This is a genomic window from Bradyrhizobium sp. CCBAU 11386, from assembly GCF_028128955.1.
GTDB lineage: Bacteria > Pseudomonadota > Alphaproteobacteria > Rhizobiales > Xanthobacteraceae > Bradyrhizobium.
Map to the genome: position 1 here is coordinate 1 of NZ_LBKA01000232.1, position 80766 is coordinate 80766.

Consider the following 80766-nt stretch of genomic DNA (forward strand, 5'->3'; position numbering starts at 1 on the left):
TTTGTAAGTCCGCCCCATGGCAACACCTCCAGTTGGAAGTGTTGCACTTCGTTTGTGAACTCAGGGGACCCATAACCACAGGGAGGGGTTGTCGCGCAAGCTGGCAACTCCGAGTCTTCGCCAAACCTCGCCCTGGGGTTATGGGTCCCGGATCTGCGCGCGCTTGCGGCGCGCTTGTCCGGGACGACGGCGGTGGTTAGTTCAGCAAGAACCCGCCATCCACGGTCACCACGCTCCCCGTCATGTAGCGCGAGGCCTTCGAGGCCAGCAGCAGGATCGCGCCGTCGAGATCGGACTCGGCGCCGACGCGGCGCTGGGGGATGCGTTTTGCCAAACGCTCTCCCGCCGGCGTCGACCAGAAGGCGTGGTTCATCTCGGTGTCGATATAGCCGGGCGCCAGCGCGTTGATGCGGATGTTCTGCCCCGCGAGCTCCAGCGCCAACGCTTTCGTCGCCTGGATGATGCCGGCCTTGGAGATCGCATAGGGCGAGACCGCTTTCAGCACGCCGGTGCCGAGCACGGAGGCGATGTTGACGATGTTGCCTTCCTGCTTGCGCGCGATCATGCGCCGCGCGACTTCCGTCGCGAGGAAATAGGCGCCCTTGAGATTGGCGCCGATCACCGCGTCCCAATCGGCCTCGGTCTGCTCGGTCGCGAGCTTCTCGATGGCGATGCCGGCATTGTTGATCAGCACCGTGACGGGACCGAGCGCGGCCTCCGTCGCATCGACGGCCTTCGCGATGGATGCGGTGTCGGTGACGTCGAGCGCGACGGCGGCGGCGCGGCCGCCGTTGCCGCGGATCTCCTCTTCCAGGCTCTTCAGCTTGTCGGTCTGCCGTGCCGCGAGCGCGACGGCCGCGCCATGCGCCGCCAGCACCCGGGCAAACTGCCGCCCCAGCCCCTGGCTGGCACCGGTGACGAGGATGGTTTCTTTACTGACGTCGAATAGGCCTGACATGACGATGTCCTTGGGCGTAATCCCTGAGCTTCCGGAGCCAAAAATACAGACGATTTTAGCGGTCTGAAACCGGAATGATCGGTTCGGCGTTCATTCGTTCCACCGAGGCAGGGTTCTGCTCATGAACAGTTTCGATCTCGCCGTCTATGCCGCACTCGCCATCGCCATCGGCTTCGGATTCAGGACCGGCCTGCTGCGCAGCGCCATGACCATCCTCGCCTATCTGCTCGCCGCGCCCATCGCGGTTGCGCTGATGCCGCTGATCGTGCCGCAGATCGCAAGCAATCCGAACGCGCCCCTGCTCCAGAACTGGATCTGGTTCTTCGGCATCTTTCTCGTCGTCGGCATGCTGTTCGGACATATCGGCCGTATCGCGGTGAACGACACGGTCCGTGAGGCCGGGATCGGCGACCGCCTCGGCGGCGCCGCGCTCGGCGCCGTCAGGGTCGGCCTCGTCGCCACAACGCTGGTGCTGGTGTTCGACCAGATCGTGCCGGCCAACCGCCAGCCGCCTTTCCTGGCCGGCTCGCATCTGCGGCCGCTGTTCTCGGCGGTCGGTCAGATGGGCTTCAAGTCGCTGCCGCCGGAGGCCGCGTCCGCCATCGACCGCCTCAAGCAGGAGCGGCGGATCTGAAGCGCGATAAGATCGCGCCTTGTCGTTTGGGCATGATCTCCGCGCAAACGCGTTCCGCGTTTGTCGCGAGGGAAAACCGCTACACACTTTTCGCTAACGCGCCCTTCGGGTCCGGATCATGCTCGGCCGGCGCATATGCATCGCCGCGCCGCGCGCCATGCATTTTGGTGCGAGCCCGTCCCTTATCAGCGGCACCACAGTTGGCTAGAGTGCCGCCCGTCCAAAACCTGCCTGACATTACGGGAGTGAAACTGTGGATCTTGGGATCAAAGGTCGCCGCGCCATCGTCTGCGCATCCAGCAAGGGCCTCGGCCGCGCCTGCGCCGTCTCGCTGGCCGAAGCCGGCGTTCACGTCACGCTGACCGCGCGCGGCGCCGAAGCCCTGAAGAAGACCGCCGACGACATCCGCAAACTCTATCCGGCCGTCACGGTCACCGAGATCGTCGGCGACATCACGACGCCGGCGGGCCGCGAGGCCGTGCTGAAGGCCTGCCCGGAGCCGGATATCCTGATCAACAATGCCGGCGGCCCGCCGCCCGGCGATTTCCGCAGCTGGACCCGCGACGACTGGATCAAGGCGATCGACGCCAACATGCTGACCCCGATCGAGCTGATCAAGGCGACCGTGGACGGCATGATGGCGCGCAAGTTCGGCCGCATCGTCAACATCACCTCGGCCGCGGTGAAGGCGCCGATCGACATCCTCGGCCTCTCCAACGGCGCGCGCGCCGGCCTCACCGGCTTCATCGCCGGCCTGTCGCGCAAGACCGTGATCAACAACGTCACCATCAACGGCCTGCTGCCGGGCCCGTTCGAGACCGACCGTCTGACCGGCACCGCCAAGGCCGAGGCCGACAAGCGCGGCACAACACCCGAGCAGATCCTGGCCGAGCGCGCCAAGCTCAATCCCGCCGGCCGCTTCGGCCAGCCGGACGAGTTCGGCTATGCCTGCGCTTTTCTCTGCGGCGCCAAGGCCGGCTTCATCACCGGGCAGAACATCCTGCTCGACGGCGGCGCGTTCCCGGGCACGCTGTGAGCCCAACATCGCGTCCGCAATAACATCATCCGCAGAAGACCTCATGCCCGGGCTTGCCCCGGGCATCCACGTTCTTTGTTCGGCCAGGTAAGACGTGGATGGCCGGGTCAAGCCCGGCCATGACGATGTGGAAGCTTCGGGACCTCGATCACCCCGCTCGCCGCAAAGGCCGAGTTACTCATCGCCGTTTCGTCGGCTCATCCTCGTCCCGTTCGCTGGGACCGGAGGAATCGGCGGTGAGGCGCTCATCGGTCCAGTCGATGCCGAGTTCGTCGAGACCGTCGGCCAACAGATCACCCAGCATCGGCTCGCCCAGCAGATATTGCACAGCTTCGCGCCGGGGCGCCTTGTATTCGGCGCGGGCCTCGGCGGCGCGGGCGCGCAGGTCGTCCCACTCGTCGACGGAGCCGTCGCCGCGGCCAAGCCACATCAGCGTCACGAGGTCGAGCTGCTCGTCCTCGTTCAGCGCCCCGATGAAGCCGATCAACTCGCTCGCGACCGGATCGGACGCCGTGTCTTCCAGAACGTCGATGTCGTCATCGTCGGATGGGTTCGAGCCCGAGTCCGGATCGGATGCAGCTTCCTTGACGTCGAATTCGCGGGCCTTCTCGATGATGAAAGCAACCTTCTCGGCGGAAATTGCAAGCTCTGGCATCGTCTTTCCCTCTGGCTTGTCCTGGGTTCCAGCGATAACGCGGCGCGCCATCAGATGATCCATTGCGCTTCATGGCGGAAACCCACATGTTTCGGCGCGAAGCAAGAACATGGGGACACGCCGGATGTCGTGGAAGGTGGGCCAGGTCAAGATCACGAAACTCGTCGAGATGGAGACAGTCGGCTCGACCCGCTTCATCCTGCCGGCCGCGACCAACGATGAAATCCGGAAGCTGCCCTGGCTGATCCCGCATTTCGCCACCGAAGAGGGCCGGCTGAAAATGTCGATCCACTCGCTGGTGGTGGAGACGCCGACGCGCCGCATCGTGGTCGACACCGGTCTCGGCAACGACAAGCAGGGCCGCGGCGTCCCGGTCTGGAATAACCGCGGCACGCCGTTTCTGGAGACCATGACGGCGGCGGGATTTACCCCTGACAGCATCGACACCGTGCTGTGCACGCATCTTCATGTCGACCATGTCGGCTGGAATACGAAACTGGTCGATGGCAAATGGGTGCCGACATTTCCCAAGGCACGCTATGTGTTCGGCAAGACCGAATATGAGTATTGGCGCGATTATACGGCCGAGCCGGACAAGGTCGCGGTGTTCAACGATTCCGTGAAGCCGGTCGTCGATGCCGACCAGGTCGAGCTGATCCCAGGCGATCACCGGCTCTGCGAGGAGATCAGCGTGATCCCGACCCCCGGCCACAGCCCCGGGCACATGAGCGTCCTGATCGAGTCCGGCGGTGAACAGGGGCTGCTCACCGGCGACGTCGCCCATCATCCCTGCCAGATGGCGCATCTCGACTGGTGCTCGGTCGTCGATACCGATCCCGCCCAATCGGCGGCAACGCGGCACAAGGTGTTCTCGCGCTTTGCCGACACCCCGACGCTGGTGATCGGCGGGCATTTTTCGGCCGGGCACATCAGACGGGACGGGGACGTGTTCAGGTTCGTGGCGCTGACCTAGGTCTCGCGCCCCGGACGCTGCGCAGCACGAAGTGATGCGCTGCAGAGCCGGGGCCCATGTGGCCACAATCTGGGTCCCGGCTCTGCGCCGCATCGCTTCGCGCTGCGTCGCGTCCGGGACACGAGACTAACCGCCACCCACCGAATCCAGAAGCCTGCAATGCGCCCCGCTTTGAGCGGTTGAATTTCCCGCCGCCCTGTTCCATGAAGCTATTTAACCGATCGGTCCATCTCCAGGGAGAAACGAGAATGAAGCTTGTTCGTTATGGCGAAAAGGGTGCGGAAAAACCCGGCCTGATCGACAAATCCGGCCAGTTGCGCGACCTGTCGGCGCATGTGAAGGACCTGACCGGCGAGGCCTATTCGCCGGAAAGCCTGAAGAAGCTCGCCGCGCTCGACCCCGCCTCGCTGCCCGCCGTCTCCGGCAAGCCGCGGTTCGGCGCGCCGGTCACCGGCATCTCGAAATTCGTCGCCATCGGCCTCAACTACAGCGACCACGCCAAGGAAACCGGCGCTGCGATCCCGACCGAGCCGATCATCTTCATGAAGGCGAATACCTCCCTCTCCGGCCCGAACGATGCGGTCGAGAAGCCGCGCGGCTCGACCAAGCTCGACTGGGAGGTCGAGATCGCCGCCATCATCGGCACCCGCGCCAAGTACGTCTCGGAAGCCGATGCGCTGAACTACGTGGCCGGCTATTGCGTCTGCAACGACGTCTCCGAGCGCGCCTTCCAGACCGAGCGCCTCGGACAGTGGACCAAGGGCAAGTCGCACGACACGTTCGGCCCGGTCGGCCCGTGGCTCGCCACCAAGGACGAGATCAAGGACGTGCAGAACCTGTCGATGTGGCTCGACGTCAACGGCCAGCGTCGCCAGACTGGCTCGACCAAGACCATGATCTTCTCCATGGCCAAGTGCATCTCCTATGTCTCGCAGTTCATGACGCTGCTGCCGGGCGACATCATCACCACGGGCACCCCGCCCGGCGTCGGCCTCGGCATGAAGCCGCCGACCTTCCTCAATGTCGGCGACGTCGTGACGCTCGGCATCGAAGGCCTCGGCGAGCAGCGGCAGGAGATTATTGCGGCGTGAGCCGCAATCCGTACACCTCTCGTCGTCATGCCCGGGCAGCGGCGCGAAGCACGTCTTCGCGCAAGATGTCCCGGGCATCCACGAAATCTACCCCATCGTCATTCCGGGATGGCGCGTGAGCGCCAGACCCGGAATCTCGAGATTCCGGGTTCGATGCTACGCATCGCCCCGGAATGACGGTGGAGAAGGCATCGCCACAGAATCTTGCTCGCAGGGAATTGTCCGCATGAAACTCTCCTTCTCCGCCGCCTCGCCCTTCGCCCGCAAGGTGCGCATCGCCGCGATCGAGCTTGGGCTGATCGACAAGATCGAGCTGACGCCCGCAACCGTCGCGCCGGGCACGGCCAACGAGGACTATTCGCGCATCACGCCGCTGAAGAAGCTGCCGGTGCTGATCACCAATGACGGCGACGTGATCCTGGATTCCTACGTCATCGTCGAATATCTCAACGAAATGGCCGGTGGCAGCCTGATCCCGGATTACGGCCCGCGGCGCTGGAAGGCCAAGACCAATCACTCGCTGATCAACGGCATGCTCGATTCCATGCTGCTGTGCCGCTACGAGAGAATGGTGCGGCCGCAGGGCCTGCAATGGCAGGCGTGGTCGGACGACCACTGGAACCGGGCCTGGACCGGCATGGCGCGCTTCGAGAACATGCCCGATGTCCTCAACGGTCCATTCGACATTTCGCAGATCGGCCTCGTCTGCGTGCTCGGCTATGCCGACTTCCGCTTCGCCGATTGCGGCTGGCGCAAGGCCTATCCGAAGCTCGACGCCTTCCACCAGAAGATGCTGGAGCGGCCCTCGGTCAAAATCTCGGTGCCGCCGGCCGCATAACCCGCGGGAGTTCTCATGAGCCTGAAATACCCGGTCGGGGATCTCACCATCCATCGCGTCATCGAGCAGGAAACCTCGTTCGTCCCGGCGCTGGAGATGCTGCCGGGACTGACACCCGAGGTGCTGGCCGAGAACCGGGCATGGATGCGGCAGGCCAAGGCGCTGGATGAGCAGGATGTGCTGCTGCTGTGCTTCCAGTCCTATGTGGCGAAGACACCGCACCACACCATTCTGATCGACAGCTGCATCGGCAACGACAAGCCGCGGCCGCAGCGGCCGAAATGGAACATGAAGACCGACGACACCTATCTGCGCGCGCTGGGCGCCGCCGGATTCTCGCCTGACGACATCGACTTCGTGATGTGCACGCATCTCCACGTCGATCACGTCGGCTGGAACACGCGGCTCGAGAACGGCCGCTGGGTACCGACCTTCCCCAAGGCGCGCTACGTCTTCGCCAAGCAGGAGTTCGACCATTGGTCGGCTCAGAACGCGAAGACTGAGATCCCGCCCTTCGCGGACAGCGTGCTGCCGGTGGTCGAGGCGAACCGCCACGAGCTCGTCGGCAACGACCACCAGATCGGCGATCACGTCCGCATCCTGCCGACACCGGGCCACACGCCAGGCCATATCGCTGTTACGATGGGCCGCGGCAAGGACGATGCCGTGTTCTCCGGCGATCTCATGCATTCGCCGCTGCAGACGCTTTATCCGGAGCTGTCGATCAAGTTCGACGTCGACCCGGCCAGGGCGGCAACGACGCGCCGCAGCTTCCTGGAACGCTATTGCGACACCGACACGCTGTGCTGCACCGCGCATTTCCCCTCCCCGTCGGTCGGGAAGATCAGGCGCAAGGGCAACGCGTTCGTCTGCGCGGCGATTTAACACGTCCTGCATCTTCACGTCATGCCCGGGCTTGTCCCGGGCATCCACGTTCTTACAATCAACGGCAACGAAGAACGTGGATGGCCGGGACAAGCCCGGCCATGACGAGGAAACATCATGGCCGATCTCCCCGACGTCCCCCTGCCCGCCGGCATTCGCTCGCGCCATGTCGACGGCATCAACGGCTTGCGCATGCATGTGCTCGAGGCCGGCTTCGAGACCAAAGGCCGCCCCTGCATCCTGCTGCTGCACGGCTTTCCCGAGCTTGCCTTCTCCTGGCGCAAGGTGATGCCGGCGCTCGCCGCCGCCGGCTATCACGTGATCGCGCCGGACCAGCGCGGCTATGGCCGCACCACGGGATGGACCGCGGACTATGACGGCGACCTCGCGCCATTCCGTCTGTTCAACCTGGTGCGTGACGCGCTGGGGCTGGTGTCGGCGTTCGGTTACAGGCAGGTCGATCTGGTCGGGCATGATTTCGGCAGCCCGGTCGCATCCTGGTGCGCGCTGATCCGGCCCGATGTGTTCCGCTCAGTCGTGATGATGAGCGCGCCGTTCGGCGGACCACCGCCGCTGCCGTTTGGCACGGTCGATGCGCCGGCGCAGGTTTTGGCCGAAGATCCCGTGCATCGCGAGCTCGCGGCCCTGCCGCGTCCGCGAATCCACTATCAATGGTACTATTCGACGCGTACCGCGAACGCCGACATGCATCACGCACCGCAGGGCGTGCATGATTTCCTGCGCGCCTACTACCATCACAAGAGCGCGGACTGGACCGACAACAAGCCCTACCCGCTCAAATCGTGGTCGGCAGGTGAGCTGGCAAAGCTGCCGACCTATTATGTGATGGACCGGAACGAGACCATGGCGGAGACGGTCGCCAAGGAGATGCCGTCGCCGGCGGTGATCGCCGCCAATCAATGGCTGCCGGACAACGAGCTCGCCTACTACAGCGCCGAATATGGCCGCACCGGTTTCCAGGGCGGGCTGCAATGGTATCGCTGCGGCACCTCGGCCGCCTTCAACAGCGAGCTGCAGCTGTTCTCGGGCCGCAGCATCGACGTGCCCTCCTGCTTCATCTCCGGCAAACAGGATTGGGGCACCTATCAGCGCCCCGGCGTGTTCGAGGCGATGCAGAAAAGCGCATGCACCAAGATGCTCGGCTGCCATCTCGTCGACGGCGCCGGCCATTGGGTGCAGCAGGAGCAGCCGGCCGAAGTGAGCCGCTTGCTGCTCGACTTCCTGGCCAAGACTTACTGACTGAGGCCCGCGCCGGCTGATTTGACCCGGGAACCACGGCGGCCTATATAATTTAGAACCATTCTAAATTAGTGGGACAGGGCCGTCGTGAAGAATTTTGCCGATCTGACCGAGCGCGAGGTGCTTGCGGTCGCGATCTCCTCCGAGGAGGAGGACAGCCGCATCTACATGACCTTCGCCGAGGATCTGAGGGAGCGTTATCCGGATTCGGCCAAGATCTTCGAGCAGATGGCCGAGGAAGAGCGCGGACATCGCCACATGCTGCTGGAAATGTACGAGCAGCGTTTCGGTCCGCACCTGCCTCCCATCCGCCGCGAGGACGTCAAGGGCTTCCTGCGTCGCCGCCCGGTCTGGCTCACCAAGAACCTGTCGCTCGACACCATCCGCAGGGAAGTCGAGACCATGGAAATGCAGGCCGAGCGCTTTTACGTGAAGGCCGCCGAACAGGCGCAGGATGTCGGCGTGCGCCGTTTGCTCGGCGATCTCGCGGAAGCCGAGAAAGGCCACGAAGAGATGGCCGCAAAGCTGGCGGGCCAGATCCTCAGCCCCGATGTGCGCGCGGAGGAAGATCGCACCAACCGCCGCATGTTCGTGCTGCAATATGTGCAGCCGGGCCTTGCCGGCCTGATGGACGGATCGGTCTCGACGCTGGCACCGCTGTTTGCCGCTGCGTTTGCCACCCACCAGAACTGGCAGACGTTTCTGGTGGGCCTCGCCGCCTCGATCGGCGCCGGCATCAGCATGGGATTTGCGGAAGCGCTGTCCGACGACGGATCGCTCACGGGGCGCGGCTCGCCGTGGCTGCGCGGTCTCACCTGCGGCTTGATGACGACGCTCGGCGGGCTCGGCCATACCGCGCCCTATCTCGTGCCCGACAGTTGGGCCAACGCCTTCTGGATCGCGACGGCGATCGCCGGAATCGTCGTGTTCTTCGAGCTATGGGCGATCGCCTTCATCCGCTCGCGCTACATGGACACGCCGTTCCTCCAGGCCGTGTTCCAGATCGTGCTCGGCGGCGCCATCGTGCTGGCGGTGGGGATATTGATCGGCGCGGCGTAGCGACCTCACACTCGCTGTCATCGCCCGCGAAGGCGGGCGATCCAGTACGCCGCAGCGGATATGGCGAGAGCGAGCTCTCAAACGCGGCCTCTCGAATACTGGATCGCCCGGCCAAGCCGGGCGATGACACCGAAATTGTTGTTGGACCGCCCCGATGACCACCGGCGAGACATATCAATCGCGATCAAACAGCGGTTGCAGCGTTCGGCCAAACTGCGCATCATCCTCCAACAACCAGAGCGGGAGACGCGCCATGGCCAAATCCGAATGGAGCTTCAAAAGCGCGGTCGAGCTGTCGGCCGCATTGAGCACGAAGAAGGTCTCCGCGGTCGAGCTCACGCGGGACGCGATCGACCGCATCGAACGGCACGACGGCAAGATCAACGCGGTCTGCGTGCGCGATTTCGATCGCGCGCTCGGTGCCGCGCGCGAGGCGGACGCGGCGCTGGCGCGCGGCGAGCGCAAGCCGCTGCTCGGCCTGCCCCTGATGATCAAGGAATCCTTCAACATCGCGGGCCTGCCGACGACCTGGGGGTTCGTGCCGCAGAAGGATTTCAGGCCCGTGGAAGACGCACTGCCGGTGGACCGCATCAAGCAGGCCGGCGGTGTGATCCTCGGCAAGACCAACGTGCCGGTCGGTCTCGCCGACTGGCAGAGCTACAACGACATCTACGGCACCACGAACAACCCCTATGATCTCGGCCGCACGCCGGGTGGATCATCCGGGGGATCTTCGGCAGCCCTCGCCGCAGGCTATTGCGCGCTCGCCACCGGCTCCGACATCGGCGGCTCCCTGCGTGTGCCGGCATTTCATTGCGGCATCTTCGCTCACAAGCCGACCATCAATCTCTGCGCAGCGCGCGGCGAGACTCCGCCGCCGTTTCCGGCCATTCCACGCGAAGGCGACCTCGCCGTCATCGGTCCGATGGCGCGCACGGCAGCGGATCTTTCCTTGCTGCTCGACGTCATGGCCGGACCGGATCCGCTCGATGCCGGCGTCGCCTACAAGCTCGACTTGCCTGTTGCGCGGCATCAGTCGCTGCGCGATTTTCGTGTCCTGGTGATCGAGAGCCATCCGCTGCTGCCGACTGACCGGGACGTGCGCGGCGCGATCGACAAGCTCGCCACCGACCTCACGAAGGCCGGCGTGACGGTCGCGCGCGAGAGCGCGTTGTTTCCGGACTTCGCGGAGACGTCGCGGCTTTATATGCGCATTCTGCTGGGCTTCCTCGGCGCGTTCTTCCTGCCCGACGAGCTGGCGGATTCGCAAGCCCGAGCGAGCCAACTGTCGCCGGAGGACCGGAGCCTCGGCGCGGAGCGACTGCGCGGCATTACTGCAAGCCACCGCGCCTGGGTGCTCGACGCCGGCGCCCGCGCCGTACTGCGCGCGCGATGGCGCGCGCTGTTCAAGAACTTCGACGCGGTGATCTGCCCGATCATGCCGACGCCGGCCTTTCCGCATGATCATTCGCCGGAGCAGCGGCTGCGAAGAATCGACATCGACGGCACGGACTATCCTTATTCCGACCAGCTCGCCTGGCCGGGCATTGCGACGCTTCCGGGCCTGCCGGCCACGGCCGTTCCGCTCGGTCTGTCGAAGGAGGGCCTGCCCGTCGGCGTCCAGATCGTCGGCCCCTTCCTCGAGGACCGCACGCCCTTGAGGCTCGCCGAACTGATCGAGCGCGAGTACGGCGGCTTCACACCGCCGCCATTGTTCGATGATTAGTCCTGTCGTCAACGACCACAGCGAAGAGAACGTCATGAGCCAGGACATGGAAGAGCTCACCGCGCTCAACCGCGACTACGTCGCCTCCGTTCAGAACTGCGACGTCAAGCGGTTCGACCAGATCCTGGCGCCGGAGTTCTATTGCTCGAATCCCGACAAGACGCTGGTCGACCGCGCCGCCTTCCTGGCGCAGACGGCGCGGCCGATCGCGATTCGCAATCTGCGTGCGCACGACGTCATCATCCGTATCATGGGCGACTTCGCCATCATCCACGCCGCGACAAGCTACACCACGGGAGACGGCCAGCAGGCGACGGGCCGCTACACCGATTGCTGGGCGAAGAAGAACGGCAGGTGGCTCGCGGTGTCGGCGCACGTGTCGCGGTGAGTAGTCATTGCCGGGCTTGACCCGGCAATCCATCGCCCAAGAAGATGGATGCGCGGGTCAAGCCCGCGCATGACGAGCTGACTAGCTATCAAACACGATCACGCTTCGCAGCGTCTTGCCCGCCTTCATGTTGGCAAAGCCCTCGTTGATCTCCGACAGCTTCAGCTTGGCCGAGATCCAGTCCTCCAGGTGCAGCCGGCCGCGCAGGTAGAAATCGACCAGGCGCGGCATGTCGACGCGGAAATGATTGGAGCCCATCGACGAGCCCTGGATCTTGCGCTCGCGCAGGAAGTCGAAGCCGTGCAGCTCGATCTTCTGGCCGAACGGGATCATGCCGACGATGGTGGCGGTGCCGCCGGAGGCGAGCATGCCAAACGCCTGCTCCGCGGTTTCCTTGCGGCCGAGCACTTCGAAGGAATGATGCACGCCGCCATTGGTGAGATCGCGCACCTGCTTCACCACGTCGCCGTCGGCGGGGTTGATGATGTCGGTCGCGCCCAGCTTGGTTGCGAGCTGGAGCTTGGCCGGGTTGGTGTCGATGGCGATGATGCGGCCGGCGCCGGCGATCTGCGCGCCGTTGATTGCGGCCATGCCGACGCCGCCGCAACCGATCACCGCGACGGTCTCGCCGGCCGTCACCTTCGCCGTATTCACCACCGCGCCGTAGCCGGTGATGACGCCGCAGCCGATCAGCGCGGCGAGATCGAGCGGCATCTCCTTCCTGATTTTGACGATCGCGTTCTCGTGCACCAGCATCTGCTCGGCGAAAGACGAGAGATTGAGGAACTGGTGCAGCTTCTCGGAGCGTGACCATTGCATGCGGTCGGAGACGCCCGGCAGCAGCTTCACCGTGGTGTCGGTGCAGAGCACGGTACGGCCCGTGGTGCAGTTGTCGCAGGTGCCGCAGAACACCGACAGGCAGGTAACGACGTGGTCGCCCGGCTTCACGTAGGTGACGTCGGAGCCGACCTGCTCGACCACGCCGGCGGATTCATGCCCGAGCACCGCGGGCAGCGGATGCGGATAAAGGCCTTCCATGAAGTGCAGGTCGGAGTGGCAGAGGCCGGCGACGGATGTGCGGATCAAGACCTCGCGCGGGCCCGGCTTCGGCAGGCTGACATCCTCGATGACCAGCGGCTTGTTGACTTCATAGAGGACGGCGGCCTTCATCGGTGTTTCCTCGTTGTTATTGTTGTCGTTGAGCGCGGACTTCACCTCTCCCGAAGGGAGAGGTCGGAAGCGCATCAAAGATGCGATTCCGGGTGAGGGGTTCAGGTCTCTCGATGAAGCGCAACCCCTCACCCGGATCGCTGGCGCGATCCGACCTCTCCCTGTGGGAGAGGTAAGGGGAGCCTACGCTGCCAGAACCAGTTCGCCAACCTCGCTCATCCCGGCCACGCGATCGCCAAGCAGCAGCTCGGCGAGCTTCGCTTGCGCGGCATTTTCCGTCAGCCGGAACGGATCGCTCGGCGAGACCCGGTGATCGATCACGAGACGCGACAGCAGCAGCCGGCGCGCATCGCCGCGCATGGCGTGGATGCGATGCGCTTCCCACGCGAGCGCGACGGCGCTTGCGACATGATAGAGCAGGCTGGTGGCGCGGCGCGCATCAGCCTCGTTCTCGGACTTGCCCGCCACCTCGCGCGCGAAACCGACCGCGCGATCGGTGAGGCCGCGCAGGCGGTCGCGCCACGCCTGCGGCACCGAGGCGCTGTCGTCGAGCCGGGCATGCAGATCCGCGGCGAGCGCAGCTTCGGCGCCGTGGCGGCCGACCGCGCGCCGGAGCGCATCGATCGCGACGATGTTGCCGGTGCCTTCCCAGACCGAGCCGAGATGGGCGTCGCGCAGCAGCCGAGCGGTGGCGAATTCCTCGATATAGCCGATGCCGCCGCGCATCTCGAGCGCATCGCCGCAGACTTTTCGTGCATCGCGCGTAGCGCGGAATTTCAGCGTGGGCGTCAGGATACGCAGCAGCGCCGCCGCATCCTGGCTGCCGGCCTCAGCGCGGTCGAGCGCGTCGGCGGTGAGGAAGCTCATCGACAGCGCCTGCTCGACCGGCAGCATGATCTTCAGCATCTGCCGCCGGCCGAGCGGCAGATCGATGATGCGGCTGCCGAACACCACGCGGTTCTTCGCGACCGTCATGGCGTCGTGATAGGCGCGGCGCATCAGCGCGGTGGATTTGACGCCGTTGGAGAGCCGCGACGAATTCACCATCTCGGCCATCTGCACGAAGCCGCGGTCGAGCTTGCCAACTGCATAGGCGATCGCGCCTTCGAGCTTGATCTCCCCTGACGCCATCGAGCGCGTGCCGAGCTTGTCCTTCAGACGTACGATCCGGTAGTGGTTCTGCGAGCCGTCGTCGAGGAAGCGCGGCATCAGGAACAGGCCGACGCCGCGCGTGCCGGGGCCGGCGCCTTCCGGGCGCGCCAGCAGCATCACCACCTTGGCATCCGCGTTCGAGCAGAACCATTTTTCGCCAGTGAGGCGCCAATGGTCGCCCTCCTGCACCGCGCGCGTGGTCAGCGTGCCGACGTCGGAGCCGCCCTCCTTCTCGGTCATGAACTGGCCACCCTGGGTCAGCTTGCTCATGTCGGTCTGCGTCAGGCCATCAAGATATTTGGCCTTCAGCGCCTCGCTGCCGAAATTAGCCAAGAGTTTTGCGCAGCCGTCGGTGACGTTGATCGGACAGCCCATGCCGAATTCGGTCTGGTTGAACAGGAAGGTGAAGGCGTGTTTCGCCACCACCGGATATTTGTCCGGCCAGCCCATGATGCCCTTGCGGATCGACAGCGCGTGGATGCCGAACTCGCCGAAGGCCGCCTTCTCCAGTTCGCGATAGGCCGGATGGTATTCGATCCACTGCACGTCGCGGCCGAACTTGTCGCGCTGGTGCAGCACCGGCGTGTGCCGGTCGGCCAGCCGCGCGCAGTCGTCGAGAGTGCCGCCGGCGAGCTCGCCGAGGCGATCGAGGTGCGGCTCGATGTGACGGAACAGCGTCTCCGGCAGATGGATGCGCAAGAGATCCGTCAGCGCCGGATCGGCGCGGTAGAAATTCATGCCCGTGGTATCGGGCGCCAGCAGGCCGGATGGTGCGGCCGCGGCTTTTTTCGGCTGCGCTGTGACCGGCTTGTGCATAATCGTCCTCTTCGTTTCCGCCCGACGGCAATTCTTAGCGCTTGCCGCTTGGGATGATGTCGATCATGCTCCAGCCAGGAAGCCGGATAAAGCCGCAAATTGTCAGGGAGGCACGATCGCCGTGAAGGAGCAATTCGCTCTGCGGAATTGTGATCGGCCGGGCCTGCACCCCAGCTGGTTGTCCGCACGGCGGATGCATAGATCAGCGGCTTCCCGTCTCCGAGAGATCACGCCATGGAACACCCGAAATACAAGATCGCACTCATCGTCGGCGCCGGCGAAGGCCTGAGCGCCTCGCTGGCGCGGCTATTGTCCACACAAGGCATTCGCGTGGCGCTTGCCGCGCGGAAGATCGAGAAGCTGGGCGCGCTCTGCACCGAGACCGGTGCAAGAGCCTATGCCTGCAACGCGACGGAGCCGGATGAGGTCGAGCGCCTGTTCGGCCTCGTCGAGCGCGAGATCGGCACGCCCGATCTCGTCGTCTACAACGCCAGCGGCCGCACCCGGGGGCCGTTCGTCGACCTCGTCCCGGCCGATGTCGCGCAGGCGATCGCGGTCAGCGCCTATGGCGGTTTCCTGGTGGCGCAGCAGGCGGCCAGGCGCATGCTGCCGAACAGGCACGGCGCGATCCTGTTCACCGGCGCCTCGGCCAGCGTCAAGGGCTATGCACAGTCGGCCTCGTTCGCGATGGGCAAGTTCGCGCTGCGCGGGCTGGCGCAGAGCCTGGCGCGCGAGCTCTCGCCGCAAGGCATCCATGTCGCGCATTTCGTGATCGACGGCGGCATCAGGAGCGCGGCGCGGACGGAGGCAGCCGACAATCCGGATTCCATGCTCGATCCCGACGCGATCGCGGAGAGCTACTGGAACGTGTTGCAGCAGCCGCGCAGCGCCTGGAGCTGGGAGCTGGAGCTGCGGCCGTGGGTGGAGAAGTTTTGAGGCGACAACATAACAACAGCCGTCATTGCGAGGAGCGAAGCGACGAAGCAATCCAGTCTGTATCCGCGGAGACAGTCTGGATTGCTTCGCTTCGCTCGCAATGACGAATGAGAGGGAGCGACATGACCATGGACACCACCGTCGACACCGGCACAAACGAACTCCTCTGCGTCATCCGCGACCGCGTCGCGGTGATCACGCTGAACCGGCCGGAGGCGCGCAATTCGCTGTCGGACACGCTGACGCCGGCGCTGCGCACGATGATCCGCACCTGCGCCGAGGATCCCAACGTCGGCGCGCTGCTGATCACCGGCGCGGGCGAAGCTTTCTGTGCCGGCGGCAACGTCAAGGGCATGGGCGCGCATCGCGATCCGAAGAAGCTGGAGATGTCGCTGGAGGATCGCGTCACCGATCTCCAGGAGCGGCAGCGGCTGCTCACCGGCGCGCTGGTGTCGGTGCGCAAGCCCACGATCGCCGCGCTGCCGGGGCCGGCGGTCGGCGCGGGGCTTGCCATCGCCATGGCCTGCGACATCCGCATCGCCGCACAATCTGCCTTCGTCGCCACCGGCTATGCCCGCATCGCGCTGAGTGGCGATTACGGCATCGCCTGGCTGTTGACGCGGCTGGTCGGCACTGCCCGGGCGCGCGAGCTGATGTTCACCGGCGACAGGATCGATGCCGCGCGTTGTGAAGCCATCGGCCTCGTCAACCGCGTCGTGCCCGACGACCGACTGCAAGCCGAAGCCTTCGCGCTGGCCAAATCGCTCGCCGAAGGCCCGCGCCTCGCGCTGCGCTACATGAAGGACAATCTCGACGAGGCCATCCAGTTCGATTTCGAGACCGCCCGCGATCACGAGGCCGAGCGGCTGATCCGCCTCACCACGACCGCCGATCACAAGGAGGCCGTGCAGGCGTTCATCGAGAAGCGGAAAGCGGTTTTCACGGGGAAGTAGCAGGCCCTTCACGGTCAGAGATCGAACCTGGATGGTGCAACGAGCCGTCATTCCGGGGCGATGCGCAGCATCGAGCCCGGAATCCATTGGGCCGCAAGACCCGCGGCGAAATGGATTCCGGGTTCGCGCTACGCGCGCCCCGGAATGACGGGTTGGGAAGATCTGCGATTGCATAAGGCAAAAAAATGCCCGGCTCTCGATGAAAGAGCCGGGCTTGCAGTCGTGTCAGGCCGAGGCTGAGGGGCTGTCGGCCTGACGGGAAAGGGCGGCGAGACGCCAGCTCGCGCAGGGAATGTCCTTCGGGGCGACCGCGATCTCCTTGTCGAAGCGCACCAGCTTCCAGTCATCGGGATGATTGACGAAGGCAAAACCGGACTTGCGGGCGAGCGAGATCATGGTCTCGTTGGCGCGCAGCGTGTCGCCGAACATGTGCTCGGCGCCAAGCGCGGCCGCGCGGCATTCGAGATTTTTCATGAGCGCGGTGGCGATGCCGTGGCCCTGCCAGCGATCGTCGACCGACAGGCCGAATTCGAGTGTCGCGGTCTCGGCATGCAACGCGTAGCGCGCTTCAGCGACAATGGTCTCGAAGCCGTCGACCATCTTGGTCGCGACAACGGTGAAGCGTTCGCGCTCGCCGACCTGGAGGAAGTCGTCCAACAGGCCCTTCGGCAATTCGCTGATCGCGCCGAAGAAGCGGTTGTAGCGGGAGCGGGTCGAAAGCGAGCGGAAATAGTGCTGAAGCTCCTCGGTGTCGCGCGGCTCGACGAAACGAACGTTGAGCGCCTCGCCGTGCCGCGTGCGCAGCACGTCCGAATATTGCTTCAGGTCTTCGAGGCGGAGGATGCTCATGACACATGCCCTGGGAGAGGGGACCGCCGGCGCCCCTGTGATCAGGCGGCGCCGGCCTGGCGGCCAATCAGGCCCGCCAGAAGGGTTTGTCGGCCTCACAGGCAATGTCGGACCAGGACAGGCCGACGTCGTGGAGATCGCGGGCCGTCCAGTTGGTCAGCTCGCGCCGGGTCCGGTAGCGCTCGTGCCAGACATGGAGCGTCTCGCCGATCTGCTGGATCAGGCCAAGCGCATGATGATTTGTCATCGAATTCTGGGTCAATGTACACATCTTCAGCTCCTGGAGCTAAGTTGACCGCTAATATCTGTGTTCTGGTGCGCTGCGACAAACGACAATTTGTACCCCTTCGCATGAAATAACATCATGTATCCTGCTGCCAGATGACTGCCAGATTACCCTCCCTGAACGGATTGCGGGCGTTTGAGGCCGCCGCGCGCCATCTCAGCTTCACGCTGGCTGCGACGGAGCTGAACGTGACGCAGACCGCGATCAGCCATCAGATCCGGCGATTGGAGGAGGAGCTCGGCATCCGCCTGTTCATCCGGCAGAACCGCGCGCTGGCGCTGACGCCGGAAGCGCGCGACTACCTGCCGGGGGTCCGCGCCGCCTTCAACGACCTCCGCCTCGCCACCGACCGCCTGCTGCGCAGGGACGACGACAAGGTGCTGACCCTCTCGACGCTGGCCTCGCTTGCCGCAAAATGGCTGCTGCCGCGGCTGACCGATTTCCAGGAGCAGCATCCCGGCATCGACGTCCGCATCACCACGTCGACCAGCCTCGTCGACTTCCAGCGCGACGATGTCGATGCCGCAATCCGCTATGGCCGCGGCCAGTGGCCGGGCCTGCGTGCCGACTGGCTGATGGCGGACGAGCTGTTTCCGGTATGCAGTCCGTCGCTGCTGCGCGGTGACAAGCCGCTACAGCGTCCGGAGGATCTGCGAAATCATCCGCTGCTGCACACCTCCAACGCCAACAGCGACGACTGGCGGCTGTGGCTGACGGCGGCGGGCCTGCCGGCCGATATCGCCAAGCAGCCCGGCATCACCTTCGACATGATCTTCATGACCATCCAGGCTGCGATCGACGGCATCGGCGTGGCGATGGGGCGGACGTCCTACGTGCAGGACGATATCGCCAAGGGCCGGCTCGTCGTCCCATTCAAGATCGCGCTGCCGGCCGATGCGGGTTTCTATCTGGTCGCGCCGGAGGGGCGCCGCGAGGCGCCAAAGCTCGCCGCGTTCCGTCAATGGATCGTTGCCGCGACGCAAAATAAAGCCTGAAAAATCATCAGCTTCCTCTGGAAAACCGATTGACTCGCCGCGCCCTGCGCGGGAAGGGGTAAGACAGATTGTCGCAGCTTCAATATGTCGCCTTGCCGTGAAATGAGTTCCGGTCCGGCCACGTCCCAGGGAGTCACGTCATGGCTGGACCAGCAACCAATCCGCCCGAGATCAAGTCGCGCATCGGCGCGATCCTGCGCGCCACATCCGGCAATTTCCTCGAGCAGTTCGACTTCTTCCTGTTCGGCTTCTATGCCGCCGCCATCGGCAAGGCGTTCTTCCCCTCCACCGACGAGACGGCCTCGCTGCTCAACACCTTCGGCGTGTTCTGGCTCGGCGCATTGATGCGGCCCGTCGGCGCGATCGTGCTCGGGGCCTACATCGACCGCATCGGCCGCCGCCAGGGCCTGATCGTCACGCTCGGCATCATGGCCATCGGCACCGTCGTGATCGCGTTCTGCCCGAGCTACGCGACCATCGGCATCGCGGCACCGGTCATCGTGCTGATCGGCCGCCTGCTGCAAGGCTTCTCCGCTGGTGTCGAGCTCGGCGGCGTGTCGGTGTATCTCGCCGAGATCTCCACGCCCGGCAACCGCGGCTTCTACACCTCGTTCCAGTCGTCGAGCCAGCAGGTCGCGATCTTCGTGGCCTCGATCCTCGGCTACCTCCTCTCCGAGGTGATGCCGGCCGACACGGTGGCCGCCTGGGGCTGGCGCATTCCCTTCTTCGTCGGCTGCCTGATCATTCCCCTGATCTTCGTCCTGCGGCGCACCCTCGAGGAGACACCGGCCTTCCTCGCCATGAAGAAGCATCCGACCGCGAGCGAGGTGTTCACCTCCGCCCTCGCCATTGGCGCATCGTCATCCTCGGCATGATGATCGCGATCCTGACCACGACGACGTTCTATTTCGTCACCGTGTACACGCCGACCTTCGGCAAGACGGTGCTGAAGCTGTCGACGCAGGACGCGCTGCTCGTGACGCTGCTGGTCGCCGTAACCAACTTCTTCTGGAATCCGGTCGGCGGCGCGCTGTCCGACCGCATCGGCCGCAAGCCGGTGCTGATCACCATCGCCTGCCTCGCGCTCGTCACCGCCTACCCGGCACTGCACTGGCTCGTGGCCGCGCCGACCTTCGGCAAGCTGCTCGCGGTCGAGATGATGTTCTCGTTCTATTTCGGCGTCTACAGCGGCACTATGCTCGGCGCCCTCGTCGAGATCGTGCCGGCGCATGTCCGCACCACCTGCTTCTCGCTCGCCTTCGCACTCGCCGCCGCGCTGTTCGGCACCTTCACCCCGTTCGCCTCGACCTGGCTGATCGAGCGGACCGGCGACAGGGCCTCGCCCGGCTTCTGGCTGATGTTCGCCGCCCTGCTCGGCATCATCGCGGCCTCGACGGTGTATCGCAGCGGCGGCAAGGCGGTGCCGACATATGATGCGGTGGCGGAGCCGGTTGCGGGGCGCTGACGGTCATTCCGGGGCGCCTCGAAGAGGCGAGCCCGGAATCCATTTCTCCCAGTATTCCTGTCGCACGATGGATTCCGGGCTCGATGCTTCGCATCGCCCCGGAATGACAGTGGGGGCCTACAGCTCCACCACCACGTAGTCGCTCTCGACCTTCACCGTGACAGTCTCGGCGACATACGGCCCCTTCACGACAGTCGCGCCCGGCTCGACATGGGCCGGATAGGCCTTCACGCGGAAGCGGCGGGGGTCGCAATAGGACTGGCCGGTGCGGATGTCGAACTCCCAGCCGTGCCAGGGACAGCGGATGATCTCGCCAAGCTTGGTGTATTCGATCTCGCCGGGATCGCTCGATTGCGCGAGCCCGATCAGCGGGCCCTCGCACAGCGCCGCGCCCTGATGCGGGCAGCGGTTCATCAGGCCGAAATATTCGCCCTTGATGTTGAAGACCGCGATCGGCCGCCCGTCGATCTCCAGGAATTTTCGCGTGCCCGGCGGAAGCTCATCCACTGGCGCGATGACGTGACGCGCCATCAACCAATCCCGTAGAGCTTCCGGGCATTGCCCAGGTAAAATGCCTCGCGGTTGGCTTCGCTGACGCCCGCGGGCAGAACACGCGACGGCTCGTCGTAGTCCCAGTGCGGATAATCAGTTGCGAACAGCAGGCGGTCCCAGCCGATCCACTTGATGACGTCGAACAGATCCTCGCGCCGCTCCGGATCCTCCATCGGCTGCGTGGTCCACCATACCTGCTCGCGGATATATTCCGACGGCGGACGCTTCACATGCGGCACTTCGCTCCTGAGCCGCTGCCAGGCCTTGTCCAGTCGCCACGCGAGCGACGGTGCCCAGCCGAAGCCGGCCTCGATCATCACCATCTTCAGCTTCGGGAAGCGTTCGAACACGCCTTCCAAGACAAGGCTGGCCAGCGCCGATTGCTGGCACTGCGAATGCCCAACCATCTCCTCGATGTAATAGGAAGGCCAGCCCGACGGCGTGATCGGGTTGCCGCCGAAGCCGAAGGCGTGGACGCCGACGGGAAGGCCGGCCTCTTCCGCGGCCTGATAGATCGGCCAATAGCGGCGCTGGCCGAGCGGCTCGACGTTGCGGCTGAGCAGCAGCACCTGAACGAAATTCTTGTCGCCGGCGCGCTCGCGGATTTCGGCGGCGGCCGACAGCCCGTCCTCATTGCCGACGACGATGGACGCTTTCAGCCGTTTGTCCTTGCTGGTCCATTTGTCGATCTGCCAGTCGTTGATCGCCGAGCACAAAGCGGCCGAGAGCTCGTGATTGCGGATGCCCTGCCCGGTGTTGAGCGGATTGAGCACACCCAGCTGCACATAGTTGGGGTCGAGCAGCTGCTTCTGCATGAAGGAGAGCGAGGAGCCCTGCGGTCCGCCTTCCGGCGGATAGGCGTCGCGGCGCGAGGCGTTGGGCTGGGCCTTCGGATAGGGCGGGCCTTCCATCATGCCCTGATAGGCGTGCACGCCGTAGACGTCGAGATGATGCTGCCAGCGTTTGGCAAGATAGGGATAGAGCTCGGTGCGGGTGGCGCGGGCCGGATGGATGTCGCAATCCGCGATCGCGGTCTTGGTCGTCAGGGGGGAAGCGGCTTCGGTACTTTCGCGGAATTGAATATTCATCGCCTTGCCTCCTCTGGCAGCGGCTAAGTCAGGCGGGGATAGGTCGCATGCGGATTGTCGATCATGATCTTGCGCACGAGATCGGGGGTGAGGCCCTGGGGCAGCGCATCCTGGCCGTCGAACTGCCAGTGCGGATAGTCCGTGGAGAATAGGACCAATTCGTCCGACTGCATATGATCAAACAGGCGAATTAATGTCTCGGGTTCCGGCGGCGCATCAAATGGCTGTAACGAGAAGCGGATGTTGCTGCGCACAAGTTCCAGCGGCGCGCGATCGACCCATGGCGTCTCCATCCGCACCCCGCGCCAGAATTTGTGAAGCCGCCAGAGAAAGGGGGAGATCCAGGAGACGCCGGACTCCAGCATCACCATTTTCAGCCGCGGATATTTGGCGAACACGCCCTCGACAATCACGCTGGTGAGCTGGGTCTGGAACGCCTGGGCCTGACCGACATAATCCTCGATGTGATAGGAACCCCAGCCCACCGCAGTCGGCGGATTGTGATAAGCGGAACCTGCATGGATGCCGACCGCGAGGTCCAGCCGTTCCGCGGCCTCGTAGATCGGCCACAGCGCGCGCTTGCCGAGCGGCGTGTCGCCCATGACCAGCATCAAGACCTGCACGAAGCGCCGGTCCTGCGCGCAGCGTTCGATCTCGGCGACGGCCTTCTCGACGCTTTGCGTGGGGATCACGATCGAGCCGCGCAGACGCTTGTCACGATCGAGCCATTCCTTCACCAGCCAGTCGTTCAGCGCGCGGCAGAAGGCGGCCTGCATGTCCTCGGAAAACACCATCTGCACGGCGTAGAGCGGATTGCAGATGGCATGGCTGACCTGAAAAGGATCGAGCACATGGCGCTGCATATCTTCCAGGCTCGCGCCCGGCTTGCCGCTCTCGGGACGCCAATCGGGGCGCGCCACGATCGGCGAGTTCTGCGGGTAGGATTGCGAGACCAGGTCGACCATGCCGCGCGTCGTCACCTGATCGCGCCAATAGTCGTTCAGGTACGGCAGCAGGCTGGTCAGATGCGGCACGGCCGGATGCACGTCGCAATCCACCCCGCCGGCGATCAGGGACGCCATCACGTCTCCTTCACGTTTCCTCGTCACGTCTTCTTGCGAGCGGCCAGGCCGCTCCGCTTGTGCGCCATTCAAGCAGGCCTGACCGTCGCCCGCAACTCGGCCAAGGCAGCCAGCTTATGCTAGGAAGGCTGAGCTCGGTTGCGAGGCAATGAGAGGTTAAAGGGATGAAAGAGCTCGTCGGCATTGCGGAACAGGTCGCGGCCCAATTGATCGCGCGCAAACAGACCATCGCGGTGGCGGAATCCTCGACCGGCGGCCTGATCGCGGCCAGCCTGCTCGCGGTGCCCGGTGCGTCCGCCTATTTCCTCGGTGGCGCCGTGGTCTACACCCGCGATGCCAGGCGCGTGCTGATGGATATTTCGGATGACGGCATGAAGGGTTTTCGCTCCTCGTCGGAGCCCTACGCAAGACTGCTGGCCGAACAGATGCGCAGCCGCTTCAGCTGCGACTGGGGCCTGTCCGAAACCGGCGCCGCCGGCCCCACCGGCAACCGCTACGGCGATGCCGCCGGCCATAGCTGCATGGCGGTCGCAGGGCCCGCGGCGGAAGTGATGACGCTGGAGACGGGCAGCAGCGACCGGTTTGCGAACATGCAAGTGTTCGCGGCGACGGCGTTGAAGCTGCTCTTGCGGAATTTGGAGGGATGAACTGCTGCGCAGCTCAAGTGAGGTGCGGCGCGATCGCCACAACACCGCTGTCATCGCCCGGCTTGACCGGGCGATCCAGTACTCCGAGACGGCCGTGATTGAATCGATGGGCCGCGGCGTACTGGATGCCCCGGTCGAGCCGGGGCATGACAGCGGAGAGTGGAGCAACAGTTACCTGCCCAAATGCCGCATGAAGATCCGCACCACGTACCCCTTGAACCGCGGTGCTTCGTCGTAAAGGTCCGACGCGATCCGCTCGATGGTCTCGCGCAGGGACAGGAACTGCGCCTGCCGGGCACTGCTTTCGGTGCCCTGCATGCCCGCGAGCTCGTCCATGGCGGCGTCGCTGATCTGGCACTGCACGACCTCGCCGTCATTCACCATGGTGAAGCGGAAGGCCAGCCGTTCGAGGTCATGGCCGATGATCCGGTCGCGCAACAGCGGCATTGAAAAACAGTCCGGTCGGCCCCGCGCCGACAATGCTTGGGATTCCGCGGCTTGTCAGCCGCAAAGAGGTGCCTCGTCCTACTGGAACGCGACTTCGGCAAAACTGCGGAGCTTTCGCGAGTGGAGGCGCTCCGACTCCTGCTGCTTGAGCCGCTCCAGCGCCTTCAGGCCGATCTCGAGATGCTGGCCGACGCGGCGGCGGTAGAATTCGCTGGCCATGCCCGCGAGCTTGATCTCTCCGTGCAGCGGCTTGTCGGAGACGCAGAGCAGCGTGCCGTAGGGGACGCGGAAGCGGTAGCCATTGGCGGCGATCGCGGCCGATTCCATGTCGAGTGCGACCGCACGCGATTGCGACAGGCGGCGGATCACCTCAGGCCCGGAGATCTCCCAGTTGCGGTTGTCGACGCTCGCCACCGTGCCCGTACGCATCAGGCGCTTGAGCTCGAAGCCTTCCAGGCCCGTGACGTCCTCGACCGCCTCTTCGAGCGCGACCTGCATCTCGGCCAGCGCCGGAATCGGCACCCACAGCGGCAGCTCGCGGTCGAGCACATGATCCTCGCGCACGTAACCATGCGCAAGCACGTAGTCGCCGAGCCGCTGCGTGTTGCGCAGACCGGCGCAATGGCCGAGCATCAGCCAGGCGTGCGGGCGCAGCACCGCGACATGGTCGGTGACGTTGCGCGCGTTGGACGGACCGGTGCCGATATTGATCAGGGTGATGCCGCGATAGCCGGGCTCGACCAGATGGAAGGCCGGCATCTGCGGCGTGCGTGTCGGCGCGTCCCCGCTCGTCGCGCCGCCGCTCCGCGTGATCACATTGCCCGGCGCGATGAAGGCCTCGAGGCCGGCCTCGCCGGACTGAAGCCGCTGCTGGCAGAGCTGCGCGAAGGCATCGACGTAGAACTGGTAGTTGGTGAAGATCACGAAGTTCTGGAAGTGCTCGGGATCGGTGCCGGTGTAGTGATAGAGCCGCCGCAGCGAGTAATCGACGCGGGCGGCCCGAAACAGGGACAGCGGCTCGGGCGCCCCCGCCTGGAGCTCGAAGGTGCCGTCTGCAATCGAATCGTCCATGGTGGCGAGATCGGGCACGTCGAACGCGTCCCGCAGCGATCGCGCCACAAGGGAATTCTCGCCGGTGGTGATGGCGGCTTCGATGTTGATGTCGCGGCGATAGGCGAAGTGAATCGGGATCGGCTCGGCCGACTCGCCGATCTCCACGGGCACGCCGTGGTTCTGGATCAGCAGCCCGATCTGTTCGGTCAGATAAGCGCGGAACAGATCCGGCCGCGTGACGCTGGTCTCGTGCACGCCGGGGCCGGCGACGAAGCCGTAGGAGAGACGTGAATCCAGCCGCGCATACGTCGCGGTGGTGAGGCGGACAAAGGGATAGTAGGCCCGCGCCCGCGTCGTGATCGCTTCGCCGTTGACATAGGCCTCGAACCTGTCGCGCAGGAATTTCGTGTTGCGTTCGTAGATCTCTTCGAGCCGGGCGACGGCCGCGGACGCGTCGGAGAAGGATTTGGTGGCGATGGAGGGCGGGGATTGCATTGTTCGAACGCCGGGTTGCTGGGGCTTGAGTCGAACTATAGCAAGAATTTAGCCACACCGTCATTGCGAGCGTAGCGAAGCAATCCAGAAATCTCTTAGCGGAGACAGACTGGATTGCTTCGCTACGCTCGCGATGACGGATGGGAAGACGGCGAGGCCGCTCCGGGATGACGCGCTTTCGCGCGTCACTTCTCCCGGAACGCCCGCATGAACTGGTCGTGCAGCGGCTTCATCAAATAGGACAGCATGGTGCGGTCGCCGGTCTGGACGAAGGCTTCCACGGGCATGCCGGGGATGATCCTGGAGTCGCCGAGGCGGGCGATCTCTTCCGCCGGCAGCGAGACGCGGATGGTGTAGTAGCTCTGGCCGGTGCGCTGGTCGGTGGTGACGTCGGGCGAGACGCGGCTGACGACGCCGTTGAGCTCGGGCGTGGTGCGCTGGTTGAAGGCGGACAGGCGCAGCAGCGTCTTCTGGCCGATCTGGAGCTTGTCGATATCGACCGGATTGACCTTGGCCTCGACCTGAAGATCGTCGGCCTGCGGCACGATCAGCATCAGCGCGTCGCCGGCGGTGACGACGCCGCCCACGGTATGCACGGTCGATTGCAGCACCATGCCGTCCTGCGGCGCGCGGATATCGACGCGGCGCAGCTGGTCTTCGGCTGCGACCTTGCGCTCGATCAGCTCGCCGATCTTGTCGTTGGTCTCGCGCAGATCCTTGGAGACCTCGCTCACCATGTCCTTGTCGACCTGGATGATCTGAAGCTCGGTCTCGGTGATCTTGCCCTTGGCCTGCGCCCGCGAGGCGATGTACTGCGCGCGCTCGCCGTTGAGGCGGGCACTGTCGCGCTCGAGCGTGGTCAGGCGCGAGATCTGCACCAGGTGCTTCTCATAGAGATCGCGGACGCCGGTGAGCTCCTGCTGCACCAGCGAGATTTCCTTGTCCTTGGCCCTCTCCTGCGCGGAGAGACCCTCGATCTCCTCGTTGAGCTGCTGGATGCGTTCGCGCAGCTGCGCCTTCTGGCCGGCACGGCCGTTGACGCGGACGTCGAACAGCTTGGTTTCGGCGGAGAGCAGCGTCTTGACGTCGGGGTCGTTGCCGCGATCGAGCAATGACTGCGGGAATTCAATCCTGTCGACACCGCGCTGCTCGGCCTGGAGCCGCGCCGCGCGCACCTGTGCGGCGTCGAGATTCTTGGTGACGATGGCGAGGTTCGCCTTGGTGACGGTGTCGTCGAGCCGCACCACGATGTCGCCGGCCTTGACCACGTCGCCGTCGCGGGCGCGCAGCTCGCCGACCACGCCGCCGGTCGGGTGCTGCACCTTCTTGACGTTGGATTCGACCACGATCTGACCCGGCGCGATCAGCGCGCCCGAGATCTGCACCGTGGACGCCCAGCCGCCGAGGCCGACGGCCAGAACCAGCACGATCCCGAGCCCGAGCATCAGGTGAAACCTGATGGAATCCCGCACGGTCTTCCTTGCGGCGGGCTTGCCGCCACCGATCGCCATCGTGCTCATGCCTTGGCTCCGCCCTCGCTGACGATCTTGATCGGTGCCGGCGGCGCCACGCGCGGCTGGAGCACCTGGGCGAGCACCTGCTCCTTGGGGCCGAAGGCCTGCATGCGGCCGTCGCGCAGCACCAGGATCTGGTCGACCGCCTCGACGCCGATGGGCCGATGCGCCACCACGACGACGATGGCACCACGCTCGCGGGCGGCGCGGATGGCGCGGGTCAGCGCCTCGTCGCCTTCGGTGTCGAGATTGGAGTTGGGCTCGTCGAGCACGATCAGGAACGGATTGCCGTAGAGCGCGCGCGCCAGCGCCACGCGCTGCGCCTGGCCTGCGGAGAGCGCGGTGCCCTGCTCGCCGACCTGCGTGTTGTAGCCCTCGCGCATCTTGATGATCATCTCGTGCACGCCGGCCTCCTTGGCCGCGGCGATGATGCCGTCGGAGGCGGCCTCAGGGTCGAAGCGACTGATGTTCTGCGCGATGGTGCCGCCGAACAGTTCCACGTCCTGCGGCAGATAGCCGATGTGGCGACCGAGCATGTCGGAGGACCATTGGTCGAGCGCGGCGCCGTCGAGCCGCACCTTGCCGCGCACCGGCTGCCAGACGCCGACCAGCGCACGGATCAGCGAGGATTTGCCGGAGCCGCTCGGCCCGATCACGCCGAGGCCGTTGCCGGCGGCGAGCGCGAAGGTGATGTCCTGCACGATGAGGCGCTGATCGCCCGGCGGCACCATGGCGACGCCCTCGACCGAGAGCCGGCTGGTGGGCGCCTGCAACTGGGTCGGCATCGTCTGCGCCGGCATCTGCTCCAGCAAGCGGGTCAAGCGCTGCCAGCTCTGGCGTGCCGCGACGAAGGATTTCCAATGCGCGATGGCGAGATCGACCGGCGCCAGCGCGCGGGCCGACAGGATCGAGCCGGCGATGATGATGCCGGCGGTCGCCTCCTGATGGATGACGAGATAGGCGCCGACCGCGAGCACGGCGGATTGCAGCATCATGCGCAGCACCTTGGCGATCGCGCCGAGGCCGCCGGCCACGTCGCTCGCACGCTGATTGCCGGCGAGATATTTTTCGTTGGCCTCGCTCCAGCGCTGGTTCATCCGGCTGGTCATGCCCATCGACACCATCACTTCGGCATTGCGACGGCTGGAGGCGGCGAGATCGTTGCGCTGGGCCGCAAGCCCCATCGCCTCCTTCGCCGGCTGGCGGGACATGAACTCGGTGACCACCGTCAGCCCGACCAGGATGATGGCGCCGACCAAGGCGGTCACGCCGATCATGACATGGAAGGCGAAGCAGATGGCGAGATAGAGCGGCAGCCAGGGCAGGTCGAAGAACGCGCTCGGTCCCATGCCGCCGAGGAAGGAGCGGACATTGTCGAGGTCGCGCAGCGGCTGGAGGCCCTCGTTGCGGTTGCCGACCAGCAGCGGCAGGCGCACGACGGTGTCGAACACGCGCTTGTTCAGGGCTTCGTCGAGCGAGGTGCCGATCCGCCCCAGGATCCGGTTGCGGATCATGTCGAGCACGCCCTGCGCCATGTAGAGGAAGCTGGCGAGGATGATCAGGCCGACCAGCGTCGGAATGCTGCGACTCGGCAGCACCCGGTCGTAGACCTCCAGCATGAAGATCGACCCGGTCAGATAGAGCAGGTTGATCATGCAGCTCATCAGGCCGACGCCGACGAACGCCGTGCGACATGCGCGCAGCGCGTCAGCGAGCTCCGAACGGCGAACGCCAGGGACCGCTGCCATCAGTCTGATCTCTTTCGGGTAAGGGGCAAAGCCCCTGATTTCAAAGGCAATTTCAGGAGTAATTGATCCGGATTAACATCGCGTTTTCGCCCCTTGTCCAACGCGGCTGAATCAACCCGATCCCCTGTGGGGGCACATCACCCCCTGATGGCCCGGCGCGCAAGTCCGGAATTTCACAGGCTTGCGGCTTTTTCTTGCAGACATGTCACCTCCCCCCGGGCGGGGAGAGGTCGAAAGTTGGGTCAACTGAACCCTGGGGCCGCTAGAACCGGCCGCCGCCGCGCACCAGCCGCACCACGAGCAGCAGGATGACCGCGCCGATGGCGGAATAGACGATCTCCGACACGAGCCCGGTGCCAATGCGAATACCGAGCTTTGGGAACAAGAAGCTGGCCACAAACGCGCCGGCGATGCCGATCACGATGTCGCCGATGATGCCGAAACCGGCACCCCGCACCACCTTGCCGGCCAGCCAGCCGGCGACCAGGCCGACGAACAGGATGACGAGCAGGCCTTCGTTGGAAATGTACATAAGTGAGGTCCCTCTCCGTGAACGGCCGCATGGAACCGGAACCGGGATGAATGGGGTCTGAATGGTGGTCGCCCGCCCCGATTGCCCACGCGCAGGCAAAAGTCGAAAGCAACCCTACTTCAGATCGACGGTGAGCGGCTCCGCCAGCACGCACCTTGCCGCCCGGCCCGGTCCCACCTCCACATTCGCAGGCAGCTGCTCCAGGCAGCGCGGCTGGGCGGCGGTGCAGCGGGGGGCGAAGGAGCAATTGTGGGGCTTTTCGGCCAGCGACGGCGGGGTGCCGGGGATGGTCTCGAGGCGGGCGCCGCGCTTGGCGCCGTGGATGGTGGAGGCGAGCAGGCCCTTGGCATAGGGGTGCACCGGCGTGCGGACGATGTCCCGCAAGGTCCCCTGCTCCACGATCTGGCCGGCATACATCACCGCGACACGGTCGCAGATTTCGATGGCGACGCCGATGTCGTGGGTGACGAAGATGACGGACATGCCGAACTCGCGCTGCAACTCGCGCAGCAGCAGCAGGATCTGGATCTGCACGGTGGCATCGAGCGCGGTGGTCGGCTCGTCCGCGAGCAATATCTTGGGACGACAGGCGAGGGCCAGCGCGATCATCGCGCGCTGGCGCATGCCGCCGGACATCTCGTGCGGATAGGCGTCTAACCGGCGCCGGGCCGAGGGAATGCGCACGACCTCGAGCATTTCGAGTGCGCGTGCCCTGCCCTCCGCATAAGACTTGCCTTCGTGACGCACGACGCTTTCGGCGATCTGCACGCCGATGGTGTAGACCGGATCGAGCGCGAGCGCGGGCTCCTGAAAGATCATCGACACGGTCTGGCCGCGGAACGACGAGAGCTCCTCGTCGTTCATGGCGAGAACGTCGCGCCCCAGAACATTGACGCGGCCGGAGATCTGCGTGCGCTTCTTCGGCAGCAGCCGCATCAGCGCGCGCAAGGTCACGCTCTTGCCCGAGCCGGACTCGCCGAGCAGGCCCAGCACCTCGCCGTCTCCCAGCGAGAGGCTGAGATCGTTCACGGCATAGACCGTGCGCTCGCCGGTGAAGCGGATGTTGAGGCCTGAGATCTCGACGAGCTTTGTCATGACGGCAGTTTCGGCAACCTGTCGTGATAGTCGGTGACGCGCTGGAACGCCGCGCCGATGGTGAGCAGGGTCGCTTCATCGAAGGAGCGGCCGATCAGCTGCATGCCGATCGGCAGACCGCTCTTGGTGAAGCCGGACGGCACGGTCAGCGACGGCAGGCCGAGGAAGTTCACCGGACGGGTGAACAGCGTCAGCCGCTGCAACAGCGCCGGCGCGTTCGGCCCGCCGCCGACGTCGCTCTCCTCGATCGTCGGCGCCGGCACGGGCGACGCGGGCGCGATCACCGCATCGACGCCGGCGGTTGCGGCGTTGTGCGCGGCGAGCGCCGGGCCACGCCAGCGCATCGCCTCGAGATAGGTGATGGCGGGCACGGCAAGCCCGTTCTGGAGCCGCATCAACACCTGCGCGCCGTAATCCTGCGGACGCTCGATCATCCAGCGCTTGTGGAAGGCGGCAGCTTCCGCCGCGAGCACGAGCTGGCTTGCCGCTTGCAATTGCCGCTGGTCGGGCAACTCGACCTTGACGATGTCGGCGCCCTCGCGCTTGAGCACCGCGATGGTCTCGTCGAGCACGCGCGCGACCTCGCCGTCGAGATCGTCGACGTAGAAGGACGCGGGCACGCCGATCTTGAGGCCTTTGAGCGAGCCCTTGGTCGCGCCGACATAGTCAGACAGCGGCTCGTGGCTCGCGGTCGAATCCTCGGGATCGGGGCCGGCCATCAGCGCCAGCAGCAGCGCACAGTCCTCGGCGGTGCGGGCGAGTGGGCCGACCGTGTCGAGCGATTGCGACAGCGGCATCGCGCCGGCGCGGCTGACGCGGCTCCAGGTGGTCTTCAACCCCGTGACGCCGCAGAAATGTGCGGGCATGCGGATGGAGCCGCCGGTGTCGGAGCCCAGCGCCGCATAGGTCAGGCGCGCGGCGACCGCCGAGCCGGAGCCCGAGGACGAGCCGCCGGTGATATGCGCGACGTTCCAGGGATTGCACACCGGACCGTAATGGGCGTTGTGGCCGGTCGGGCCATAGGCAAACTCGGCGAGGTGCAGCGTGCCGAGGCGGACCTGGCCGGCATCCTTCAGCCGCTGCAAGGCGGTAGAGGTCGTCGTCGCGACGAAATCGCGGCGGATCAGCGAGCCGCAGGTCGAGACCTTGCCGGCATCGTAATACATGTCCTTGTGCGCGAGCGGCACGCCATGCAGCGGCCCGCGCACTTCGCCCTTGGCCAGCTCGGCGTCGGCCGCCTCGGCGGCCTTCAGCGCTGCCTCCGCCTCGATCGACATGAAGGCGTTGAGATGCGGCTGCCACTGCGCGATGCGGTCCAGCAGCGCGCGCGTCACCTCATGCGAGGACACCTGCTTCATCGCGATCGCACGCGCGACCTCGGTGAGCGTCATCAATGCAGGTTCGGTGCTCATTTCGACACCTTCTGCGTCTGCGCGAGCACGTAAGAAGCCGGCTCGAGGTCGAACGGCAGCGTGCCGGCGATGGCGGCGAAGCCTTCGAAGGCGGGTCCGATGGAGTTGGAGATGCGCGTTGCGATCTCGTCATCCACGGGAACGCCGGCAACTAGCGCGATCGGCTTGATCTCTTTTGGTGTCGGTCTCGTCATGCGATTTCCCCTGCGGGCGCGCGGCTATGGCCTGAACCCGGAATGGCCATGTAGCACGCAGCCTCGTGGCCCATTGTATCGACCGCCGTGAGCTTTGGTGCGGCATTTGCGCAGAGCGGCTCCGCAAACGCGCAGCGCGTGTGGAAGCGGCAGCCCGAGGGCGGGTCGATCGGATTGGGCGGATCGCCCGTGATCGGCGGTTTTTCCGTACGCCTGTCAGGATCCGAGGACGGCATCGCCGCAAGAAGCGCGCGCGTATAGGGATGCGCAGGGCTATCCCAGACCTGGTCGACCGGACCAAGCTCGACGACCTCGCCGAGATACATCACCAGCACGCGATCGCTGATGTAGCGGACCACGTTGAGGTCGTGGCTGATGAAGAGATAGGTCAGGCCGAACTCGCGCTTGAGATCAGCAAGGAGATTGAGCACCTGCGCCTCGACGGATTTGTCGAGCGCGGAGACGGCTTCGTCCAAAATCACCAGCCGCGGCGACAGCGCCAGCGCCCGCGCGATGTTGACGCGCTGGCGCTGACCGCCGGAAATCTCGTGCGGGTAGCGGTTGGCGAAGTTTTCCGGGCGCAGGCCGACCTTGCCGAGCAGCTCGCGCGCCAGCGCCCTCGCCGTGCCATCGGCCATGCCGTGGACCTTCGGGCCGAAGGCGATGGATTCCTCGATCGTCAGGCGCGGATTGAGCGAGGCATAGGAATCCTGGAACACCATCTGCATGCCGCGGCGCAGCTCGCGCAGCGACAGCGCCTGGCCGACGGTCATGCCGTCATAGATGATGTCGCCGTCATCGCGCGGCATCAGATGCATCAGGAGGCGCGCGGTGGTCGACTTGCCGCAACCGGACTCGCCGACGATGCCGACCGTCTCGCCCTTGGCGACGGAGAAGGAGACGTTGTCCACCGCACGCACGGTGCGTTTCGCGGCGAACAATCCGCCGCGGACCGGGAAGTGCTTGGTCAGGCCGTTGACCTGGAGCAGCGGCTGCGCGACGCCGCCGCGGTCCTCGACCGGCTCGAGCATTTCAACAGATGTGTTGCTCTCGCTCATGGCCTAATTCCTGATGTCCATGGCGCTACGCAGGCCGTCCGAGAGCAGGTTGAAGCAGATCGAGACCGCGAAGATCATCGCGCCGGGAAGCGCGGCGACCCAGGGATTGATGTAGATCGCGGTACGCAAGGTGTTGAGCATCAGCCCCCATTCCGGCTCCGGCGGCTTTGTACCGAGGCCAAGGAAGGAGAGACCGGCGGCCAGGATCATCGAGACCGAGATCAGGCTGGTGGCATAGACGAAGATGGCTCCCAGCACGTTGCCGAGGATATGCACGCGCATGATGGTGAAAGCTCCGGCACCCGAGGCGCGCGCGGCCTCGACGAAATCCATGTTGCGCACGCCGGTGGTGACGCTTTCCGCAACGCGGGTAATCTGCGGCACGAACACGATGGTCAACGCCACGATGGAGTTGAGGATGCCGGCCCCGAGCGCGCCGGAGATGGCGATGGCGAGCAGCACCGACGGAAAGGCGTAGAACACGTCCACGGTGCGCATGATCGCAGTGTTGAGCTTGCCGCCGACATAGCCGGCGACAAGGCCAAGCGAGGTGCCGATGCAGAAGGCAAGGATGACGGGCAGGATGCCGATGACCAGCGACAGCCGCCCGCCATAGATCAGCCGCGCCAGCATGTCGCGGCCGAGCTCGTCGGTGCCGAGCGGGTAGCCTGTTGTGCCGATGTGGCGCAGGCGCCGGATCATCGAGCCCTTGTAAGGATCTTCCAGACCCAGCCACGGCGCGAGGATCGCTGACAGGAAGATCAGCAGCAGCACCAGCGCGCAGGCCATGCTGACCTTGTCGCGCATGATGCGGCGGCCGACGGTCGCCCAATAGCCGCGCGCCTTGGTCGCCGGCGCGGCCTGGAGCGCAGCATCGCTGGTGGCAGACAACGGAAGCTCGCTCATCGCCGCAATTTCCGATGTCGTCCCGGCCTAGTGCGCAATTGCGCACGGGGGGGCCGGGACCCATACCCACGAAAGGTGGTTTGGCGAGGACTCGTGGTTGCTGTCTCGCCCCATAACCGCTTACCGGGGTTATGGGTCCCGGCCTTCGCCGGGACGACACTGAATGTGTGGCACCTCATCCAGCTAGCCCCGCTTGATGCGCGGGTCGATCGCGGCTTGCGCGATGTCGACCAGCAGGTTGAGGAAGACGAAGAACAGCGCCAGGATCAGGATCGTGCCCTGGAGCAGCGGCAGGTCGCGCTGGAAGATCGCTGAATTGAGCAGGAAGCCCGAGCCCGGCCAGGAGAACACGGTCTCGATCAGAATCGAGCCGCCGAGCATGTAGCCGAGCTGAAGCCCCATCACCGCGAGCGCGGTGGGCGCGGCGTTCTTGATGACGTGACGGAACACGCCGGTTTCGTGCAGGCCTTTTGCGCGCAGCGCCTCAACGAAATCCTGCGAGAGGATGTCGCCGGTGAGCGCGCGCACCGTGCGGGTGACGATGCCCATCGGGATCACCGAGGTCGTGATCGCCGGCAGCACGAGATATTTCAGATGCGCCCAGTCCCACGCCCAGGAGTTGGAGCCGTTGGGCCCGGCGCCGACTGCGGGCAGCCAGTTCAGCTGGACCGAGAAGATGATGACCAGCACCATGCCGAGCCAGTAATGCGGCACCGAGACGCCGGCGATGGCAAAGGAGGTCGCGACCTTGTCGATCCAGGTCTCGCGAAAATAGCCGGCGATCAGGCCGAGCAGGATGCCCATGGTGAAGCCGATGATGGCGGCGGCAATTGCGAGCGTGACGGTGTTGCCGACCGCGCGCATGACCTCGGCGAGCACGGGGCGCCCCGTCGCGATGGAATTGCCGAGATCGCCATGAAGGGCACGGAGCAGCCAAAGCCCGAACTGCACCGGCAGCGGCCGGTCGAAGCCGTAGGCGGCGCGCAGCTGCGCCGCGAGCTCCTGCGAGGCGTCGGCCGGCAGCACGGCAACGAGCGGATCGCCCGGCGTGATGTGCACGAGCAGAAAGCACACCAGCGCCACGCTGATGACGATCGGGATGACATAGACGATGCGTCTGGCGGTATAGGCGAGCACGTCGGTTACTCAGGTTAGGGCGTAGATATCTCGATGGTCATGGCCGGGCTTGTCCCGGCCATCCACGTTCTTCTTACTCCGTCATTCCGGGGCGATGCGTAGCATCGAACCCGGAATCTCGAAATTCCGGGTTCGCCCTTCGGGCGCCCCGGAATGACCGAGCAAGTGGATAGACGTGGATGCCCGGGTCAAGCCCGGGCATGACGCGCTGATAGAGCCAGGGCCGTCTCACTAATTCATCGACACCAGCGAGAAGTCGATGAACCAACTCTTCGGCTGCACGACGCCGGTGACCTTCGGGCTCATGGCGCGCGGGCCGACGTCGTGGGCGACGTAGAGGAAGGCTGCATCGTCGACGGAAGCTGCGTGCAGCTCGGCGAGCGCGGCATCACGCGCGGCAGGGTCGAAGGTCTGGCGCGCCTTCTTGACGAGCTCGTCGAACTTGGGATCGTTGATGAAACCCCAATTGTTCGAGACCGGCGGCGCCATGCTCGATTGCAGGAAGCGCACCAGCGCGAAGAACGGGTCCATCGCCGCGTAGGTGACGTTGGTCGCGTTCGAGCCGTTGGCGCTGGGGTCCTTGGCGCCGCGGCGCCAGTTGGTGAACAGCGTGTTCCACTCGATGACGTCGAGCTTCACGTCGAAATAGCATTCGGCGAGGGCCTGCTGGAGATATTCGTTCATCGGCAGCGGCTGCATCTGGCCCGAGCCGGACGCCGAAGTCTGGATCTTCACCGTCAGCTTCTTGGCTGGACCGAAGCCGGCCTCCTGCATCAGCTTTTGCGCGGCCGCCTTGTCATACTTGATCTCGAAGCTCGGCTTGCCGCGCCAGGGATGGCCGGGCTCGAAGGTGCCGGTCGCCGGCACCATCAGGCCGGCAAGCAGGCCGTCCTTGAGGCCGTCGCGATCAACGCAGAGGTTGGCGGCCTTGCGCACGCGGATGTCGTTCCAGGCCGAGCCTTCGATGCGCGAGAACTGCCAGGGCCAGACATGCGGCTGCTCGTTGGCGTAGAGCTTGAAACCACGCTGCTTGAGCTCGGGCAGCGCATCCGGCGCCGGCGCCTCGACCCAATCGACCTGACCGGAGAGCAGCGCCGCGGTGCGGGCGTTCGCCTCCGGCATCGGCAACAGCACCATCTTGTCGACCTTGGGCACGCGCGCCTTGTCCCAATAGCTCGCGTTCTTGACCAGCTCGAGCCGCTCGCGCGGGGTGAAGCTCGCCATCTTCCAGGGGCCTGTGCCCGCGGCGTCCTTGGCGAAGGCGGTCCAGGCAGCCTGCGACTTCGCCTTGGCGTCAGCGCCTTCCGCCTTGTCATAGAAATGCTGCCACTTCGCCGGGCTCGCCATGAAGAGGTTGGTGAGATTGATCGGCAGGAAGCTGTCGGGCTCCTTGGTGGTGAGCTCGACCGTCATGTCGTCGATCTTCTTCGCGGAGGCCAGCGTCGGCATGCGCGAGGCCGTGACGCCGACCTGGCTGGCGTCGAACTGCGGCGCATCCTGCTTCAGGACCTTCTCGACGTTCCACACCACGGCATCCGCATTGAACGGCGAGCCATCATGGAAGGTGACGCCGGGGCGCAGCTTGAAGGTCCATTTGGTCTTGTCAGCATCATCGACCTTCCACTCGGTCGCAAGGCCGGGGATCACCACGCTCGGCTTGTCGGCGGAGGACAGGTCCCAGCCGGTCAGCGCGTCATACATGGTGAGGCCGGTGAAGCGGTTGCCCTCAAAGCCCTGATCGGGCTGACCCAGCGTGCGCGGAATATCGGCAGCAGTCATGCCGATGCGCAGCACCGTTTCCGCGCTGGCCACGCGTGGCCAGGCGGCGGCACTGCCGAGCGCCAGCAACGCAATCAGCGCCGCGCGGGTCTTGTTCTTCTTGATAAGCATCGCCTCAGTCCTTTTCCGGCTTCCGATGATTAATTTTGATGCAATCGTATGCAATGGCTATGCCACGGAGAAACTTCTTCTGCAAATTGCCCCTGCGACGACAAGTCCTTGTGATGACGCACGGGCGAAATCGGCGCGCTGCCTATTCTGGCATCAAGATTGCACGTTTGGCTCCAGATCCTCCCTGGAGCTTTGGGCCATGCGTATTCGTCTGTCGACCTGTCTCGCCGTGCTTGCGCTGGCGGCTTCCGCAATCTCGGCACGCGCCGAAACGGTGGTGCGCTACGGCATCTCGATGGCGGACATTCCGCTGACCACCGGCCAGCCCGATCGCGGCGCCGGCGCCTATCAGTTCACGGCCTACACGATCTACGATCCGCTCGTCGCCTGGGAGATGGACGTCGCCGATCGTCCCGGCAAGCTGGTGCCGGGGCTCGCGACCGAATGGAAGGTCGACGATGCCGACAAGACCAAATGGCGCTTCACGCTTCGCAAGGGCGTGAAGTTTCACGACGGCAGCGAATTCAACGCCGACGCCGTGATCTGGAATCTCGACAAGGTGCTCAACGACAAGGCGCCGCAATTCGACAAGCGGCAGAGCGCGCAGGTGAAGACGCGACTGCCGTCCGTCGCGAGCTACGCCAAGATCGACGATTCCACCGTGGAGATCACCACCAAGACGGTCGATTCCTTCTTTCCCTATCAGATGCTGTGGTTCCTGGTGTCGAGCCCCGCGCAGTATGAAAAGCTCGGCAAGGACTGGGACAAGTTCGCCAGCCAACCCTCCGGCACCGGCCCGTTCAAATTGACCAAGCTGGTGCCGCGCGAGCTTGCGGAGCTGACCAAGAATCCGGACTACTGGAACAAGAAGCGCATCCCCAAGGTCGACAAGCTGGTGCTGGTGCCGATGCCGGAGGCGCTGACGCGCACCAACGCGCTGCTCGCCGGGCAAGTTGACCTGATCGAGACGCCGGCGCCGGACGCCGTGCCGCAGCTCAAGGCGGCCGGCATGAAGCTCGTCGACAACGTCACGCCGCATGTCTGGAACTATCATCTGAGCGTGCTGCCGGGCTCGCCCTGGACCGACATCCGCCTGCGCAAGGCGCTGAACCTTGCGATCGATCGCGAGGCGGTGGTCGGCCTGATGAACGGCCTGGCCAAACCCGCCAAGGGCCAGGTCGATCCGTCGAGCCCGTGGTTCGGCAAGCCGAGCTTCGAGCTGAAATACGATCCTGCGGCGGCGAAGAAGCTGGTCGAGGAAGCCGGCTACTCCAAGGCCAAGCCACTCAAGACCACCTTCATCATCGCGCAGGGCGGCACCGGCCAGATGCTGTCGCTGCCGATGAACGAGTTCCTGCAGCAGAGTTTCAAGGAGATCGGCATCGACATCGACTTCAAGGTGGTCGAGCTCGAGACGCTCTACACGCATTGGCGCAAGGGCGCGGCCGACGAGATGAACGCCGGCATCACCGCCAACAACATCGCCTATGTCACCTCAGACCCGCTCTACGCCATCGTCCGCTTCTTCCATTCCGGCCAAATCGCGCCGGTCGGCGTCAACTGGGGCGGCTACAAGAACCCGAAGGTCGACGCCTTGATCGACGAGGCCAAGCAGACCTTCGACAGCGCCAAGCAGGACGAACTTTTGGCCCAGGCCCACGCGCTGATCGTCGACGACGCCACGCTGGTGTGGGTGGTCCACGACACCAACCCGCATGCGCTATCGCCGAAGGTAAAGCAATTCGTCCAGGCGCAGCACTGGTTCCAGGACCTGACCACGATCGGGGTGGAGTGAGGGCAATCTACCGCGTCAAACACCCCTGTCGTCCCGGGCAAGCGTCAGCGCAGACCCGGGACCCATAGCCACAGGGAGATGTTTGGCGAAGACTCGCGGTTGCCGATCTCGCGCCGCAACTCCTCCCTGGGGTTATGGGTCCCGGATCGGCGCGCGCTTGAGGCGCGCTTGTCCGGGACGACAGCGAATGTGTGCCCGCTACTTCGTCAGCAGCGCGTATGCCCCGTTCCAGCCTTCCGCCGGCGGATTGAGCTGGAAATCCTTGATGCGGATTTCATAAAGCTTGAACAGCTTTTCCAGCGTGTCGGCGTCCTCGCTGCGACGGCCGCGCTCGATGGCGTCCAGCGCGCCCTGCCAGTTGCGGTTGCGGTAGCAGCCGAGCATCTCGATGGTGACGTTGCGCAGGCGCTGGAAGGAGCCTGAATGCATCACGTCCTCGCGGCCGGCGACGGCGTAGATCACTTCCGGCTCCGTCTTGCCCTTGACCATGATGAAGTCGAGCTCGAGGATCGCGAACTTGTCCTTGGCGGCGAGCGCGGTTCTGGAGCCGACGATGATCGGGAAACCGTATTCCTTCGACTGTCCCTCCAGGCGCGAGGCCAGGTTCACGCTGTCGCCGAGCACCGAATAGTTCTTCTTCAGGTCGGAGCCCATGTTGCCGACCACGCCGATGCCGGTGTTGAGGCCGATGCCGACATTGAGCGGAATGTAGACGTGGCCGCCGTCGGCAGCCTCCTCCTCGCGCTCCTTGTTGACTGCGTCGATCCGCTCCAGCATCTGGATCGCGGCTTCGCAGGCGTTGACCTCGTGCTCGGCATCGTCGAGAGGCGCGTTCCAGAACGCCATGATGGCGTCGCCCATGTACTTGTCGATATAGCCCTTCTGATCGATGATCACGTCGGTCAGCGGCGTCAGGAAGCGGTTCATCAGCGTGATCAGGCCTTGCGGATCGTGCTTGTAGCTCTCCGAGATCGTGGTGAAGCCGCGCACGTCGGAGAACATGATCGTCATCTCGCGCTCCTCGCCGCCGAGCACGAGCTTTTCCGGCGACTGCGCCAGCTGCTCGACCAGAACCGGCGACATGTACTGCGCGAACATGCCGCGGATCTGCACGCGCTGGCGCTGCTCGCGCACGAAGCTGGCGAAGATCAGCGTCAGGTAGATCGCGGTGGTCGAGAGCAGCGGATAGGTGAAGTCGATGAGGTAGCGGTACTGCGCGTAGAAGAACCAGGACACGCCGACCAGGATGGCGGCGAACATCGCGCCCGCAAGCACGAGGCGTACCGGGCCGAGGTTCGGCGTGAAGATGATGACGAGCAGGCCGATGACGAGCGCGGCGATCAATTCGACGCCGAGCGCGTAGTTCGGCTGGGAGATCACCGCGCCGCTCAGCACGCTTTCCAGCACCTGGGCATGGATCTCGACGCCAGGCATGGTCGAGGACACCGGCGTGGTCTTGATGTCGTTGAGCCCGACCGCGGAGGTGCCGACCAGCACCAGCTTGCCGGCGATCTTGGCGGGCGGCACGGTGTTGTCGAGCACGTCGGCCGCCGAGACGTAGATCGAGGGATCCTGGCGGGCGTAATGCACCCAGAGCTGGCCGTTTCTGTCGGTCGGGATCTCGACGCCCTTGAGGCGCACGCCCCGCACGCCGGTCTTGTCGGTCCGGACCAGCAGCGTCGGCGTTGCCGTGATGACGCGCAGGATCTCCAGGCTGAGCGAGGGCATGACCATACCCTGCGCGCGCATGATCATCGGCACGCGGCGGATCAATCCGTCGCGCTCGGTCCTGATCGAAAACAGGCCACGGCCCGCCGCAACCTTCTCGATGACGGGCACGTTGCGCAGCAGGCCCGGGAATTCGAACAGAAAGCGTTCGGCACCGTCCTCGCCGACCGTCGCGACGCCGGTGAAGGGAAGCTCCTTGTCGATCTCCGACGAGATCGCCCGCTGCCCGGTCTCGCCCAGCACCACGCGCGAGCGCTTGATCGCCTCGGCAAGGATCTGGTCATTGGTCGGCAGCTCGCGCAGCTTGGCGCGGGTGGCATCGTCCAGATAGCGCATCTGGCTCGCGACCAGATCCGGGTTGAGCCGGTCGGCTTCCGAAAACACCACGTCGAAACCGATCGCGACCGCGCCGTTGCTGGTGAGGTTCTGGATCAAATCGGCGATCCGCGTCCGCGGCCACGGCCACTGCCCAAGCTTGGCGAGGCTCTTGTCGTCGATATCGACGATGGTGACCGGTCGCGCCGTCTTGTGGCGCGGATCGATCAGCTGGAACATGTCGAAGGTGCGCAGCCGCAATTCCTGGATCGGCGGCGGATCCCAGAGCCGAGCGCCGGCGAAGACGACCAGCAGCGCCAGGCACATCAGCCGCGCAAAGCCGAGCTTCCGCGCAAACCACCGCCGGAGGATCTTGAGACGTTTCATATCGCCTGAATTTCCCGCAGCTCTTCTTCGTCCGATATTCGGGCGACAATACGCAATCAACTACGTCTTTGATACCGGAATCCGCCGCGGACGAGGCGCCGTAGCCGAACCGGGGGAATGACCGTCAGGCATGGTTCGCGACGATGAAATCGCCGGCGTGCAGGCTGCTCGCCACGAGATTCTTCAGGCGGATCGACTGGTGATCGTCGAGCGTGACCAGCGTGTCGGCTCCCTGTTGCGTGATGCCGAGATCGCTGAAGGAGTGGATGTTGGCAAACTTCTGCAGGTCGATCTTGTCCTGGCCCAGCTCGAAATCGACGATCGTGCTCTGAACCGGAAGCGTCGAATTCGCAAAGGCGAACTGGTCCTGCCCGTCGGTCCCGACGAGGGTGGGTCCCGTGGGCGGATCGACGACCAGCGTGCCGCCGTTGCCGTCGCTGGCGAAATGGAAGCTGTCGATGGTGTAGCTCCCGGCAAACTTGATGGTCGCGGTGTCGGTCCCGTCGGACAGCGTCAGCGTTCCGCCCAGATGGTCGGCGTTTTCGGTGTAGGTCACCCCGGTCAGGCTCGAGAAGCCGATGTCCTTGAGATCGAGGAGATCCGAATTGGCGGTGGTGCCGTCACCCGCAAAGCCGTTGATGACGCCGGTGAAATCGGCGGCGTGGTCGATCGCGAAGGTGCCGGTGGTTCCGGTCCCGTTGGCAAAGGTCACGCTCTGTGCGGAAGCCTCGCTGAGGTTCAGCACCGCGCCGGTCTCGATCGTCATGGGCGCGTCGGCGAGCGGATCATAAACGGTGGTGCCGCCATGACCGTCGCTCTGAAGGTGCCAATTCAAATCCCTGCCGAGGAACTGCAGGGTGACGGTGGTCGCACCGTTGTAGAAGTCGACGGTCGTGACGTTCGTGTCCGAATTGTACTGGGCCTGCGCCGACATCGAGGATGTCCAGGCGAGGTCCTTCATGTCGATCAGATTGCCGGTCGAGAGCGGAGCTCCGGCCGGAGAACCCGAGATGAGCCCGTGGAAATCCTTGGCATGGTCCAGGACCAGGGTGCCCAGACCGTTGTCGTAGTAGACGACGATCCCCGAAACGGAGCCCTCGATCTCGACGACGGCCTTGTTGGAAATCTCGATCGCTCCGCTACCGCTGACATTGCCCTTGATGTCGATCGTCGAAACGTCGTTCCCGGAGAACGGGCCGGCCTCGATCAGGCCATTGTCGACGACGTCGCCGTTCACGGTGAACACGGTGCCGGGCTCGGTCAGCAGCGTCACGCCGGAGTCGACGGTGAGGTCGTGGATCGTGACGTTGGCCGCGCTGTCGACGGTGTAGGGTTCGCCTGCGGCGAGCAGCTTCACGTCGTAGCTGGCCGCCAGCACGCCCAGGCTCCAGTTCGACGCCGTGTTCCAGTCGCCGCCGGCAGGATTGGTCCATTCATCGACCGGGGCGATCTCGACGATGGTGCCGCCGGCGCCGTCGCTGCTGGTGATGAAATGCGCGTCGCTGTAGTTGCCGATCAGCTTGAGCGTGATGCTGTGGTTGTGCGTATCGCTCACCACAAGGTTGCCGGTGACGGCGTCATAGGTCGCCGTGGTCCCGCTGTCCCAGGTGATGGTCGACAGATCGATCTTCTCGTTGGCGGCGAAGCCGGCGATCGAACCGCCGAAGGTCGTCGTGTCGATCTCGAGCTCGGCGCCGGCGCCGGCGAAAGTGACGGTTTGCGACACCACGTTCTTGATCTCGAGCGTCGCATTGGCGTCGATCGTGACCGAGCCGGCGCCGGACAGCGAGCCGAACAGCGTCAGCGTTCCGGTGTGGACCTCGATGAGGTGGCTGTTGACGATGGTGCCCGCGATCGACGCCGTGCCCCAGCTGTCGATGTCGCCGGAATTGCTGATGCCCGTTCCGTTCACCGAAATCGAGGCGCCATTGAGCAGATCGATTTCGCCGGCGTTGACGATCGAGGAGACGTTGCCGAAGACGCTGCTGCCGGCGACGGTCCAGATGCCGCCCGCATTGTTGTTGAAGGTCGCGCTCGCCACCGAGATGTTGCCGTTGATGTGGCCGGTGTTGTTGATGGTGATGGCGCCGCCGGTCTCGAAGATGGCATAGGTCGACGAGGTCACGCTGGAGGCGACGGCTGGCCCGATGGTGCCGGAATTGTCGATCGTCGCCGAGCCGGTCGTGTTTTCCTGGATGTAGATCGCCGCAAAGCCGGTCGCGCCCACGACCGAGCCGGTGTTGGTGATGTGCGTCGAGCCGGTCGCGGCCGGATCGCCCGGCACGACGCCGTTCTGATTGACACTGATGCCGACGCTGCTGGTGCTGGTGATATGGCCGTTATTGACAATGGTGACGGCGCCTGCGCCTGCGGCAAACGCGGACAGGCCGACGGCGCCGGTGGCGGAGCCGTTGTTGGTGACTGTGACGTCACCGCCGCCGTGATCGAAGGTGCCGATCGCGGTGCCCGCCGCGGTGATCGATGAGCCCGCGCCGGTCGTGACCGTGACCTTGCCGACGCCCCAGGTGAACGCCTCGATGCCGTAGCCGGCATCCGCGGTGATCGTCGCATCGCTCGTGACGGTGACGTCGCCCGTGACGGCGCTCGAGAAGACGCCGTTGCCGCCCGGCTTGTAGCCGGCGATGATCGCGCCCGGCGTGGTGCTATCACCATTCAGCGCTGAGCCGGAATGGATGGTGCCGTGCGCCACGACGGAGATCGTGCTGTCCGCGCCGCTCGCGATCGCCGCTGCGTAGTTGACGGCCACGATGCCGGAGCTGCCCGAGATGACGCTATCGCCGCTCGCCAGGGTGACGCTGATGTCGCCCTTGTCGATGCTATAGGCGAGAACGCCGTAGCTGGTCGTGCTCTTCACCGAGGCATTGGCACCGAGCGTGACGGTGACGTTGCCGGTGCCGCCGTTCAGCGCCTGGGCGCGGATACCGATGTCGGCACCGATGACGGTGGTGCCGGCGCCGTCGTTCACCGTGACGTCGCCATTGCCGTAATTGTAAGCGTGGATGCCGTAGCCGCCCGCAGCCGTGACATTGCCGTAGTTGTTGACGACGACGTTGCCATAGACGTTGGCATTGGCGGCAAAGCCAGTCGTCGCGCCGAGGTAGCCGGCCTCGAGGCCTGCCGGCGCGTTGCCGCTCTGATTGAGGCTCGCGCCGGAGCTGACCGTGCCGTAATTGGTGACGGTGATCGAGCTGTAATCCGAGGCCAGGAGCGCGTCGGCGCGATTGACTGCGACGATGCCGGAGCTTCCCGACGTGACGACGCTGCCGGCCTCCGTCCTGACGGTCGTGCTGCCTGAGCCGTAGCTGCGCGAGCGGATGCCGTAGATCGAGCTCCCCGTGACATTGCCGCCGGCATCGATCGTGACGTCACCATCGCCCTCGGTATGGACATCGATCCCATATGCGCCGCCCGCGGCGCCACCGAGCTGCTTGATGGTGATGTTGCCGTCGTTGCCGGCGTTGAGATTTTCGACAAGCAGGCCGACCGACCCAGCACCGGTCCCGGTCGCCTTGCCGGTGAGGTTGTTCACCGTGATGTCGCCGGCGCCGGTTGGGCCGTCGCGCAGCGTGATGCCGTTGCCGGCAAGGCCGGTAATGTTGCCGGTCGCCGTCAGCGAGATATCGCCTGCGCCGTTCTGCGTGACGACAATGCCCTTGGCGGCACCGGTCAATGCACCGGTGGGCGTGAGAATGATGTTGGCGGGCGCGGCGAGCGTGCCGCCCGACGCGGTGAAGTCGAGCGCATCGCCGCTCGATGTCGTGATGTCAGCCGCGCCTGTGACGGTGAAGGTGCCAGCCTTCGTCGACTGGCCGGCGATGGTGCCGGTAAAGCTCTGACCGACGACCTTGTCGAGCAGGAGCATATCGATGCCGCCAGCGAACGTAATGGTTTGCGCCGTCGCCCCCGCGAGCTCGAGCGTCGCGCCGTTGTCGATGATCAACAAGCCGGCGCCGCTGAGGCCGCCGGAGAGGTTCAACGTTCCGGCCTGGACCTCGATGGCGCCGGTGTTGGTGACCGCGGCCGAGATCGTGTTGAGGCCGGAGACCCCGTAGAGATTGCCGGCGTTGGTCAGATACCCGCCATTGATCGAGGAGACCCCGGACAGGTACAGCTTAGACGTGGCGTCGACCGCGACCGTCCCGCCGTCATTGGTGATCGTGACATCGGCCAGCTTCAGGATGCCGTGGTTGATCGCCTTGACATCGGCCGTGTTCACGATCAGGTCGCCGGAGACGTCGAGTTCGCCGTTGCTCACCTGGATCAGCGCGTGATTTGTGATGGTGTGCAGCGTCACTGGATCGATCGTCAGCGTGCCGCCGGTGACCGTGATCGTGCCGGTATTGGTGATATCGGCGTTGTTGATCGCGCTCGTGCCGGTCGATTCCAGCGTGCCCGCGATCGTCAACGTGCCGCCGTCGATGACTGCACCGACGAGATCGAGCGTCGAGCCGGACGCGACCGAAACCGCGCCGGCGTCGTTGGTCACCGTCATCGAGATCAGCTTCAGCGTGCCGCCATTGATCGCGGCCAGCGTGCCGGTGTTGGTGACGGCCTCATGGTCGATGTCGAGTTCGGCGCCATTGGCCCGAAGCGTGCCGGCGTTGGCGACGGTGGCCGAGGTGATGGTGGCGAGCGTCAGCAGGCCGCCAACCGCTTCGATCAGGCCGTTGTTGGTGATGGCAGCATCGGTGATCGTGGTCGCCCCAGACGAAGCCAGCGTGCCGAAAACGGAGAGTGCGCCGCCGGTCAGGCTCGCTCCCGCCAGTGTCAGCTTCTTGCTGGCATCGACCTTGACGGTGCCGCCATTGCCGATCGTGGCTCCCGCAATGGTGGCATCGTCGAGCGTCAGCGTGACGCCGTTTTCGACCGTGACCGCGCCCTTGTTCAGGGTTGCGTTGCCGTCGATCTGGCTGTTGCCGGTGACGTCGATCGTGCCGCCCTGCGCACCGCTGAAATTGTCGATGGTGCCGCCTGATATCTCGGTGCCGGACAGCGTCAGCGTCTGGCCATCGTCGATCCTGACAGTGTGGCCCGTGTTGGTGAGGACGTCGTTGAGCAGCGTCGCAGCGCCGGCGATCTCGAGCGTCCCGTTGTTGGTGATCGGGCCCTTGGACGCCGCCGACGCGCCCTGGATCCTGGCGCCGTCCTTGAGCTTGACGGTGTTGTCGAGCTCGATGCTGGAATTGTCAGTGATCACCGACCCGGACACGGTGATGCCGTCAAGCGTCAGCTTGGCATCGGCCGTGACTGCAGTGACGCTGAGCGTGGCGCCGCCGTCGATCCTGCTGGCGCCGGTGACGTCGATCGTGCCGCCGCCCTTGATGGCACCGCCGCTGAGCGTGATGTCGCCCAGGGTCAACGCGGCATTGCCATCGACGATAACTTTGCCGCTCGAATTATCGACCGTCGAGCCCTGGTCGATCGCCAACGCCCCGTTCGCCAGCACCTCGATGGTGCCGGCATTGGTGATCGTCTCGTGGTCGAGCGCGTTGCCGGTACCGCTGACCTTGAAGGTCGCGGTGTTGGCCAGGATGCCGCCGCTCAGCACGGCATTGCCGGTCAGATCGATCTCGCCGCTGTCGGTGACCGTGCCGGCGCCGCTGATGGTCGCGCCGTTGACGGTCAGCTTGCCGGTGGCATCGACCGTGATGTTGCCGGTGTTGGCGACCGTCGAGCCCTGGTCGATCGCCAGCGCCCCGTTCGCCAGCACCTCGATCGTGCCGGTGGTCGCATTCGTGATCGTCTCGTGGTCGAGCGCGTTGCCGGTACCGCTGACCTTGAAGGCCGCGTTGTTGTTGAGAATGCCGCCACTCACCACGGCATTGCCGGTCAGGTCGATCTCGCCGTTGTCGGTGACCGTGCCGGCACCGCTGATGGTCGCGCCGTTGACGGTCAGCTTGCCGCTGGCATCGACCGTGACGTTGCCGGTGTTGGCAACGGTCGAGCCTTGGTCGATCGTCAGCGCCCCGTTCGCCAGCACCTCGATCGTGCCGGCATTGGTGATCGTCTCGTGGTCGAGCGCGTTGCTCGCCCCGCTGACCTTGAAGGCCGCGTTGTTGGTCAGGCTGCCGCCGCTCAGCACGGCATTGCCGGTCAGGTCGATCTCACCGTTGTCGGTGATCGTGCCGGCGCCGCTGATCGTCGCGCCGTTGACGGTCAGCTTGCCGGTGGCATCGACCGTGACGCTGCCGGTGTTGGCGACCGTCGAGCCCTGGTCGATCGCCAACGCCCCGTTCGCCAGCACCTCGATCGTGCCGGCATTGGTGATCGTCTCGTGGTCGAGCGCGTTGCTCGCTCCGCTGACCTTGAAGGCCGCGGTGTTGGTCAGGATGCCGCCGCTCAGCACGGCATTGCCGGTCAGGTCGATCTCGCCGTTGTCGGTGATCGTGCCGGCGCCGCTGATCGTCGCGCCGTTGACGGTCAGCTTGCCGGTAGCGTCGACCGTGATGTTGCCGGTGTTGGCAACGGTCGAGCCTTGGTCGATCGTCAGCGCCCCATTCGCCAGCACCTCGATCGTGCCGGCATTGGTGATCGTCTCGTGATCGAGCGCGTTGCTCGCCCCGCTGACCTTGAAGACGGCGTTGTTGTTGAGGCTGCCGCCACTCAGCACGGCATTGCCGGTCAGGTCGATCTCGCCGTTGTCGGTGACCGTGCCGACACCGCTGATCGTGGCGCCGTTGACGGTCAGCTTGCCGCTGGCGTCGACGGTGACCGCGCCGTTGTTGGTGACGCTGGAGCCCTGGTCGACGGTCAGCCAGCCGTTCGCCAGCACCTTGATCGTGCCGGTGGAGGTGTTGGAGACGCTCTCGTGGGCGAACTCGGCCGTGCCCTTGACGTTGACCGTGCCGGAATTGTTCAGCGCGCCGTTTTCGATCAGGCTGGTGCCGTCGAGCTCCAGCGTACCCAGAATCGTGACAGTGCCGCCGTCGACCGTCGCGGTATCGACGATCAGCGTCGTGCCGGCATCGGCCTTCAGCGTGCCGCCGGCATTGGCGATGTCGGCCAGCATGTTCAGCGTGCCGCCGGACAGCTCGATCGTGCCCGAATTGGTGATCGTGGTGCCGCTGGCGAAATCACCGCCGCCCTGGAGCGTCAGATAGCCGGCATTGGTAAAAACGCTCGTGTCGAGGATCTCGGCCTTGCCGCCGACCGACATCGTGCCGGTCACAGCGTTGGTGAGGATCGAGTCCGCGCCCATGTTGAGCGCGCCTGATATCGTCAGCGAGCTCTGGTTGATCAGCTTCGGCGGCGGGCCGCCGAAATCGTTCATCGTCACTGACTTGGCGTAGGCCGCGCTGTCGATCGACACCGGATAGGACGGCGTCAGGCCGTGCAGCTGATCGGTGATGACGATGACGTCGTCATTGATGGTCGGGACGGTGCCGGTTTCCCAGTTGGCCGCGTCCTTCCAGAAGCCGCCGGAGGGCGCGCCGGCGTTGTCGGTCGCGATCCACACCACCGCGGGCGCGTCGGTGCCCGTGATCGTGACGGTGATGGTCTGCTGCGAGATGGCGCCTTGCGAATCCGTGAGTGTCACGGTGTAGGTCAGCGTCAGCACCTCGCCTTCCGGAATGAAGTCGGCGAGGTAGACGGGAAGGTCGGCCAGCGACCAGTTGATGGTGCCGGTGCCGTCCCCGGTGCTGTCGGCGCCTGCCGCGATCGCAACCGACATCGCGCTCTGGAACGCCGCGAGCGGCCCCGGCGGAACGGTGCTGCCATCAGGCAGGGTCGCGCTGGTCAGCGCCACCGACACCGTATGCTTGTCGGTGAGATCGACGTCGGTGAAGTCCAGCGTGCCCGACGTCGGCACATCGCTGCTGAGCGGGCCACCCGGCACGCTGGTGCCGCCTTCGAAGGTGATGACCGGAACGCTGGTCGAGATCACCGGCTTGTCGTTGGTGCCCGTGATCGTGATGGTGATCGGGATGAACGCGGACTCGGGGTTCACCTCGAAATTGGTATCGACGCGGACCATGTAGGTCAGCGTCAGCGTTTCTCCGGCCGCGAGGAAGTCGAAGACGTGGTCGGGGATCGTGTAGGTCAGGATCGCCGAACCGTTGTTGTTGTTACCGCCGTCGGCGACGACGCCGATCTGGATTTGTGTCGCCGCGATATCCTGCTTCTGGAGCGCGCTGAGCAAGCCGGTGACGTCGTGATGGCCGGCGTCCATGTAGACGTAGTTTGGTGCGTCAGCGAGGCTCACGCTCACCGTCGGCCGGTCGCCAAGGTTTTGGTCGACGAAGGTGATCCGGAAGATGATCGCGTCGGGACCCACGGTGTCGCCGGTCGCGTCCGCGCGGTCGCCGGTGGTGTCCGCGCGCTCGGTCAGCGCGAACGCCTTCTTCACATTGCCGCCCAAATCGAGACTTTGCGCCAGCGGCTGACCGGGAACACGAGTGGCGGACGGCGTGGAATTGCCGGGTGCCTCAGGTCCCTGCGGATTGAGGTTGACGAATGTCGCGATCACGACGGCGCCCGATCCCGACTTGAACACCAGATCCTGGCTGGTCTGCGTGATCGTGTCGGTGAAGTTCGTGGTCAGCTTGGTGTTGCTGTTGTTGTCGGTGAACTTCAGCGTGAACACGTCCGTGATCAGCTTCTGCACGTCCGGCGACATCAGCGCATTGGTGATCGAGACGTTGCCGCCGCTGATCTGGATCATCTGGCCGGCCTGGTTGACCGTCGCGATCGGCAGCAGCGTGACCTTGTCGAACAGGATGTAGGAACCCGTCGTGCCGTTCGGCTCGACCAGCACCTGGAAGCTCGCCTGCGGCTGCGGATCGCCGCCACCGGCGGGAACGACGAAGTTGATCTGGGTCAGCACCGCCGTGCCGCGGATGCCCATGGTGGCGACCGGCGTGTCGATCTTCATGTCGCCGTGCTTGGCGGTCTCGCCGGCGACGAAGGTGATGGTGCCCGCGACCAGGCTGAGCAGCGAGGAGTTGTTCGACCCGTTGGGGTCGTAGACCATCTCGTTCAGCACCATCCTCGCATTTGAGGACAGGCCGAACACGGTGCCGTCGATGAAGGTGATACCGAGCGTCGAATCGGCGCCGGTCGAGACGACGTCGCCCTTCTCGACATTGTCGCCGTTGTTCAGGATGACCGAAACGCCGTTGCGGACCGCGGTCGCGCTGCCGGAGAGTTTGGTGACGTGGCCGATGACCTGGGCCGCGGCGGCGCCGGGCGTGGCCTGCGCATATTGCACATGGCCCGTGAGCGCGCTGACGATGTCGCCGGTGAGGTGGGCGCCATCGGGCGAGGCGATCGCGGCGCGCTTGTCGCCCCTGAAATAATCGTGAACGACGAACTCGTGTCCCTCATGCGACAGCACGAGGTCGAGACCGGCGCGCTTGAACTCGCCCTTGAAGATCAGGTTCGGGTCGGGAACCACGAACGCGCCGTCGGGCACGTGACCGTGCGCCTTCGCGATGAAGGGCTTTGCGGTAAAGGAATCGCCATGGACATCGCCGGGCAAGTGGGAACCCTGGCCGTCCAAGAAGATCGCGGCGTCAAATTTGCCAGCGTAATTCAACCGGGCACCGTAAAAAGAGTTAAAATTTAAGTAAGTATCAACCGCCTAAGCTTGCATAGCATTACTAAACCATTAGCGAAACCATCTATTGCTTGTGTGATTTCGCGTCACTTGCCGATCGGAGCCCCCGAGGAGCAGTGCCCCCAGAGAGATGGCGAAGTATTCCTTGCAGTATTTTGAAGTCGAATTCGACCGATTTTCGCACATTTCCAGTCATCCAAAGTAAGCCGCCGTATAGATCAAGCGGCAGATACTCATGTCATCTTTTCTTCGTGGGGCCCCGTCGCATCCTGCGGCAAATACGGAACTAAATCTGTGACCCAACTAACAGAACCCGTGAAATAGCGGGTCGTTAGCCATAGGCGACAGAATCAGCGTGCCTGCAACTTCTGCCTGCAATTCGTTCCGTTTCGCGGCGAACGGACACCTCCTAGCCCCCGATTCGTAAAATTTTACGCAATTTGGGCAGACCCGTTTCAGCCTGTCCCACGGTTTTGGAGCCCCTGCCGGCCGCGTTAAGCAGAACAGAACCGCCCGTCTCGCACTATCTCCGCGAAAGCAACAAAGCCCGGCACGACCAGGTCGAGGGGGACCTGGCGAAGCCGGAAGGGGATGTCAGATGGAGACCGCTGCTCGCTCGCGCGCCTGGCGCGCAATCCTTGTCCTGTGCGGATTGGTCCTGTTCGGATCGGCCGCAGAGCTTCGTGCCGGCACGCTGCTGTCGCCGGGTGCCGGCGTTCTCGTGCGCAAATCCGCCGAACCGTTCGGCGTATTCGCCTTTGCCATCTCGTCCGGCAGCCTCCAGCAGAAATGGTCCGCGCTGAGGTCCAGGTTCGACGACGACATGGTGCAGCTCGCGCTGTGCGACGGCGACCGGGACAATTGCGCATCGCCTGCGGCACTCAAGCTGCTCGCCATCGTCGACCAGGCCCGCGCCCGCGACGGCCGCGCCCGGCTGGGCGAGACCAATCGCGCCATCAACCTCTCGATCCGGGCCGCCAATGACGGCATCGACGACGTCTGGAGCTCGCCGCTTGCGACCTTCGAGCGCGGCGCCGGCGACTGCGAAGACTACGCCATCGCCAAGCTGGCCGCGCTGCGGCTCGCCGGCGTTGCCACCGAGGACCTCCGCATCGTCGTGGTGCGCGACACCCGCGCCGGCGAAGAGCATGCGGTTGCCGCGGCAAAGCTCGACGGCCACTGGCTGATGCTCGACAACCGCCGCATGGCGATGGTCGAGGACGACGACGCGCGAGGCTACCAGCCGCTGTTCGTGCTCTACCAGTCGGCCGTGATGAAATATGTCGACGAGCCGGTGCGGCTGTCGATGGCTCCCGCCGAGGCGCATTGATCTTGTAGCCCGCGTGGAGCCAACGGGCTACAGCTCACTCATAGACCTCGCCCACAAACCCATTCCACCGCGCGATCCGGGACGCTAGCATGCCTCCGGCAAAGCGGGGGGCGACCGGAATGCGGTTCATCGGACTGATTGTGCTTGCGCTGCTGACGCTCGCCGCACCCGCGTTCGCGCAATCCGGCCCATCCGACCGCTCCATCGCCGACAAACTGCCGCTGTTCGCCAAGAACAACTGCCAACAGATTCGCGACCCCGGCAATCAATTGTTCTGCGGTGACGCCGAGCTTGCTGCCGCCGCCGAGAAGCTGAGCACGGCAATCGAGGCACGGCTCGCCCGCCTGCCCGATCGCCTGCCGGCGATCGAGGAAAACGCCATCTGGATCCGTCAGCGCAACCTCGGCTGCGGCATCGTCGGCGAGACCCGGGTCCGTGCCGACGAGGTCGACCGGGTCAAGGCGTGCCTTCTCAAGGTGACCGAGGAGCGCGCCGCGATCCTGCGCGATCCGGATTTCGACTGTCTCGCGGCCAACACCGCGGCGGGCGCGCTGATCTGCGCCGACCCGTCGCTGGCACTTGCCGAGACCGAGTTGAATAGCCAGGTGCTCGGCCTGATCGGCAAACTGGACCCGACCGCGGCCCGCTTTGCCTTCGCCGAATACGGCCGGTGGACGCGAGAGCGCGACCGCAGATGCAATCTCGTCGGCAAGGAGAACGTGCCGCTGCAAGAGCTCGAATCCGCGGAAAGCTGTCTTGCCGACTACCTGACGCACAAGACCGACGAGATCCGCGCCGCCAAGGGTGATCCGAAGAAGGTGTTCGGCCGGCAGGTCGCGGCCCGGTCGCCCGACACCGACGCCGTCGACTTCTGCGCCGCACGGATTCACGCGGCCAATTCGTGCGGCAATTTCCTGCGCATCAACCGCGTCTACGCCATCGACAGCCAGGTGACCGACCAGGAGGCGCAGGTCACGGGCGAGATCGAAATGGTCGTGCTGGCGCCCTTCACCACATGCAGCAAGGTCGCCTCCGCCTGCACCGGCACCTGCTGGGACGCCAGGACGGGTCGTCCGCAGCCGGGAGCCGCCGGCAACAAAGAGCGCTCCGCGGACGCCTTCAACGTCACGCGCCGCCTCAGGATCCAGCGCACCTTCGCCTTCGTGAAAGCCGCCGACGGCTGGCGCTGCCGAGAAGACGAACTGACACCGGTGAATTCGGGTACCGCGGGCGGGGGATCGTAGGTCTTTCTTCTCCCTCTCCCCGCTCTTCGCGGGAGAGGGTTGGGGTGAGGGGCAGCTTCCGCAAAGACGGTGAAAGACGGACTCGCGGAGACTTCCCCTCACCCGGAATTTGCTCCCGCAAATTCCGGCCTCTCCCCGCACGCGGGGAGAGGCGAAGAAGCATCAGAACATCAGATTGTCCTTCACCAGCACCCAGCGGCCGTTCTTGACCTGCTGGACCTGTGTGATGGTGGTGGCGAGATGGTTGGTCTTCGAGAACACCGTCGGCGGCGAATTGAAGATGTCCTGGAACTTGTCGCCGGACTCCAGCGCGTCGAGCATCTTCTGGCCAGTGAGATCCTTGCCAGCCTTGTTGGCATAATGCGCGAACGTCATCACCGCATTGTAGCCGATGATCGCCTGGGTGTTGGCGTCGGCGTTAAACATCTTCTTGTAATTGACGAGCCAGTCCTTCACCTTTCCTTTCGCGGTGTCTTCATAGGGAATTTCGAAGTTCGAAGCGGCATACAAGCCTTCCACCACTTCCTTGCCGAGCGCCGGCACTTCGAGCACGTTAACGGGCGTGGCGCCGAGGAAGGTGACGTCCCATCCGAGCTTCTTCGCTTCACTCATCGTGCCGATCGGCTCACGGAGGACCGCGCCGAGCACGACGAGGTCGCAGCCGTCGGACTTCATCTTGGCGACCTGCGCCGAGAAGTCGGAGGCGCCGCGCTTGTAGCTCGTGATCGAGGCCGGCTGCACCTTCATGGCGGCGAGCTGCTGGTTGAAGCCATCGAGCACGTTTTTTCCGTACTCGTCGTCCTGATGCATGATGCACGGCTTCTTGAAATTCTTTGTCTCCATCATGTATTTGAGCGCCGCGCGCGTGCTCTCGACATAGGGCAGGAGGTTGTTGAACTTCAGCCGCTCCTGCGGCTTGGCCGGATCGAACTTGAAGGTGAACTCCGCCGCCGTCAGCGGGAAGAGCTGAAGCACCCCGGCGTCGAGCAGGATGTCCTGCGCGGCGAGCACGGTCGGCGATCCCATTGGCCCCACCATCGCGAAGATCTTGTCGCGCTCGATCAGTTTTTGCGACGCCAGCACGGCCTTTTTCGGATCATAGCCGCTGTCCTCGACGACCAGCCGGATCTTGCGGCCGTTGATCCCGCCGGACGCATTGATCTCCTCGGTCGCCATCTTCATGCCGTTTGCGACCGGGACGCCCCAGCCCTTGATCGGACCCGACAGGTCCTGGTGCGTGCCGATGACGATCTCGGATGCCGAGATGCCCTCGTTGGTGACCTTGGTCTGCGCTGCCGCCGGCAGATGCGTGAGCACGACTGCGCTCACCGCAAGGCCGAACGCCCTGAACGATTTCGACATTGACGTCTCCTCTCCCTGGCCCGTGTTGCGCGAAGGGCGTGGCCATCGCTCCTTCGCTGATTTCAACGTCTCCGGCGCACGGCCTTCCGGCCGGGCGCCTCACGCCACCGCACGCTCGCGATACATCGCCTCGATCTCGGCGGCGTAGCGCTTGTTCACGAAGCTGCGCTTCAGCTTCATGGTCGGCGTCAGCTCCTCGTCCTCCGGCGTGAGCTGGCGTTCGATCAGGAAAAACCTCTTGATGGTCTCGACGCGGGCGAAATTGACGTTGACCTGCTCGATCTCGCGCCAGATCAGGTCCTGGATCTCCGCCGCCCGGCAAAGGCTCGCATAATTGGTGAAGGGGATGTCGTGGTCCTGGGCGAACTTCTCGACATTCTCCTGGTCGATCATGACGAGGCAGGTGAGATACGGCCGCTTGTCGCCGATCACAACGGCGTCCGAGATGTAGGGCGAGAATTTGAGCTGGTTCTCGATCTCGGACGGCGTGATGTTCTTGCCGCCTGAGGTGATGATGATGTCCTTCATCCGGTCGGTGATGCGGACGAAGCCTTCATTGTCGATGGTGCCGACGTCGCCGGTATGCAGCCAGCCGCGCGGGTCGATGGCCTCTGCCGTCTTCTCCGGCTGATTCAGATAGCCCATGAACAGGAAGTCGCCCTTGATCAGGATCTCGCCGTCGGGCGACAGCGCGACCTCGCCCCAGGACACGGCGGTGCCGACCGAGCCGAGCTTGATCCGCGTCGCCGGCATCATGGTGGCGACGCCGCAATTCTCGGTCTGGCCGTAGACCTCGTGCATGTCGATGCCGAGCGCGAGATACCAGCGGATCAATTCCGGGGCGATCGGCGCCGCGCCGGTGAAGGCGATGCGGCAGCGATCGAGCCCGATCATGCGGCGGATGTTGCGGAAGGCGAGCCGGTAGGCGAGGCCGTTGGCGAGGCGCAGCGACAGCGGCGGCGTCCTGCCCTCGATCCGGCAATCGACCATGCGGTAGCCGATCCCGATGGCACGGCGGTAGACCCATTGCTGGAGCGGTGTCGCATCCTTCAGCGCGATGGTGATGGCGGAATAGAATTTTTCCCAGATGCGCGGCACCGCGAGGAAGATGGTCGGCTGCACCTCGCGTAGATTGTCCGGCACCGTCTCCGGGCTTTCGGCAAAATTCATCACGGAGCCGAGCGCGACCGAGATGTAATAGCCGCCGATGCGCTCGGCGACGTGGCAGAGCGGCAGGAAGATCAGCCGGTCTTCGTTCTCCCGCGCCGGGATGAAGTCGTTGGCATGCCGCATCTGGTGCGTGACGCTGCGGTTGGCGTGCATCGCGCCCTTGGGGGGACCGGTCGTGCCGGACGTATAGACAAGGACCGCGAGATCGCTCGGGCTGCGGCTGTCGATCATCTCCTGCCACAGTGCCTCGCACCCGACCATATGGTTGCGCCCGAGCGCGCGAAATTCGTCGAGCGACATCACCATGTCGTCGGAGAAGCCGCTGAGGCCCTCCATGTCGAACACGACGATCCTTTGCAGGGACGGGCAGCTCGAGCGGCAGGTGAGGATCTTGTCGAGCTGCTCCTCGTCCTCGGCGAAGATCACCTTCGTGCCGGAATCGTTGACGAGATACTGAACCTGGGATGAGGCATCGGTCGGATAGATTCCGGAGGAGACGCCGCCGGCGCACAGGATGCCCATGTCGGCATAGACCCATTCCGGCACGGCATTGGCGATGATGGAGGCGACGTCGCCGGGCATGAAACCGATCGCGCGAAGCGCGTAGGCGATCTCTTTTGAGATCTCCAGCCATTCGCGCCAGCTCGTCGGCTGCCAGATGCCGAACTTCTTCTCGCGGATCGCCGGCTTGTCGCTCCGCGTCTCCGCGGCGCGCAAGAAGCTTTTCGCGATCGTATCAGCGACCGTCAGCACCGCCGATCGGGCCATGCGCGTCTCCTCCTTGTCGCGTTCCCCTCCGCTGCCTGCCTTGCCGGCGGTCTATGTCTTTCGGACGGGCAATCCCATTTAACGCCAATTCCTGCTTTAACGCCAAAACTTCCTTTAACGGCCAAGTCTTCTAACGCCAGGTCTTCTAACGCCACGTCTTCTTCTTTTTCCAGCGCCGCTCGCCTCGCGCGCCCGCTTCCTTGGCACCAAGGTAGAATTCCTGGATGTCCTGGGAATGCATCAAGCGGTCGCAGCTGTCGTTCATCACGATGCGGCCGATCTCGAGCACATAGCCGTAATGCGCCGTCTCCAGCGCCACCTTGGCGTTCTGCTCGACCAGCAGGATCGACATGCCCTGCTCCTCGTTGACCCGGCGGATGATGGTGAAGATCTCCTTCACCAGCAGCGGCGACAGGCCGAGCGAGGGCTCGTCGAGCAGCAGCAAGGTCGGCCGGTTCATCAGCGCACGGCCGATCGCGAGCATCTGCTGCTCGCCGCCGGAGAGCTGGCCGGCCGGCTGGTCGATGCGCTCCTTCAGTCGCGGAAAATAGCCGTAGACGCGCTCCAGATCCTCCGCGACGCCGCCACGGTCCTTGCGTGGATAGGCGCCCATCATCAGGTTCTCGCGCACGGAGAGGAACGGGAACACCTCGCGCCCCTCCGGCACGTGGCTGAGGCCCAGCCGCACGATCCGGTCGGCCTCCATGCGCTGGATCGGCTTGCCCATGAACTCGATCGTGCCCTTCTGCGGATCGAGAATGCCGGAGATCGTCTTCAGCACCGTGGTCTTGCCGGCGCCGTTGGCGCCGAGCAGCGTGACGATGCGGCCGCGCGGCACCTCCAGCGAGATGCCGCGGATCGCCATGATCGGCCCGTAATAGCTCTCGATGTTGGAGAGCTTCAGGATGACGTCTGGTGTCACCGCGGCATCCATCGCATCAGGCTCCCAGATACGCGGCGACGACATCAGGGTGCCGCTGCACCTCAGCCGGCGAGCCCATCGCCAGCACGCGGCCGTAGTTCAGCGCGATGACGCGATCGGAGACGCGGTTGACCAGCGACATGTCGTGCTCGACCATCAGCACGGTGATGCCGAGCTCGTTCTTCATGTCGCGGATCCAGAACGACATGTCGTCGGTCTCCTCGACATTGAGGCCCGAGGACGGCTCGTCGAGCAGGATCAGCTTCGGCTCCGAGCACAGCGCCCGCGCCAGCTCGATCACCTTGCGCACGCCGTAAGGAAGGCCCGAGATCAGCTTGTCGCGGTAGGGTTCGAGGTCGAGGAACTCGATGACCTGCTCGACCCGGCGGCGATGCACTTTCTCGTTGGCACGCACGCTGGGCAGGAACAGAAGCTCCTGCCAGAGCTGCGTGGTGGAATGGCGGTGGCGTCCGACCAGGAGGTTGGACAGCACGGTCGCATTCTCGAACAGCTCGATGTTCTGGAAGGTGCGGGCGATGCCGAGTCTTGCGATATCGTAAGGCGGCTGCTCGGTGATGTCCTGGTCCTCGAAGAAGATGCGGCCCGAGGTCGGCCGGTAGATGCGCGAGATCAGGTTGAAGATCGAGCTCTTGCCGGCGCCGTTGGGACCGATGATCGAGAGGATCTCGCCCTTCTCCACCGCGAACGACACCGCATCGACGGCCTTGAGGCCGCCGAAATGCAGCGACAGATTCTCGGCGCGGAAATAGCTCATCGGTTACGCTCCGACTTCACGTAGATCTTCTGCCGCTTGAAGGTGGCGCGCTTGTAGAGCGGGAAGAGCTGGAAGAAGAGCTTGATCTTGAGCCAGCGGCCGTAGAGCCCGAGCGGCTCGAACAGCACGAACAGCACGATGATGATGCCGTAGATCGCGCCCTTCAGCCCGTTGAGCGAGGCGAAGGCTGCGACCGTGGACTGGACGTTGGCCGCTCCTTGCGTGCCGGCACCGAAAGCGGCGGCAATGCCGGCGATGATGCCAGGCATGTCGTCCTTCAGATAGGTCAGGAACGGGTCGATCATCACGATGAAGATCGCGCCCAGCACGGCGCCGTGCAGGCTGAAGCTGCCGCCGATCAGGATCACGATGATGAACTCGATCGAGAGCTGGAGCGTGAACATCTCCGGCGAAATGAAGGAGAGCTTGTGCGCGAACAAGACGCCGGCAAAGCCGGTGATTGCCGCCGAGATCGCAAAGGACTTCACCTTGTAGAGCGCGACGTTGACGCCCATGCTGCGCGCCGCGGTCTCGCTGTCGCGGATTGCGACGAAGGCGCGGCCCGTCGGCGAGCGCAAGAGATTGAGCGTGCCGACGATGGTCAGCACCAGCACGGCAAGACACAGGAAATAGAAGGTCGGGCTGTCGCGCGGCACCGCGACGCCGAGCAGCGACAGCGTCTTGATCCGCATGCCCTCGTTGCCGTTGGTGACGGTCTCCCAGCGCGCCAGGACCTCCTCGACGATCAGGGCAAAGGAGATGGTGGCGATGACGAGATAGATGCCCTGGAGCCGCAGCGCGGGAAAGCCGACCATCGCGCCAATGCAGCCGGTCAGAAGACCTGCGGCGAGGAAGTAGACCGGGAACGGCACGTTGTATTTCTGCAAATAGGCCGCCGTGTAGGCGCCGATCGCGAGGAACGCCGCGTGCCCGAGCGAGGCCTGGCCGGTGAACCCGGTCAGGATCAGCAGCGCCACGCCGACGGTTGCATAGATGCAGACGAAGACGAGCTGGCTCATCAGATAGCTGGAGAGCACGTAAGGCGCGATCAGCAGCAGCGCGAGCAGGATGCCGTAGGAGACGAAATAGCCCGAATGCGGGAACAGCTTGATGTCGTCTTCGTAGTCGGTCTTGAACAGGAAGCGCATGGCGTTCAGACCTTCTTGCGGACGTGAAGGCCGAACAGGCCTTCGGGCTTGAGCAAGAGCACGGCGAGCAACACGATGTAGGGCGCGGCGTCCTTCCAGCCCTCGGCCAGATAGAAGCCGGCCATGCTCTCGATCACGCCGATCAGGACGCCGCCGACCACCGCGCCGGGGATCGAGCCGAAGCCACCGAGGACAGCGGCGGGGAATGCCTTGAGGCCGAGCACGAGGCCGACATTGGAGTGGATGAAGGTGATCGGCGCCAGCAGCACACCGGCGCAGGTCGCGACCGCCGCGCTGATGGCCCAGACGATCGACACCACGCGCTTGACCGGAATGCCCATGTAATAGGCCGCCAGCATGTTCTCGGAACTGGCGCGCATCGCGGTGCCGAGCGTGGTCTTGTTGAAGAACAGCCAGAGCAGCGTGCACAGGATCATCGTCGCCGCGATCACCGAGAGCTTGTCGTAGGCGAGCACCAGCGAGCCGATGCGCAGCACGCCCTGGCTGAACGGCGTCTCGATCTTCAGATCGTCGGTGCCCCAGATCATGCCGGCGATCGAACGCAGGAAGTAGCCGAGCCCGATGGTCGCCATGATGATGGAGAATTGCGGATAGCCGAGGATCGGGCGCACCACCACGCGTTCGGCCAGCATGCCGAACAGCGCCATCGCGGCCACCGCACCGGCGAAGCCGATCCAGTAGTTCAGGCCCATCATGCCGATGAAGGTGAAGGCGAGGAAGCCGCCCAGCATCATCAGATCGCCCTGGGCGAAATTGACGACCTCGGTCGCCTTGTAGACCAGCACGAAGCCGAGCGCGATCAGGCCGTAGACGCAGCCGAGCGCAACACCGCTGACCAGCTGCTGAACGAAATCCAGCATCGCCGCGCTTCCTCCTGACGCAACCGGCGGTTCTTCGATCGCCACGTCGCATCTTGTGTTCAGTCGCTACGCAGTCGTTTCGCTGCGTTAGCGCCATTTGTCCCGGCGCCAATTCAGCCTGAACCGCCAAGCGCTGTCAACAAACGGTGACTTGCCTTTAGTCCAAGACGGATGACGGAATTTGCGGCAATGCGATTCACCGCGCCGAAACATCTTCGGGTCATGGTCGCGGGCGATGCAAAATCGGATGGTGTGGCCGTCATGAAGCCGGACAGCTCGGCGCTCGAAGTCCGAGGGTTAACGAAGCGTTTTGACCGTCTGGCGGTCGATGGCCTCGACCTCACAATTCACGCCGGTGAATTCTACGCCCTGGTCGGCCCCAACGGCGCCGGCAAGACCACCACTTTGCGCATGGTTGCTGGCCTCTTGCGGCCCGACTCCGGCGCGGTCTCGATCTTCGGCATCGATGCGCTGGAAAACCCCGTCGCCGCCAAGCAGGTGATGGCGTGGGTGTCCGACGAGCCGATGATCTATGACAAGCTAACCCCGCTCGAATATCTCGAATTCGTCGCCGGGCTCTGGGGCATCGCGCCATCCGTCTCGGAACCGGTCGCCGAGGGGCTGCTCAGCTCGCTCGGGCTCGAGGCGCACCGGCACGAACGCTGCGAGGGCTTTTCCAAGGGCATGCGCCAGAAGGTGGCGCTGGCCGGCGCGCTGGTGCACGAACCCCGCCTCATCATCCTCGACGAGCCGCTGACGGGGCTCGATGCCGTCTCCGCCCGCCACGTGAAGGGCCTCCTGAGCGAGCGCGTCCGCGCCGGCTGCACCGTGATCATGACCACGCATATTCTCGAGGTTGCCGAGCGCATGGCCGACCGCATCGGCGTGATCGCCTCGGGCCGCCTCGTCGCCGAAGGCACGCTCACCGAGCTGCGCCAGCAGAACGGCCATGCCGACACCAGCCTGGAAGATCTCTTCATCGCACTGGTGACGCTCCAGGAAGCCGCATGAGCTCGGCGACTGCGCTGTCCTGGTTTGCCCGCCACGAGCTCCGGCTTGCCTGGCGCGAATGGCTCGCCGTGATGACCGGCGGCCGGCGCAAGCGGACGCGCGCCGCCGTCATCGGCCTGCTTCTCTTCGCAGCGCTCCTGCACGTGCCGGCCTGGGCGGTGATCGGCCGCCTCGCCGACCTGCAACTGCCGCTCGACAAATCCTCGCTGATCGTGATCACGGCAACCATCTTTCTGGCCTGGACCTTGATGCTGTCGCAGGCGATCGAATCGGTGACGCGGGCGTTTTATGCCCGCGCCGATCTCGATCTGATCATGTCTTCGCCGGCGACGCTGGCCAACCTGTTCTCGGTGCGCATCGCCGCGATCGCGCTCGCCGTCACGGTGCTGGCGCTGTTGTTCTCGACACCCTTCATCGACGTGCTGGTGATCGGCGGCGGACCGCGCTGGCTTGCGGCGTTCGGCGTCGTCGTCGCGATGGGCCTGTCGGCTGCGGCGATCGCGATTGCCGTCACCATCCTGCTGTTTCGCCTGATCGGCCCGGCGCGGACGCGCTTCGTGGCGCAGATCCTCGCCGCCATCATCGGCGCCGGCTTCGTGATCGCGCTCCAGGTCGCCGCGATCATGTCCTATGGCACGCTGTCGCGCATCACCATCCTGACCTCCGGCACCTTTGCCGAACACGCCCCCGACCTCGACAGTATCTGGTGGTGGCCGGCGCGGGCAGTCATGGGCGACAGCGAGGCACTGCTGCTGCTTCTCGCGCTCGGGCTGGTGCTGCTGGGCAGCGTCATGGCGATCTTCTCGGGCCGCTTTGCCGACACCGCGATCGACGCCGCGGCGTACGGCACATCCGGCCGCCGAAGCGCGCAGCGGCCGTTCCGCGGCGGATCGCGGCAGCAGGCGCTGCGCCGCAAGGAATTTTCGCTGCTCTGGCGCGATCCCTGGCTGATCTCGCAGACCCTGATGCAGTTGCTCTATCTGGTGCCGCCGGCGCTGCTGCTCTGGCGCAGCTTCGCCGACCGCTCTGCCGCACTGACGCTGATCACGCCTGTGATCGTGATGGCGGCGGGACAGCTCGCCGGCGGGCTGGCCTGGCTGACGATCTCGGGCGAGGACGCCCCCGACCTGGTCGCGACCGCGCCGCTGACGCCGTCCAGCGTCATTCGCGCCAAGATCGAGGTGGTGCTGATCGCGATCGCGGTCATCTTCTGCCCGCTGGTCGCGACGCTGGCGTTTGCCTCGCCGATCCAGGCTGCGGTCAGTGCCGTTGCGATCATCATCAGCGCGGCCTCCGCGACCGCGATCCAGCTCTGGTTCCGGGTGCAGGCCCGGCGCAGCCAATTCCGCCGCCGCCAGACCTCCTCGCGGCTTGCGACCTTCGCCGAAGCCTTCTCCTCGATCGGCTGGGCCGCGACCGCCGCGTTGCTGCTCGCGCTGCCGCTTGCCGGCCTCATCAGTGGCCTGATCACCGCGAGCCTCGTCGCCATCACCTGGAAATTCAGCCCGCGGCGGGAGTGAGGGTGCGACACTGACGCGCTGTTGATCGCAGGCCATTGGCTCTGTGCTGCGTTGCACGCTAGACTTCCCCTGAGGTCATCGGGGACGGATATGTGGCAACTTGTTTCGGCGGCTCTGGCGCTGTTCGGCGCGTTCCTCTCGCCTGCCCTCGCCCAGCAGCAGCCACAACGCAGCGAGTGCCTGGCGATGGCCAACACCGCGCCGCGCGCCATGCCGGTCGCCTTCCGGCAGGCGGCTGGCGCGGCCGAGGTCGAGATCACCTATGCCGGCCACTCCACCTACACCATCGACACGCCCGGCGGCCTGCGCATCGCGACCGACTATAGCGGCGCCTATCAGGTCGGCCGGCTGCCCGATGTGGCCACCATGAACCGGGCCCACAGCACCCACTACACGCTCTTCCCCGACAAGCGCATTCCCCATGTGCTGCATGGCTGGAGCGAGGACGGCAAACCGGCCATCGTGTCGGAACGCATCGGCGACACCTTCGTCCGCAACGTCACGACCGACATCCGCCGCTATTTCGGCGACGATGCCGGCACCGACATGATCCGCGACGGCAATTCGATCTTCATCTTCGAGGTCGCCGGCCTCTGCATCGGCCATCTCGGCCACCTCCACCACAAGCTCGACGACAGCCATTTCGCCCAGATCGGGCGGCTCGACATCGTGATGGTGCCGATCGACGGCACCTACACCATGTCGCTGGACGGCATCTCCGAGATCACCAAACGGCTGCGCGCCTCGGTGGTGCTGCCGATGCACCGTTTCGCCACCCCGCTCGACGATTTCATGCGCCGGATCGGCCAGCAGTTCGAGATCGACCGGCGCCTCGAGCGCTCCTTCCGGATGTCGCGCGATGCGCTGCCGTCGAAGCCGACGGTGATCATCCTCGACGGCGTCTGAGGCGCAATTTTCTCCAAGCCGGCTGCCGCGCATTGGTGCTGATCTTCCCGCAACAGGAGATCGACATGACCGATTTTGCGCGATTGTTGCACGCGGATGGACCGAACGCGGAGCATGAAGCGGCGCTCCGGCTTTACGGCCAGTTCGTCGGCGACTGGGATGCCGAGATCACCGCCCACGGCCCCGATGGAACGAAACACGTCGCGCCCGGCGAAATCCATTTCGGCTGGGTGCTGGAAGGCCGCGCCGTCCAGGACGTCTGGATCATTCCCCGTCGCACCGGCAGCCCGGCCTTTCCGATCGCCGGCAATTGGTACGGCACGACGCTGCGGGTCTATGACCCCTCCATATCCGCGTGGCGAATCTCCTGGTTCGATCCCGGCCGCAGCGTGTTCCGCCAGCAGATCGGCCGTCCGCGCGGCGATGACATCGTGCAGGAAGGCACGACCGAGTCCGGCGACCTGACGCGGTGGAGTTTTACGGAGATTGCCGGCGACTCCTTCCATTGGCTCGGCGAGGTCAAGCCGACCGCGGCGTCTGACTGGCGGCTTGTGGTCGATGTGAGGGCGAAGCGGCGCAAGGGCTGACGACGGCGCCGTTGTGCTCGCGGTGAAGGGCGCGGTTGCGCGGCGCGCGCTGCTGTACGCAAGGATGAGGTGCTAGGCTCCCGCCATAAAAACAAAACGGGAGCGAACGCCGATGTCTGCAAGCGGTCTACCCGCCAACACGAGCGGGCTATTCGTCGAGCCGCGCGAGGACTGGCTCGCGCTGCATCAGGAGGAGATCATCGATCCCTCGCGGCCGATCGTCGATCCCCATCACCATCTCTGGAATCGCGGGCACCGCTATCTGATCGAGGAGATGGCGGCCGACATCGCCTCCGGCCACAACATCATCGCCACCGTCTATGTCGACTGCCGCTCGATGTATCGCGCGCACGGGCCCGAGGCGTTCCGGCCCGTCGGCGAAGTCGAGTTCGCCAACGGCGTCGCCGCGATGAGCGCAAGCGGTGCTTACGGCACGGCCGCGATCTGCGCCGGCATCGTCAGCCATGTGAACCTGCTGCTGGGCGACGCCGCCAGGCCGGTGCTGGAAGCCGAGATCGCGGCGGGCAACGGCCGTTTCCGCGGCATCCGGCATTCCTCGGCCTGGGACCAGGATCCCGTCGTCGCCGGCATGTATGCGAACCGGCCGAAGGGGCTGTTGCAGGATCCGACCTTCCGCAAGGGCTTTGCCTGCCTCGCGCCGCTGAACCTCAGCTTCGATGCCTGGCTGTTCCATCCGCAGATCGGCGAGCTGGCCGAGCTCGCGCGCGCCTTCCCCGACACCCAGATCGTGCTCGACCATTGCGGCGGTCCGGCCGGCGTCGGCCGCTTTGCAGGACGACGCGAGGAGGTGTTCCCGCAATGGCGCGCCTCGATCCGCGAGATCGCCAAATGCGAGAACGTGGTGGTGAAGCTCGGCGGCCTCGCGATGTGCCTGCTGGGCTACGATTTCCATCTGCGCGAGAGGCCGCCGTCGTCCCAAGAGCTTGCCGCGGCCTGGCGGCCCTATATCGAGACCTGCATCGAGGCATTCGGCGCAAGACGCGCGATGTTCGAGAGCAATTTCCCGCCGGACAAGGGCCAGTGCAGCTACCAGGCGATCTTCAACGCCTTCAAGCGCATCGCATCGCCTCTGAGCGAGGCCGAGAAGACGGCGCTGTTCTCGCAGACCGCGACCGATGTCTACCGGCTCGACTTGCCGTCATGACAAGATTTGCCGTCATGACGAGAAGAGGGGCCGGGATGTTGATCCCGACCCCTCTTCGTCGTGGCCGCTGGGAAGCGTCCTTGAAACGTTGTTGTCCGGGCAGGCGCTAGCCGGCACCCATCAGCGAGGCGGGACGGCGCTCGCCGCTGGAGGCGAACATCTTCTTGAGCTTGTTGACCACGCGGATCAGGAAACCGATCATCACGGGACTGGTCTTGCGGCAGAACGCGATCTTCTTGACGTGGCCTTCGACATGCCATTTGGCATGCGCGCCGTCGCGGAAGAAGATGACGTCGCCGGGGCCGTAGCGCTTCGGCGGCATGCCGTCGCTTTCGAGCACGATCGATCCTTCCATGATCATGATCGTCTCGTCGATGTCGTAGTACCAGTTGAAGCGCCCTTCGGTGCACGACCAGATGATGGTCGAGGCGGTACCGTCCGCGCTGGTGGACAGGATGTGCGAGCGCGACACCGGATTGCCCTCGATGATCCAGGACGGCTCGATCGGCCGCAGCTCGAGATCCACATTGCAACTGCCGATTTCAATCATTGCGCGCGACATCTGTTTCCTCAGGGAATGAAAATAGGTTTGGCCCGGTTCGGGGCCCGGATTGTTTCCAATGATGTTGGCAACGCTAGTGATCGGCTTTTAATTCTTTCTTACGCAGGCCTCGACAATCAGCCGCAAGTTGCATGTGCGAAGCAGCTAACGCCGCGATTCCCCTGCAAATTCGCGCACATGAACCCATCTTTTCCGGGGTGCGACAAAATGCGCGAAGTGACTGAAAGGAGCCGCGCTGATGCCCCTCACGCCCGAGGTTCTGACAGCCAACAGCCAGGTCGTGACCCGGCTCGGGGGCCTTGATATCTCCTTCACGCCGGACGAGGAGCCCTGGTTTACCGTCGACGGCGTCGAAAGCCCCCGGCAGATCGGCAGTGACGGCTCCGGCGGCGCGTTCGTGCTGCTGCCGTCGCAGAATGTGCTCTACGTGTCATCGGGGGGCCGCGCAGGAATTATCGCTGCTACGTTCGAGGCCTTCATCCAGCTCGTCGTGGCCCGCCCCTACTGGCTCGACATTCTCAGATTCTCCGCGGGCGGCGACCTCGCGGAGATGCGGCGCGCGGCGGATGCGCTGGAGGCGACCCTCGACGACGAGGACGAGGTCAACGAGGCCCGCGAGGAAATCCGCAAGGGCCTCGACCTGCCCGAGCCGGACGATCCGGTCGGTGCGCTCTACGAGGCGGTGGCTGCTTCCGACGCCATCGTGCGGGCCACCGACGGCAGCCCGTTCACGACGCTGTTCAACCGCTTCAGCATCGACAACAACCCGATGCTGCGCAACGCAGCGGCGTGATGGGAAGTCCTACTTCGCCCACTCGCCCTTGCGGAACACCGGTACCTTGCTGCCATCGGTGAGAATGCCGTCGATGTCGGTCTCGGCCGAGCCGATCATCCAGTCGATATGGATCAGGCTCTGGTTGCCGCCTTGCGCTGCGATCTGCTGCGGTGTCAGCTGGGCGCCGTTGACGAAGCACTTCGAATAGCACTGGCCGAGCGCGATGTGCGAGGCCGCGTTCTCGTCGAACAGCGTGTTGTAGAACAACAGCCCGCTCTGCGAGATTGGCGAGGAATGCGGCACCAGCGCCACTTCGCCGAGACGGCGCGCGCCCTCGTCGGTGTCGAGCACCTTGTTCAGCACCTCGGCGCCGCGCGAGGCCTTCGCGTCGACGATCTTGCCGTCCTCGAAGCGCACCGCGATGTTGTCGATCAGCGTGCCCTGGTAGGACAGTGGCTTCGAGCTCACGACATGACCATAGACGCGGCGGCAATGCGGCGTGGTGAAGACCTCTTCGGTCGGGATGTTGGCGTTGCAGCTGATACCGTTCTTGGACAGAGAGGCGCCGCCCTCCCATTCATGGCCGTCGGCAAGCCCGATGGTGAGGTCGGTGCCCGGTCCTGAGTACTGTAAGGCGCGGAAACGCTGGCCGTTGAGCCAGTTGGTGCGCTCACGCAGCACCGCATTGTGGCTTGCCCAGTTGGCCATCGCGTCCTCGCGATCGACGCGGGAGGCCGCAAAGATCGCATCCGCGAGCTTGCCGATCGCGACGTCCTCGGGATCGCCAGGGAACACCTGCTTGGCCCAGGACGGGCTCGGATAGGCGATGATGTTCCAGTTGGTGTCGAAATTGACGATCTTTTCCAGTGCCGGCTGATAGGCCATCGAGTTGGCCTTGCTGGCGCGCGCCACCTTGGACGGATCTTCGCCCGACAGCAGCATCGGATTGTCGCCGACGATGGCGAGCCGCGCGGTGTTGTCTGAGAATGCCTTGGCCATGCCTTCATAGAGCCAGCCGGCGGCGCGATCGAAACTGTTGTCATGACCGTGGCGGTAACGCGCCAGCGTCATCTCCTCGTCCGACAGGATCGGCGTCACGATACCGGCGCCGGCCTTGTAGGCATGAACGGCGATCCGCCGCACCAGCGGCAGCGCAATCGCGGGCGCCGTCAGGAGCAGATCCTGTCCCGGCCGCAAGCCCAGGCCCACCTTCACCGCCACCTCGGCCAGCCGGTCGAGTTTCGCAGGATCGATGGGAGTGGAGGTGATGCGTTGATCGGTCATGCCGGGTCCTCTGCCGAAAGTCTCTCGCTCAATCTAAGTCTAGCATCGCGAGACACAAGTATACGAGCGTATTGGGGGCGACGAAAGATACGCAGTTTCACGCATCTTGGTTTTCAACGCGTTGCCGATTTCAGCACCCGGTCGACCATGGCGGGAGCAAGGCCAAGGTAATTTTTCGGTGAAGTGAGCGCATCGATCGTCGCGCGGTCGATTCTGGTAGAGACGCGCGAGTCGGACGAGAGCGCGTCCGCCAGCGTCAAACCTTTCTCGTTGGCGAGCCGGCAGGCGTCGTAGACCACGTCATGCGCCTCCTGCCGCCCGATCTGCGGCGCGAGCCCCATCATGACCGCTTCGGCCACAATCAGGCCCCGGCTGATGGCGAGATTGTCGTTCATCTTCGCCTCGTCGACGATGAGGCCCGCGAGCGCGAACCTCGCCTGGTGCAGCGCCCCGGCAGTCAGCACGAAACTTTCGGGGATCGCCATCCATTCGGCGTGCCAGGGGCCGGTGGCACGCTCGAAATCCTGCACCATCGCATCCAGCATCAGGCCCGCATGCTGGCGCACCGCCTTGGACGCCGCCAGCATCAGTTCCGAGGAGATCGGGTTGCGCTTCTGCGGCATGGTCGAGGAGGCGCCGCGGCCCTTGACGAAGGGCTCGTAGACCTCGGCGAACTCGGTCGAGGCCATGATCATGATGTCGAGCGCGATCTTGCCGAGGGAGCCGGTGACGAGCGCGAGGAAGTTCACGGCCTCGGCAAAGCCGTCGCGCGCGACGTGCCAGGTCGAGGCGGGAACGCCGAGCTTCAGCTCGGTGCAGAGCGCCTCCTGCACCTCAAAGCCCTTGTCGCCGAGCGAGGCCAGCGTGCCGGCGGCGCCGGCGAACTGGCCGACCAGCACGCGCGGCTTCAATTGCGCCAGACGCTCGGCATGACGGTCGAACATCGCGAGCCAGATCGCGGTCTTGTAGCCGAAGGTGACCGGCAGCGCCTGCTGGAGATGGGTGCGCCCCGCCATCGGCGTGTCGCGATGACGCTTCGAGAGATCGGCGAGAATCTTTCGCAGCTCCGCAATGTCGCGCTCGACGATCTCGAGCGCAGCCCGCAATTGCAGCACCACGGCGGTGTCCATGATGTCCTGCGTGGTCGCGCCCCAATGCACGTAGCGGCCGGCATCGCCGCATTGCTTCACCATCTGGTGCACCAAGGGGAGGATCGGATAGCCGACGATGTCGGTCTCCTGCCGCAACAGGTCGAAGTCGAGCGCAGCGACGTCGGTCCGCGCCGCGATCTGGTCGGCGGCATCCTGCGGGATCACGCCGCATTTGGCCTCCGCCTTCGCCAGCGCCACTTCGACCTCGGCATAGCGCGCAACCAGCGCGACATCGGAAAACACCTCCCGCATCTGCGGCGTGCCGAAGGCGTCACGGAACAGCATGGAGTCGAGCACGGTGGTCGAGGCGTGAAAAGCGGGCATGGGCGTTTCTTCGTGGCTGTTGTCTTGTGTGGCAACAGCTTACGCGGGATATCAAGCGGAGCAATCGACATTCACTGTTCGACACACACTCAATGTCGTCCTGGCGAAAGCCAGGACCTCCGCGCGAGCGCCCTGCGCTCGTCGCGATCACCCCAGGAAGCAGTTCGGCGAAGACTCCATGTGCGGGACTTCTACCGCCCCAATCGATAGATTCCGCGGTATGGGTCCCGGCCTTCGCCAGGACGACATCGGGGAGATATCTCACGCGACCTCAACACCGTCATTGCGAGGAGCTCGACGAGCAATCCAGGCTGCCGCGGAAAGATTCTGGAATGCTTCGATTCTGCAGTTGTGGCCCGCATGAGCACGGTGACATGCGGGCTGCGATGCTATTCGAACCGTCATCCTGAGGTACGAAGCGCGCGATGCGAAGCAGCGCACGCGGAGCCTCGAAGGATGAGCGGCCGGGATGCAGCCGGGCCGTCCATCCTTCGAGGCCTCCGCTACGCTACGGCACCTCAGGATGACGGCGATGGCTGCGGCAGTCGGCAATGTCAGATTCACGACGTAGCCCGCGACAATCTGACCGAAACGGCCAGATTCTCATTCAGGTTGTATTCCTCCCCGAAATCAGCATGGCTGCCATCTGGCGATTGCGGTGAACCGGGCGGGCCCTTCGGCGGACTCACAGACTTCAAGTCGAAATCCATTTTGATTTCATCATTGTCCGATGTCGTCGTGAGGTCTGAGTTTTCGACGTGCAGTTTCTGTTCCGGGATCACCTTCTCGACACCGACCGGCGCGAGCTGAGCCGCGAGCAGGTTCCCATTTCCGTGGAACCGCAGGTTTTCGACCTCGTCGTCCATCTGATGGAAAACCGCGACCGGGTGGTCAGCAAGGACGAGCTGATCGACAAGATCTGGCACGGGCGCAGCGTCTCCGAATCCACCCTGACCAGCCGGATCAACGCGGCACGCAAGGCGGTCGGCGACAGCGGCGCGAGCCAGGCGCTGATCCGCACCATCGCGCGCAAGGGATTTCGCTTCGTCGGCGATGTCGAGACCAAGCTCGCAGCGGCCCCGCCGGAGCCCGGCCGGTGGATACAGGCGCCGCAGACGGCACTCGCGCTGCCCGAGCGGCCCGCCATCGCGGTGCTGCCCTTCACCAACATGAGCGGTGACCGCGAGCAGGACTATTTCTCCGACGGCATCAGCGAGGACATCATCACCGCGCTGTCGAAGCTGCGCTGGTTCTTCGTCGTCGCGCGCAATTCCTCCTTCGTCTACAAGGGCCGCGCCGTGCACATCCACGAGGTCGCGCGCGAGCTCGGTGTACGCTACGTGGTCGAAGGCAGCGTGCGGCGGAGCGGCGAGCGCGTGCGCATCTCGGCCCAGCTCAACGACGTCTCGACGGGCAGCCATCTCTGGGCCGAACGCTACGACCGCGAGCTTGCCGACATCTTCGCCGTGCAGGACGATATCACCGAGGCGATCGTCGCCGCGATCGAGCCGCAGCTCTATACGGCCGAGAGCTTTCGCGCCGGGCAGAAGCCACCTGGCAGCCTGGATGCCTGGGATCTCGTGATGCGCGCATTATCGCACCACTGGCGCATCACCCGCGAGGACAATGCGGCCGCGCAAGGGCTGCTCGAGAAGGCCGTCGCGATCGATCCCGCTTATGGCAAGGCGCTGGGCCTGCTCGCGACCAGCCATATCTTCGGCGCGCATATGGGCTGGGCCGACATGGCCGCGACCGTGCCGGTCGCCGAACGTGCGGCGCTTGCGGCGGTGGAGGCCGATCGCGAGGACGCCTGGGCCCATCACGGCCTCGCCTATACCTACCTGTTCCGCCGCCGCTTCGACGACGCGCTGGCGGAGTTTGAGCTGGCCTTGAGCCTCAATCCGAATTTCGCGATGGCGCACGCCTTCTATGGCGTCACGCTGTGCTACGCGGGACGATGGCAGGACGGCGATGCCGCCGCGCGCCGCGCGCTGCGGCTGAGCCCGCGCGATCCGCTCGCGGCGATCTATTGCGGGGTTGCCGCCTACGCCCAGTTCATCGGCCGCAACTACGAGGCTAGCTTGCAGATGGCGCGCGAATCGATGCGGCAGCGCGCCGATTTCGTCGGCGCACATCGCGTGCTGACGGCGGCCGCAGGTATGTTGGGTGATCCGGCCCTTGCCGCGTCCGCGCTGGAAGGCTTGCGCCGCGCCCAGCCCGGCATCTCGCTCGCCTGGATCACAAGCGAGCTGCCGATGCTGCTGGAGCAGGACCGCGAGCATTATCTCGAAGGGTTGCGGCGCGCGGGGATGGAGTAGACATCTCGCGCAGCATTGACAGTGCGCCCTGACCGGGGACGAAGGGAAGAGAACAACCTAAGCTACCGCGCGCCTTCCGATGATGGCGAAACGGAGCTTGCCCGAGATGAAATCGATCGCGGCGACCGCGACCAGGATCATCAGGATCAGGAACGACACCCTCTGCCATTCCAGCACGCGGATCTGCTCGGCGAGCTGGAGGCCGATGCCGCCGGCGCCGACGATGCCGATGATGGTGGCCGAGCGGGTGTTGGACTCGATGAAATAAAGCACCTGGCCGGCAATCACGGGCAGGACCTGCGGCAACAGGCCGAAGCGGATTTCGTGCAGCGCACTGCCGCCGGAGGCGCGGATGCCCTCGACCTGCTTCTGGTCGGCGCCCTCGATCGCCTCCGAGAACAGTTTTCCGAAGGCGCCGAAATCCGACACCGCGATGGCGAGCACGCCGGCGAAGGGGCCGAGCCCGACCACGTTGATCCACACCAGCGCCCAGATCAGCGTGTCGACGCCGCGGATCGAATCGAGGAAACGGCGGATCGGAAAGCGAAGGATGTTCGACGGCACGACGTTGCGGGCGGCGAGCAGGCTGACCGGCAGCGCGAACACCGCCGCGAGCGTCGTGCCGAGCAAGGCGATCGACAGCGTCTCACCGAGCGCCTTCAAATAGATCGGCAGCGAGGTGCCGGGATCGGGCGGAATCATCATCAGGCTGATCCAGCCGAGCTGGCTGAGGCCGGCGAGGAAGCGCGACGGCGAGAAGTCGAGATCGACGAGGCCGTAGATCAGGATCGCGAACGTCGCGACGATCATCGCCGGCATTGCGAGCCGCGCCGAAGCGGGCCGGTCGAACACGTCGGGATAGCGCGCGCGAAGCTGCGCGGTGTCGACCTCCTGCCGCCGCGTCACGTCCGCGCCTCCTTGCCGAACAGGCGGCCGCGCAGCCAGCCGGTGGTGATGTCGATGACGAAGACGGTGACGATGATGGTGAGCAGGATGGCGCTGACGTCCGAATAATAGAACTTGCGGATGGCGACGACGAGCTCCTGACCGATGCCGCCGGCACCGACAAAGCCCATCACGGAGGCTTCGCGAACATTGATCTCGAAGCGCAGCAGCGCGTAGCTGGCGTAGCCCGCGGTCACCTGCGGCACGACGGCAAAGCGCATGCACGACAGCCAGCTCGCGCCGGTGGAGCGGATGCCCTCGACCGGCTTCATGTCGGCATTCTCGACGATCTCGGAGAACAGCTTTCCGAGCGCACCGGTGGAATGGATCGCGATCGCCAGCACGCCCGCCATCGGCCCGAGCCCGAAGGCGATCACGAAGATCAGCGCGAAGACGATGCCCGGGACGGTGCGGGCGAACTCCAGCAGGCGCCGCACCGTAAAGCGCAGCCAGGGCGCGGGCGAGGTATTTTCCGCCGCGAAGAAGTTCAGGACGAAGGCGAAGGTCGCGCCGATCAGCGTGCCGACATAGCTGATCAGCAGCGTCTCACCCAGCATCTTCAGCCATTTGCGCCAGCCCCACAGCCACTCGCCGGCATCGGTCCAGACCCGCTGGCCGTTGTCGAGCGTGAGGATGCGATCGAAATAGCTGACGAAGTTGCCGAAATAGGTGAAGAAGGTGCGCAGGTTAACTTCGGCGCCGATCGCGGCAAGAAGCAGCGCGGCGGCGAACACCACAACTCCGAGCAAGAGACGGAGCCGCCTGCGCGCGACCGCCTGATGATAAGCGGCGTTCAGCGCAGCCAGTTGCTGCTCGGGCAGGATCGAAACCGCGACGGTCATCTGTTCAGGAAAAGTGGCCGATCAAAGAGAAAGAGCCGGGTCCATCGACCCGGCTCCAGTTCGTCGTCCCGAAACTCAGGACGCCTTCTTCTTACGCAGTGCATCGACGAACTTGATCAGCTCGATCGTGCCATCCCAATCCTTGGTGGTGGCGGGATGAAAACCCTTCTTCTGACCGTCGGAGAGACGGTCGAACGCGGCCTTGTCCTTGGTCGGCGCGTCGAAGAACGCCTTGGCGATGGCCGCCTTGGCCTCTTCCGGCAGGTCCGAGTTGTAGGCATAGGGGCCGTTGATGATCGGCGCCGACTTGTGGATGATGCGGAAATCGTCCTTCTTCATCGCCGAGCCGTCGGCGTTCTTCAGCATGCCCTTGGTCAGCATCTGCGCCAGCGTCGAATCATCGTCGCTGGTCCACTGGTTGGCCGCGACGTCAACCGTGCCCTGCGCCAGCGCGAGCATCGCGTTCTCGTGGCTGCCGGTGAAGACGACCTTGCCGAAATAGCTGTCGGCATCCGCGATGCCCATCTTGTCGAGCTCGAAGCGCGGCACGTTGTTGCCGGACGTCGAGTTCGGATCGACGAGGCCGAGATTCTTGCCCTTGAGCTGGTCGACGCTCTTGTAGGGGCTGTTCGCCTTGACGAAGAACACCGAATAGTAGCCGGTCGAGCCGTCGGCGTTGATGTCGTTGGCGAAGGCGTCGGTCTTGACGCCGGTCAGCCGGGCGCGGGCGAACGAGGCCGAGCCGTAGCTGGCGATGTGGATGTTGCCGGCGCGCTGACCCTCGATCACGGCAGCGTAGTCATTGGCGATGCGCAGCGTGACCTTCACACCCAATTCCTTGGAGAGATAGCTCACGAACGGCGCCCAGCGCTCGGTAACGCCGGAGGCGTTCTCGGCCGGAACGACCGCGAAGGTCAGCTCGGGATATTTGGCTTTCCAGTCGTCGGCGGAGGCAGAGGCCGTGAACGCGAGCGCGGCGGCGCCGGCAAGAAATAATCTGCGAGTGATCATGATACCCTCTTCATCGGTTGGGGTCGGTTGACGCAAAAACTGGCAACTACAGAAGCGCTGCGGCTCAGGCGGCGGCCGCCGTTCCGAGCGCCGGAATGCCTTCGGGCGCCGGCACCGGCGTGCCGCCCATGACGTCGGTGGCTTCGAGGTCGTAAAGTTCGCGCGCGACGTGATCGGTCAGCGCAGACGGCGCGCCGTCGAACACCACGCGGCCCTGCGCCATGCCGATCAGGCGGTCGCAATAGCTACGCGCCAGGTCGAGCGAATGCAGGTTGCAGAGAACGGTGATGCCGAAATGCTTGTTGATGCGCAGCAGCGCATCCATCACGATCTTGGTGTTGCGCGGGTCGAGCGAAGCAATCGGCTCGTCGGCGAGAATGATGTCGGGCTGCTGCACCAGCGCGCGGGCGATCGCGACGCGCTGCTGCTGGCCACCGGAGAGCTGGTCGGCGCGCTGGGCGGCGAGCGCGGCGATATCGAACTGCTCGAGCGCCGACATCGCCAGCGCCTTGTCGTGTTCGGGCCAGGTCTGCGACAGCGAGCGCCAGGCCGGCATCGTCGCGAGGCGCCCCATCAGGACGTTGGTGAGAACATCGAGCCGGCCGACGAGGTTGAACTGCTGGAAGATCATCGCCGAGCGCGCCCGCCACTGCCGCAGCTCCTTGCCGCGCAGCGCGGTGACGTCGATGCCGTCGAACAGGATGCGTCCCTGCGTCGGCGTCACCAGGCGGTTGATGGTCCGGAGCAAGGTCGACTTGCCGGCGCCGGATCGTCCGATCACGCCGACGAATCCGCCGGGGGAAATTTGAAACGAAGCGTCGTCCACCGCGGCTTTTGCGCCAAAGCGGCACGTCAGACCTTCAACCACCAGCATGCTGGGCTCCAGAGTAGCTGGGACCCACCGCTAACGCCGACGCTTGACACTTGTGTGACATGCACGTTGCGGTGCGGCGATCCAACACACCTCATCCCCTGTCATCGCTGCGTCATGACATTGTCATCAAGCCGCTCGAAGAGAAACGCCCACCCTCGCGCTTCGGATACGACATGGCCGGCAAAGCCCTTTCAGTCCAACCGACCATCGATCCCTCAGCCAAGCTGCACGAGACCAGGCTCGGCGCCTATACCGAGGTCGGCGCGCGCACGATCCTGCATGAAGTCACGATGGGCGATTACTCCTATGTCGTGAACGATTCGCAGATCACCTACGCGACCGTTGGAAAATTCTGCTCGATCGCGGCGATGACGCGCATCAACCCCGGCAATCATCCGATGCATCGCGCGACACAGGCCCACTTTACCTACCGTTCCAGCGCCTACTTCGAGGGCGAGAGGGACGACACAGATTTCTTCGACTGGCGGCGCCAGCATCACGTCCATATCGGCCACGACGTCTGGATCGGCCATGGCGCGATCGTGCTGCCCGGCCGCAACATCGGCACCGGCGCGGTGATCGCGGCCGGCGCCATCGTCACCAAGGACGTGCCGGCCTACACTATCGTTGCCGGCAATCCCGCGCGCATCGTGCGGCGGCGGTTCTCTGAAGAGATCGCCGGACGGCTTGCGCGGCTCGCCTGGTGGGACTGGGATCACGACAAATTGCGTGAAGCGCTGCCCGATTTCCGCAAGCTCGGGATTGAAGATTTTCTCTCCACGTATGAAGCACGGGCACACTCCCCTGCCAACAAACGAAGCGCGGTCGCGTGACAGACATTTTCCTCGAGGGCGGCCGGGCCCTGATCGGCACCGAGTTGGTCGAAGCTTCACTCAGCGTGTCCGGAACGGACATCGCACAGGTCGATGCCTCCCGTGGCCGGGCTCGGCTCGCGATCGATGCACGCAATCTGCTGGTGCTGCCGGGAATCGTCGATCTGCATGGCGATGCCTTCGAGCGGCAGATGATGCCGCGCGCCGGCGTGGACTTCCCGATCGACGTCGCGCTCGCCGACAGCGACCGCCAGGCGATCAGCAACGGCATCACCACGGTGTTTCACGCCACGACCTGCTCGTGGGAGCCGGGCCTGCGCAGCGCCGACAATGCGCGCGGCTTGATGGAGGCGATCGAGCGGCAGCGTCCGCAATTTGCCGCCGACACCCGCTTCCATCTGCGGCACGAGACCTACAATCTCGATGCCGAAACCGAGATCGCCCAGTGGCTCGCCGAGGGGCGCGTCGACTTGTTCGCCTTCAACGACCACATGGACGGCACCGTCGCCGACATGGCGAAGCCGCGCAAGCGCAACCGCATGGTGGAGCGCACCGGCTTGTCCAGCGAGGATTTTGACAGGCTGGTCGACCGCGTGATCTCGCGCGCCGCCGACGTGCCGGCCTCCGTGTCGCGGCTCGCGGCGGCTGCCCGCGCGGCGGACGTGCGGATGCTCTCGCATGACGATGCGACACCCGCGATGCGCCAGGAATTTCGCGAGCTCGGCGCGATGATCGCCGAGTTTCCGATCAACGAGGAGACGGCGCGGGCGGCAGCGCGCCACGGCGATGCCATCGTCTATGGCGCGCCGAACGTCGTGCGCGGCGGCAGCCACACCGGCTGGACCAGGGCATCCGACATGATCGCAAAAGGGCTCTGCTCGGTGCTGGCGTCGGATTATTACTATCCCGCGCAGCTGCTCGCCGCGTTCCGCCTCGCCGCCGATGGCGTGTTGCCGCTGACCGAGGCCTGGAGCCTGGTCTCCGCGGCGCCGGCGCGCGCCACCGGCCTTGCCGACCGCGGCATCCTCGCCGTAGGACGCCGCGCCGACATCCTGCTCATCGACGACACCGTGCCGCTGCGGCCGCGGCTGGTCGCGGTGGTCGCAGGCGGAAAGCTCGTGCATCTTACCGATGCGACACGACTGCTCAGCGCGGCGGCAGCGCCGCGCGAGGCTGCCGTCGCGGCATAAACCGGTTATGCTCGGGCAATGATTCCCCGCTACGCGATCTATTTTGCCGCCGGCGCCGACACCGCCCTCTCCCGCTTCGGCGCCGGGCTGCTCGGCTATGATGCCTATACCGGCGACGAGGTGCCGTTTCCGCCCGAGGCGCTGCACGTTGCACCGGACTGGCGCGACGTCTCCGCCGATCCCCGCAAATACGGCTTTCACGCCACGCTGAAGGCGCCCATGGCGCTCGCGCCCGGCAGGACCGAAGCGGATCTCGCCGCGGCCTGCGCGACATTCGCCGGCGAACGGCGGACAATTCCGGTGATCCGCCCTGTCATCGATGCCATCAGCGGCTTCATTGCCGTCATTCCGGCCGAGCCGGTCGATGCTCTTCAGCAATTTGCCGCCGATTGCGCCCGTGAATTCGATTCCTTCCGCGCGGCCCTCACTGCGGGAGATCGCGCGCGGCGGAAGCCCCACAAACTCACCGAGCGGCAGCGCGATTATCTCGACCGCTGGGGTTACCCTTACGTGATGGAAGAATTCCGCTTCCACATGACCCTGACCGGCCGGCTGGATGCAGAACGCCGCGGCCCGATCCTGGAGATGTTGCGGACGCGGTTCGCGTCGCTTCGTCTGGACACGCTGGCGATCGACCGCCTCGCCCTGTTCAAGCAGGACGAGACCAAGGCACGCTTCCGCATCATCGGCGAGTGGGCTTTGGCGCGGTAGACCTCAGCGCCAGCTCGCAAGATTGAAGGCGAGCGCCACCGCGCCAACCAGAACGAGGCTGGTCGCCCAGACTGCATCCAGATTGAACCAGCTTCGCGAGACGAACCTCAATCCCAGATAGCGGTAGACCAGCCACGCCAGACATCCGCCGGCGCTGACCATGGCGGCAACGTGCACCAGGGACACCAGCACCGCCATCCCGAGACTTGCCTTCATCAGCGCGCCCGCCGCCTCATGGCCGGCATCGAGCTCGAAGGCCTGGCAGAGCCCGAGATAGATCGGCACGAGCATCAAGGCCGCGCCGTGGGCAATGGCAACGGCGAATGACCAGAGCGCCAATTGCGTTGGCGGAATTCGTGCCAGCGCGCGGGGATGGCGCCGCTCGATCAGCCGATAGACACCGAAGCCGATGACGAGAAGGCTCGCGCCGAGCTGGATCGAACGCTGCCACTCGGCCAGTACGAGCAGGAACGCGAATGGCAGCAGCACGAGAAGTGTTGCCAGGAGATGTCCGGCCGCCAGAGCCCACAACGCACGGAACAGCGCGCGTGGGTTCTTGTCCATGAGCCCGGCCGAAACGGCGAGCGGCCACCCCATTCCCGGATTGACCCCGTGGTAGAGACCGCTCGCAACAAGAGCGAGCCAGAGCCAGCCAAGCGCCGGGCTCGCGTGCCCCCCATCTAGACCGACGGGTAGCAAAAGGAGTCCGTCGAACAATCGCCGCCCTCGAGCCTGATCTGGTGCGCACGATATCCGTCGGGGAAGCTCACGAAATAGTCCTTGTCGAGCTCGAGGCCGCCGTTGCGGCCGACATTGGCCATGACTTCCACGCCCGGAACCCCATCGGGATAGAACTGATCGTCCCAGGTCGAATAGAGCGAATTGGTCCAGTACACGCGCCTGCCGTCGCGGCTGATCTCGACCATCTGCGGACCGGCCGCAAATGCCTTGCCGTTCGGATGGGGAGTGCGGCGCGCGATGCCGCCGATGTGGACGGAGCCCGCAAGCTTCGGCTTTCGCGGATCACTCACATCGTACTGGCGCATTTCACCCGTGCCCCAGCAGGAAACATAGAGAAACCGGTCATCCATCGACAGGTCGATGTCGGTCACCAGCGGCGGCACGGCGCCAAATCCCTGCAGCAGCGGCGGGAGCTGCTCCTTTGGCGCGGGTTCGGGAGGGATCGTCGCCGTCTTCTCAGCATGGAATTTTCCGCCTTCGCGCCACCAGGTCCAGATCGATGCTTCGAGGTTGGTGGTGTCAACCACAACGCCCACGAAGCCGTATTCGCGAACCGGATCGTGTGCGGGCCGCACTTCCAGCGCCATCTGATGATTGGCGCCGAGGTCGATGGTTTGCACGTTGCGCCGGGCGCGGAGATCCCAGAAGTGGAGACGATGGCCATATTTGTTCGACAGCAGATCCTCCGGGACGATCCCGTTCTCGAACTGCGGCGGCAACGCCCATTCGCTCGTCACCATGTAATCGCGCGGCAGATTCCACCAGAAGTCATAATGCAATGTCTGCGGGCCACGGTCGATCTCCCATCGTCCAAGCACCTCGAACGTCTCGCAATCCATGACGAAAACGCCTGGAGGTCCGTTGGTGCCGTCCTTGCCGCCGCCGCCCAGCGTGCTCACATAAATGCCGTCCGGCCCGCAATGGATGGTGTGCGGCCGCGAGTAGCCGGTCTTCTTGAAGACCTCCTCTGGTTCGATGATCTTGTGGATCTTGGCTTTGGTCGGATCGGGCTTGGTATCGATGATGTAGATCCGCGACGAGCGCAGCCCGGGGATGATGAGATAGCGCCGCTCGATGAAGGCGTGTCCGGCGAGCGGCGACAAGGCGGAGGAGCAGGCATTCCAGCCGAAGTGATGAAACTCGTCGCCCTTGTTGGGCATCGTCACGGTGTGGACGATTTGGCTATAGGTCGGCGATCCCGGCTTGACGTCGATGACCGCGAGAGCATCCGGCTTTGAGAAATCCGGACTGAGCAGCAACGTATAGGCAAAGTTCTCCGCAGGTGCTTCCATCGCAAGCTTGGGCGATGCGTGAAAGGTGGGATCCGGCCTCATCGTCATGGCACTGCCTCCCTGTTCTGTCGGTTCGCGCCAACCTGGCTCGGGATAGCGGCATAATGAAGAGCTGTTATGCGATGTCCTGATATGCTCCGCGGGCTTGGTTGGCGAGCGTACAATACGTCATCGCCGGGCTGCGGGAAACGGCCCGAGCCGCGCTAATTCGACGCCTCCAGCCAAATGGAAGCCGGCGGGATCAGGCTCGGTGTCGTCCCCAGCCCAGGGCGCAATTGCGCACGGGGGCCGGGACCCATAACCCCAGGGAGCGGTTGTGGCGCGAGATGGTAACCTCGAGTCTTCGT

At 64.9% G+C, this 80766-nt stretch carries 66 protein-coding genes and 1 pseudogene; 28 read left to right on the forward strand and 39 right to left on the reverse strand.

Features of this window, described 5'->3' with window-relative positions; genetic code table 11:
• Window positions 1–196 precede the first annotated feature (196 nt).
• Window positions 197–958, reverse strand: a complete 762-nt coding sequence (locus tag XI09_RS22800; protein WP_271568848.1) for an SDR family oxidoreductase — start codon at window positions 956–958, stop codon at window positions 197–199.
• Between the two features lie 121 nt (window positions 959–1079).
• Between XI09_RS22800 and XI09_RS22805 the strand changes: the two genes are divergently transcribed.
• Together XI09_RS22805 and XI09_RS22810 are read left to right on the forward strand one after the other, a co-directional pair.
• Window positions 1080–1592, forward strand: coding sequence for a CvpA family protein (locus XI09_RS22805; RefSeq protein ID WP_271568849.1), 513 nt, complete (start codon window positions 1080–1082; stop codon window positions 1590–1592).
• A gap of 253 nt (window positions 1593–1845) precedes the next feature.
• Complete coding sequence (locus XI09_RS22810) at window positions 1846–2628, forward strand: SDR family oxidoreductase (protein WP_271568850.1); 783 nt, start codon at window positions 1846–1848, stop codon at window positions 2626–2628.
• 178 nt (window positions 2629–2806) lie between these two features.
• Here XI09_RS22810 and XI09_RS22815 read toward each other — a convergent pair whose 3' ends face one another.
• Entirely contained in the window at window positions 2807–3283 is a 477-nt protein-coding gene (locus XI09_RS22815; RefSeq protein ID WP_271568851.1) for a DUF3775 domain-containing protein, read from the reverse strand.
• Between the two features lie 124 nt (window positions 3284–3407).
• Between XI09_RS22815 and XI09_RS22820 the strand changes: the two genes are divergently transcribed.
• From XI09_RS22820 to XI09_RS22855, 8 genes are all read left to right on the forward strand, one after another.
• Window positions 3408–4256: an MBL fold metallo-hydrolase gene (locus tag XI09_RS22820; RefSeq protein ID WP_271568852.1), complete on the forward strand. Its 849-nt coding sequence runs from the start codon at window positions 3408–3410 to the stop codon at window positions 4254–4256.
• Between the two features lie 248 nt (window positions 4257–4504).
• Window positions 4505–5347, forward strand: coding sequence for a fumarylacetoacetate hydrolase family protein (locus tag XI09_RS22825; RefSeq protein WP_271568853.1), 843 nt, complete (start codon window positions 4505–4507; stop codon window positions 5345–5347).
• Between the two features lie 226 nt (window positions 5348–5573).
• The gene (locus XI09_RS22830; protein ID WP_271568854.1) at window positions 5574–6185 is read left to right on the forward strand and encodes a glutathione S-transferase family protein; all 612 of its coding nucleotides are present in this window, start codon (window positions 5574–5576) and stop codon (window positions 6183–6185) included.
• A gap of 15 nt (window positions 6186–6200) precedes the next feature.
• The gene (locus XI09_RS22835; protein WP_271568855.1) at window positions 6201–7070 is read left to right on the forward strand and encodes an MBL fold metallo-hydrolase; all 870 of its coding nucleotides are present in this window, start codon (window positions 6201–6203) and stop codon (window positions 7068–7070) included.
• Window positions 7071–7187: 117 nt separating this feature from the next.
• Entirely contained in the window at window positions 7188–8330 is a 1143-nt protein-coding gene (locus tag XI09_RS22840; protein ID WP_271568856.1) for an alpha/beta hydrolase, read from the forward strand.
• Window positions 8331–8417: 87 nt separating this feature from the next.
• Window positions 8418–9389, forward strand: a complete 972-nt coding sequence (mbfA, locus tag XI09_RS22845; RefSeq protein WP_092187291.1) for an iron exporter MbfA — start codon at window positions 8418–8420, stop codon at window positions 9387–9389.
• A gap of 253 nt (window positions 9390–9642) precedes the next feature.
• Window positions 9643–11115 carry an amidase gene (locus tag XI09_RS22850; RefSeq protein WP_271568857.1) on the forward strand — a complete coding sequence of 491 codons (1473 nt, stop codon included), beginning with the start codon at window positions 9643–9645 and terminating at the stop codon, window positions 11113–11115.
• A 34-nt stretch (window positions 11116–11149) separates the two neighbouring features.
• Window positions 11150–11503 carry a nuclear transport factor 2 family protein gene (locus XI09_RS22855; protein WP_271568858.1) on the forward strand — a complete coding sequence of 118 codons (354 nt, stop codon included), beginning with the start codon at window positions 11150–11152 and terminating at the stop codon, window positions 11501–11503.
• Window positions 11504–11584: 81 nt separating this feature from the next.
• On the opposite strand, the gene XI09_RS22860 is transcribed toward XI09_RS22855, so the two are convergent.
• Both XI09_RS22860 and XI09_RS22865 read right to left on the reverse strand, forming a co-directional pair.
• Complete coding sequence (locus tag XI09_RS22860; protein ID WP_027543401.1) at window positions 11585–12673, reverse strand: Zn-dependent alcohol dehydrogenase; 1089 nt, start codon at window positions 12671–12673, stop codon at window positions 11585–11587.
• A gap of 183 nt (window positions 12674–12856) precedes the next feature.
• Window positions 12857–14641, reverse strand: coding sequence for an acyl-CoA dehydrogenase family protein (locus XI09_RS22865; RefSeq protein WP_271568859.1), 1785 nt, complete (start codon window positions 14639–14641; stop codon window positions 12857–12859).
• A gap of 234 nt (window positions 14642–14875) precedes the next feature.
• Here XI09_RS22865 and XI09_RS22870 point away from each other — a divergent pair, with 234 nt between their 5' ends.
• Both XI09_RS22870 and XI09_RS22875 read left to right on the forward strand, forming a co-directional pair.
• Window positions 14876–15577 carry an SDR family NAD(P)-dependent oxidoreductase gene (locus XI09_RS22870; RefSeq protein ID WP_271568860.1) on the forward strand — a complete coding sequence of 234 codons (702 nt, stop codon included), beginning with the start codon at window positions 14876–14878 and terminating at the stop codon, window positions 15575–15577.
• Window positions 15578–15699: 122 nt separating this feature from the next.
• On the forward strand, window positions 15700–16530 hold the full coding sequence (locus XI09_RS22875) for an enoyl-CoA hydratase (protein ID WP_271568861.1): 831 nt from the start codon (window positions 15700–15702) through the stop codon (window positions 16528–16530).
• 225 nt (window positions 16531–16755) lie between these two features.
• Here the strand turns inward: XI09_RS22875 and XI09_RS22880 are convergent, their stop codons facing one another.
• Both XI09_RS22880 and XI09_RS22885 read right to left on the reverse strand, forming a co-directional pair.
• The gene (locus XI09_RS22880) at window positions 16756–17379 is read right to left on the reverse strand and encodes a GNAT family N-acetyltransferase (protein ID WP_271568862.1); all 624 of its coding nucleotides are present in this window, start codon (window positions 17377–17379) and stop codon (window positions 16756–16758) included.
• A gap of 67 nt (window positions 17380–17446) precedes the next feature.
• On the reverse strand, window positions 17447–17650 hold the full coding sequence (locus XI09_RS22885) for a DUF1127 domain-containing protein (protein WP_271568863.1): 204 nt from the start codon (window positions 17648–17650) through the stop codon (window positions 17447–17449).
• Between the two features lie 110 nt (window positions 17651–17760).
• Between XI09_RS22885 and XI09_RS22890 the strand changes: the two genes are divergently transcribed.
• Both XI09_RS22890 and XI09_RS22895 read left to right on the forward strand, forming a co-directional pair.
• Complete coding sequence (locus XI09_RS22890; protein WP_092187281.1) at window positions 17761–18660, forward strand: transcriptional regulator GcvA; 900 nt, start codon at window positions 17761–17763, stop codon at window positions 18658–18660.
• A 140-nt stretch (window positions 18661–18800) separates the two neighbouring features.
• A pseudogene (locus XI09_RS22895) lies at window positions 18801–20125 on the forward strand (MFS transporter).
• Window positions 20126–20242: 117 nt separating this feature from the next.
• Here XI09_RS22895 and XI09_RS22900 read toward each other — a convergent pair.
• From XI09_RS22900 to XI09_RS22910, 3 genes are read right to left on the reverse strand one after another with little or no spacing between them, the layout of a single operon-like run.
• A complete protein-coding gene (locus XI09_RS22900) occupies window positions 20243–20656 on the reverse strand; it encodes a Rieske (2Fe-2S) protein (RefSeq protein WP_271568864.1) in 414 nt (137 codons plus the stop codon).
• Window positions 20656–21765 carry an amidohydrolase family protein gene (locus tag XI09_RS22905; protein WP_271568865.1) on the reverse strand — a complete coding sequence of 370 codons (1110 nt, stop codon included), beginning with the start codon at window positions 21763–21765 and terminating at the stop codon, window positions 20656–20658. Before XI09_RS22905 ends, XI09_RS22900 begins: the two co-directional genes overlap by 1 nt.
• Before the next feature lie 23 nt (window positions 21766–21788).
• A complete protein-coding gene (locus XI09_RS22910; protein ID WP_271568866.1) occupies window positions 21789–22847 on the reverse strand; it encodes an amidohydrolase family protein in 1059 nt (352 codons plus the stop codon).
• A gap of 164 nt (window positions 22848–23011) precedes the next feature.
• Between XI09_RS22910 and XI09_RS22915 the strand changes: the two genes are divergently transcribed.
• Window positions 23012–23494: a CinA family protein gene (locus XI09_RS22915; protein ID WP_271568867.1), complete on the forward strand. Its 483-nt coding sequence runs from the start codon at window positions 23012–23014 to the stop codon at window positions 23492–23494.
• A 171-nt stretch (window positions 23495–23665) separates the two neighbouring features.
• Here XI09_RS22915 and XI09_RS22920 read toward each other — a convergent pair whose 3' ends face one another.
• From XI09_RS22920 to XI09_RS22975, 12 genes are all read right to left on the reverse strand, one after another.
• Window positions 23666–23941, reverse strand: coding sequence for a DUF1488 family protein (locus XI09_RS22920; RefSeq protein WP_271568868.1), 276 nt, complete (start codon window positions 23939–23941; stop codon window positions 23666–23668).
• 78 nt (window positions 23942–24019) lie between these two features.
• Entirely contained in the window at window positions 24020–25489 is a 1470-nt protein-coding gene (locus XI09_RS22925; RefSeq protein WP_271568869.1) for an AMP nucleosidase, read from the reverse strand.
• A 185-nt stretch (window positions 25490–25674) separates the two neighbouring features.
• Window positions 25675–27009, reverse strand: coding sequence for an HlyD family type I secretion periplasmic adaptor subunit (locus tag XI09_RS22930; RefSeq protein ID WP_271568870.1), 1335 nt, complete (start codon window positions 27007–27009; stop codon window positions 25675–25677).
• Complete coding sequence (locus XI09_RS22935; protein ID WP_271568871.1) at window positions 27006–28751, reverse strand: type I secretion system permease/ATPase; 1746 nt, start codon at window positions 28749–28751, stop codon at window positions 27006–27008. The genes XI09_RS22930 and XI09_RS22935 overlap by 4 nt, the downstream gene beginning before the upstream one ends.
• Window positions 28752–29013: 262 nt before the next feature.
• The gene (locus XI09_RS22940) at window positions 29014–29283 is read right to left on the reverse strand and encodes a GlsB/YeaQ/YmgE family stress response membrane protein (RefSeq protein WP_011090639.1); all 270 of its coding nucleotides are present in this window, start codon (window positions 29281–29283) and stop codon (window positions 29014–29016) included.
• Window positions 29284–29397: 114 nt separating this feature from the next.
• Window positions 29398–30378, reverse strand: a complete 981-nt coding sequence (locus XI09_RS22945; protein ID WP_271568872.1) for an ABC transporter ATP-binding protein — start codon at window positions 30376–30378, stop codon at window positions 29398–29400.
• Window positions 30375–31790 carry an amidase gene (locus XI09_RS22950; protein WP_271568873.1) on the reverse strand — a complete coding sequence of 472 codons (1416 nt, stop codon included), beginning with the start codon at window positions 31788–31790 and terminating at the stop codon, window positions 30375–30377. The genes XI09_RS22945 and XI09_RS22950 overlap by 4 nt, the downstream gene beginning before the upstream one ends.
• Complete coding sequence (locus tag XI09_RS22955; RefSeq protein WP_271568874.1) at window positions 31787–31984, reverse strand: hypothetical protein; 198 nt, start codon at window positions 31982–31984, stop codon at window positions 31787–31789. Before XI09_RS22955 ends, XI09_RS22950 begins: the two co-directional genes overlap by 4 nt.
• Window positions 31981–33042: an ABC transporter ATP-binding protein gene (locus XI09_RS22960; RefSeq protein WP_271568875.1), complete on the reverse strand. Its 1062-nt coding sequence runs from the start codon at window positions 33040–33042 to the stop codon at window positions 31981–31983. The genes XI09_RS22955 and XI09_RS22960 overlap by 4 nt, the downstream gene beginning before the upstream one ends.
• Before the next feature lie 3 nt (window positions 33043–33045).
• Entirely contained in the window at window positions 33046–33948 is a 903-nt protein-coding gene (locus XI09_RS22965) for an ABC transporter permease (RefSeq protein ID WP_092187268.1), read from the reverse strand.
• Window positions 33949–34131: 183 nt separating this feature from the next.
• Window positions 34132–35085: an ABC transporter permease gene (locus XI09_RS22970; RefSeq protein ID WP_271568876.1), complete on the reverse strand. Its 954-nt coding sequence runs from the start codon at window positions 35083–35085 to the stop codon at window positions 34132–34134.
• A gap of 231 nt (window positions 35086–35316) precedes the next feature.
• Window positions 35317–36975 (reverse strand): ABC transporter substrate-binding protein, encoded by a 1659-nt coding sequence (locus tag XI09_RS22975; RefSeq protein WP_271568877.1) that lies wholly within the window; start codon window positions 36973–36975, stop codon window positions 35317–35319.
• A 199-nt stretch (window positions 36976–37174) separates the two neighbouring features.
• Here XI09_RS22975 and XI09_RS22980 point away from each other — a divergent pair, with 199 nt between their 5' ends.
• Complete coding sequence (locus tag XI09_RS22980) at window positions 37175–38770, forward strand: ABC transporter substrate-binding protein (RefSeq protein ID WP_271568878.1); 1596 nt, start codon at window positions 37175–37177, stop codon at window positions 38768–38770.
• Window positions 38771–38968: 198 nt separating this feature from the next.
• Here the strand turns inward: XI09_RS22980 and XI09_RS22985 are convergent, their stop codons facing one another.
• Both XI09_RS22985 and XI09_RS22990 read right to left on the reverse strand, forming a co-directional pair.
• On the reverse strand, window positions 38969–41200 hold the full coding sequence (locus XI09_RS22985) for a CHASE2 domain-containing protein (RefSeq protein ID WP_271568879.1): 2232 nt from the start codon (window positions 41198–41200) through the stop codon (window positions 38969–38971).
• 124 nt (window positions 41201–41324) lie between these two features.
• Window positions 41325–50699, reverse strand: coding sequence for a FecR domain-containing protein (locus XI09_RS22990; RefSeq protein WP_271568880.1), 9375 nt, complete (start codon window positions 50697–50699; stop codon window positions 41325–41327).
• A 676-nt stretch (window positions 50700–51375) separates the two neighbouring features.
• Between XI09_RS22990 and XI09_RS22995 the strand changes: the two genes are divergently transcribed.
• Together XI09_RS22995 and XI09_RS23000 are read left to right on the forward strand one after the other, a co-directional pair.
• The gene (locus XI09_RS22995) at window positions 51376–52107 is read left to right on the forward strand and encodes a transglutaminase-like cysteine peptidase (RefSeq protein WP_271568881.1); all 732 of its coding nucleotides are present in this window, start codon (window positions 51376–51378) and stop codon (window positions 52105–52107) included.
• 119 nt (window positions 52108–52226) lie between these two features.
• Window positions 52227–53351: a lysozyme inhibitor LprI family protein gene (locus tag XI09_RS23000; RefSeq protein ID WP_271568882.1), complete on the forward strand. Its 1125-nt coding sequence runs from the start codon at window positions 52227–52229 to the stop codon at window positions 53349–53351.
• Window positions 53352–53513: 162 nt separating this feature from the next.
• Here XI09_RS23000 and XI09_RS23005 read toward each other — a convergent pair whose 3' ends face one another.
• From XI09_RS23005 to XI09_RS23030, 6 genes are all read right to left on the reverse strand, one after another.
• Window positions 53514–54713, reverse strand: a complete 1200-nt coding sequence (locus XI09_RS23005; RefSeq protein ID WP_271568883.1) for an ABC transporter substrate-binding protein — start codon at window positions 54711–54713, stop codon at window positions 53514–53516.
• A gap of 99 nt (window positions 54714–54812) precedes the next feature.
• Window positions 54813–56651: an AMP-dependent synthetase/ligase gene (locus XI09_RS23010; protein ID WP_271568884.1), complete on the reverse strand. Its 1839-nt coding sequence runs from the start codon at window positions 56649–56651 to the stop codon at window positions 54813–54815.
• Between the two features lie 145 nt (window positions 56652–56796).
• Window positions 56797–57585, reverse strand: coding sequence for an ABC transporter ATP-binding protein (locus XI09_RS23015; protein WP_271568905.1), 789 nt, complete (start codon window positions 57583–57585; stop codon window positions 56797–56799).
• A 4-nt stretch (window positions 57586–57589) separates the two neighbouring features.
• Window positions 57590–58348, reverse strand: coding sequence for an ABC transporter ATP-binding protein (locus tag XI09_RS23020; protein WP_271568885.1), 759 nt, complete (start codon window positions 58346–58348; stop codon window positions 57590–57592).
• The gene (locus XI09_RS23025) at window positions 58345–59496 is read right to left on the reverse strand and encodes a branched-chain amino acid ABC transporter permease (RefSeq protein WP_271568886.1); all 1152 of its coding nucleotides are present in this window, start codon (window positions 59494–59496) and stop codon (window positions 58345–58347) included. The genes XI09_RS23020 and XI09_RS23025 overlap by 4 nt, the downstream gene beginning before the upstream one ends.
• Before the next feature lie 5 nt (window positions 59497–59501).
• Window positions 59502–60377, reverse strand: a complete 876-nt coding sequence (locus tag XI09_RS23030; RefSeq protein ID WP_271568887.1) for a branched-chain amino acid ABC transporter permease — start codon at window positions 60375–60377, stop codon at window positions 59502–59504.
• Window positions 60378–60638: 261 nt separating this feature from the next.
• Here XI09_RS23030 and XI09_RS23035 point away from each other — a divergent pair, with 261 nt between their 5' ends.
• The 5 genes from XI09_RS23035 (at window position 60639) to XI09_RS23055 (ending at window position 65566) form a co-directional block, all read left to right on the forward strand.
• Window positions 60639–61388 (forward strand): ABC transporter ATP-binding protein, encoded by a 750-nt coding sequence (locus XI09_RS23035; RefSeq protein ID WP_271568906.1) that lies wholly within the window; start codon window positions 60639–60641, stop codon window positions 61386–61388.
• The gene (locus tag XI09_RS23040; protein ID WP_271568888.1) at window positions 61385–62908 is read left to right on the forward strand and encodes a permease; all 1524 of its coding nucleotides are present in this window, start codon (window positions 61385–61387) and stop codon (window positions 62906–62908) included. Before XI09_RS23035 ends, XI09_RS23040 begins: the two co-directional genes overlap by 4 nt.
• Window positions 62909–62998: 90 nt before the next feature.
• On the forward strand, window positions 62999–63814 hold the full coding sequence (locus tag XI09_RS23045; protein WP_271568889.1) for an MBL fold metallo-hydrolase: 816 nt from the start codon (window positions 62999–63001) through the stop codon (window positions 63812–63814).
• Between the two features lie 65 nt (window positions 63815–63879).
• Window positions 63880–64401 carry a hypothetical protein gene (locus XI09_RS23050; protein WP_271568890.1) on the forward strand — a complete coding sequence of 174 codons (522 nt, stop codon included), beginning with the start codon at window positions 63880–63882 and terminating at the stop codon, window positions 64399–64401.
• 112 nt (window positions 64402–64513) lie between these two features.
• The gene (locus tag XI09_RS23055; protein WP_271568891.1) at window positions 64514–65566 is read left to right on the forward strand and encodes an amidohydrolase family protein; all 1053 of its coding nucleotides are present in this window, start codon (window positions 64514–64516) and stop codon (window positions 65564–65566) included.
• Between the two features lie 106 nt (window positions 65567–65672).
• Here the strand turns inward: XI09_RS23055 and XI09_RS23060 are convergent, their stop codons facing one another.
• Window positions 65673–66128 carry a cupin domain-containing protein gene (locus tag XI09_RS23060; RefSeq protein ID WP_271568892.1) on the reverse strand — a complete coding sequence of 152 codons (456 nt, stop codon included), beginning with the start codon at window positions 66126–66128 and terminating at the stop codon, window positions 65673–65675.
• 238 nt (window positions 66129–66366) lie between these two features.
• Here XI09_RS23060 and XI09_RS23065 point away from each other — a divergent pair, with 238 nt between their 5' ends.
• On the forward strand, window positions 66367–66921 hold the full coding sequence (locus XI09_RS23065; RefSeq protein WP_271568893.1) for a hypothetical protein: 555 nt from the start codon (window positions 66367–66369) through the stop codon (window positions 66919–66921).
• A gap of 9 nt (window positions 66922–66930) precedes the next feature.
• Here the strand turns inward: XI09_RS23065 and XI09_RS23070 are convergent, their stop codons facing one another.
• From XI09_RS23070 to XI09_RS23080, 3 genes are all read right to left on the reverse strand, one after another.
• Window positions 66931–68187, reverse strand: a complete 1257-nt coding sequence (locus XI09_RS23070; protein ID WP_271568894.1) for an aminopeptidase — start codon at window positions 68185–68187, stop codon at window positions 66931–66933.
• Window positions 68188–68300: 113 nt separating this feature from the next.
• Window positions 68301–69662 (reverse strand): 3-carboxy-cis,cis-muconate cycloisomerase, encoded by a 1362-nt coding sequence (gene pcaB, locus XI09_RS23075; protein WP_271568895.1) that lies wholly within the window; start codon window positions 69660–69662, stop codon window positions 68301–68303.
• A gap of 560 nt (window positions 69663–70222) precedes the next feature.
• Entirely contained in the window at window positions 70223–70528 is a 306-nt protein-coding gene (locus tag XI09_RS23080) for a hypothetical protein (RefSeq protein ID WP_271568907.1), read from the reverse strand.
• Here XI09_RS23080 and XI09_RS23085 point away from each other — a divergent pair.
• Entirely contained in the window at window positions 70421–71980 is a 1560-nt protein-coding gene (locus tag XI09_RS23085; RefSeq protein ID WP_271568896.1) for a winged helix-turn-helix domain-containing tetratricopeptide repeat protein, read from the forward strand. The two genes, XI09_RS23080 and XI09_RS23085, sit on opposite strands and share 108 nt — an antisense overlap.
• 57 nt (window positions 71981–72037) lie before the next feature.
• Here the strand turns inward: XI09_RS23085 and phnE (XI09_RS23090) are convergent, their stop codons facing one another.
• The 4 genes from phnE (XI09_RS23090) to phnC all read right to left on the reverse strand — a co-directional run bounded on the left by phnE (XI09_RS23090) (window position 72038) and on the right by phnC (window position 75652).
• Window positions 72038–72886, reverse strand: coding sequence for a phosphonate ABC transporter, permease protein PhnE (gene phnE, locus XI09_RS23090; protein WP_271568897.1), 849 nt, complete (start codon window positions 72884–72886; stop codon window positions 72038–72040).
• Window positions 72883–73767 (reverse strand): phosphonate ABC transporter, permease protein PhnE, encoded by an 885-nt coding sequence (phnE, locus tag XI09_RS23095; protein WP_271568898.1) that lies wholly within the window; start codon window positions 73765–73767, stop codon window positions 72883–72885. Before phnE (XI09_RS23095) ends, phnE (XI09_RS23090) begins: the two co-directional genes overlap by 4 nt.
• Before the next feature lie 75 nt (window positions 73768–73842).
• The gene (phnD, locus tag XI09_RS23100; protein WP_271568899.1) at window positions 73843–74778 is read right to left on the reverse strand and encodes a phosphonate ABC transporter substrate-binding protein; all 936 of its coding nucleotides are present in this window, start codon (window positions 74776–74778) and stop codon (window positions 73843–73845) included.
• A gap of 64 nt (window positions 74779–74842) precedes the next feature.
• Window positions 74843–75652 carry a phosphonate ABC transporter ATP-binding protein gene (phnC, locus tag XI09_RS23105; RefSeq protein ID WP_027543449.1) on the reverse strand — a complete coding sequence of 270 codons (810 nt, stop codon included), beginning with the start codon at window positions 75650–75652 and terminating at the stop codon, window positions 74843–74845.
• A gap of 173 nt (window positions 75653–75825) precedes the next feature.
• Between phnC and XI09_RS23110 the strand changes: the two genes are divergently transcribed.
• The 3 genes from XI09_RS23110 to XI09_RS23120 are packed head-to-tail and all read left to right on the forward strand — an operon-like array spanning window position 75826 to window position 78386.
• Entirely contained in the window at window positions 75826–76485 is a 660-nt protein-coding gene (locus XI09_RS23110; protein ID WP_271568900.1) for a chloramphenicol acetyltransferase, read from the forward strand.
• A complete protein-coding gene (locus XI09_RS23115; RefSeq protein ID WP_271568901.1) occupies window positions 76482–77675 on the forward strand; it encodes an alpha-D-ribose 1-methylphosphonate 5-triphosphate diphosphatase in 1194 nt (397 codons plus the stop codon). The genes XI09_RS23110 and XI09_RS23115 overlap by 4 nt, the downstream gene beginning before the upstream one ends.
• Before the next feature lie 18 nt (window positions 77676–77693).
• Window positions 77694–78386 carry a DUF1045 domain-containing protein gene (locus tag XI09_RS23120; protein WP_271568902.1) on the forward strand — a complete coding sequence of 231 codons (693 nt, stop codon included), beginning with the start codon at window positions 77694–77696 and terminating at the stop codon, window positions 78384–78386.
• Between the two features lie 3 nt (window positions 78387–78389).
• Here XI09_RS23120 and XI09_RS23125 read toward each other — a convergent pair whose 3' ends face one another.
• Together XI09_RS23125 and XI09_RS23130 are read right to left on the reverse strand one after the other, a co-directional pair.
• Window positions 78390–78983, reverse strand: a complete 594-nt coding sequence (locus XI09_RS23125) for a hypothetical protein (RefSeq protein ID WP_271568903.1) — start codon at window positions 78981–78983, stop codon at window positions 78390–78392.
• A gap of 83 nt (window positions 78984–79066) precedes the next feature.
• The gene (locus XI09_RS23130; RefSeq protein WP_271568904.1) at window positions 79067–80467 is read right to left on the reverse strand and encodes a selenium-binding protein SBP56-related protein; all 1401 of its coding nucleotides are present in this window, start codon (window positions 80465–80467) and stop codon (window positions 79067–79069) included.
• Window positions 80468–80766: the final 299 nt, after the last annotated feature.

What these genes read in the sequence shown, in the direction of transcription:
- XI09_RS22935 (WP_271568871.1), bottom strand. Translation starts at nt 28,751, where the DNA reads ATGGCAGCGGTCCCTGGCGTTCGCCGTTCGGAGCTCGCTGACGCGCTG.
- XI09_RS22925 (WP_271568869.1), bottom strand. Translation starts at nt 25,489, where the DNA reads ATGCAATCCCCGCCCTCCATCGCCACCAAATCCTTCTCCGACGCGTCC.
- XI09_RS23015 (WP_271568905.1), bottom strand. Translation starts at nt 57,585, where the DNA reads ATGGATGCCGCGGTGACACCAGACGTCATCCTGAAGCTCTCCAACATC.
- XI09_RS22965 (WP_092187268.1), bottom strand. Translation starts at nt 33,948, where the DNA reads ATGAGCGAGCTTCCGTTGTCTGCCACCAGCGATGCTGCGCTCCAGGCC.
- XI09_RS23120 (WP_271568902.1), top strand. Translation starts at nt 77,694, where the DNA reads ATGATTCCCCGCTACGCGATCTATTTTGCCGCCGGCGCCGACACCGCC.
- XI09_RS23110 (WP_271568900.1), top strand. Translation starts at nt 75,826, where the DNA reads ATGGCCGGCAAAGCCCTTTCAGTCCAACCGACCATCGATCCCTCAGCC.
- XI09_RS23005 (WP_271568883.1), bottom strand. Translation starts at nt 54,713, where the DNA reads ATGTCGAAATCGTTCAGGGCGTTCGGCCTTGCGGTGAGCGCAGTCGTG.
- XI09_RS22890 (WP_092187281.1), top strand. Translation starts at nt 17,761, where the DNA reads ATGACTGCCAGATTACCCTCCCTGAACGGATTGCGGGCGTTTGAGGCC.
- XI09_RS22915 (WP_271568867.1), top strand. Translation starts at nt 23,012, where the DNA reads ATGAAAGAGCTCGTCGGCATTGCGGAACAGGTCGCGGCCCAATTGATC.
- XI09_RS23130 (WP_271568904.1), bottom strand. Translation starts at nt 80,467, where the DNA reads ATGACGATGAGGCCGGATCCCACCTTTCACGCATCGCCCAAGCTTGCG.
- phnE (WP_271568898.1), bottom strand. Translation starts at nt 73,767, where the DNA reads ATGACCGTCGCGGTTTCGATCCTGCCCGAGCAGCAACTGGCTGCGCTG.
- XI09_RS22995 (WP_271568881.1), top strand. Translation starts at nt 51,376, where the DNA reads ATGGAGACCGCTGCTCGCTCGCGCGCCTGGCGCGCAATCCTTGTCCTG.
- XI09_RS23070 (WP_271568894.1), bottom strand. Translation starts at nt 68,187, where the DNA reads ATGACCGATCAACGCATCACCTCCACTCCCATCGATCCTGCGAAACTC.
- XI09_RS22950 (WP_271568873.1), bottom strand. Translation starts at nt 31,790, where the DNA reads ATGAGCACCGAACCTGCATTGATGACGCTCACCGAGGTCGCGCGTGCG.
- phnD (WP_271568899.1), bottom strand. Translation starts at nt 74,778, where the DNA reads ATGATCACTCGCAGATTATTTCTTGCCGGCGCCGCCGCGCTCGCGTTC.
- XI09_RS23065 (WP_271568893.1), top strand. Translation starts at nt 66,367, where the DNA reads ATGCCCCTCACGCCCGAGGTTCTGACAGCCAACAGCCAGGTCGTGACC.
- XI09_RS22945 (WP_271568872.1), bottom strand. Translation starts at nt 30,378, where the DNA reads ATGACAAAGCTCGTCGAGATCTCAGGCCTCAACATCCGCTTCACCGGC.
- XI09_RS22920 (WP_271568868.1), bottom strand. Translation starts at nt 23,941, where the DNA reads ATGCCGCTGTTGCGCGACCGGATCATCGGCCATGACCTCGAACGGCTG.
- XI09_RS22830 (WP_271568854.1), top strand. Translation starts at nt 5,574, where the DNA reads ATGAAACTCTCCTTCTCCGCCGCCTCGCCCTTCGCCCGCAAGGTGCGC.
- XI09_RS23125 (WP_271568903.1), bottom strand. Translation starts at nt 78,983, where the DNA reads ATGGGGTGGCCGCTCGCCGTTTCGGCCGGGCTCATGGACAAGAACCCA.
- XI09_RS23040 (WP_271568888.1), top strand. Translation starts at nt 61,385, where the DNA reads ATGAGCTCGGCGACTGCGCTGTCCTGGTTTGCCCGCCACGAGCTCCGG.
- XI09_RS22840 (WP_271568856.1), top strand. Translation starts at nt 7,188, where the DNA reads ATGGCCGATCTCCCCGACGTCCCCCTGCCCGCCGGCATTCGCTCGCGC.
- XI09_RS23000 (WP_271568882.1), top strand. Translation starts at nt 52,227, where the DNA reads ATGCGGTTCATCGGACTGATTGTGCTTGCGCTGCTGACGCTCGCCGCA.
- XI09_RS22800 (WP_271568848.1), bottom strand. Translation starts at nt 958, where the DNA reads ATGTCAGGCCTATTCGACGTCAGTAAAGAAACCATCCTCGTCACCGGT.
- XI09_RS23010 (WP_271568884.1), bottom strand. Translation starts at nt 56,651, where the DNA reads ATGGCCCGATCGGCGGTGCTGACGGTCGCTGATACGATCGCGAAAAGC.
- XI09_RS22865 (WP_271568859.1), bottom strand. Translation starts at nt 14,641, where the DNA reads ATGCACAAGCCGGTCACAGCGCAGCCGAAAAAAGCCGCGGCCGCACCA.
- XI09_RS22905 (WP_271568865.1), bottom strand. Translation starts at nt 21,765, where the DNA reads ATGAATATTCAATTCCGCGAAAGTACCGAAGCCGCTTCCCCCCTGACG.
- XI09_RS23030 (WP_271568887.1), bottom strand. Translation starts at nt 60,377, where the DNA reads ATGCTGGATTTCGTTCAGCAGCTGGTCAGCGGTGTTGCGCTCGGCTGC.
- XI09_RS22815 (WP_271568851.1), bottom strand. Translation starts at nt 3,283, where the DNA reads ATGCCAGAGCTTGCAATTTCCGCCGAGAAGGTTGCTTTCATCATCGAG.
- XI09_RS22885 (WP_271568863.1), bottom strand. Translation starts at nt 17,650, where the DNA reads ATGTGTACATTGACCCAGAATTCGATGACAAATCATCATGCGCTTGGC.
- XI09_RS22820 (WP_271568852.1), top strand. Translation starts at nt 3,408, where the DNA reads ATGTCGTGGAAGGTGGGCCAGGTCAAGATCACGAAACTCGTCGAGATG.
- XI09_RS22975 (WP_271568877.1), bottom strand. Translation starts at nt 36,975, where the DNA reads ATGCTTATCAAGAAGAACAAGACCCGCGCGGCGCTGATTGCGTTGCTG.
- XI09_RS23045 (WP_271568889.1), top strand. Translation starts at nt 62,999, where the DNA reads ATGTGGCAACTTGTTTCGGCGGCTCTGGCGCTGTTCGGCGCGTTCCTC.
- XI09_RS22860 (WP_027543401.1), bottom strand. Translation starts at nt 12,673, where the DNA reads ATGAAGGCCGCCGTCCTCTATGAAGTCAACAAGCCGCTGGTCATCGAG.
- XI09_RS23025 (WP_271568886.1), bottom strand. Translation starts at nt 59,496, where the DNA reads ATGCGCTTCCTGTTCAAGACCGACTACGAAGACGACATCAAGCTGTTC.
- XI09_RS22910 (WP_271568866.1), bottom strand. Translation starts at nt 22,847, where the DNA reads ATGGCGTCCCTGATCGCCGGCGGGGTGGATTGCGACGTGCATCCGGCC.
- XI09_RS22900 (WP_271568864.1), bottom strand. Translation starts at nt 20,656, where the DNA reads ATGGCGCGTCACGTCATCGCGCCAGTGGATGAGCTTCCGCCGGGCACG.
- XI09_RS22930 (WP_271568870.1), bottom strand. Translation starts at nt 27,009, where the DNA reads ATGAGCACGATGGCGATCGGTGGCGGCAAGCCCGCCGCAAGGAAGACC.
- pcaB (WP_271568895.1), bottom strand. Translation starts at nt 69,662, where the DNA reads ATGCCCGCTTTTCACGCCTCGACCACCGTGCTCGACTCCATGCTGTTC.
- XI09_RS22855 (WP_271568858.1), top strand. Translation starts at nt 11,150, where the DNA reads ATGAGCCAGGACATGGAAGAGCTCACCGCGCTCAACCGCGACTACGTC.
- XI09_RS22835 (WP_271568855.1), top strand. Translation starts at nt 6,201, where the DNA reads ATGAGCCTGAAATACCCGGTCGGGGATCTCACCATCCATCGCGTCATC.
- XI09_RS22870 (WP_271568860.1), top strand. Translation starts at nt 14,876, where the DNA reads ATGGAACACCCGAAATACAAGATCGCACTCATCGTCGGCGCCGGCGAA.
- XI09_RS22960 (WP_271568875.1), bottom strand. Translation starts at nt 33,042, where the DNA reads ATGAGCGAGAGCAACACATCTGTTGAAATGCTCGAGCCGGTCGAGGAC.
- XI09_RS22825 (WP_271568853.1), top strand. Translation starts at nt 4,505, where the DNA reads ATGAAGCTTGTTCGTTATGGCGAAAAGGGTGCGGAAAAACCCGGCCTG.
- XI09_RS23035 (WP_271568906.1), top strand. Translation starts at nt 60,639, where the DNA reads ATGAAGCCGGACAGCTCGGCGCTCGAAGTCCGAGGGTTAACGAAGCGT.
- XI09_RS22980 (WP_271568878.1), top strand. Translation starts at nt 37,175, where the DNA reads ATGCGTATTCGTCTGTCGACCTGTCTCGCCGTGCTTGCGCTGGCGGCT.
- XI09_RS23020 (WP_271568885.1), bottom strand. Translation starts at nt 58,348, where the DNA reads ATGAGCTATTTCCGCGCCGAGAATCTGTCGCTGCATTTCGGCGGCCTC.
- XI09_RS23060 (WP_271568892.1), bottom strand. Translation starts at nt 66,128, where the DNA reads ATGTCGCGCGCAATGATTGAAATCGGCAGTTGCAATGTGGATCTCGAG.
- XI09_RS22875 (WP_271568861.1), top strand. Translation starts at nt 15,700, where the DNA reads ATGACCATGGACACCACCGTCGACACCGGCACAAACGAACTCCTCTGC.
- XI09_RS22955 (WP_271568874.1), bottom strand. Translation starts at nt 31,984, where the DNA reads ATGACGAGACCGACACCAAAAGAGATCAAGCCGATCGCGCTAGTTGCC.
- XI09_RS23080 (WP_271568907.1), bottom strand. Translation starts at nt 70,528, where the DNA reads ATGGACGACGAGGTCGAAAACCTGCGGTTCCACGGAAATGGGAACCTG.
- XI09_RS22850 (WP_271568857.1), top strand. Translation starts at nt 9,643, where the DNA reads ATGGCCAAATCCGAATGGAGCTTCAAAAGCGCGGTCGAGCTGTCGGCC.
- phnC (WP_027543449.1), bottom strand. Translation starts at nt 75,652, where the DNA reads ATGCTGGTGGTTGAAGGTCTGACGTGCCGCTTTGGCGCAAAAGCCGCG.
- XI09_RS22940 (WP_011090639.1), bottom strand. Translation starts at nt 29,283, where the DNA reads ATGTACATTTCCAACGAAGGCCTGCTCGTCATCCTGTTCGTCGGCCTG.
- XI09_RS23055 (WP_271568891.1), top strand. Translation starts at nt 64,514, where the DNA reads ATGTCTGCAAGCGGTCTACCCGCCAACACGAGCGGGCTATTCGTCGAG.
- XI09_RS22985 (WP_271568879.1), bottom strand. Translation starts at nt 41,200, where the DNA reads ATGAAACGTCTCAAGATCCTCCGGCGGTGGTTTGCGCGGAAGCTCGGC.
- XI09_RS22880 (WP_271568862.1), bottom strand. Translation starts at nt 17,379, where the DNA reads ATGAGCATCCTCCGCCTCGAAGACCTGAAGCAATATTCGGACGTGCTG.
- XI09_RS23050 (WP_271568890.1), top strand. Translation starts at nt 63,880, where the DNA reads ATGACCGATTTTGCGCGATTGTTGCACGCGGATGGACCGAACGCGGAG.
- XI09_RS22805 (WP_271568849.1), top strand. Translation starts at nt 1,080, where the DNA reads ATGAACAGTTTCGATCTCGCCGTCTATGCCGCACTCGCCATCGCCATC.